100 protein-coding genes and 2 tRNA genes (1 of these 102 running past the window's edge) are annotated in these 115,343 nt (G+C 40.1%); 46 read left to right on the forward strand and 56 right to left on the reverse strand.

From position 1 onward, the window contains the following. Positions 1–3,777 (reverse strand): DUF2341 domain-containing protein (locus METTI_RS00005; RefSeq protein ID WP_245596157.1); only part of this gene is annotated, 3,777 nt, incomplete at its 3' end. A 29-nt stretch (positions 3,778–3,806) separates the two neighbouring features. Beyond that, positions 3,807–5,015, reverse strand: coding sequence for an ISL3 family transposase (locus tag METTI_RS00010; protein WP_023843742.1), 1,209 nt, complete (start codon positions 5,013–5,015; stop codon positions 3,807–3,809). A gap of 45 nt (positions 5,016–5,060) precedes the next feature. Here METTI_RS00010 and METTI_RS00015 point away from each other — a divergent pair, with 45 nt between their 5' ends. Genes METTI_RS00015 through METTI_RS00035 form a run of 6 tightly spaced genes read left to right on the forward strand, consistent with a single transcriptional unit; the run spans position 5,061 to position 7,756 of the window. Next, on the forward strand, positions 5,061–5,513 hold the full coding sequence (locus tag METTI_RS00015; protein ID WP_023843743.1) for a hypothetical protein: 453 nt from the start codon (positions 5,061–5,063) through the stop codon (positions 5,511–5,513). Between the two features lie 9 nt (positions 5,514–5,522). After that, positions 5,523–5,915 carry a hypothetical protein gene (locus METTI_RS00020; protein WP_023843744.1) on the forward strand — a complete coding sequence of 131 codons (393 nt, stop codon included), beginning with the start codon at positions 5,523–5,525 and terminating at the stop codon, positions 5,913–5,915. Positions 5,916–5,958: 43 nt separating this feature from the next. Continuing rightward, positions 5,959–6,276, forward strand: coding sequence for a hypothetical protein (locus METTI_RS00025; protein WP_023843745.1), 318 nt, complete (start codon positions 5,959–5,961; stop codon positions 6,274–6,276). After that, a complete protein-coding gene (locus METTI_RS15625) occupies positions 6,269–6,430 on the forward strand; it encodes a hypothetical protein (RefSeq protein ID WP_023843746.1) in 162 nt (53 codons plus the stop codon). The genes METTI_RS00025 and METTI_RS15625 overlap by 8 nt, the downstream gene beginning before the upstream one ends. Further along, complete coding sequence (locus tag METTI_RS00030) at positions 6,427–7,380, forward strand: hypothetical protein (protein WP_023843747.1); 954 nt, start codon at positions 6,427–6,429, stop codon at positions 7,378–7,380. Before METTI_RS15625 ends, METTI_RS00030 begins: the two co-directional genes overlap by 4 nt. Before the next feature lie 49 nt (positions 7,381–7,429). Continuing rightward, positions 7,430–7,756 (forward strand): hypothetical protein, encoded by a 327-nt coding sequence (locus METTI_RS00035; protein ID WP_023843748.1) that lies wholly within the window; start codon positions 7,430–7,432, stop codon positions 7,754–7,756. Positions 7,757–7,859: 103 nt separating this feature from the next. Here METTI_RS00035 and METTI_RS00040 read toward each other — a convergent pair whose 3' ends face one another. After that, positions 7,860–8,474, reverse strand: a complete 615-nt coding sequence (locus METTI_RS00040; RefSeq protein ID WP_023843749.1) for a DUF6338 family protein — start codon at positions 8,472–8,474, stop codon at positions 7,860–7,862. Between the two features lie 295 nt (positions 8,475–8,769). Here METTI_RS00040 and METTI_RS00045 point away from each other — a divergent pair, with 295 nt between their 5' ends. After that, complete coding sequence (locus METTI_RS00045) at positions 8,770–9,573, forward strand: S1 family peptidase (RefSeq protein WP_023843750.1); 804 nt, start codon at positions 8,770–8,772, stop codon at positions 9,571–9,573. Between the two features lie 325 nt (positions 9,574–9,898). Here METTI_RS00045 and METTI_RS00050 read toward each other — a convergent pair whose 3' ends face one another. The 6 genes from METTI_RS00050 to METTI_RS00075 all read right to left on the reverse strand — a co-directional run bounded on the left by METTI_RS00050 (position 9,899) and on the right by METTI_RS00075 (position 14,899). After that, complete coding sequence (locus tag METTI_RS00050; RefSeq protein ID WP_023843751.1) at positions 9,899–10,801, reverse strand: tyrosine-type recombinase/integrase; 903 nt, start codon at positions 10,799–10,801, stop codon at positions 9,899–9,901. 177 nt (positions 10,802–10,978) lie between these two features. Then, a tRNA-Glu gene (locus METTI_RS00055) sits at positions 10,979–11,053 on the reverse strand. A 67-nt stretch (positions 11,054–11,120) separates the two neighbouring features. After that, positions 11,121–11,471, reverse strand: a complete 351-nt coding sequence (locus tag METTI_RS00060) for a helix-turn-helix transcriptional regulator (protein ID WP_023843752.1) — start codon at positions 11,469–11,471, stop codon at positions 11,121–11,123. Between the two features lie 19 nt (positions 11,472–11,490). Further along, positions 11,491–11,715 (reverse strand): LSM domain-containing protein, encoded by a 225-nt coding sequence (locus tag METTI_RS00065; protein ID WP_023843753.1) that lies wholly within the window; start codon positions 11,713–11,715, stop codon positions 11,491–11,493. 228 nt (positions 11,716–11,943) lie between these two features. Beyond that, the gene (locus tag METTI_RS00070) at positions 11,944–12,339 is read right to left on the reverse strand and encodes a DUF3467 domain-containing protein (protein ID WP_023843754.1); all 396 of its coding nucleotides are present in this window, start codon (positions 12,337–12,339) and stop codon (positions 11,944–11,946) included. Between the two features lie 82 nt (positions 12,340–12,421). Next, positions 12,422–14,899 carry a DUF5814 domain-containing protein gene (locus METTI_RS00075; RefSeq protein ID WP_023843755.1) on the reverse strand — a complete coding sequence of 826 codons (2,478 nt, stop codon included), beginning with the start codon at positions 14,897–14,899 and terminating at the stop codon, positions 12,422–12,424. 151 nt (positions 14,900–15,050) lie between these two features. Here METTI_RS00075 and METTI_RS00080 point away from each other — a divergent pair, with 151 nt between their 5' ends. Continuing rightward, positions 15,051–15,884, forward strand: a complete 834-nt coding sequence (locus tag METTI_RS00080; RefSeq protein WP_023843756.1) for an RAD55 family ATPase — start codon at positions 15,051–15,053, stop codon at positions 15,882–15,884. Between the two features lie 18 nt (positions 15,885–15,902). Here METTI_RS00080 and METTI_RS00085 read toward each other — a convergent pair whose 3' ends face one another. From METTI_RS00085 to METTI_RS00160, 16 genes are all read right to left on the reverse strand, one after another. Next, positions 15,903–16,754 carry an MTAP family purine nucleoside phosphorylase gene (locus METTI_RS00085; RefSeq protein WP_023843757.1) on the reverse strand — a complete coding sequence of 284 codons (852 nt, stop codon included), beginning with the start codon at positions 16,752–16,754 and terminating at the stop codon, positions 15,903–15,905. 4 nt (positions 16,755–16,758) lie between these two features. Beyond that, positions 16,759–17,862, reverse strand: coding sequence for a DUF373 family protein (locus METTI_RS00090; RefSeq protein WP_023843758.1), 1,104 nt, complete (start codon positions 17,860–17,862; stop codon positions 16,759–16,761). A gap of 99 nt (positions 17,863–17,961) precedes the next feature. Next, positions 17,962–18,591 carry a 6-hydroxymethylpterin diphosphokinase MptE-like protein gene (locus METTI_RS00095; RefSeq protein WP_023843759.1) on the reverse strand — a complete coding sequence of 210 codons (630 nt, stop codon included), beginning with the start codon at positions 18,589–18,591 and terminating at the stop codon, positions 17,962–17,964. A 7-nt stretch (positions 18,592–18,598) separates the two neighbouring features. After that, positions 18,599–21,775, reverse strand: coding sequence for an isoleucine--tRNA ligase (gene ileS, locus METTI_RS00100; protein ID WP_023843760.1), 3,177 nt, complete (start codon positions 21,773–21,775; stop codon positions 18,599–18,601). A 131-nt stretch (positions 21,776–21,906) separates the two neighbouring features. Then, positions 21,907–22,179, reverse strand: a complete 273-nt coding sequence (locus tag METTI_RS00105) for an RHS repeat domain-containing protein (protein WP_023843761.1) — start codon at positions 22,177–22,179, stop codon at positions 21,907–21,909. Between the two features lie 288 nt (positions 22,180–22,467). Further along, positions 22,468–22,827, reverse strand: coding sequence for a hypothetical protein (locus METTI_RS00110; protein WP_023843762.1), 360 nt, complete (start codon positions 22,825–22,827; stop codon positions 22,468–22,470). Between the two features lie 11 nt (positions 22,828–22,838). Continuing rightward, on the reverse strand, positions 22,839–24,251 hold the full coding sequence (locus METTI_RS00115; protein ID WP_156916220.1) for an RHS repeat domain-containing protein: 1,413 nt from the start codon (positions 24,249–24,251) through the stop codon (positions 22,839–22,841). Continuing rightward, a complete protein-coding gene (locus tag METTI_RS00120; protein ID WP_156916221.1) occupies positions 24,224–24,820 on the reverse strand; it encodes a hypothetical protein in 597 nt (198 codons plus the stop codon). The genes METTI_RS00115 and METTI_RS00120 overlap by 28 nt, the downstream gene beginning before the upstream one ends. Positions 24,821–24,847: 27 nt before the next feature. Then, the gene (locus METTI_RS00125; protein WP_023843765.1) at positions 24,848–26,287 is read right to left on the reverse strand and encodes a SpvB/TcaC N-terminal domain-containing protein; all 1,440 of its coding nucleotides are present in this window, start codon (positions 26,285–26,287) and stop codon (positions 24,848–24,850) included. Positions 26,288–26,608: 321 nt separating this feature from the next. Beyond that, positions 26,609–27,469, reverse strand: a complete 861-nt coding sequence (locus tag METTI_RS00130) for a formylglycine-generating enzyme family protein (RefSeq protein WP_023843766.1) — start codon at positions 27,467–27,469, stop codon at positions 26,609–26,611. Between the two features lie 320 nt (positions 27,470–27,789). Then, positions 27,790–28,425, reverse strand: coding sequence for a GTP--adenosylcobinamide-phosphate guanylyltransferase (locus tag METTI_RS00135; RefSeq protein ID WP_023843767.1), 636 nt, complete (start codon positions 28,423–28,425; stop codon positions 27,790–27,792). After that, a complete protein-coding gene (cobS, locus tag METTI_RS00140) occupies positions 28,413–29,234 on the reverse strand; it encodes an adenosylcobinamide-GDP ribazoletransferase (protein ID WP_023843768.1) in 822 nt (273 codons plus the stop codon). Before cobS ends, METTI_RS00135 begins: the two co-directional genes overlap by 13 nt. Continuing rightward, complete coding sequence (cobZ, locus tag METTI_RS00145) at positions 29,231–29,830, reverse strand: alpha-ribazole phosphatase CobZ (RefSeq protein ID WP_048135580.1); 600 nt, start codon at positions 29,828–29,830, stop codon at positions 29,231–29,233. The genes cobS and cobZ overlap by 4 nt, the downstream gene beginning before the upstream one ends. Positions 29,831–29,954: 124 nt before the next feature. Continuing rightward, positions 29,955–30,935 carry a cobalamin biosynthesis protein gene (locus METTI_RS00150; RefSeq protein WP_023843770.1) on the reverse strand — a complete coding sequence of 327 codons (981 nt, stop codon included), beginning with the start codon at positions 30,933–30,935 and terminating at the stop codon, positions 29,955–29,957. Beyond that, positions 30,932–32,425 carry an aminotransferase class I/II-fold pyridoxal phosphate-dependent enzyme gene (locus METTI_RS00155; protein WP_048135582.1) on the reverse strand — a complete coding sequence of 498 codons (1,494 nt, stop codon included), beginning with the start codon at positions 32,423–32,425 and terminating at the stop codon, positions 30,932–30,934. The genes METTI_RS00150 and METTI_RS00155 overlap by 4 nt, the downstream gene beginning before the upstream one ends. A 61-nt stretch (positions 32,426–32,486) precedes the next feature. Further along, complete coding sequence (locus METTI_RS00160; protein WP_023843772.1) at positions 32,487–33,938, reverse strand: aminotransferase class I/II-fold pyridoxal phosphate-dependent enzyme; 1,452 nt, start codon at positions 33,936–33,938, stop codon at positions 32,487–32,489. A gap of 209 nt (positions 33,939–34,147) precedes the next feature. Here METTI_RS00160 and METTI_RS00165 point away from each other — a divergent pair, with 209 nt between their 5' ends. The 6 genes from METTI_RS00165 (at position 34,148) to METTI_RS00190 (ending at position 38,763) form a co-directional block, all read left to right on the forward strand. Beyond that, positions 34,148–34,930 (forward strand): TIGR00266 family protein, encoded by a 783-nt coding sequence (locus tag METTI_RS00165; protein WP_023843773.1) that lies wholly within the window; start codon positions 34,148–34,150, stop codon positions 34,928–34,930. 40 nt (positions 34,931–34,970) lie between these two features. Next, complete coding sequence (locus METTI_RS00170; RefSeq protein ID WP_023843774.1) at positions 34,971–35,636, forward strand: metallophosphoesterase family protein; 666 nt, start codon at positions 34,971–34,973, stop codon at positions 35,634–35,636. Between the two features lie 33 nt (positions 35,637–35,669). Then, the gene (locus METTI_RS14855) at positions 35,670–36,170 is read left to right on the forward strand and encodes a cupredoxin domain-containing protein (protein WP_023843775.1); all 501 of its coding nucleotides are present in this window, start codon (positions 35,670–35,672) and stop codon (positions 36,168–36,170) included. Between the two features lie 22 nt (positions 36,171–36,192). After that, complete coding sequence (locus tag METTI_RS00180; RefSeq protein ID WP_023843776.1) at positions 36,193–37,344, forward strand: tRNA (guanine(10)-N(2))-dimethyltransferase; 1,152 nt, start codon at positions 36,193–36,195, stop codon at positions 37,342–37,344. Positions 37,345–37,453: 109 nt separating this feature from the next. Beyond that, positions 37,454–38,035, forward strand: coding sequence for a helix-turn-helix domain-containing protein (locus tag METTI_RS00185; RefSeq protein ID WP_023843777.1), 582 nt, complete (start codon positions 37,454–37,456; stop codon positions 38,033–38,035). A gap of 44 nt (positions 38,036–38,079) precedes the next feature. Next, a complete protein-coding gene (locus METTI_RS00190) occupies positions 38,080–38,763 on the forward strand; it encodes a DUF2110 family protein (RefSeq protein WP_023843778.1) in 684 nt (227 codons plus the stop codon). Between the two features lie 45 nt (positions 38,764–38,808). Here the strand turns inward: METTI_RS00190 and METTI_RS00195 are convergent, their stop codons facing one another. Continuing rightward, positions 38,809–39,549: an ArsR family transcriptional regulator gene (locus tag METTI_RS00195; RefSeq protein WP_023843779.1), complete on the reverse strand. Its 741-nt coding sequence runs from the start codon at positions 39,547–39,549 to the stop codon at positions 38,809–38,811. Positions 39,550–39,683: 134 nt separating this feature from the next. Here METTI_RS00195 and METTI_RS00200 point away from each other — a divergent pair, with 134 nt between their 5' ends. Further along, positions 39,684–40,703: a class I SAM-dependent methyltransferase gene (locus METTI_RS00200; protein ID WP_023843780.1), complete on the forward strand. Its 1,020-nt coding sequence runs from the start codon at positions 39,684–39,686 to the stop codon at positions 40,701–40,703. Between the two features lie 31 nt (positions 40,704–40,734). Here METTI_RS00200 and METTI_RS00205 read toward each other — a convergent pair whose 3' ends face one another. The 5 genes from METTI_RS00205 to METTI_RS00225 all read right to left on the reverse strand — a co-directional run bounded on the left by METTI_RS00205 (position 40,735) and on the right by METTI_RS00225 (position 45,930). Next, a complete protein-coding gene (locus METTI_RS00205) occupies positions 40,735–41,208 on the reverse strand; it encodes a DUF2124 domain-containing protein (RefSeq protein ID WP_023843781.1) in 474 nt (157 codons plus the stop codon). A gap of 72 nt (positions 41,209–41,280) precedes the next feature. Then, a complete protein-coding gene (gene mch / locus METTI_RS00210) occupies positions 41,281–42,243 on the reverse strand; it encodes a methenyltetrahydromethanopterin cyclohydrolase (protein WP_048135589.1) in 963 nt (320 codons plus the stop codon). 289 nt (positions 42,244–42,532) lie between these two features. Beyond that, the gene (locus tag METTI_RS00215) at positions 42,533–43,060 is read right to left on the reverse strand and encodes a hypothetical protein (RefSeq protein WP_023843783.1); all 528 of its coding nucleotides are present in this window, start codon (positions 43,058–43,060) and stop codon (positions 42,533–42,535) included. A 115-nt stretch (positions 43,061–43,175) separates the two neighbouring features. After that, entirely contained in the window at positions 43,176–44,651 is a 1,476-nt protein-coding gene (locus METTI_RS00220; RefSeq protein ID WP_023843784.1) for a response regulator, read from the reverse strand. Positions 44,652–44,760: 109 nt separating this feature from the next. After that, positions 44,761–45,930: a HEAT repeat domain-containing protein gene (locus tag METTI_RS00225; protein WP_023843785.1), complete on the reverse strand. Its 1,170-nt coding sequence runs from the start codon at positions 45,928–45,930 to the stop codon at positions 44,761–44,763. 362 nt (positions 45,931–46,292) lie between these two features. On the opposite strand from METTI_RS00225, the gene METTI_RS00230 reads away from it, so the two are divergent. The 3 genes from METTI_RS00230 (at position 46,293) to METTI_RS00240 (ending at position 51,152) form a co-directional block, all read left to right on the forward strand. Beyond that, the gene (locus METTI_RS00230; RefSeq protein ID WP_023843786.1) at positions 46,293–46,835 is read left to right on the forward strand and encodes a helix-turn-helix transcriptional regulator; all 543 of its coding nucleotides are present in this window, start codon (positions 46,293–46,295) and stop codon (positions 46,833–46,835) included. A 67-nt stretch (positions 46,836–46,902) separates the two neighbouring features. Continuing rightward, positions 46,903–47,769: a hypothetical protein gene (locus METTI_RS00235; protein WP_023843787.1), complete on the forward strand. Its 867-nt coding sequence runs from the start codon at positions 46,903–46,905 to the stop codon at positions 47,767–47,769. Then, positions 47,766–51,152 carry a HEAT repeat domain-containing protein gene (locus METTI_RS00240; RefSeq protein WP_023843788.1) on the forward strand — a complete coding sequence of 1,129 codons (3,387 nt, stop codon included), beginning with the start codon at positions 47,766–47,768 and terminating at the stop codon, positions 51,150–51,152. The genes METTI_RS00235 and METTI_RS00240 overlap by 4 nt, the downstream gene beginning before the upstream one ends. A 379-nt stretch (positions 51,153–51,531) precedes the next feature. On the opposite strand, the gene METTI_RS00245 is transcribed toward METTI_RS00240, so the two are convergent. Beyond that, positions 51,532–53,013: a dihydropteroate synthase-like protein gene (locus METTI_RS00245; RefSeq protein ID WP_023843789.1), complete on the reverse strand. Its 1,482-nt coding sequence runs from the start codon at positions 53,011–53,013 to the stop codon at positions 51,532–51,534. 109 nt (positions 53,014–53,122) lie between these two features. Further along, positions 53,123–54,322, reverse strand: a complete 1,200-nt coding sequence (ftsZ, locus tag METTI_RS00250) for a cell division protein FtsZ (protein ID WP_023843790.1) — start codon at positions 54,320–54,322, stop codon at positions 53,123–53,125. Between the two features lie 485 nt (positions 54,323–54,807). On the opposite strand from ftsZ, the gene METTI_RS00255 reads away from it, so the two are divergent. The 13 genes from METTI_RS00255 to METTI_RS00315 all read left to right on the forward strand — a co-directional run bounded on the left by METTI_RS00255 (position 54,808) and on the right by METTI_RS00315 (position 68,163). Further along, entirely contained in the window at positions 54,808–56,550 is a 1,743-nt protein-coding gene (locus METTI_RS00255; protein ID WP_023843791.1) for a site-2 protease family protein, read from the forward strand. A 45-nt stretch (positions 56,551–56,595) separates the two neighbouring features. Next, positions 56,596–57,609 carry a potassium channel family protein gene (locus METTI_RS00260; protein ID WP_023843792.1) on the forward strand — a complete coding sequence of 338 codons (1,014 nt, stop codon included), beginning with the start codon at positions 56,596–56,598 and terminating at the stop codon, positions 57,607–57,609. Positions 57,610–57,613: 4 nt separating this feature from the next. After that, positions 57,614–58,321, forward strand: coding sequence for a potassium channel family protein (locus tag METTI_RS00265; RefSeq protein ID WP_023843793.1), 708 nt, complete (start codon positions 57,614–57,616; stop codon positions 58,319–58,321). A 22-nt stretch (positions 58,322–58,343) separates the two neighbouring features. After that, entirely contained in the window at positions 58,344–59,093 is a 750-nt protein-coding gene (locus METTI_RS00270) for a sulfite exporter TauE/SafE family protein (RefSeq protein WP_023843794.1), read from the forward strand. A gap of 84 nt (positions 59,094–59,177) precedes the next feature. Next, positions 59,178–59,274 (forward strand) — tRNA-Arg (locus tag METTI_RS00275). A 201-nt stretch (positions 59,275–59,475) separates the two neighbouring features. After that, positions 59,476–60,051, forward strand: a complete 576-nt coding sequence (locus tag METTI_RS14860; RefSeq protein ID WP_023843795.1) for a hypothetical protein — start codon at positions 59,476–59,478, stop codon at positions 60,049–60,051. Positions 60,052–60,232: 181 nt separating this feature from the next. Continuing rightward, positions 60,233–61,318, forward strand: coding sequence for an iron ABC transporter substrate-binding protein (locus tag METTI_RS00285; RefSeq protein WP_023843796.1), 1,086 nt, complete (start codon positions 60,233–60,235; stop codon positions 61,316–61,318). A 92-nt stretch (positions 61,319–61,410) separates the two neighbouring features. Further along, a complete protein-coding gene (locus METTI_RS00290) occupies positions 61,411–62,526 on the forward strand; it encodes an iron ABC transporter substrate-binding protein (RefSeq protein WP_023843797.1) in 1,116 nt (371 codons plus the stop codon). Continuing rightward, complete coding sequence (locus METTI_RS00295) at positions 62,523–63,140, forward strand: class I SAM-dependent methyltransferase (protein ID WP_023843798.1); 618 nt, start codon at positions 62,523–62,525, stop codon at positions 63,138–63,140. The genes METTI_RS00290 and METTI_RS00295 overlap by 4 nt, the downstream gene beginning before the upstream one ends. A 19-nt stretch (positions 63,141–63,159) precedes the next feature. Continuing rightward, a complete protein-coding gene (locus METTI_RS00300) occupies positions 63,160–64,932 on the forward strand; it encodes a radical SAM protein (protein WP_023843799.1) in 1,773 nt (590 codons plus the stop codon). Beyond that, the gene (locus METTI_RS00305) at positions 64,925–65,944 is read left to right on the forward strand and encodes a FecCD family ABC transporter permease (protein ID WP_048134958.1); all 1,020 of its coding nucleotides are present in this window, start codon (positions 64,925–64,927) and stop codon (positions 65,942–65,944) included. Before METTI_RS00300 ends, METTI_RS00305 begins: the two co-directional genes overlap by 8 nt. Further along, positions 65,935–66,729 carry an ABC transporter ATP-binding protein gene (locus METTI_RS00310; RefSeq protein ID WP_023843801.1) on the forward strand — a complete coding sequence of 265 codons (795 nt, stop codon included), beginning with the start codon at positions 65,935–65,937 and terminating at the stop codon, positions 66,727–66,729. Before METTI_RS00305 ends, METTI_RS00310 begins: the two co-directional genes overlap by 10 nt. 186 nt (positions 66,730–66,915) lie before the next feature. Beyond that, positions 66,916–68,163: an S-layer protein domain-containing protein gene (locus METTI_RS00315; protein ID WP_023843802.1), complete on the forward strand. Its 1,248-nt coding sequence runs from the start codon at positions 66,916–66,918 to the stop codon at positions 68,161–68,163. A gap of 121 nt (positions 68,164–68,284) precedes the next feature. Here the strand turns inward: METTI_RS00315 and pheT are convergent, their stop codons facing one another. Further along, positions 68,285–69,904 (reverse strand): phenylalanine--tRNA ligase subunit beta, encoded by a 1,620-nt coding sequence (pheT, locus tag METTI_RS00320; protein ID WP_023843803.1) that lies wholly within the window; start codon positions 69,902–69,904, stop codon positions 68,285–68,287. Between the two features lie 224 nt (positions 69,905–70,128). Next, a complete protein-coding gene (locus tag METTI_RS00325) occupies positions 70,129–71,037 on the reverse strand; it encodes a UbiA family prenyltransferase (RefSeq protein WP_023843804.1) in 909 nt (302 codons plus the stop codon). Between the two features lie 371 nt (positions 71,038–71,408). Between METTI_RS00325 and METTI_RS00330 the strand changes: the two genes are divergently transcribed. From METTI_RS00330 to rnhB, 3 genes are all read left to right on the forward strand, one after another. Next, positions 71,409–73,499 (forward strand): type II/IV secretion system ATPase subunit, encoded by a 2,091-nt coding sequence (locus METTI_RS00330; protein ID WP_023843805.1) that lies wholly within the window; start codon positions 71,409–71,411, stop codon positions 73,497–73,499. A 28-nt stretch (positions 73,500–73,527) separates the two neighbouring features. Next, positions 73,528–75,729 carry a type II secretion system F family protein gene (locus METTI_RS00335; RefSeq protein ID WP_245596044.1) on the forward strand — a complete coding sequence of 734 codons (2,202 nt, stop codon included), beginning with the start codon at positions 73,528–73,530 and terminating at the stop codon, positions 75,727–75,729. Between the two features lie 138 nt (positions 75,730–75,867). Then, positions 75,868–76,539 carry a ribonuclease HII gene (rnhB, locus tag METTI_RS00340; protein ID WP_023843807.1) on the forward strand — a complete coding sequence of 224 codons (672 nt, stop codon included), beginning with the start codon at positions 75,868–75,870 and terminating at the stop codon, positions 76,537–76,539. 299 nt (positions 76,540–76,838) lie between these two features. Here rnhB and purQ read toward each other — a convergent pair whose 3' ends face one another. The 3 genes from purQ to METTI_RS00355 all read right to left on the reverse strand — a co-directional run bounded on the left by purQ (position 76,839) and on the right by METTI_RS00355 (position 78,540). Continuing rightward, positions 76,839–77,534 carry a phosphoribosylformylglycinamidine synthase subunit PurQ gene (gene purQ / locus METTI_RS00345; protein WP_023843808.1) on the reverse strand — a complete coding sequence of 232 codons (696 nt, stop codon included), beginning with the start codon at positions 77,532–77,534 and terminating at the stop codon, positions 76,839–76,841. Then, entirely contained in the window at positions 77,531–77,782 is a 252-nt protein-coding gene (gene purS, locus METTI_RS00350) for a phosphoribosylformylglycinamidine synthase subunit PurS (protein ID WP_023843809.1), read from the reverse strand. Before purS ends, purQ begins: the two co-directional genes overlap by 4 nt. 170 nt (positions 77,783–77,952) lie before the next feature. Further along, positions 77,953–78,540 carry a CDP-alcohol phosphatidyltransferase family protein gene (locus METTI_RS00355; RefSeq protein WP_023843810.1) on the reverse strand — a complete coding sequence of 196 codons (588 nt, stop codon included), beginning with the start codon at positions 78,538–78,540 and terminating at the stop codon, positions 77,953–77,955. Between the two features lie 265 nt (positions 78,541–78,805). Here METTI_RS00355 and METTI_RS00360 point away from each other — a divergent pair, with 265 nt between their 5' ends. Then, on the forward strand, positions 78,806–79,192 hold the full coding sequence (locus tag METTI_RS00360) for a hypothetical protein (RefSeq protein WP_023843811.1): 387 nt from the start codon (positions 78,806–78,808) through the stop codon (positions 79,190–79,192). A gap of 180 nt (positions 79,193–79,372) precedes the next feature. Next, positions 79,373–81,538, forward strand: coding sequence for a diphthine--ammonia ligase (locus METTI_RS00365; RefSeq protein ID WP_023843812.1), 2,166 nt, complete (start codon positions 79,373–79,375; stop codon positions 81,536–81,538). Positions 81,539–81,621: 83 nt separating this feature from the next. Here the strand turns inward: METTI_RS00365 and METTI_RS00370 are convergent, their stop codons facing one another. From METTI_RS00370 to METTI_RS00400, 7 genes are all read right to left on the reverse strand, one after another. Then, positions 81,622–82,323 carry a hypothetical protein gene (locus tag METTI_RS00370; protein ID WP_023843813.1) on the reverse strand — a complete coding sequence of 234 codons (702 nt, stop codon included), beginning with the start codon at positions 82,321–82,323 and terminating at the stop codon, positions 81,622–81,624. Positions 82,324–82,521: 198 nt separating this feature from the next. Continuing rightward, on the reverse strand, positions 82,522–83,856 hold the full coding sequence (locus tag METTI_RS00375; protein WP_023843814.1) for a phenylacetate--CoA ligase family protein: 1,335 nt from the start codon (positions 83,854–83,856) through the stop codon (positions 82,522–82,524). 16 nt (positions 83,857–83,872) lie between these two features. Next, positions 83,873–84,493 (reverse strand): indolepyruvate oxidoreductase subunit beta, encoded by a 621-nt coding sequence (locus tag METTI_RS00380; RefSeq protein WP_023843815.1) that lies wholly within the window; start codon positions 84,491–84,493, stop codon positions 83,873–83,875. A gap of 2 nt (positions 84,494–84,495) precedes the next feature. Then, positions 84,496–86,400 carry an indolepyruvate ferredoxin oxidoreductase subunit alpha gene (gene iorA / locus METTI_RS00385; RefSeq protein WP_245596046.1) on the reverse strand — a complete coding sequence of 635 codons (1,905 nt, stop codon included), beginning with the start codon at positions 86,398–86,400 and terminating at the stop codon, positions 84,496–84,498. A gap of 212 nt (positions 86,401–86,612) precedes the next feature. After that, the gene (gene cysN, locus METTI_RS00390) at positions 86,613–88,157 is read right to left on the reverse strand and encodes a sulfate adenylyltransferase subunit CysN (protein WP_023843817.1); all 1,545 of its coding nucleotides are present in this window, start codon (positions 88,155–88,157) and stop codon (positions 86,613–86,615) included. Continuing rightward, positions 88,154–89,062, reverse strand: coding sequence for a sulfate adenylyltransferase subunit CysD (cysD, locus tag METTI_RS00395; RefSeq protein WP_023843818.1), 909 nt, complete (start codon positions 89,060–89,062; stop codon positions 88,154–88,156). Before cysD ends, cysN begins: the two co-directional genes overlap by 4 nt. Before the next feature lie 109 nt (positions 89,063–89,171). Continuing rightward, complete coding sequence (locus tag METTI_RS00400; protein WP_023843819.1) at positions 89,172–89,900, reverse strand: phosphoadenylyl-sulfate reductase; 729 nt, start codon at positions 89,898–89,900, stop codon at positions 89,172–89,174. A gap of 366 nt (positions 89,901–90,266) precedes the next feature. On the opposite strand from METTI_RS00400, the gene METTI_RS00405 reads away from it, so the two are divergent. Continuing rightward, the gene (locus METTI_RS00405) at positions 90,267–91,676 is read left to right on the forward strand and encodes a sodium:solute symporter family protein (protein ID WP_023843820.1); all 1,410 of its coding nucleotides are present in this window, start codon (positions 90,267–90,269) and stop codon (positions 91,674–91,676) included. Between the two features lie 165 nt (positions 91,677–91,841). Continuing rightward, positions 91,842–92,198 (forward strand): hypothetical protein, encoded by a 357-nt coding sequence (locus METTI_RS00410; RefSeq protein ID WP_023843821.1) that lies wholly within the window; start codon positions 91,842–91,844, stop codon positions 92,196–92,198. Positions 92,199–92,634: 436 nt separating this feature from the next. On the opposite strand, the gene METTI_RS00415 is transcribed toward METTI_RS00410, so the two are convergent. The 4 genes from METTI_RS00415 to METTI_RS00430 form a co-directional block, all read right to left on the reverse strand. Next, on the reverse strand, positions 92,635–95,304 hold the full coding sequence (locus METTI_RS00415) for a PGF-pre-PGF domain-containing protein (protein WP_169729084.1): 2,670 nt from the start codon (positions 95,302–95,304) through the stop codon (positions 92,635–92,637). A gap of 358 nt (positions 95,305–95,662) precedes the next feature. Then, the gene (locus METTI_RS00420; protein ID WP_048134965.1) at positions 95,663–96,772 is read right to left on the reverse strand and encodes a (Fe-S)-binding protein; all 1,110 of its coding nucleotides are present in this window, start codon (positions 96,770–96,772) and stop codon (positions 95,663–95,665) included. Positions 96,773–96,783: 11 nt separating this feature from the next. Next, positions 96,784–97,767, reverse strand: coding sequence for a YbgA family protein (locus METTI_RS00425; protein ID WP_023843824.1), 984 nt, complete (start codon positions 97,765–97,767; stop codon positions 96,784–96,786). A gap of 266 nt (positions 97,768–98,033) precedes the next feature. Next, entirely contained in the window at positions 98,034–99,611 is a 1,578-nt protein-coding gene (locus METTI_RS00430; protein ID WP_023843825.1) for an aminoacyl-histidine dipeptidase, read from the reverse strand. A 226-nt stretch (positions 99,612–99,837) separates the two neighbouring features. Between METTI_RS00430 and METTI_RS00435 the strand changes: the two genes are divergently transcribed. From METTI_RS00435 to METTI_RS00450, 4 genes are all read left to right on the forward strand, one after another. Continuing rightward, on the forward strand, positions 99,838–100,380 hold the full coding sequence (locus tag METTI_RS00435; protein ID WP_023843826.1) for an O-acetyl-ADP-ribose deacetylase: 543 nt from the start codon (positions 99,838–99,840) through the stop codon (positions 100,378–100,380). Between the two features lie 371 nt (positions 100,381–100,751). Beyond that, positions 100,752–101,459 carry a type 1 glutamine amidotransferase gene (locus METTI_RS00440; RefSeq protein WP_023843827.1) on the forward strand — a complete coding sequence of 236 codons (708 nt, stop codon included), beginning with the start codon at positions 100,752–100,754 and terminating at the stop codon, positions 101,457–101,459. 53 nt (positions 101,460–101,512) lie between these two features. Beyond that, positions 101,513–102,052 carry a GNAT family N-acetyltransferase gene (locus METTI_RS00445; RefSeq protein ID WP_023843828.1) on the forward strand — a complete coding sequence of 180 codons (540 nt, stop codon included), beginning with the start codon at positions 101,513–101,515 and terminating at the stop codon, positions 102,050–102,052. A gap of 308 nt (positions 102,053–102,360) precedes the next feature. Beyond that, positions 102,361–103,680 (forward strand): PGF-pre-PGF domain-containing protein, encoded by a 1,320-nt coding sequence (locus tag METTI_RS00450; protein ID WP_023843830.1) that lies wholly within the window; start codon positions 102,361–102,363, stop codon positions 103,678–103,680. A 181-nt stretch (positions 103,681–103,861) separates the two neighbouring features. On the opposite strand, the gene METTI_RS00455 is transcribed toward METTI_RS00450, so the two are convergent. Continuing rightward, positions 103,862–105,109: a HEAT repeat domain-containing protein gene (locus tag METTI_RS00455; RefSeq protein ID WP_023843831.1), complete on the reverse strand. Its 1,248-nt coding sequence runs from the start codon at positions 105,107–105,109 to the stop codon at positions 103,862–103,864. Between the two features lie 786 nt (positions 105,110–105,895). On the opposite strand from METTI_RS00455, the gene METTI_RS00460 reads away from it, so the two are divergent. Then, positions 105,896–106,384, forward strand: a complete 489-nt coding sequence (locus METTI_RS00460) for a metallophosphoesterase (RefSeq protein WP_023843832.1) — start codon at positions 105,896–105,898, stop codon at positions 106,382–106,384. A gap of 62 nt (positions 106,385–106,446) precedes the next feature. Here METTI_RS00460 and METTI_RS00465 read toward each other — a convergent pair whose 3' ends face one another. The 5 genes from METTI_RS00465 to METTI_RS00485 all read right to left on the reverse strand — a co-directional run bounded on the left by METTI_RS00465 (position 106,447) and on the right by METTI_RS00485 (position 109,149). Then, a complete protein-coding gene (locus METTI_RS00465; RefSeq protein WP_023843833.1) occupies positions 106,447–106,824 on the reverse strand; it encodes a putative zinc-binding protein in 378 nt (125 codons plus the stop codon). 17 nt (positions 106,825–106,841) lie between these two features. Then, positions 106,842–107,075, reverse strand: coding sequence for a thioredoxin family protein (locus tag METTI_RS00470; RefSeq protein ID WP_023843834.1), 234 nt, complete (start codon positions 107,073–107,075; stop codon positions 106,842–106,844). Positions 107,076–107,124: 49 nt separating this feature from the next. Then, on the reverse strand, positions 107,125–107,307 hold the full coding sequence (locus tag METTI_RS00475; protein ID WP_023843835.1) for a 4Fe-4S binding protein: 183 nt from the start codon (positions 107,305–107,307) through the stop codon (positions 107,125–107,127). 41 nt (positions 107,308–107,348) lie between these two features. Continuing rightward, positions 107,349–108,038 (reverse strand): metallophosphoesterase family protein, encoded by a 690-nt coding sequence (locus tag METTI_RS00480; RefSeq protein ID WP_023843836.1) that lies wholly within the window; start codon positions 108,036–108,038, stop codon positions 107,349–107,351. A 73-nt stretch (positions 108,039–108,111) separates the two neighbouring features. After that, positions 108,112–109,149: a permease gene (locus tag METTI_RS00485; protein ID WP_023843837.1), complete on the reverse strand. Its 1,038-nt coding sequence runs from the start codon at positions 109,147–109,149 to the stop codon at positions 108,112–108,114. A gap of 141 nt (positions 109,150–109,290) precedes the next feature. On the opposite strand from METTI_RS00485, the gene METTI_RS00490 reads away from it, so the two are divergent. The 3 genes from METTI_RS00490 (at position 109,291) to METTI_RS00495 (ending at position 112,495) form a co-directional block, all read left to right on the forward strand. Further along, positions 109,291–110,157 (forward strand): class I SAM-dependent methyltransferase, encoded by an 867-nt coding sequence (locus METTI_RS00490; RefSeq protein ID WP_023843838.1) that lies wholly within the window; start codon positions 109,291–109,293, stop codon positions 110,155–110,157. A gap of 626 nt (positions 110,158–110,783) precedes the next feature. Then, positions 110,784–110,903, forward strand: coding sequence for a symporter small accessory protein (locus METTI_RS16245; protein WP_023843839.1), 120 nt, complete (start codon positions 110,784–110,786; stop codon positions 110,901–110,903). Continuing rightward, positions 110,903–112,495 (forward strand): sodium:solute symporter family protein, encoded by a 1,593-nt coding sequence (locus METTI_RS00495; RefSeq protein WP_023843840.1) that lies wholly within the window; start codon positions 110,903–110,905, stop codon positions 112,493–112,495. Before METTI_RS16245 ends, METTI_RS00495 begins: the two co-directional genes overlap by 1 nt. 141 nt (positions 112,496–112,636) lie before the next feature. Here METTI_RS00495 and METTI_RS00500 read toward each other — a convergent pair whose 3' ends face one another. After that, on the reverse strand, positions 112,637–115,343 hold the 3' portion of the coding sequence (locus METTI_RS00500) for a PGF-pre-PGF domain-containing protein (RefSeq protein WP_023843841.1). It continues 296 nt past the right edge of the window; 2,707 of the gene's 3,003 nt are visible here — the last part of the coding sequence; its start codon lies beyond the right edge, outside the window; it ends in the stop codon at positions 112,637–112,639.

The following is a 115,343-nucleotide window of genomic DNA, read 5'->3' on the forward strand; positions in this document are numbered from 1 at the left end:
GTAACGGACTTCGCTCAACTGGTTTGCATCGTTGTAGACGTAGATGAAATCTTCATCCTCAACCAAATTCCCGTTGTCATCGTAATCCAGAATGTTTCCATTATACGTATCAGGGGCATGGAAAGGTGTCAGATTGTATTCGTAGGAGGATATTGTGATACTGTTCTCATCCACCTGCTGTATGCAACCGTATTGATCGTAGCTGAAATCACGTTGATAAGTTGAAACACTGTTGACCGACATATCCGCGCTGGTCAGCCTGTCTAGGTCATCGTATCCGTAAGTCTTCACGGAGTTCATCACATTATCCTCTATCTCAAGGATATTGCCTACGTTGTCGAACTCATAGTTAAGATCCTGAAGACTCTCGGTGTAGATCCTGTCCAGCAGCAGTTTCTCAGCATCATAGGTATAGCTGGTAACCACACCGTTTGAAAGCTCCTTGGTGGTTATCTGGTTCCTTGCATTGTAATCAAGGTTATCCACAACGCCCTCAACACTCTCCAGCAAAGTCTGTGCATTATAGGTCAGGTCGACACTGTTACCGTCAGGGTAGGTTATTGTTGTGGGCCGGTCCATACTGTCATACTCATAGGATGTGGTGTAACCAGAGGTACCAGGTACATAACCTATTGTTTCTCCTTCAACCCTATAACGATCATCATAATCATATATTGAAGATATTGCTCCTTTTGTAACTCTTGAAAGCGTACCATTGTATTCAAGATCATATGTGAAACTGACATCCTCATCATTGGGGTAATCTATCGCAGTAAACCTGTCCAGAGCATCGTAGCTAAGCAACGTTGAGATTCCACGTGCATCGGTCTGGTTGATAAGATTTCCGTTCAGGTCATACTCATAGGTCCAGTTACCCATGTCAGGGTCGTTCATGGCTATCTTGCGGCCGAGGGAGTCGTAGGTGAAAGTGACGCGGCCTTCATTGCTGAAACTAATCTCCTCAATATTTTCTGAAATAGTGTAGGTAGGTTCATCAGTAGCATGCTGTCTAACTATGACATAGTCCCATTTCTGTGTGTTCCATATGTATTGGTCTGATGCACGCAGGAAATAGATATAGGAATCATAGTCTGTGATATTATGCTTTACGTTTTCTGCAACCATTACATCATCTACATATACTGTAGCATTTTCTTTATCCATTATAAGATTGAATTTGTGCGAACCGGGGTTATCAGATGTGTGATATATTGAAGTAGATGAGGTATCAACATATGAATTTACATTTATAGAGGCTCCTGTGCTTCCATACCCGTCCAATGGCTGGCTTATAGCTACACCATTATCCGGTACGTAATTCCCTCCACCGCTTGTTTGATGGGGCATCGTTGTATCATTGGAAAGAATGAAACCTGAGTACCACCATGCACCTTCTCCACTCGATATTACCTGATCTGCACAGTATTCAATTTCCAATGGTGTATTTTCATAGTTAAAAGAGGTTTGAGTCTTTGCGTATGCCTCTGCTTTCACAGCATATGATGGACCACGAACACTGACCTTTAATTTCCCATCTTCAGTAGTCACATCGCAACTACCTCCATTTGGAGTATTGTAGACTGTTGTCCATTTATCTGGATCAAGTGAAGATGAGAAATCATCAAAAAACTCAAAGACATCATTTCCATTAGATTCAGACGTTAGTGTGGAATTACCGTAGTACATCTTGACAGTCGCACCGTTTGTTGCATTTATCTCAGGTACTTTCACCCATACCTTTGCAGAATGTGAGTTTGTAATTGATTCTATCCAGTAGGAAAGAGGTACATTGTTTTCGTCAGTAAACCTGATGTCATCAAAATCAGCTTGCATTTCAGGTTCATAGCTGATATTGAAGCTCATCTGATAGTCTGTCAGAGTTCCATCTGAAGATGGTGAGACTATGATGGTTTTGCTATTACTGGAACCTGATAATCTAAAATCTAACGAATCATCGTATTTCAGAATACCTGGAATTATCTCAACAAGATTGTTCATAGCATCATAGCTATAGGAAGTAACGTACGTTTCCTCTCCATTGAACTCATACACCTTTGCAATGTTACCGTAAATATCACTTGTAAGTGTCTTGTTAACACCATCCTGATTAGTGATTGTGGTATTTTCAAGTTCGTAATGGTAGCTCAGGGTGGTGTTGTCGGTGTTAGTGATAACAGTTTGCCGGCCGGCTGCGTCATATTGGTAGATGATGGGCTGAATAGATTCATTCATATAATGCGGAACTTCAGTGCTGGAACTCAATCCCAAATCATTGTATGCAATATTTTGAATGGCAAAACCATTTTCACCTTCAGATATTTTTTGAATAATATTACCTAGACCATCATAAGAATTGACTGTAATAAATGAAGAAACACATGAACTCTCTAAAATAAAGTAGGCTGGAATAGATGAGGTACATTTTCTCACGATTACATAATCTATATCCATCGAAAAAGCAGAGTTAGAATTGCTCATGGCTCCACCTATAAATATAGGATAATTATTCAGAGGAACGTTAGCTATAAGCGTTTCTGAGAAAATCGTTGACTCATTGGCATCCTTACATATTAGAGTGGTTTCAGAACCATGTCTTTTTATGTTTCCAATTATCCAGTCATTTGTCCATGAACCTTCAATTACTGTAGATTCAAGTCCATTCTTTTGAGTAATATATGATATATTACTATCTGTAGAACTAGCATCAGATATCTGAATATAATCATCATAGCAATTTGCATTATAACTTATAACACCATCATTTTGCCCATTATAATTCTGATAGTACTTCACAACTAATTCTGTATCATTTCCAAATGTTGAAACCGATTTAAGACGGTCACCACTACTTTCTGAATAAGTGGAACCCGTGCTACCACTCATCATAAGGATGCCATTTGATAATGTTTTAGTTCCAGAACCTTGAACTATCCATTTACCTGCGTCTATTTGGCTTCCATCAAAATCATCATACAATAAAAATACGTCCTCGGCATTTGATTCAGAAGTAATAATTGGATTGCCATAATACATTTTTACAACTGCACCTCGGGCTGGATCTATTTTTGGAACGCTTAGCCATATTTTAGCATATTCAAAATCCACTGCATTTTCAATCCAATATGAAATCTGATTTCCATTGTTATCAGTAAATCTTATATCATCAAAATCTTTCTGCATACCGCTAGTATGATTAATCAATATACACAATGGATAATCTTCTAATGTTCCTTCTTTTGATGGCATTATTAGTATTGTTTTATTAGGTTTAGAACTGGCAGTTGAAATATTATATAAAGGTTCATTTTCCATATATGTCAACATAGCAGTCTCATTCAAATCATCAAATGACTCAAATACATTGTATCCATTTGATTCAGACAATATACTTGAGTTACCATAATACATTTTGACATTGGCACCAACTATTGGATCTATAGCAGGAACTTTTACCCATACATCAGCGTAATTTGAATCTTCTTCTTCTTCGATCCAGTATGAAAGTTGAGGAGTTCCTAAAAGAACATCACAAGAAGTTTTGAATTCATCTGAACAAGCATAGTAGCATAATGAAGAATCAATATAAAGTTTAACTATCACATCTTCGCCATATTCACTTTCAATATTGCAGTCATAATTAATGTTATACCATGCTCCATTTGAAGTTGAAACACAATATGACTGTAAAACCGTAGTTTCTTCTCCGTTGTTATAAGATGGAATTGTAACAGTTACTTTATACTTAATGCTTCTTGTCCCCGATATTCGATCACGCATCACATTAAAATTAATATTATTGGTTCTCTTTAACATCGTGTGGGTAAACGAAGTTTACCCGCCATCAAGAATATCATTGTATTCCTACACTTCTCAGTCTTCAATCCATATGATCTCTTAAAAGCAGTTTTAATTTTGTTGTTCAATCCTTCAACAACACCGTTGCTGATACCTTGTTTGATTGATTCCAATATCCCATGAGAATTTCTTTTAATCATCTTGGCCAATGTGATAATTTCCTTGATGTTGCTATGTGTTCCCCAATAATGCCATTTGTCAAGATATTCCCTCGCTACCTCTATATTTTTTATATCCCACAGACGTTGAAGTCCAAGCTTAAATCTGTAAGCTTTTGCTGTTTTAGTATCCAAATCTTTGATTGATCGAATCTTAGCTATTTCCCTATCCGATAGATTTTCAGGATTTTTCAACCACATGAATCTCGTTTTACCCAGATCTTTATTTGTTTGATACTCCTTTCTTCGAACCTTATCAATTGCATCATTCATCATTTTGACAATATGGAACTTATCGTAAACGATCTTAGCATTTGGGAAATATTCCCTTGCTCCACCCCTAAAAGCAGGATACATGTCCATTGAAATATACTTGATATTATCAGGGTCTATTTTTCTGGAAAGAACTTCCCTGAAGTTCTTGAAAACACTTCTTTTCTTTCCATTTTCAATATGAATTACTCTTGATTGATTTAGATCATAGAACAAGGTCACATAGCTGTGACCTTTTTTGACAGATATTTCATCTACTCCAATAGTATCTAACTCAGAGAGATCCATCTTTGCTCTGGCTTCTTCAACATAATGAGCTAGAATTATCCATACAGAATTTTCATGAATATTGATCAATTCAGCAATTGAAGAAACACTCATTTCTTTGGACATTGCAACGATTAGTGCTTCGAAAAATAATGTAAATCCAGTATTTTGTCTTGTCCATGGAACTTCAACAAGTTTTACATCATCTCCATCACACTTTGTTCGGGGAACTCGTGCATGAATGTATGTTTCATGATGGAAGAAATCAAGGTGTCTCCATACTTTTTCTTTGGTATCATGGAGATCACACAGTTTGTTGCAAACTGGGCAAGGGAACTTCGTTCCCTTGGTAAAATCTAGATAAATATCCATTCTTTTCTTAGAAACATTAAGATCAATGTCTTTCACATACCATGGAGGGGTTATTCCCAGAGCCATTTGAATCAAGAGTTTATCGTCCATCCAATATGGATTGGATGAACAGAATATTAAATTACCCACTCAATCTTGAGGAGATCCAATAATAAAAATAAAGACAAGAAAGAGAAGGCAAGAGCCCTCATTATAAGACCTGGGCTTGATGGTATTGACCTGCAGACTATCAATGTAGATGATGAGATCGGAAAGGATCCTAATTTTAACAAGGAATTTGTTTTATCAGAGTCCACTATTCCCTTAACTATCAATGGCAAAAAGCCGGAGCATGTCTATTTAATTGATGGTGGAAAGGGAGTTTCTGTTAAACTGATCAGATCTGATGAGACGGAGAAAGTAGGCGAGGGAGAGAATGAGAGGAAATTATCCCTTATGACTATGAAAACAAGCCCTAAAAAGGTTGCAGCTATCCTTGATACCACTGTGATGCAAAGGGCATACGGACTCAAACCAGACAAGAGAACCATAGTCATTGCGTTGTTTATTGGTATTGCTATGGGATTCTTTACAGGGATCTTATTTTGAGGTAGTATTATGGACTCAGAGGCAGCACAGCAATTACTCCGGACATCTGCAAGCCAATACTCCAGCGAGGCTCAGAAAAACCACGAGATCTCAAAAGTAATCACAGATGATTCAGACTCAATGCTGGACCTGTCAGAGCAGCAGATCATAGTCATGTCGATGTACACATCATTTCACGAGCATGTATTACCCTTACCTCAAACCATGTCATTCATGGCTCACTATGGCAGCAAGAGCAGGTCAAGAGATCGTATGGGACGTATGGAGTTTGTCGAGTGCCATGCTCGTAAGCCTACTTATGTGATCAATCCACACGACACTGATAAAGAGCAGATAGAAATGGCCAGGCCACAGAAAAAGAGTGTTTGGGATAGGTTCAGGAAGAACAGAAACCAGGTGTAACATGGCAAAATCAGCACTTTCCTTTCATCTGTCAGAGGCTCTAATGTCTCTGATCTACAACTCTAATGCATCCCTTTACCAGAGGACAAACCTCATAGCAGTGATCTTCTCTGATGTGGAAGCCATGGTGGACGATGAGAAAAAGACCAGCTCCATTAAGGAAAACCTGCAGCTTCTCAGGGAGACATACGAGCCTATTATGGATCGTGATGTGGTTGCAACGGTCAAGAAGCTTGCTTATGATCAGGTCCTGGACGATACCAGGACAGCATTGATCAGATTGATAGACAAAGAGAATCTAGTTTCAACAAGTAACCTGATGACGGTAAAAGCTAAGAAATGGGGCGATAGAGATGAGTGAATACATAACAATTACCTGGTGGGACTATAAGCTTGCGTGCTTTATTGTTGGCGGTATTTGCATGGCTGTAGGGCTGTTTATTGGTGAGCTGAAACATAACCCCGAAGGTGTGAAAAAGAAGATCAATAAATTCATGGAGAGTATTGATCAATGAGCTGGCAGAACCGTTTCAAGAGGGAATTTATACAGAAGCCAGGAGAACACCTGCTTAACCTGGGAATCACTGGATCCGGAAAGACTCAGGATCTCATCTGGATCCTGGATGCTCTCAGGTCCGGAGCTCCGGAGGAGACTATTCTCTGGAACGATGCCGGAAAGTCTAATGAGCTTCTCCTGGTTGGCCAGTTCGGACCGTTGCATATTCTCCTACCTGAAGGAATGGATATTGACATTACCTCCGATTATGTGGAGTACACAAAGACCTGGTTCACAGATCCTGCAGATGTGTGGAGATCCCTGGAACGTGGAAAGATCAACGTGCTCTGCATAGAGCCTTTCATCCGCAAGCCACAGTACTTTACTCCAGTAGTTACGAGCATATTTTCTAAACTTATTGACCTGGCACACGATCACCATTTGCCTGTCCCTCTTTCGATCTTTTATGATGAGTTCCACAGGGTTGCACCTGGAAAGGGACAGGCCTATGACTCCAAACACGCTGCCTTTGGTGCTGAGATACAGTACAATATCGAGACATTAAGATCTCTCAGGGTTCGCTTTGTGGCCAGTACACACGGATGGACAAAGCTCCGCAAAGGTGTGAGATCTTCTTTCAATTGGTTCATGATAAACAGAGGGGGCTCATTCACATCCTCCGAACAGCCCAGGCTATCCAGATATAATAAGAAATATGAGACACTGGAAAACAACGAGGCTATTATTGCATTCCCTGACAAGGTGTTCACCGACATTATGGAAATACCTTACTATGGAGAAGGATGGCATTATGGCCAGGTACATTATAGCGGTAAGATCACACCACAGAACTCTCCGTTCATCAAGCAGAAAAAAGAGGTCAACAGGGACGATTTGCAGTCAATCAAGGACATGCTCTTAAAGGACCTAATGGGAGCTGGCAAGGAATTAGTAGAAACAACATTATAATATGTAATAGTGAAGTTTATATATACTAACAATTAGTTCTATATAGCTGGTGTTAAAAGTGGCATCTTCTCTTGTAATGCGCAGGTTATCAGGTATTGAACCTAAAAACAGGGTTAGGATAGATGTTCGTATCGAGGCAGAGATTGCAGAGATCATGCGGAAAAATGCTCTCAACCCTTCGGACGTAATGAACATAGGAGCTGAAAAAGTCCTGGTTAGCCAGGGATATCTCCCCGACATTGCTATAAAAGCTGATCCTTGTCTCCTTCTGGATCCGGAGATCCTCACAACAATCCAGGATAATAGACTGAACGTTTCTACAATCCTTAATACAGGTGCAAGGATGTTGCTGAGGGATAAAGGGCTATTGAGCTAATAATGTTTCTTATATCGTTGAAAGAGAGAAAGTAATGAGTAAAATGATAGAGTTGTTTAATCGCTATTTTTTCCTTAAATAGGCCATTAAAATAAAGTCATGATTAGTCTTCTTCAAGAATTGTAATAGATTTGATATCTTCTCCAAATAAGATTATCTGCTTACCATACGGAAAGTCTTCAGTATTCCCGTTTTCATGGACATATACAATTACAGGACTATCAAGAACGATTTCTCTTTTTTCTTTTCGACTACTATTGGCAGATAACCATCCTTTGTATACTGAGTTATGCGTTTCTACAATTGCTGCTTTGCCAATATTTTTCTGCATGAATCTATCCCATACTGTACGATCAGTTTGGAAACCATCATCTTTATTGTGAATTAATTTCATCGACAAATTTTCAAGGTACTTATGTTGTATAATTAGGGAGACTAAAAGTGCCAAAATTAGGCTGAACACTATAATTTCAAATGTAGATCGCAATGGATGTACCAAAAAACAATTTAAAAAAGAATCAATGCTGTTAATTTCATTGAGATAAACAAACATAATCCCAATTGGTATGCTTGCTATCAAACTCCACACTGTTTTTTCGAATTGCTCCATTTCAATAGCAATTCCATAAAGTTTGCCCACTAATGCAATAGTAAGAAAACCTGGACTCATAAAAAGTAGAATTGACACTATGTCACTAGAAATAAATTCAGATGCCATTTTTCATCTCTACTTCTTTGGAGGGAGTCTTGGAGTTTTTGGGAGTTGTCCTTCAAGGAAAACGGGCACCTCTCTTGATTTATATAATTTGTTTTCAGCAGAAAGCTCTCTGCTATCTTTTCTAGTTATTTGTTCCTTTTTTATAGTAATAATCAACACCTCAAAATTAATTGTATACAATAATATAAGTGCATATTGATATTAGATTTTTTCTTCATGAACCGATTCGCCAAATAAAGGAAGATAAACTACTAGATAAGAACTTATATAAACGTGTATTTTTTTACTATGTAATATGGACATGAAACTCACTGATCTACTTGTTCATTCTACTGTGAAAATCGAAACAATTTGTTCAGATGATTCTACGTATTCTGGAACTGGTTTTTTTTTTCAATTTAGTATCGATGGTCAATTTGTTCCTGTAATAATAACAAACAAACATGTCATAGAGGATTCTATTAAAGGTTATATTCACTTAACAAAAAAAGATAGATCCGGAAAACCTATTATTTCCCAACATGAACGTATTGAGATCGATAATTTTGAAAGATTTTGGATTCCTCATCCTGATCAAAATATTGATTTATGTATGTTATTTATTAGAGAATTACGACTACCTGATGAATACTTTATACCGCCAGTACCCGATAATCTTATTCCTTCTTCATCTGAATTTGATTCACTAATTGCTATTGAAGAGATAACTATGATTGGATATCCTATTGGTTTATGGGATTCTGTTAACAATATGCCGATTGTAAGAAGAGGAATCACAGCTACGCATCCTAGATTAAATTATGAAGGAAAAAGTGAGTTCTTGATCGATGCTGCTTGTTTTCCAGGATCAAGTGGATCTCCTGTTTTTCTATTAAATATAGGAAGTTATTCTGGTGAGAGCGGTATTATAATTGGTACACGAATAAAGTTGCTAGGTATTCTTTATTCGGGGCCACAACATGGTATTATTGGAGAAATATGTGAGTTGCCAATGAAAAAAACAAAAGTGTCTTATTCCTCCATACCTACCAATTTAGGAGCGGTGATAAAATCAACTAAACTTCTTGATTTCAAACCTTTTATTAATAGACTATTATAATAGTGGAGGATTGATTCTTACCAAAAAAACCGATTAGAGGAAACGGATATGAGTAAAGCTAAAATGATAATAATTACTTCATGTGAAGAATGCCCATATATGTATAAAAGACAAGGCAAAGTACATCTTTTTTACAACTGTAGATTAAGACATGGTGAATCAGCAATCTTCAGCAAATGTCCTTTGCCAGATGCACCAGAGTAACACGACTTCCAACGACAACTAAAAAATGCCATTTTTCATTTATATGATTCCGTTTTTTGTTACATCGAGTAAAGGTGCACAAAAATATCCTATTAGAAAAACTAATCGGAAAACTGCACAATTATTCAAAAAGCAATAAATCAGGAATACACCTTAGATATTGCTCTCTGACTAATTCCTGATCTATGTCTAAATAATGGCTGGCCCAGGTTTTTTTCTTGATGGAATCTCCACGAAGCCACATTATGTATATTTCATCCATTCCTGCACGCTGTAATTGAGTAGTGAGAAAGCCACGTAAGCAATGGCATGTTAATTTTTTGTATAATGGTCCGGAAGGATCATGCAACCCTAAAAGCTGGCCATAATGCTGCATAATCTCATTAGGATAGTCTTTATGCATGTGATTACCGTTGTCAGTGATCCACAAGTAAGACGTTCTAGGTCCGATCCATTCACGCCATCTAAGGTACTCTTCTAAAAGAATATGTAATTCAGAATCAATAAAGCCAATTTTCTCTTTACGCTTCTTTTTGTCAGGCCAGTAGATCAAATCTCTGTTAAGATCTATGTCTTCAACCTTAAGGTCAAGTATTTCACCCCTTCGACCTGCAGTTTTGGCAAAGAATACAATCAGGGTTAATTCCCGGATATCTGCAACGTCTATAGATCTGATAAGCTCCCTTACTTCATTGAGAGTTGGGATTTGCCTTCTTTCCTGTCTGTATGGGGTCTGTAAGTACCGTGTGCGTATTTGCAAGACGGGATTAATGTTTACCTCTTCCATAAAGAGGAGCCAGTCATACAGGCCGGATATGGCCGAGAAATCCCGCCTTATAGTTCCTGTTGTGATGTCCTTGGTCTGCAGGTGTTGCAGGTACTGGAGAAGATCTTCTTTAGTACATTCTACCGGATTAGGATAGTGAGATAAAAACTCTTTAACACTGCTCTTATAAGTTTGGCATGTGCGCGACTCTAGCCCTCGGAGCTTGCAATCATCAAGGTACTGGTTTAATAATTCCATTTTTTAGTAACCCCGACCATATAAACAAAAAAACCTCTATATATTTGCTCTATGTATAAAATCTATAGATGAATATATAGTACGTTAAGAAAAGGATATCTATATAAAATTATAAAAACAGTTGAACACCAATCAGTTCAAATTATTTTTAGAGAAATATAAGAAATGTGAGTAAGGTGCTCCGGCCGGGATTCGAACCCGAGTCTTCGGCTCGAAAGGCCGGAATGATTGGCCGGACTACACTACCGGAGCACGTTGATTTCGCTTTAGTGAAGCGACTCCAACATAGCAGATATTCTATATAAACCTTTCGCCGAAATCAGCACATTTCACCTGTTTCCTCATTATCATTGAGGTTTTCGACCCATGCAGTAAGCTTTCCACAGATCTCAGGCTGGCATGCATCCCTGCATCCGGCGCAAGGAGAGAACATTTCTCCTGACAACAGGAGATCGAAGCAGGGCTTCTCCTCTTCCTTAACTTTCAAAAGATAAGTTCTGGCCCCATTGGAAACAGCCTGCTCACGGATAATAAGATCCTCATCAAGGAGCTTAGAAACTACCCTGGAACATTTACGACTGTCAATTTCCAGCATTTTCCAGAGCTCGTTCTGGAAAATACCTTCTTTGCTCTCACGAATAAGATTGTATGCACTCTCTTCGACACTCATACTGGTTTCCACTGAGAGTTTATTCTTCCATAGGAACAACAAGAATGATATTGTTTCCACGCAACACGACTGAACCAAGGGAACGCAGACGCTCACCGTTTGCGACCTCTACAGTGTCGACCATATGAAGATTCATATAATCGTCTGCACTTTTTAAAGTTCCTTCGAGAAGGTGAAGGTCACCTTTCATCTCTACCTGGACTTTGGATCCAACTAATTTCTGGACTTTCTTACTTGGGAACAAAATTAATCCTCTCTTTCATTTAAAAGAATAATATTACTGAAACTATTCAGTTTACAGGCTAGTATAGATAGCCAATATTGTATTTATTCTTGGCGACATATCCCTTCAAAAAGATACGAATACTCACCACAAACAACATGTATAGATTTCTTGCATAAATAATTGACAGTTCATATCAAATTCAAAATGATGATAAGTTCAACAAAAACTGAATTTACCCTTCTGGAATTACATATATCCCTGTATCTCAGTACTATCCTGAACAGGCTCCGGCTTTTTCTTAACTCCCATCTGCGGCTTTGCAATAGGACCAAAAGCAGCCTCATAGTTCTGTATATGCTGATTCAGCCAGCGCACAAGCTCAACTGCTGCCAGAGGTGACATAATAACCTCGGTCTCAAGTCTTCTCTGAATAACCTGCTCTCCTGACTTGTCAGTTGCCATTGGCATATCATTGTAGAAACCAATCCTGAAATCGTACGGACTGTGACCGCCTACAGCTCCAATAGAGTACACCTGCTTAAAATCCTCAGGTTTATGAAGTTCGATTCTCACAGTCTTCTTTTTCTTAGCATTTTCCGGTTTATTGTTCATTACAACACCTTCGTTTTTTTCTTTGTCCATAATATCATATCCTCACAGCATTCTAATCTGGCAACATAACTATTATAATTTTTCATTTCAAACGCAAGAGAAAGAAATCAGTTTATCCCTCAACCTGTTTTCTAAGACTCCTTGCTCTGTATGATAGATCACGCTTTGAATAAGCCGAAGCTATCATCTCAACAGCCTCAAGGTTGCGTACCACATTATCAAGATATCCAAGCACATCACCCGGATAAGCCGTAATACCATAAAGATACTCAAGCTTTTTCACGATACCTTCAGGCTCATATCCTTCCGCCCTGATGGAAATTATCTTCTCAGAGAACTTACGTTCTGCGCAACCACAATATGGGGAATCACGACAATTACATGTCAAAAAATCAGCCGCAAAATCGAACAACTGGTCACGCAGAGTAACATCCAGTTTGTCCATATTTTCGCCTTCAAAGAGAATATCCAGGGAAGCACCCTGAAACACCCTGGAAGGAAGGTTCACATTCAAAGCCGAAGAAATGCGATTCGCATATTTGTAATAAACAGAATCAAAAAATTCAAGATTGGAAACCGTAACAATAGGATCCTGTTCCACAAGAACAGAATCGCGTATAAGGAAAGCCTTTGATACCGACAGGAAATGTCCTGCTGCTATCTTACCAAATTTGGTGAGAGATACAAGATCTCCTTTTTTATGAATGAACTTATTCTTTGCAAGTTTGCCAAGAAGATAATCCACATTAAAATCAGCCAGCATGGATGAATGAATATTTTGGAGATCGTTCTTTGATGAAGTCACAGCAACCGAAGCCAGCACTTCCTCAAGCTGTTCATCTTCCCCATATTCTACTTTTGTATGTTCCATCTCGCCTTTAAGCAGTTTCAGGGCAACAGCATCCTCAGTATCACCCTTGTCACCTGAATACTTCTTATTAGGAACAGCTAAAAGCACAACCTCACCACGATCATGGTAATCCGGCCTGCCGGCACGTCCAAGCATCTGAAGGAAATCCTGCATTGTGAGCCATTCGATACCCATTGCAAGGGATTCAAATATAACTTGTGATGCCGGGAAATCAACTCCGGCAGCAAGTGCAGCAGTTGTAACCACAACAGGCAATTTACCCTTAAGGAATGCTATCTCAGTCTTTTTTCGTTCCTGACTTGTAAGACCGGCATGATAGGCCGCAGCAGATATCGGAAGTCCCTCAGCTATACGATGGCAGTTTCTTCTTGAATTGGTAAAAATAATAGTCTGTCCTTTGTGTCCTTTTGACGAAGTAGTGGCAAATTCCTCCCTAACAAGCCGGGTCATAATCTTGTTCTTGGAATGTTCCGGACACAGAATTAGATGCCTTTCAATGGGCACAGGACGATACTCATATTCCACAAGTCTTGCGCCAAACTGTTTTGCACGCAACTTAGGTTTTGCCACAGTAGCTGAAAGATAAATGAACTGGGCACCAGGAGCAACATATTTCAGCCTGCCAATAACACCATCAAGCCGGTGTCCTCTTTCTGAATCCTCAATTGTATGCACTTCATCAATAACTACAGTACCTATTTTTCCAAGCAGGTCAGCACTGCCTGTCCTTAGCAGGTAATCCAGACCTTCATATGTTCCCACAATAATATCTGAATCCAGAGTTCTTTTCATGGATGCATTTTTTGCGGTCTTGATACGGGCACTACCAACCCTGATGGAGGTTTTCAGTCCAATTGGAGAATATCTTTTTGTAAACTGGTCATATTTCTGGTTTGCAAGAGCCACAAGAGGTACAAGATAAAGCATGCGTCCTTTACCACGCAGTATATTTTCAATACCTGCAAGTTCTGCTATCAGTGTCTTTCCGGTGGCTGTCACTGAAGTTACAAGCTGGCTCTGACCTTTCAGAAGGCCATTCTCTATGGACAGTGACTGAACCGGCAGAAGAGTTTCAGATTTTGCAAGCAATATTTTCTTGAAGCTTTTATGCAAAGGCAGGCTCTTAATTTTCCCTGTAGGAACCTCTGTGTTAGCTGCAATGGAATCAAACCTTGTAAGCTCACGGTCAAGATCTTCCGGACTTACCATAGCCATTGTACGGTCAAGGTCCTTAGTTTTGAGCATTATTTCCTCAAACCTCTGACATGCCTCATCGGCATAGTTTACATGAGAACTCTTAAGCATCCTGTAAAGCTCTTCTCTGGCACAGTCTTCACATATCTTATCCCTGTGATACCTTATGGAGCGTCGGTTAAGGAAATTAAACCTGTTTTTTAAGAGACAGAACCTGCAGGCATTAACAAGATCTGCACTGAGCTGGAATCCCTGAAGCATTTCAACAAATTCTGATGTTTGCTTTTCATCACCGTCCTTTGCTATCATGATACGGTCAGCTATTCTCAAAAGATCTATAAATTCAGAAGGTGGCCTGTATTCCCCCTTCCCATCACTTTTTACCTTGAATTTGTGAGGGCGTGGGCCTGCATCAGTATTCCTCAGGATAAGTTCACCAACAAAAAGAGGGACCTTCTTCTTATCCCGTATAGGCAGAATAATTATCTTTGACCTTTCAGGGCTTGCAAGTATCCAGAGTGTCATTGCTGCTCATTGATGACTTTCAGTTTATAAAAACTGTTGGTACTGAAGAAGCATATAACTATTCAAATATTATTTCATATTATCTAAACCGTTAAAGAAGAGTTTTATAATATTAAACTATATATAAATGTAGCAAAGCAGAGGACATATTATGCTGGATCCTAAAAACATGTTAGAAAATGAAAATACTACTCCTGATGCTGAAGAATTCAGAAATAATTCGGAAGGCTCCCTGTATGACAGCATCAAAAAACCGGATAAGAACCAGGTTATACACAAAGGTGTTAACCTGAAATCGACAGGCATTCTTGTCCTTGACAGAACACTTGGAGGAGGAATACCAGCCGGTTCACTTACATTTTTTTCAGCTGATCCCCGTTCAATGTCAGAGATTTTTCTTTACCAGTTCACCCAATCCAGAAAAACATATTACTTCACAACAAACCGAAGGCCACGATACGTACTGAATGATGTTATTAATCTTGGTTTTGATCCTTCAAACATTATATTCGTAGATATATACAGTGAATATTACTGTACCTCATGCGGTGAAATATCTGATAACCTGAGTAACGAATTTATCGATTCAAAAATACTGGAATTTACCGAGTATAATCTGCGTAACATTGCAAACGATTCAAGCGGTGAGGATGTAAACATAATCTTTGATTCTTTTTGTTTCTTTACAGGACTCACAGCCAACAAGGGACTGATAAAACAGCTAATTAACGTTATATACGAAACAACAAAGGAGCTAAATTGTCTTACCTATCTTTATGGCTCAACCTGCAATGATGATGGCCTTAGATCATTCGTATACAGTTTATGTGACGTAATATTTGAATCCATGCTTGATCAGGGTGCTGACAAAGTTATAAGCAAACTGTCCATCCCAAAAATAAGAGGAATGATACCAAACACTGAAATAATAAAATTCAAGATCGGTGATGGTGTCCAGATCGATACATCCAGGGATATTGCCTGAAGATTTAAAAAATTAAGTTTAAAGTTCTGCATCAGAACAGGCATACCTGCAATTACATAACCTGTTATCGGTTTCAGGAAGTGCGCAAATTACACTTGCCAGAATGTCCTGCAACCTTTCTTTTATTTTGTCGAGTGTATCAAGGACATCACTTACTGTCATTTTTCCATTTCCAAGGCCACATGCATTATTGGTAATAGTACAGATGGAAGCATAACACATGTTCATCTCTTTTGCAAGAACTACTTCCGGCAAACCTGTCATACCAACTACATCGCCAAACTGCCTCATCATACGTATCTCTGCCCGGGTCTCAAAACGCGGACCTTCCGTACAGACATAAACACCTTCAGAATAACCGATATTATTCATTTCAAGATAATCGCCCATTAATTTTCTTATTTCGGGACAGTATGGTTCAGTGACATCTGCATGGACAGTCCTGTCATTATAAAATGTGGATGGGCGGGTACGTGTTAAATCAAGAAAGTCTTCAGGCAGGAAAAAACTTCCAATTGGATGATTCTTCATTGTTCCCACTGAATTTGTGGAAATTACCCTTGAAATCCCAAGTTTATGTATTGCATAAATGTTTGCCCTGTAATTGATCATATGGGGTGGCAGGTGACCATCTTTTCCTGAATGCCTGGGTAATAATGCAACATTCTTTTCACCAATAGTACAGAGATAAGCAGTAACATCACCATAAGGAGTACTGACTATCAATTCCTCTGACATTTTATCGGATGGAAATGCAACACCACCTATCAAGGCAGCCTGAAGATTTAAGTCCCTGTAGTCCTGTATGTTTTCTTTGGAATACTGTGAACTATCCGGAGATTTTATACAATTGAGTTCTTTTCCAGTCATGTTTCTACCTTTTTGATTTTTTCCCCTGTTCCCGGGGTTTGCTGGAAACCCTGATTCCTGCCAGTGCAAGAACTATGGCAAACACAATGGAATATACAAATATCTGCAAACCGTCCTGCAGACCTGTTTCAGTTCCTCCCATTACAGGATTTATGGATATAAGATAACGTGTAGCCCCCCAGAGGAGAAATCCTAATGAAGTGACAAAGAATGCAGGACTCATATACCTGGCAGTTGGCTCTGAGTGTTGCTTGGAATCAATTATCTTACCTGCATCTGCAAACAGAATTGCCAATACGTATATCCAGATAGTACTGTTAATGAAAGACGTTATAAGCGGAATAATTCCGTAATACCATATTCCCTGTGAAGTGTATAAGGACCACACATTCATCAGGCCTACCAATGAGGCAATGAGCACCAACAGAGCTGCTGTTGCATAGGTGAAAAATGTAAGCCTGCCTGAATAGAAGGAATCTTTCAGTTTTTCCCAGTAAAAGTCTACTGTATCACTGAAACCTCTGTAAAGCATGTAAAGACCCACAGCTGCCAGAATACCTATTATGGCGCCCTGGGAATAGTCAATTAAAAGGAAGAATGCATAAATAAGAGCCGCAAGACCCACCGGCACAAAGAATGTCTGGGATATTTTCGGATCATTGAATGCATGCTTGATTATGTAATATGTGCTTTCAAGATTGGCACTCTGCATTACTACTATACGCCTGACAGAATCTATCTTCATTCTGGACTGGACAATTGGGATAAGTGTTTCATCTTCAGCACCGTCAGAAACAAATATAGCAGATTCTGCAGGGAACTTTTTTAATAACATATCAAGCTGATTTGCAATTTTCTGGTCAGATATGATACCGATATTCCTGTCGCCTGCAAGGGTGATTATCTCTGCATCTACTCCTTTTGCCAGCAGTTCGTCAAGTATCTTGACCCCACCGAAAATAGTATTGGTATCAGAATCTTCAGGGTCTGCCGTTGCAAGTTTTACTGCTGCCTCTATGTTTGCTTCCCTGCCTATAAGAGGAGCAAGTACATTTGCTTTGTCTCCAAGGTCATTGTCCCTGTCAATACATATTACCAGTGTTTGCATGCAACTCCAGTAGGTATTTAGAACGAAAATATAAATAGATTCTGATAAAACGTTACCTGTAAGTAACTTGGAAAAAAGATAAATTGAGTTTTAAAAGACTTATGAATTTAGCCTTTCAATTAGCAGACGAGCCCATTTTAGTTTTTTCTTCTTAACGGGATTGACAGTTTCATCATCAAAGTCAAAACCAACAAGAGTTATGCTAACCGCACCGAACTCTTTTGCCAGATATGCACACCTGTCTCCGTCACTGAAGCCACCGAAATTGAAAACATAATCCAGTGGAACAGCCTGGGTGCTGCCTATAATTTTGTCCAGTTGCGGAACATGGCTATGGAGTTTGTCAATATTATCCCCATGACTGTGTACTACCATAATTGAGCCTGCTTTATTTGCAACAATCTCTTTTTCGACATCGCCATCAAGATCGGTTACAATTATATCAGGAATTATCCCTCTATCAACAAGTACGGCAGTAGCTCCATCGGCTGCTATTATCACAAAATCATCGGGATTGATAAGTTCAAGTTCCTGTTCAAGGACAGGAGCATTCCCGCAGACCAGAATATCTTTTCCCTCAATAAGTGCTTTTAATTCGGAAATGTCTGCAGAATTAGAAGTATCGAGCATAGCAGAGAGGATGAGAGCTGCCTGCTCATCACCTTCCCTGCTAAAGCCCATGTCCTTTAGTATGGACTCGTAAATGGGTTCCCATTCATTGAAGTCCATTGTAACCTCAGTTTGTTTTTGAAATGCCGATGGTCATGGATATGCCTTCGACATCCCAGTCCTTTTCAAGTGAACCTGCTGTGTCAACATCAAGCCCAATGACCTGAACGTTTGCACGGGTTTCCTTTGCAATGAACTGCTCGCGGTCAAGTACAAGGTCAAGTACTCTCTGGTCGTTTATCTGTATGTGGGACTTGATATTATCATCAACTGCAAGATTGAGTTCCTTCCTCATATCCTGCACCCTGCGAATAACTTCCCTGGTATAACCTTCAGATTCTATTTCACGGGTCAGGTTTGCATCCACATAGATTATACCTGCACTGGACTGGGCACTTGCAACCATTTCAGGCAGTGCTTCTATGAAGTTGACCATTTCAGGTTTGATAATAGCTGTTCCTCCCGGGATCTCCAGTTCAAACTGGTCTTCCAGAGCAAGTGCTTTCTTAAGCTGCATTGCATCTGCCTGCTTAATTGCACCAACAACCTTGCCGGCATCGCCCTTGAACACAGGACCTATCTTCCCGGGATCGGGATTTGCCTCAAATCCGAGTTCATCCCATGATTCCCCTACTCCGGTAAGCACGATGTCCTTGGAGTTAGTCTGGTCCATGAGTACGGATTTCAGGTTTGTGACTGCATCTGCTGCCTGCTGGTTTACAGGACTGAGAACTATGCGTGATACTGGCCACCTGAGCTTCCTTCCAACCTTCTGGCGGGCATTAGATGCGGATTCCACAATTGAGCGAACCATGTCCATGTGAGCTTCAAGTTCCCTGTCAACAAGGTTCTCATCAACCTGTGGCCAGTCGTTCATGTGAATTGTTACCGGTGCATCAGGATTTACATTTCTGACAAGGTTCTGGTACATTTCCTCTGCCAGGTGTGGCATAAATGGTGCAATTACCTTTGCTGTCAGAACGAATACGTCATAGAGTACACGATAAACAGCAAGCTTGTCAGGATCATCTGCTTCTACCCATGTTCTTGGCCTGATGAGCTGGATATACCATCTTGAAAGATCTTCAAGAACGAACTCGTTGATTGACCTGAGTGCCCTGTGCAGTGTGCACTTTGACATTGCATCATCAACTTCAGCAACAAGTGTCTGTGCCCTTGAAAGTATCCACCTGTCTTCCTTACGGAGATGTGTTTTTACAGATTCCAGTGAAACCTGCTGCGGATCAAATTTGTCAAGCACCATGTAAGGAAGCGGGAAACGATAAACATTCCAGAGGATGTTGATAGTTCTGTTGATATTACCCAATTCACTGCTTACGAATTTGAGATCATCCCACGGAGCACTTGAAGATAGTACAAAACTACGCAGGGTATCAGCACCGAACTGCTCTATTACATCACCGGGAGCTACGACATTTCCAAGGCTCTTTGACATTTTCTTGCCTTCACTGTCAAGGGTGAAACCGTGCATAAGCACACTCTTGTAAGGTGCCTTGCCGAATGCAACCATACTTGCACCAAGCTGTGAGTAGAACCATCCACGTGTCTGGTCCTGCCCTTCTGTAATAAAATCAGCCGGCCACCATTTGTCGAAATCTTCCTGTTGCTGCGGGAACCTGAGTGTTGCCCATGAAGCTACAGCTGAATCAAACCATACATCGAAAACGTCTTCAACACGCTTCATCTTGCCGCCACATTCACAGTCAAGCAGGATCTCGTCCACATAAGGTCTGTGAAGTTCGATATCATCGCTGACACCGGACATTTCCTGAAGTTCTTCTTTAGTACCGACTACGTGCATCTTGTTACAGCTATTACACTTCCAGACAGGTATTGGTATACCCCAATATCTCTGACGGGAAACACACCAGTCACGTGCCCCTTCTACCCAGTCCTTAAACCTTGCAGAACCAGCCCATTCAGGATACCATTTTACCTGTGCTATCTCTTCAAGCATCTGTTCCTTGAGCTCACCTATCTTAATGAACCACTGTTCTGTAGCAAGATAGATTATAGGTGTCTTACAACGCCAGCAGTGTCCGTACCTGTGTTCGATGGCACCTTCTGACAGTAAGTTTCCACGCTCGAGAAGATCCTCAATGACTACCTTGTTAGCTTCACGAATGTGCATTCCTGCATATTCACCGGCTTCTTCTGTGTAGCGACCGTCTGGTCCGACAGGACAGAATATTGGGAGATCGTGCTTCTTACCGACTTCAAAGTCGTCCATTCCGTGTCCAGGAGCTATATGTACACAACCTGTGTTCTCTGCAGTCACATAGTCTGCAAGATATATGCTGTGTTTCATCTCAGCTTGTATTGGCACCTTGTCAGCTATCGGACTTTCGTATGAGAGTGATGTGAGATCCTCACCAAGCATTGTACCGAGAACTTCATAATCTGTGTATCTTCCTTTTCGAAGTACATTCTCAACAAGTTCTGAAGCAACTATGAGTGTTTCCTCTTTTCCTTCCGCACTTACTGCTTTTACCTTTGAGTACTCAAAAGAAGGATGCACTGCAACTGCTACGTTTGATGGAATAGTCCATGGTGTTGTGGTCCAGATGACCACAAAGGTGTTTTCCTCACCTATTATCGGGAATTTTACGAATATTGAAGGATCTTTCCTTTCCTCATATTCGACTTCTGAGTCTGCAATGGCAGTTTCGCAACGTGGACACCAGTTGACAACACGCTTACCCTGTTCAAGAAGACTCTTCTCCTGTGCCTGCTTCATTGTCCACCAGGCAGCTTCGATGTACTCATCCCTGAGTGTCATGTAAGGGTCGTTCCAGTCAAGCCAGGCCCCAAGGTCCTGAAACTGATCTGTCATGTCATCCTTCTGCCTGAGTGCAAATTCCTTACATTTTTCTATGAAATTGCCGACACCGTAAGTCTCAATATCCTTCTTGGATTTGAAACCAAGCGCACCTTCTACTTTTACCTCTATAGGAAGACCATGCATATCCCAGCCTGCACGATCAACGATGTCAAAACCATTCATGGAACGGTATCTTAAAATGGAGTCCTTGATAATCTTGTTCCAGGCTGTTCCCAGGTGGATGTGTCCTGTTGTATATGGTGGACCGTCTACGAAAAAGAACTTTTTACCACCTTTTCTGTGCTCACGTACCTTGGAATAGGCATTCTGCTCGTTCCAGAGAGCATGTACCTTCTCCTCTATTTTCTTTGGGTCATACTGGTTGGTGATCTCCTCTATCATTTAGGATTCTCCATATGAATGTGAATTATAATTGTTATCTGAATTTATATGTAAACACTTCGTGTAAACCTAGTGCTTATCCTACTGCAATATTGAATTTAATGATTATGGATGAAACACGTATGTTATAATTAAATGTTGTTAAAAATATGTGGTGGATTATATGGGTCTGCAATAATTGAATCAGGCTGCACAAAAATCCTATACTCCGGCGAGTAGTATCGTGCACCATAATACATCAATTCAGTATCAACATCATTCTCCTGTCCCGTGAAACCGTACTTCTCCAAACCACCTGACTGAACTTCTCCATATGGATAGTACTCAGTACGCTCAACCTCAAGCCCACTCTCGTTAACCAACAAAGTGGTACTGCTCAGATGATCTGACAGATACCATTCCATATCTCCAGATGTTTCTTTAGCTATCCGTTCATCATCACGGAAGAAGTAGCTGATGGCAGTGCCGTTCTCACTCTCGTAGAACTGGTTAACGTAGTAAGTAAACTCACAAGCAGAGTTCTGTTTCTTGACTCTCTGACCAGAGGGGGCGTACCAGTATTTTCCACGAGTGTCCCTCTATCAGAATCCGATGCGAATAGTTCCCTGAAGTAATCTAAGGTATTCTTCCTGTATATCAAAAGAAGAAAAAGGAAAAAGATGTAGGGGTACTATGAATAATTTATTCTTAACTCATGAAGACACCACTGAATTATAATATTTATCTAATAGCTTAATTGTATACGATATAAGCAAAAAGTTCAATTTAATTTGTGGATAATTTTCAACATCAAAATTGTCAACCATATTATCGATATTTTTCAATCTGACTGAAACCAAAAAATCAACATACTCTTTATTTTCAGAAGCAGGTTTCTTGTTTGAGAGAGTACCAATCACCTCAGATAGTGCTAGTTCTAATTCGGTCCAAAGATCATTTCCAATTCCATCTTCAGGACTCTCACCCATACGTAGCATTCTAAGTATGTTTTTCACTTGGTTTAATACATCCATAGTTTCTTCCATAGTTTCCAATTCGTCTCGTTCTTCCATCATCTACCTCCCTACTTATTTGGATTTTTAGGATGATATGAAACTATCTGCCCATCTTTTGTATAAATACCCATTTCATTGTTGCTTTTAGGACCAATTGTTATTTTGACACCTATAGATCCATCTTTTAATGTAGTTTCTTTTACCTTTGCATTTTCAGGCAAATTATTTAGTCCATATTGCTCAAACAAATTTTCTGCATTGTGTGTATATTGTTCTCTCGACATATCGATATTTCTACTTGTAACATGAGTTTCATAATGATACTCAAAAGCATCTTCTGCATTTTCCCAATTGGTGTTGGCCCACTTATTAAGAATTGTGGGGTTAGCAATGTTCTCTGCACTTCTACTTGTATCAATTACATTATCTAATTTCTTCTCAGCATCTAACGTCTTATCCATTAGATGGAATAAATCACCAACATTGTCTGCATGGGTCACACCTTCCTCAACAGCCTTAACTGCAAGCCTGCCACCTGTGGCACCCGGTAAAGCCAGACATACGACATCTGTAGCAAGACCAATATAAGTCCATTTATCAGCGTTACCTGTGCGGATGTCGTTCAAATCCATTGCAATGAAAGCAATATCTATCGCACTCTCAACATAGTGCCCACTTGGATCGGTGTATTTGACAGGATTATTCAGTGTATATGAATACCTGTTCAGAGCTTGTGGATTGTACGGGTCAGGCAACATTGTATCAGGCTGCACAAAAATCCTGTACTCAGGTGAGTAATACCTAGCACCGTAGTACATTAGCTCAGTGTCGGCATCATTCTCCTGTCCAGTGAAACCGTATTTCTCCAGCCCACCTGACTGAACCTGACCGTATGGATAATACTCGGTACGCTCAACCTCAAGCCCACTTTCGTTAATCAGCAAAGTGGTACTGCCAAGATGGTCTGACAGATACCATTCCATGCCTTCATCTGTCTGCTTGGCTATCCGTTCATCATCACGGAAAAAGTAGCTGGTTGCAGTACCATTATCAATTTCATAGAACTGGTTCACATAGTAGTTGAACTCACCAACAGAGTTTTGTTTCTTGACTCTTTGGCCGTTGGCATCGTACCAGTATTTCTCCACAAGGGAACTGTTATCTGAGTATCGGACCTCAGATAGTTGGTTAGCATCGTTGTAAGTGTAGATGAAATCTTCATCCTCAACCAAATTCCCGTTGGCATCGTAATCAAGGCTTTCATTGTTATAACTTACAGGAGCATGGAACGGTGTCAGTGAATAGCCATAGGATGAGATGGTGGTGCCGTTGTCAGTGACTTGCTGTATACATCCATACTGATCGTAGGTGAAATCACGCTGGTAGGTGGAGACACTGTTGACCGACATGTCCGCGCTGGTCAGCCTGTCAAGGTCGTCATAGCCGTATGTCTTCACGGCACTATTACATCTTGTGTCCAAATATTATAGTTAGAGTATAATAATTCATGAGTTTTGTTTCCTTCAATAACTTTTTGCGATAAGATATGTACTGTTCTCATTACATCCATTTGAGCATCATACTTACCTTCTTTAAAGCCCAGTAAAACAGGTTTGTTTACATTTACATGAGTTTTTGGTTTCGTAATAAACCCCCATTTAACGCTTTGAAAGTTTTTCACAAAAACTTCTCCATAATACATTGCAATATCCATAGCTATCGCAAGTGTTACTGTATTTACTCTGTGTGTGTCATTTTTTATTTCTTCTTTCAACCATTCTGGACTTGCCTGCACTTCTCTTTCAAGTTCTTCCGGACTTTTTTCAACTAACTCAACATGCGGAATGAACCACTTCCAAAGTTTGATTAAGGATTCTGGAGTGTAATCTAATTCACTTTTAGTCCCACCTCCAGTTCTTTCAAAAAAATCCATTAAAATATCAATTCTATCAGGAAGCACACTCATGTACCAGTCAAAGTATTTTTGAGCTTCTTTTTTGCTCATTTCCCTAAATGTAGGGCGTTCAAATGGTGGCGTTATCTTTTCCATACAATAATTCATCATTTAATCACCATTTTATGAATCATGAATTACAACTTTTATTCCATTGTCTTCCAACATTTGTCGTAACGGTGTTGACGGACCTATTTTTCCAGTTTTTCCGCTTCTGTAGAAATGCCATTCCACTCCATTTCCATTGTTTATCCATACTGTTTTTGAAGTAATGTTTTCTTCATTCTTATATCCCCTCAGCAAATCAACTAGTCCGTCACCATTTACATCTGCAATTCGCAGCCCGTTATCTCGCCCTGCACCTGAAAAATAACTAGGAAGTGCCCATGAATCACTTTCATTCCAAGAACTTGTTGTGTTATAATAATCAACTACAGTGGATGGAAATTTGTCATCATTGAAACCTGTTTTTGAAATAGAGGTCAAAAATTCTCTTGAAGTAGTATTTCCATATCCAAGATTATACGTCCATAATTGAGAAATATTATTAATGATATCTACAGAAGAAATCAGATTTCTTTCATTAATTCTATTTCCATATTCATAAATATCAAATGTAGTTGTCTTTTCATCAAGATTAAAATTAATGTATGAAAATCCATCATTATAAGTAATATTGGTTAGGTAGGTGCTTCCAATCTCTTCGCTGTCTGGATTTTCTACGTAGTTGTATTGGATCTGATTCCCATTTACATCTTCAATTATGTCCATCCACCATTTACTGACATAATTTCTTGATTCCACTGAGTTTCTTTGTTCCGAATCATTGTTGTATCCAAAACGATAAGTTGTTCCATCTGGAGTGATAACATTCCAGTATTCACCAAATGAATTACTATTTGTCATGTTTCTGGATATCTTCATGAAACTTTCAATTTCGGTATGATACAGACCGTCTTCTTCGACATAAATGAGGTCATAACTTGAACCGTCCAGAGTGAGAATGAACCTGTCATCGCTTGTGTTTCCGGGAGTGTATCTTACATCTCTTATAATGCAATTATCATTAAGGGACCAGCCTGCTCCCAGAGAACCGTATGTACCTTTTAAATTTGAGCTGCTGGAATAAGTAAGAGTAACTTTTGGTTCAAGTCCTCCTTTTCCTGCTACTGTTTCAATTGGATAAGTATAGATGAAAGATCCGGTGAAAAGGCTTGTGTCAAAATAATCATTTCCTTTCTCAAGAGTCGGGTTGAGGTAATTTTTTGCATCTAATATAGTATAAATTTCTTCAAGAGAAGTAGATGTTGTTGAAATTGTTGCCTCAGATGTAGTAAGCTCTTCAGTACTGTCTTCTTCAGTCTCTACTGTTTCTTCAGTCAATTGATCATCGCTTGCAGAAGATGTGTCTTCTTCTGATGCGGCGTCTGCTTGTGAACCTTCTGTATTTTCACTATTGGAAGACTCAGACATCTCGACACAGTAAACATTTGGTGTCAATATGACAATTATCATAAATACAGCAATACATTTTTGAATCCATCCTCTACTTTTCTGTACCATATTATTCCTCATGTTGAATATTTTAGAAAGTATGGAAAAGACTTACATATATAATTTGTGAAATTAATCTATAATTTAGGATGTTAGCTAAGTAAATTAAACAAATGAGAGTGTGGCAAGATTAATTTTGAAGGCAATCATACTTTGAAAATGAAAACAAAATAAAGTTAAAATATCTTCAATCTGCTGTATTAAATACACTGTTATTTTACTGTACAATAACAGATTCTATCGGCTATTTCCTGCAGAATTCTTTAAGACCTTCAAGTAAAAAACAATAATATCAAAAAAGAAAAAAGTGAGAGATATCCATTCTGGATATCAAATCTCTTTCACAAGACGGAAACCAATGTAATTCATACGGCTTCCCTCACCGATACTTTCCCTTGCAGCGGAACGGCAGTTGACTTCAGCATTATCCCAGCTTCCACCACGGATAACTCTTCTGTCTACACCATTTGTCCATTCACTACCGTCAGTTGGTGCTTTGTTGTAATTACTGTGATATTCATCCTGCACCCATTCAGCAACGTTTCCATGCACATCATAGAGACCCCATGGGTTTGCTTCCTTCATACCTACCGGCCTTGTCTTGTCCTCAGAGTTATCATCGAACCAGCCATAATCAGGCATCATCGAAGCATCATCACCGAAAGAGAAAGCCGTGTCAGTACCTGCCCTTGCAGCATACTCCCATTCTGCCTCTGTGGGCAGGCGGTAGCTTTCAGTTCCTTCCATATCATTAAGAGCATCAATGAATTCATTAACCTGTGCCCAGGAGACTTTTTCTACCGGAAGGTACCCATCGCCTGTGAAGGAAGAAGGATTCTCACCCATAACTTCTTCCCACTGGTCCTGGGTTACTTCATAAACACCGATATAGAAATCATTTCCAATGGTCACCTGGTGAACAGGTCTCTCTTCCTTATCACTGTATTTTTCATCTTCAGGAGCACCCATCAGGAAATCCCCGGCAGATATCTTTACAAATTCCATGTCAATAGAATTAGTGAATGTACTGTCATCAACTTCTGTTTCTTCAGGAGTTGAAACCACATCCTCTACAACTTCCTGGCTCTCTTCTTCATTAGCAGTGTCATCAGAACCTGTACAGCCACTTACCAGGACTGCAGCCAGAACTACAAGACACATTATAAAAGTCATGTAAGATCTTTTGATCATAAACCTATCCTCATATGTATTTACTGTAATAACAACCGAAATAACATTGGTTTTTGTCCAAAACCTGATTTAAATGCTTTGGTTTATTCCGAAAAACAAGTAAGACGACTTTCAGTAAAAAGTTCAGTAAAAAACATAAAACCTAGAAATGAATTGAATGGCACCTTTTATTCGTTAAAAGGTGCCTGTGAGTTCTCCAACCAACACACAATAAGACAATTCCAACCTGTCTCTAAGATTATTAGTAATTATGAGATATAAAGTGTACGGATATTGTAATTAAATATCATTAACAATATTTTACTCTAACATATCCTCATTTAATTCTTGATCGAATTAGCATCCCGCTCAAGAATCATTTCTTTACATCTTTTAAGATCATCAGCCGTATTGATATTAAGAGCAAATTCAACATCATCCATCACAAGACTGACATAATCCTGCTCATGATCTACATCCTTTCCATCAAGTATGTTAACGCCTGAAGGAACTATCAGCTTTCCTTCACCACCCCAATTAAACACCGTATCAGGCCTTATACCAAGGCTTTTACAAACAGATATCGGAGAAAATATAGACATAGCCGGCTTACCACATACCTTATATTCAGCTATTACCTTTTCAAGAAGCTCAGGAGTAAGCAGAGGTAAATCAGACATTAGTACCATAAGCGGATCGCTTATACAGGCGGCCTTCACAGCATATACCATATCACCAACATAGTTGCCACCACCTGTTGGTATCACCTGTACTTTACCATCATATTCTTCTTCCACATAAGATGCGGTTTTAGGGGTTGCCGGGGATACAGCAACGTAAATGTCGCCTATGTTTTCTGTTTTTTGCAGCGCATCGATTACATATGATATCAGAGGCTTTCCAAGTAACTCGACACAGGGTTTTTCCCCCATACCAAGCCTGCTTCCAAATCCCCCTGCCATTATTATAGCGTCCAAACAATACCTCCATACATCACTACCAATGTCACGGCTATAAGTGCGATTATCCTTCCTACCTCATTGGAAGCACCGATAACATCACCATTTACGCCACCAAAATGTCTCTTGCTGATATTGAGCAATACAAAAGTTGCCAGTATAGCTGCAATGAATGGAATTATACCAGTCATACCAAAACCAAAATAAAATGACATTGCAACACAGGCAACAATACCAATTACAAATCCTATAAGGTATTTAGGTACTGTGGTATTCTCGATAAGTATTGATCCCAGTCCTTCATGTATTGATTTACCGAATGCGGCAACTGTCAGCATGGACTGCATAGCACTAATCTCTGAGACAAACATTGCAAAGAAGAATATTTTTGCAACGTCGGCAACAGATGCGTATGCAATGGCAGACTGTTCATTTAATGCCATCAGAGTCGCATAAAATGCAATAATAATAAGAGCGGCATAAGCAACACCACCTATTCCTAAGGACATATCCTTCAGTGCTTTAAGTTTCTTTTCCACAGAACCATGAGCTGTAAGACCATCACCAAGGTCTGCCACTCCATCCAGATGGTTCAGTCCCGTAATATAGTAAACGAATGCTATTACAAGCACAGAGGCAATAGATATTGGAAGATAACTTACAAGAAGATAAGCAACTGCACCCATTAACAATCCAAGAACAATTCCCACTACCAGATGCAGGTATGTTCTTTTGAAGAACTCATCGAGTCCTTCCATGGTGATACCTACAGGAATTGTAGAAAGGAATCCGAAACTTGATCTGAGAGCTAATAAGAATCCGTTCATCCTGCTATCACATCACTTTTGCTTTCAGGATCTGGTTTCTTCTTGCTTTCATTCTTAGCCTTTTCAGCTGCTTCTGCCATTGCTCTTGTGTACATGTTGGCAGATACGCCGCCTATTAGACCACCGATTATGTCATCCATGAAGGGACCAAGCTTTGCAAGAATTCCAGGTTTTTGTTTGTCAAAACGTACAAACTCAAACATTCCTTTATCACCACTGATATACTTGGAAATACTCATGCCAAGGACTTCATCAGCAATTATGAATGTAAGATCTTTTTCGTATGAACTTCTGCTGATATTGGGTAAACGCCCTTTTTGACCTTCTTTTTCAAGTAAAACACCAGAATAGATAAGAAGACAAAGGTTAGGATCGGATACTGCGATGTCAAGTTCTTTAAGGAACTTTTCCTCTGCAAGTTCTCTTGTCTCTATACCCGGATGTGGTGCATAAAGCTCAAGCGCCGCATCAACAAGCATCTGAACTGTTATTCCTTCCTCTTCAAGGATCTCGATTATATCCCTGGTGATCTCACCATCCAGTTCCCTGGACTGGTTCTTTTTCAGGTCTTTTGATTCTATATCCGATAATTTCATTGCCATCACTTCGGGGAGATTTCTTTATAAGATTGTTGTTTGAGATTGGATTGTTATGATTGTTATATTTCCGGATTTCAATTCTTAGATTTGAATATCAGATGTAATTGTGATTTTAAACACATTATAGTATAATTATTAATGAAGATGCGATAATCGCAAAGAATGATGCCACAAGGATTATCCAGGATGTGAGTTTGATATCCTCTGACACAGGATAAACAAAACCATCACCAAGAACATAGGTGTTTGGTTTTTCCAGTTTTATTTTCAGGGCACCTGCAATTGAAGCCATTGGAAAACCTGAATTAGGAGAGGGAGTTTTTAGCCCATCCATGATACCTGTTTTAAGAGCAGTCCTGTAATCCGGAATCTTGACTTTACGATATACCAGACTCACAACAAGAGTTGCAGCTGACAGGAAGAGCACAGAAAGACGTGCAGGTATCCAGTTAAGTACATCATCAAACTTCGCAGAGAACCAGCCTACTTCAAGGTGGCGTTCATCTGTGTATCCTACCATGGAATCCAGAGTGCTTGTAGCTTTGAAAATGTATGCAGCAATGAGCCCGTATGGACCGAAACAGGCATAGAACAACAAAGGAGAAAGAATTCCATCCACATAATTCTCTGAAGTTGTCTCGATTATTGCCGAAGAGACCTGTCCCTCTTCCAGCTTTGAAGTATTTCGACTTACATACATTGAAAGCTTCTGCCTGGCACTGTCAAGTTTACCTGCATCCAGTTCTGTTCTTACTTCATTAGCTGCACCATAAAGGCAGCGAATTGCAAATGTTGCCTTAAGGAAATAAGCAGCCACAAGATAACGAAGAACAGCTGGAATGGACTCAATACTCATGAATAACATTGTAAGATAAGCAATCAGACACCCGAAAAGTATCGTTGTCAGACCAATGAATATTCCATAAAGTCTGCGATTGCTTTTAGGTATATTTTTCTTGAAAAAGCCTATCAACCTGCCCATCCAGACAACAGGATGGACTGCAAATGGAGGTTCACCAACTGCAATATCAAGGACATAGGCTAGAAGAAGCACTATAACCAGTTCACTGGCCTCTGGCTGTACCGGCACCGGCAGGATCATAGATTTTGCTCCATAACTTCCTTCCAGGCTTTTCTGATACTTTCATCGCTAAGACCTTCAGCAATGAAAATGGATAACAGGTCATCAACTATCTTTTCCTCATGAACGATAGTACAGTTCAGGCAGCTCCACACCTGACCGCCGCTTGAGCTTTCAATCCAGTTGCCACCTGTGCGACTGTCCTCACACGGATAGAACGGACAGAAACAGAAGGTGCAGTCCTGTCCTTCAAAATGGCATGGGTAATAGTCACAGTCAATATTGCTTCCTTTACGACCATCTTTTGCAGCTACCTTAATGTTTTCATGAAGCTGCATCTCTGCCTGTTCCCTGCCCCATTCATAAATCACCTGACGGATTGTATCTGCAATGCGTTCATTCTCTTCCCTTGTGCGTATTGCCACTCTTATGTGATTCTTGCCATTATTCTGGAAAGACTCACAATCACGTATCAGTACACCATGAGATGCCATTCTTTCTGCAAGTTCTGATGAATTGAGTGAGAGATCAGTAATATCAACATAAATGTAATTTACACAGCTCTCAGCAGGTTTGAATCCCCTGCGGGAGAGTTTATCCATAAGGAATTCACGTTCCTGTTCTATGAAAGCTCTTGAATCAAGGAGATACTTGCTGTTCACACCGCCCTTCATACTTAGCAAGGCAGTAGCAATTGTATCTGAAACACATCCCATGTTCCAGGAAAGTCTTGCATTGTTAAGCACACATGCAAATTTAGAAGAAGCAACTCCAAATCCCATTCTGATTCCCGGAATTGCAAATGATTTTGTTAAAGAACGCTGGATGAAAAGATAATCGTTGTTTTCCACAAGATACGCAACACTCTGCTCCGGTTCTGCCAGTTCAATGTAAGCCTCATCCACAAAGAGTATGGTCTTTTGAGCTGCACATTGTTCTGCAAGCTTTTCCATCTTTTCTCTGTCAAACAATTTTCCGGTCGGGTTATTAGGATTACACACAAAGATTATCTTGGCTTCTGCAAGAATCTCATCTTCAAGATTGAAGATACCATCCTGATCGATGTACTTAATTTTGGCACCCATTACACTGCATTGTAATTCATATTCACTGAAGGTAGGTCTTGGAATTAGTACAACATCACCTTCAGCTACAACACACTCTGCCACCAGTCGTATAATCTCAGTTGAACCGTTTCCGGGAATAATGTTCTCATAGGTCATTCCCATTCCAACAAATTCTGCTGCAGCCGTGCGGTACTCAAGATAGCGGTTGTCCGGATACTGCTCAAGTTTTTCAAGTCCTTTATCCAGAAGCTCCTGTAAATTCAGCTCAGGCTCCGGCTGGTCAAAAGGAGTTCCTAATGGATTAAGACTTGCACTTGCATCCAGAATATCAGATTCGGGAATGCCGTATTTCTGGGAACTTTTTCTTATCAGCCCACCATGAACACAGGGTTCAAGGCTTAGAAGATATTTTTTTACCGGAAGCGGTGATCTTTGGTCTGTCACAATAATCAAAGCATGTAGAAATCAGGGAATATATTAACCTGCTCAGCTTAACTCCACAGAATCAAAGCAGGGGCTCAATGATCTCCTTCCATGCCCTCCTTATATTATCATCAGTGTCTCCATCTGCCATCAGTGCATCAAGCACCATTTTGGCAACTTTTGGTCTATGCAATAAAGTACAATGTTCGCAGCTCCACACCTGCCCTCCGGTGGAGCTTTCGATCCATTTGCCTCCTGTCCGTTCTTCCTCGCATGCATAAAACGGACAGAAACAGAAAGTACAATCCTGCCCGGTAAAATGGCAGGGATAATATTCACAGGTACCACGGCCTGCACAGGAACTTCCACCGTGCTCTATGGTCTCTTCTAGTTTTTCCCTTGCATCTTCCCTGCTGGTTTCAGCAAAGACAGTATCAAGAGTGTGTATTAATTTTTCGAAATCATCCCTTAAGCGGACTGATATTCTCACATAACGTTTATTCCCGTCAAAGAAATCACTACATTCGCGTATCAATATTCCATGCAGAGCCAGCCCTTCACTGAGTCTAACAGAATCAAGGAAGAGATCCTTTACGTCAATGAGTATATAATTAGTACTGCTTTCAACAGGATCAAAACCGTAAATTCCTGAGAAACGTTTGACTATGTATTCTCTTTCTTTTTTAATAAACTCACGGGATCTTTTAAGATATTCACTATTAGGACCACCTGGCATGCTAAAGAAAGCCAGGGCTATAGCTTCGTCTGTCACACCGATGTTCCATGAAAGACGTGCAGCATTGAGTATGTTTGCAAGAGAAAGGGATGCAATTCCATATGCCAGTCTGATTCCCGGCATTGCCGTAATGTTTGATACCGACCTTATTACGAAAAGATAATCATTATCCAACGTCAGGTCAGCAATACTCATATCAGGATCAGACAGTTCAATTGCTGATTCATCAACAATAAGCAAAGTACCATGTTCAGCACATTTTCGGGCAAAAACGGAAAGCTTATCCCTGGGTACAAGACGGCCTGTGGGATTATTCGGATTGCCAAGAATAATAACCTTAGCCTTATCAAGTGTCATTTTTGGAAGATTTAATAATTCATCAGTAGTAAAAGAATGGATGCGTGCTCCGAAAATCCCTGATATATGGCGATACTCACCGGATGAAGGTGAAGTGGTGATTACAATATCATCTTCATTGACAACGGTTTCCATAATCAGACGTAAAAGTTCACATGTACCATTTCCAGGCACAATATTGTCTGCAGAAATATTTTGACCAATATAAGCAGCAGCAGCCTTTCTGAGTTCCAGGTACCTGTTATCAGGATACTGTTCTATCCTTTCTGTAGATTCAAAAACAGCTTGTTTCAGGTCAAGGTTACTTGCCTGGAAATTGAACGGTGTGCCAAGTGGATTCGTGTTGGAACTGAAATCAAGAATATCTGATTCGGGACCTTTGAATCTCATTGCCAGATCATGAGTCCTCCCGCCGTGTTTCCTTGCCTGCAGTGCAAGCAAATAATGCTTCAAATGAAGTGGAAAATTTTTTCGGTACACACTTATCAACTGGTGGTTACGCACAGGAGCTATATTAAACTATTCAAGTTGAGTTGTGCAAAAGCCCACAGAATACGCATACCTGAGATAAAGCAATAAATACTGGTAACGCAAATCTCTATCACAAGTTCTTCAGGAACAGTAAATTGATTGAATTAGAGGAATGATAGATGGCTGATGAAATAGATTATAAGATTATTGGCGACGACATGCAGCTTGTAGAGATAGAACTGGATCCTAACGAAGCTGTAAGAGCAGAAGCCGGTGCTATGATGTATATGGGCCCCGGAATCAGAATGGAAACCTCTACCGGCGGCGGGCTCCTTAAAGGTTTAAAACGTGCTGTAACAGGCGAAAGCTTCTTTATAACGAGTTTTGTCCATGAAGGAGAAAATAAAGGATATGTGGCATTCGGAGCACCATACCCCGGTAAGATAATACCACTGGACCTCAGTAAGTTCGGAGGTAGTTTCCTCTGTCAGAAAGATTCGTTCCTCTGTGCTGCAAATGGAATTGAAATTGAAATGGCACTTACAAAGAAAATAGGAGCAGGACTTTTCGGAGGAGAAGGATTCATACTCCAGAGACTGAAAGGTAATGGAATGGCCTTTGTACACGCAGGTGGAGCCATTGTAGAAAAAGATCTGGCACCCGGAGAGACAATCAGAGTGGATACCGGATGTCTTACCGCATTTGAGGAAACTGTGGGATACGATATTACATGGGCAGGCGGTTTTAAGAATGCACTCTTTGGAGGCGAGGGGCTTGTACTGGCAACACTTTCCGGACCTGGAAAAGTATACCTCCAGAGCCTGCCGTTCTCACGTCTTGCAGACAGGATAGTTGCTGCATCAAGATACATGAACAGCAGCCAGCGAGAAGAATCCTCAGGAATTGCAGGCATCGGCAGCAGTGCACTGGGAAGCATTCTTGGTGGAGACCGCTCTTTCTAACTGAAAAGTTAACAGTAGTACAAACCGGAGATTACAAAAAATGAGATTGTTCGCTATAGCAGACCCGCATGGAAACTATTCCAGGATAGAAGCACTGCTAAAGATTGCAGGTGACGTGGATCTGATATTGATAGCAGGTGACATCACAAATTTCGGACCGGATGAAAAGGCACTTGAACTTTTTGAAAAGTTCAGCCAGCAAATACTTGCTGTCCCCGGCAACTGTGATAATCAGTCTATTATCAAAGTGATTGAGAAATCAAAAGCCACTAACCTGCATAAAAGATCAATCTCAATAGATAGTGTCAGGTTTATAGGTATGGGAGGATCTAACCCCACCCCTTTCTGCACACCATTTGAAATAGAAGAATGTGATTTTGAAGATAACGTCAACAGCATGCTGGAAGAGGTAAAAGCAGATGAAGTACTTGTGACCCTTACACATACTCCTCCTTTTGGGGTGCTTGACATGGTAGGGGATACAAATGTAGGATGCAAGGCACTCAATATATTTCTTGAAAGAGCTGACCTGATGGTGTGTGGACACATACATGAAGCAAGGGGAGTGGAGAAGGCTGGAAAAACCACAATTGTCAACCCAGGGATGGCTGCTTTGGGATTTGCTGCTGTTATAGACATTGAAATTCAAAATAATACTCCAATTATAAATGTTCAACTTATAGAAAGTGATAGTGAAGTTATTTAACCATCGGAAATATATTCTAATGCAGGTGATCCAATGAAGATGAAATTTTTTATGATACTCCTTGTCATGCTTTCTCTGGTAGTTGCCGGCTGTGTCGATGACACTGAAACCCCAACAGAAGAGAATGCATCCATGAACGATTCGATGACAGATGCAGCAAATGATACGGTTGCAGAAAATACTGACAATGTCTCTGTTGAGGAATCAGGTGAAGAAGAAGAAGAAGTCATTTCTGACGAAGAGGACGAAACACTGGAAGTCATTGAATATGAGGGAGCAAAATCCTATACAGTATATATGAGAAACTTCAACGTGCAGCCACATAACCTTACTATAAATGAAGGTGATTCTGTTATCTGGTTCAATGATAATGATCCTGTAAGAACCTTTACACTTGTAAGCGGTGAAGGACTCTGGGAAAATGTAAGTATAGTTAACAGGAGAAATTTCATATACACTTTTAATGAGAGTGGTACCTTTACATACAGTGTGAAAACCTGGGACGTAATGAAGGGAACCATTATTGTTAAATAAGAATGTATCTTCTGGGAACCAAATGAATGTGAGATCTGTTAAAGAAGGAGATACTGAAGTTCTGGTTCCTGTTCCTGAAGAAGGGGCAAATTTTGCTCCTTCTGCAGCACCTGTTTTTTTTAATCCGGTTATGGAAATGAACCGCGATATTTCCATAGCTGCAACATCTGCTTTTCTTAAAAGAATGGAACCTGACCCTGAGAAGACAATAACTTATGTTGATGCACTTTCAGCGTCAGGAATACGAGGCTTAAGAGTAGCTAATGAAATTGGCATTGAAACTACACTGAATGACTGGAGTGAAGATGCCTATAAGCTAATACAGGAAAATATTGAAAATATGGGAATTGGTGACCATACATTTGCAAGTCACAAAAATGCCAATGTTCTATTACATGAAAAACATTTCAATATTGTTGACCTCGATCCTTTTGGCACACCTGCACCATTCCTTGCATCTGCTGCCCGTTCTGTAGTAAATTTACTGGAAGTCACAGCAACAGATACAGCACCTCTTTGCGGTGCACACCTGAATTCAGGAATCAGAAAATATGCTGCTATTCCACTTAATAATGAGTATCACAGTGAAATGGGAGTACGCATTCTTCTTGGCAGGGTTGCAAGGGAGCTTTCACTTCATGATAAAGCCATGGTTCCCCTTCTGTCACATGCTACCAGGCATTATGTAAGAACTTATCTTCATATCAGAAGAGGGGCAAAACAGGCAGATAAAATGCTGAAGAAAATGGGATTCATTGCACAATGTGAATGTGGGAACCGTGAGAAAGTTTATGGGCTTGCTGTCCATATCAACGATAAGTGCAGCCTCTGCGGTAAAGAATATCTTATTTCCGGACCCATGTGGCTTGGAGAATTACATGAACCTGAGTTCTGCGATGAGATCATTGAAGAAATGGAACAGCGAGATCTGGGAACAAAAGAGATGTCCGTTAAAATGCTGGAATTCTGCAGGGATGAGCTAAGTATTCCTATGTTTTATGACCAGCATCTCCTGTGTAAGAAACTTGGAGTATCTGCATCAACCATTGACACCCTTATCACTGCACTGAGAGACAATGGATATAAAGCATCAAGAACGCATTTTAGCGGTACTTCATTTAAAACGGATGCAGAACTACCTGATATAGAAAGAATTATTGTTAATATCCGATAGAAATATATAGTATTTTTATTTTAATGATATATATTAAAATATATAATTCCGGGTATTATGATGTTTTTTAAAACAAGGGTTCTAAAAACTAAATTAGAGGGGAAATCGTATGACAAAAGAATATGCTGAACAACTATTTTTACAGGAAAAACCAACCCTTGCCCTTCTGGCTATCTGGTCCCTTCAAAAAACCTATGCATCTGTTATAACTAAAGAGATTAATTCCACCTTTGCACACACTACTAAAATACTGGCCAAAATGGAAGAACATGGCCTTGTACAATTCTCAGTTGAAGGACGTGTAAAATATGTGGAACTTACAGATCATGGTTACAGGGTTGTAGATGCTCTTAAAAGCCTGATAATGGCAATTGAAGGTGAAACGCCTGAAGAGTCACCGGAAGAGAACAACACTGAAAACGGTGAAGGGAATTCAGAAAATACCGATGAAGCAAGGAAAACAACCCTTGATCATATAGACAGGCTGCACCAGCAGATTATGACCACTTATAACGATCTTGCAGAGAATGACACTGAGCTTCAGGTTATGAGAATGAAAATCGGTCCTTTCAGCAGGGATATCCAGTTACTCTTAAATTCAATAGAGGAGAATGAGGAGCTCATTGATGACGAGGGCCTAGATAAGCTTACAGAGATGCAAAATATCTTTGACCTTGTGATGAAACAATAATTAAAAGGACAATTTTAAGGATAATAAGTTTAAGGATAAGAATAATGGTCACCAAACTATTGATCAAGATTTATGGCAACAGGGAAAGAGCAACACATTCTGCTGAAGTGCTGATTAGTAATGAGTTAAAAGAGCTCGATGCTTCTGCTGAATTCTCTGTTAGTGATGATAACTGGTTTACTGTTGATATTGCCGGAGAAGATAATGAATTTGCATCTAATTTTCTTATGCAAAAATTCGGCACACCAGTAACAGAAATAGTCAAAAATGAAACCTATCACGGATTCATACGACAGATACATGATGATGAAATTGTTGTTGATGTCGGTGTTCTTGTAACCATACCACGGAAGAATCTCAACAATCTAGGAAATGGAACAGCTAAACAGATAGCTACCCGTTTTGGTATAATCAGACACCTGCCGGTAAAAGTAGAGATTACTGATGAAAAGGCTAAAATTGGGGTTTTTACAAGGGAACAGGCAGATCTATGGTGGAGCTGGAAGAAATCCGAACAGGACAGGGTTATTGCAAATTCAGTAACCAGATCAGAACTTAAAGCTGCCATCAAGAAAACAGGCCATGCAAGAGATATTTATGGCATTGAAAGGCTTGGACTTATGGAACACATGATTACATGCCGGGAAAATACTGACGGACCGGGAATTGTTGCTGCTATTGGCAAACTTGTAAAAGGTGAGCTTGGGGTTGTAAGAACCTCAAATTAAAGATATTTAATATCAATCCGAACAGAAGAATAAATGGATTTTGTTCTATAATTTTGTCATCTGGAAAAGGCAGGAACCGCAATTGTCGTTGCATTTGCTGAGCATTTGCATTACACATTCCTCGCCCATTTTTGCCCTGAATACACCTTCAAAAACACCCTGGGCAAACGAACATAATGTTTTTTCTTTAATGGGGATAGAGCGGCAGTCAAAAAAGTTGTGTACGGCAAGTTTAATGGGGTCATTTTCAAGGACGGTAAAACTTCCAATTTCATTTTCCTCCCAGAAATCCAGCATTTCCTGAAGAATACTGGCAGGTTCCTGGGAAACAATATTTTTTGATAGGCTGTTTCCTATATCATTGCCTATCTTACGCATGATTGGGTCACAATTAACACCATGAGCCCTGAAACCATATTGGACAGCGTGGAAAAGGCATTTTAAACAACCAAAAGAATGCACATCGGGAGAAGCTATAAGATCCAGCATCTCAGTATAATGCTTCATTCCCGGTTCCTGTGAACATGCCACGTATTGACATCTCAGGAAATAAACCTTTTTTCTTTTGTCGTTAGCATCAATAGTTTCCTCAAGGAGATTCTGAGTCTTCAGGTCGTTAAGATGAACGGAGATTGTTGATTTTGCTTTTCCTGTATGCTGTACAATTTCATCAAATGATTTACAGCCTGTTTTGAGAAAATCGAGTATCTTAATCTTTACAGAACCATTAAGAGCAATAACTCCAATATCAGTGGAAAAAATAGCTGTGTTGTCTCCGTTGTTCATGTATTTATGAATAAAACGACAACGTATTTAAATGTTCGCTATTCAACGAATGAGTTTATCAATATATAAAGACATGATTACAATCACATATGCAGCTTTATATATTATTTTGAGAAAATATACCCCCCGCTCCAATGACTATGAACAAAAGTATCCGTGTACCGCTAAAAAATGCGGAAAAAATAAGAATTGAACTGGCAGAATCAGGAAGACTGGATCCGCACCGCAAGATAAAGCTTATTGGCACAAACCAGCGTTTTCTCGAAATACCGGTTACTGAAGACATTGAAGGTTTTGAGACTTTCATACAGGAAGATGCGGAGTTTTACAATAAATGGCAGTCACTTGAAGAACTGCTGAAAACTGAGATATCCGCAGATGAACTTAAGAAATTGCCTTCGGGATGGCAGATTGTCGGAGAAATTATAGTTGTCACTATTGACTTTTCAATCGACTACCTTAAAATGCAGATAGCTGAAGCATTGCTACAGATGTACCCTTCATGCAATACAGTTGTACGCGACCTTGGAATAAGTGGCCAGTTCAGGTTGCCCAAAAGAGAAGTCCTTATTGGAAATAACACTGAAACTATTAACAAAGAACATGGCTGTCTTTTCAAGCTTGATGTTACAAAAGTGATGTTCTCCAAAGGAAATCTTCATGAAAAGAAGCTCATGAGTAATATTGGAAATGATGAGACAATAGTTGACATGTTTGCAGGAATCGGATATTTTACCATTCCTATGGCAGTTCATGCAAAACCCAAAAAGATCATTGCAATTGAGATAAACCCGCAGTCTTACGGATACCTTAAAGAGAACATATCCCTGAATAAAGTAGAGGACATTGTTGAAGCTCGAAACGGAGACTGTGCGGAACTGACACCAAAAGGAGTTGCTCACAGAGTCCTCATGGGATATGTGAACACAACACACCATTATCTTGACGCGGGTATTGCCGCGCTGAAACCTGAAGGCGGCATAATCCATTATCACGAAACAACGCCAGAAAGTATGGTGTTTTCAAGACCTGTTGAGAGGATAGAAAATGCTGCACAAAAAGCTGGAAAGACGGTTGAAATACTGGACTGCCGTAAAATCAAAAAATATTCCCCGGGCGTCTGGCATGTTGTTGTAGACGCCAGGATTTCTTAAAAATAAAATAAGAAGAATTAGGTATTTAAGTTTACAGTTTTTTGATCTCGTTTGTCATATCTGCATCAATTATGTAATCAAAGTCAATGTGACCTGGCCAGTTGCAGTTTATTAGCATTGACTGGAAGCAGACACCGATAATAAGTTTCTTGTCAGCATCTTTGGTTAGTTCATCAACAAGTTCTTTCATCTTTTCAGGCTCAACGCCTATCTTTGGCATTGCAAGACCGCCAAGAATGACTACAGTATCAGCAGAAGGATCTGCCTTTTCATCAAGCTGCATTCCGTATGATGAGAATACCATTGAACGTGCTTCATCTGCACGCAGATCCGGAAGGAAAATAGTCTCTTTATCGCTGCCTCGTAAAACAAATGCCATAAGCTCGGCAAATGGTGTACAGAAACCAACGGTTCCTATAAAAGTAATCTTTTTAGAATCACTAACAAGTTTCCTGAATTCTGTAAGCTGACCACCGATACCTTTTGAAGTACTTATGATTTCCATTACTATCTCCAAAAGAAAAAAAGTAATACAACCTTTAAGGTTGTATCGGTATTATTTGAGTATGTTAAAGGCTTAAATCTCTTTTATGCCGAAGGATTCCAGCAGAATGCCAGGGTTGATCCTTCCGCTTGTAAAGGACTTCTTGCTCTTGACATCATTAACTGTAATCTTTGCTGGTGCAAACATTCCTGCGTCAACCTTGAAGAAGTCAAACTCTGCTTCCTTAAAAGTTGTGTAGAATGGCTTACCGAAGTCCCTTGATGTTGTGGATGGTGCCTTCTTTACAAGCTCTTCCAGTTTCTCAACATCTCCATACTCAACGGTGTAGTATGTCTCACCACAGTAGATGATACAGTCGTTGGTTGAACCCATGCACTTTGTATCGTCACCGACAACAGGTGCAATTGGAGCAACACCGAAACCGCTCTTGATTGTGTTGATGTCGTATCCGATGGATTCGAGCTTGTGGATACCTGTCTCAACAATACGTGCTGAGATCTGTACGCATCCTGCAATTGATGCTGTTGGTGCAACAGCGATATAGACGTTCTCAGGGTCGACACTGCAGTGTTTTGCAATGTACTCAACAACCTCTTCGTTTGGTATTTCACTTGATTCCATTACAAGGACTGCAAATTCGGAGTCATCCTTGTAGCCAATTTCTTCGTACAGTTCTTTTGGTTTAAGTCCAAGAGCCCTTGCAGGACCTGAACCCATACCGAAATATTTACCGACTGCAATTCTCCAGCCTGCGTATTGGGATGCCATACATGCGATGGTTGGGTGATCTGTTGCTACCTGAATAGCTGGTACCGGAAGACCGTCCAGGTCGAACTTGGTGTAGCTGATGTCTGCAAGATCTGCAAGACAGAGACGGGAAAGATACATACCTGCATCATATCCACCTTCTACATTCACACCACAGTCAATGACAGTAGCGCCGTTATCAAGCTCTATGGACTTGACTTTCAGTTCCTCTTCCCAGTCAAGCATCTCATCAATTATAGCTAATCCCTTTTCGTTGACACTTATCACGTTTATCACTCTTAACCTGTTAATCGAGTGACATTAGGCACTGGAGCATATATACCTACCGTCTTTTCAGGCAATAAATATACTCAATTAGCCACCTATGGTATCACTCACTGCTCGCTAATATGAAAATATATGATATGAAAGTTGTGATTACAATTTCCTTAAATGACAATATAAAAAAATAATATTATTTAATCCACTATTTGAATAAAATCTAATCAACAACTATTCAATAGTAGACTTAATTTATAAGAATAAACTTCAGAAGATATTGTTTGAGAGAAACACATCAATTGACTTGATAGATCCGCATGTAAAAACCACTGTCTGCAACTATTTTTATTCTATTACCAACAGGATTATAATTTACAATATAATTTCCACAATAGTTATCAGGTCCATCTATGAACTCCATTTCATTCCATTGGCCATCGAAGTAATCGTAAATATGATAGTTTATGTCTCCAAGAGTACACGAAGGACAAGTTTGACATTCATCCCCATGAGCCCTTAATTCAAGTTCAACTTCGGGAGTAACATCATATATTTTCCAACCACCACAACTACCATAGAAGAACCAGTTGGCATAGCCTTCACCAGTTGATGGAAGTTCATTTCTTGCAGAATCAAAGCAATAATCTACTGGAGCTTCAGATGGATATATTTCTATCTCAGTTTCAGAAATATTAATGTCTTCAGTCCCAAAAGTATTGAAAAATATGAGTAGGGCAAACAATGTGGCACCTATCAAAATCAAATTATACATGCGGTTTTTCTTGATTCCTGAACCAGGACTTATAGGGATATTCGGTTCCATCTTACCTCCAAAAATGTAAACAGCATAATAATCACAGAAGATTTTATAAATGTTTCTAATTTGTTCACATTTGGTTAAAAAGAAAATAATGAGACGGAACATGCAATCCGAATTATCACAAGTCTTTCTTAAGCGTCAGCCAGAAAACACTACCCTTGCCTTCAGGATTGTCATCCACATCGATGACCTCTTTATGAAGATCCATAATTCTCTTAACAATTGCAAGACCTATACCAGTTCCACGGATATTTTCCTTATGGAGCCTCTTGAAGCGTTCAAAAACAGTTGCCTTGCTTTCGTTTGGTATTCCGTCACCCTGATCAATGAAACTTAGCTTCCACTTGTCCCCGATATCCATGACATCAATTGTAATAGTGCTGCCTTCAGGACTGTATTTTATGGAATTGGACACAAGGTTTACAAAAACTCTTTCCATCATAGGATTTGCAAGGGCAAAACAGGATTCATCCATGTTGACACAAATTTCCATATTCTTTTCCATGGCCTGATGTTTAAATCCATTAACTGTGTCATTTATCATTGAATTCAAATCAATGCGCACAAAACTGATATCATCAACTGATTCCAGTTTAGCAAGATGAGCCGCATCCTCGATCATAGAAATCAGTTTTTCAGTTGCAGTGCTGACATTGTTCAGCAGGTTCTTCTTGCTTTCATCAGTTTCAATTTCAAAAAGTAATTCTACAAATGACTTAATAAGACCTGCGGGATTAAGCAGATCATGCCTCATGACATCGGTAAAAAGGTCTTTGAGATCATTAGATCTCTCAAGCTGGTAAGCATATTCCTTTAGCTGCTTTTCAGCTTCTCTCATCTCAGTGATGTCCTCACCTGATATCAGAATACCCACATTATTGCCTGAATTGTCCTTCAAAGGTGAATCGTAGCATCTAAACAGACGTTCTTCACCCGTATTTACAATAATGGGAAACTCACTATATTCATAGGGTTTAATACTGCCAGAAACAAGACCATCGTAATGAGCTCTTATATCGCTTACCCAGTCATGAGGGATAAACGACTCTATCCAATCCCTGCCAATTATTTTGTCAGGACTGTAACCCAGAAAATCAGATCCTTTCTTATTTATTGTAGTAACCTTGAAATCAAGATCAAGAACAGCTACCAGAATACCAACGTAATCAAGGTAATAATACGCTTTGTTCTTCTCAACCAGAAGGTTGTCATGCTGCTCTTTTATTCTTAGAAGAGAGTCAATTTTCTTCTCAAGCTCAAATTTACCAACTGGTTTTTTCAGAAAATCATCTGCACCAGCCTCGATTCCTCTCTGGTGATCTGCTTTGTCGGTTAAAGCTGTGACCATTATAATAGGTATAAAATCCATTTTGAACTCATTGCGAATCACCCTGCAGACATCATATCCATCCATCTCTGGCATCATTACGTCCAGTAATATCAGATCAGGACATTCATCTTTGACTTTTGCAAGAGCATCTTTTCCATTATAGGAAGTTACAATATCATAGTCATCCCCAAGATATACAGACAATAATTCCACATTCAGAGGTTCATCATCAACAATAAGGATCTTATCTTTTGAGGCTGTCATCTAACATTCAATATAATTCTACATTTATATAAAGGTGTCTAATAATTTCAATGCCACAACAGTATGATCACTAAAAATGAAATTGCACAGATAACACAACTATGCATAATTAAGATTTTAACTTTTCACCACAGAAAGGACAAAACTGAGGTGAAACTGCCATCTCAAGACTATCACCACAATAAGGACAAAAAGATAATTTTCTTTTTCTGCCTGGTTTATTGGATTTGTGACCTGACAGATTATCATTTGCAGTTTCTGCAAGTTCTTCACCCTGAGAAGCAACCTCAACCATCATGACTTCATTACTTATACGTAAAACATGATTCATTGCCAGTTTGCGCACCCATTCATCAGGATCTTCCTGACCTACTTTTTCAAGAATAGACAAACTTTCGTCATTACCAATAGTAACAAGTGCCTCAACTGCAGAACTCCTGACATGCTCGTTTTCATCATTGAGAAGTTCATTTAATGTAGCAGACGGAATTTCTACCTTAAGAGCCAGTAATTCTTTTATTGCAACACATTTAACATTGAAATTTTCATCTTTCAACGAATCTATAAGATATGGTGCAGACTCTTTTTTAATACAACTGTTCAGGGCTTTTGTGGCACTACTTCTTACATCAACATCAGAGCTTTTTAAAACCTGAAGCAACAAAGGAACTGCAAAAGGACTTCCCGTATCTCCAACTAAACTGAGCAGACGGATTTTATAGTACCGGTCAGCATTTTCGATAATTTCTGCGATGCATGGAATCATGTCCTCGGCCTTAAAAAGCTTCAGGGATGAAGTTGCAAGAGCCCTTATTTCTTTATCATTACCATTGAGACACCTGACTAACACACGAATAGAATCTGCTGTTTTTATCTTTCCAATACACTGGACAGAGAACTTTTTCCTGTTAATGCTTCCTGATGAAAGCATTTCTATAAGAAAAGGCAGGTTTTTTCCGTTAACACATGAGTCCAGAGAAGAGATAATTGTTTTTTGATTATCTGAAGATTTATACTTACTATTAAAAACCAATTCAAATAAGGTCTCTGTTGCCCTTGAATCACCAAAAACACCAAGTGACTGGATAATGCATGTGCTCACCTGTCCGTCAGTTTCTTTTTCAAGTGCTTCCAGAAGATATGGTACAGCATCCGAGTCCCCCTGATTTTCAAGGGACTTTACAGCATCGCATCTTTTGTTTGCATTTGAAAAGATACCTTTTTGCAGCTTTTTTACTGAAGAGATAAATTCTTTGTTTTTCCCGGATGTATCGCTCATCAACAACCCCGAAGCACTATTAGGTGCGGTGAATAAAAATCTAGCTATATAGATTTAGTACTGCTAGATATTGTTTTTGAAAATATAGAATCTACAGGGTCACCTTATGTTAGTGCAAAGCAGGGAATGATCAGGAACAGGTTTAAAAGCACATTTGTAATAAATTATATCCAAGCTCAAAATAATCCATATTAAAGTTGTAGTTTTAGAAATTCCAACGATATTCAGAATAGTCAATCACAAAGAAAATAGAATGCAGGAGCTGTGGTTTCAAATAAATGATACGTTTCATACTATTGTTACAGTCAAAATATATCATTTGTTTCATCCCTTATGATAATTGTCAACAGTGAGATGATGACTTGATAAGGGAAAGAACAAAACTAATAATATCAGCAGGAATTCTCATACTTGCAGGAATAATTTCAGTGAGCACACTGCTGCAGGATGCTCCTGCAGTTATACAAATCGAAGGGGAATCATTCAAGATAATTGAGATTCCTTATTCTTACACTACAGGTGAAGCATACCTGTTGTTACTATCCGGTTTTTTCTCAGGTTTAGCACTATGCCAGATTTTATTGTCTCTGGGTATCTGTCCATTTATACACAAAAATATTCATGAGTCTTATTCTGGTATTAATTTAAAAACAAAAGATAATTCTCAAATACTGAAATCTGCCGAAAAAACAGAAAGCTCAGATTGGGAAGAATCAGCAGAATCGGCAACATCACCTGACATGAAAAAAGTACTTCTTATGGCCCTGGAAGGAGATGAGAAAAAAATCGTCAGGACAATTGTGGATAATAACGGACAGATGCTCCAGAATGAACTTGTGAACAGACTTGATTTTTCCAAAGCTAAAACACACGTATTCTTTCCAATCTCGAAAAGAAAGGCATAATCTCAAAACAGAAGTATGGCCTGACAAATTGCATCTCACTGACCGAAGAGATAAGGGGTGAGAACAGATGAGAAAAGAACTTCCGTTGATTATTGCAGGAATAATCCTTGTTTCTGCCATAATCTGGTGGCACTATGATAGTAGTGTCGATGTGAAAATTGTCGAGATTAATGCACCCCGGACTCTGGGGGTGGATACTATCAGAACTGACAGCATGAACGAAATTGAACTGGTCATACAGAATAACGAATCAAAAAATGTTGAAGTAAAGATTGAAACTGAAAATGCCTTTGTAGATGAAAATGGAAAGAGTGCTGATACTTTCATCGTTTTTGGATATAATGGTTATCACTACAGTGATTATATTTCAACACAGGATAAAATAAGCCTTGAACCAGGAGAGAACAGGCTAACCCTGTTGCTTGGATATCAGGTTACAGGAGAACAGAATGTTCACATCAGAATTGTAAACAATGAGGTTGTCCTTGACGAAGAATCATTTACTGTGGATGTTTTACCTCCCGAACTTTCAGTCGAATTGAATTATGAACTGGAATCTATCGGAGAGCTGAATATCTACAATATTGACGCTTATGTGATAAATAGCGGCCTTGGAAGAGCCGAAAATGTTGAAACAACTATCAGTATAATTGATCCTGATACAAAAGAAGTTATGTCTTCTGAAAACAATAATTTTGATGTTCCTGCTTATTCTAAAAGTTCTTTCAGCACCTGGAAAGATTCGCACGCTGGAGTTATCGAACTTAGTTCCGGCGAGAATTCGGATGAGAGTTACATGCCTGCCCAGGCAGTGGTTAAGGAGAAAATTGGAAAGCAATATATTGTGAAAGTTACTGCTGTCTGGAAAGAACAGATAGCTGAAAAGGAAATAATTGTTCCTGAAAATCGTTCTGTACTGGAGGTCGAACTATGAAAACAACAGGTAAGACTTCATTAAAGCTGGCCGTAGCAATCTTCATATTTGTTCTTGTATCGGGAACCTGTGTTTCCAGCGAGCAGAATAATCAGAGTACAAACGATAGTCAGCTAACCGACTATTCCAGCATCCTTTCATTCATTGTGGAATCTTTTGAATCCATAGTTTATAATGAAGAAGATAAGAACATTACAAAATGGATCGATATTCTTGAAGATAGCTCTGAAACGGATAGAAATAGAAAAAATGCAGTTTATATGTTGGGTGAAACAGGAAACAACAGAGCTGCAAAACCACTTGGAAGAATTCTTGTCAACACAGAGGAATCCGAATCATTGCGCGGTGCTGCTGCTCGTACTCTTGGGAGTGTCGGGAATGAAAAAGACACAGATTTGCTTATCAGAATGCTGAATGATGATAACTTGGATATAGCAATATGGTCTGCTGCTTCACTGGGAGAAATTGGTGATCCCAAAGCCGTTGAACCTCTCATGGAAATTATCGCTGATACAAATATTTCAGTAGATTTCCGCAAGTATGCTATTATTTCTTTAGGAGATATCGGAGATGAAAGAGCAATTGAACTTTTGATTTACACATTAAAAAACGGTGAAGAAACTTTAGCCTCAGCAGCAGCAACTTCACTTGGAGAGATTGGAGATGAGAGAGCTATTGAGCCTTTAACTAATGCACTTGAAGATAAAAGATATACAGTAACTCTCAGATCTGCGGAATCACTTCAGAAAATGAATGTGCCAATTACCGATATTGTCATTGATAATCTTAATAACAGAAATGTAGATGTCAGAGATAACTCAGCTAACCTACTTGGTGACATAAAAGCAAAAAATGCTACCGATAAACTCCTTGAAGTCGTAGAAAATAGAGACGAAGATGATGAAGTCAGAGCATCTGCAGTCAATGCACTCGGAGATATAAGAGACAATAATACCATAGAACCGCTTATTAAAATACTGAATGAGCCAGATGAACCAAGGGCAGTGAGACTAAATATTCCATCGGTCTTAAGAAGAACAGATGAAAATGCCGCAATCGAGCCACTTCTGGATAACCTGAATGATACAGACCCGGAAGTAAAGATTAGAATCATGGGTTCCTTAGAGGATATTTCCTCAGATAGAGCAATAGAACCTATAGAATACCTATTATTGAATGATGAAAAGTGGAGAGTCAGACAACATGCAGCAATTACACTTGGAAGGATGAGTGGAAGCAATTCAACAAATGCATATACATTGGCATTAAATGATGAATCTACTGTTGTTCGTTATACTGCTGCATTGAATCTAAAAAAATATCCCGATAAAAATGCAACTGAAGCATTGATCAGCGCTCTAGGAAATGAAACTGATCAGTCAGCACGGCATACAATGGTGCAGGCATTAATTATAATGGAAGATCAGCGAGCCATTCCAATACTCACTCAAATAGCTGAAGATGAAAATGAATACATAGGTGTTCGAACCTCAGCCGTATCAGGTCTTGGTAATTTTAGAACCAGCAATTCCACAGGACTTTTAATTCAGATATTGGAAAATACTGATAATTCACCCTATATGAGATCAGCCGCTGCCACTGGCCTTGGAAAAAGCAATAATACAGAAGCTATTGAAGTTCTGATAAAGGTGGCAGAGGACGAGAGAGAATTCATTCCAGTTAGGGAAAGTGCACAGCAGGCACTAGATAATATAGGACAGAACAATTCAGGAATTGTTTACACATCCAATATTGTAGAGATGGGACTTAATTTTTCATCGATTATAGATTTTTTCAAATCATTTGTCCATACAGAAAGAAACGATAATGTAAGCCAGTGGATAGGTGTTCTTGGAAATGAATCCGAAAGTGAGGATGACAGACAACATGCCGCTTACATGCTGGGAGAATCAGGAGACAGCAGAGCTGTAAAACCATTCATAAAAGTAATTGAAAATACTGAAGAACCGGATTCATTGCGTCAGTCAGTTACCAGATATTTAGGGAAAGTAGGAAATGAAGAACAAACTGACATGCTAATTGAAATGCTGGACGATGATCTTCTTGATATCACAGCAACTATTGCTTTAGGTGATCTGGGAGATGAAAAAGCAGTAGAACCGCTTATGGATATACTCGCAAATGAAAGCCAGTCAGAAAACATGCGAGGAAATTCAGCAAAATCGCTTGGGCAGATCGGAGATAAGAGGGCAGTTGAATTGCTTATTGAATGTCTGGATGATGGAACATGGCAGATACAACCGGAATCTGCCTGGTCTCTTGGAGAAATCGGTGATGAGAGAGCAATTGAACCTTTAACCAATCACCTGGAGGATGAGTATGAATTTACAGTTACAAATTCAGCTGTAGCTCTAAAGAAATTAGGAGCACCGGTAGAAGAGATGCTTATCGAAAATCTTGATAATAGGGATACAACGGTTAGAATCAATTCAATCCATGCACTTGGCTCTATTGAGGAAACGAATGTTTATGATATATTTCTTAGCATCGCAGAAGATAGTACTGAGGAAGATAAAGTACGAATAAATGCTATCGGAGCACTTGGAAAATTAAGAAATAAGGATGCCATCGAACCTCTTGTCCATATACTGGAAAATGAAAATGAAAGAAAGGATGTAAGAAAAAGAGTTCCATGGGCATTAATGAAAATTGACGAAGAAACGGCTATGAAAATACTTCTGGATGAATTTGATATCGAAAATATGGAAGTCAGGTCAAGCATCGTATCATCATTTAGAGGAACAGAAGAAGAAAAGAAAAACCTATCAGTAGCAATCGAACCACTTGCGTATCTTTTACTGAATGATAAGGATTGGCCTGTGAGGAAACAAGCAGCAATCTCTCTGGGAGGTATAGCCGGAGAAAATGCATCGGATGATCTGGCACTGGCATTGAGTGATGATAATTCGGAAGTCAGATCTGTTGCAGCTAAGTATCTTTCCTCTATGTCTGATGCAAATTCTACAGAGTATCTGATAGATGCTCTGGCAAATGAAACAAACAAGTATACACGTAGTGATATAGCACGTGCGCTTGGACATACAAATGACAGCAGAGCAGTACCTGTTCTTGTACATCTGATGCAGGATAAGGGAGAATACCTGAATGTACGACTCCATGCCACAGAAGAACTTGGAACCATGGCAAACAAAGATGCTACGGAATCTCTAATGCAGGCACTTGAAAATACAGAAGATTCACCTGATATCAGAAAGGCGGCAGCAGTTTCATTAGGGCAGATCGGAGATAAGAGGGCAGTTGAATTACTCACCGAGATTGCAGATAATAAAGAAGAATATCCTGCAATCAGGCAGAGTGCAGAACAATCGCTTGAAATGATTCAGGAGGCAACTTCCTCCTGAATTCTAATTGTACGTGAATCCTCTATGTAAATTGTTTTAAATTAGGATTTGTGGATTTTCTGTGTATAAGGACACAAACATTGATCATTTTCATGTACATAAAAACAACCTGCAATCTAAAAATAAAGTAGCTATCCGCCGAAGGCGGCACATTCCGATATTACTACACAGAAGATAAGCACAATGGTGATTTGAATTTATACATAGAATTCTGCAGAAATCATTAGAAGAAGGCACAGGGTATTTGTAAATTATTTTATTTCTTATTGTGGGAATACGCTGGCTTCGCCGGACCCTTCGGGATTAATCAAGTTATTCATGATTTATGACGGATCAGTTTAGAAATTAATACATATTTCAGGAAGGATTTCTACAATACCTAAAACTCATCGTCCTGAGCATAACTTCTTCCCAGTTTCAGGGCGAGTTCCGCTTTTTTGAGTTCCTGTCCCAGATAAGCAGCATGTTCCATTCTTGAAACAAGTTCCATTTTAAGAATCGTGTCCATGACTTCCCTGGCAGTCTTTCCGACAATTGATGTATTATCATGTTCAGCAAGGATGCATCCGTCTTTCATTCCAAATTGATCAGGGATAATGCTTATCCTGATACTGCCTTTGGGGTCAACAGTCCACATCTTGCTTTTTTCTGCACTTACAAAGGTTTCCGGTAGTACAGAATCAGTACGTCTTCTTTTCTCTTTAATCTCAATCAGATCGATTCCCAGATCCTTTGGTGAACTTTCACGCTCTTTTGCCAGCATCATCATCTGGGATGCTCTTTTGAGCTCATTAATGGAACCCTGTGTTTTATTACTATATTCAGGAGTAAAAAGAATACTTGCTCCTACGTCTGCACCGATGCCGCAAAGTGTGGCGTTGACACCGGTGGAATCCACATCTATAAGTTCCGTGACGTTGCCTATTCCATAGAAAACAGGAATGTCAGGGTTCTTTTCATGGAATTCCTTGTATCTTACAATAGAGACGGCAATTCCATGACCTATCGGATCAAGTACCGGATCGGCAATTAGTTTCTCAATACCGGCCTTGCGGGCAAGTTCAATGTTTTTCATGAGACTGTCATAAGCTTCGCCCTGATCAGGTATTACAACAGCAGGAATGTCACAGGAAGCAATTTCAGAAGCAATTTCTTCAATATTGCTACTATCCAGACTTAGAACCATGTCAATTCCGCAATTGAGGGCTTCCCTGATAAGCACCGGGTCAAGAGTGTCAATACTCACAGGAAGATTCGTTGTCCTGCGAGCAATATTGATAGCTCGCTTTACATCATCAGGATTAGCATGCAGGGATGCGCCAAGATCAATCATATCCGCACCCTTCATTTCAAAACTACGGATGCGTAGTTCAAGTGCTTCAGGAGCAAGTCCCGTGGCATCGACAACCTCTGTCAATACCTTCATACGGGAATTGCCTCCAATTTTCATTCCACGTAATTTCAGTGGACAATTAGCAGCATCCTCAATTTCTTCAACCTTTTCAATTGCCATGGCGCGTCTTACGTCTGCCAGAAGTTCACAGGCAGGAATTTCTGTTGAAAATTCCATGCTTTCCGTGAATGGAAGAACAAAACCGAGATCATAGGCATGTTTGGGACCAAGACGTATTTTGCATCCCAACTCCTGTTCTGTTTTTTCGAAGTTTCCGGAAACAAGACCAGGAATGAATATCAGATCATAATTAAAAACTGGAATTTGATCTTTGATCGCAGCAAGCAGTTTACGGGGAGTAATGAATGCGGCAACCTGGGTGTCGGCAACAACAACATCGGCATGATTACCTATTGCATTCCTTACAGTCTGTTCAGCAAGTCTGCCCGTAGCTATCAGTATTTTCATGAATGGAAATAGTAGTGAAAGTAAAAAAGAATATCTGCCAATCCTAATAACTTATTTTGGAAAAATTGACAGATCCGGCTTAATGCCGGACTGATGTTAATTAAAGCAATCAGTGAATGATATCAATGATTGATCCGCCGTTGTTCTTTGACTGAATTGGCTCAACAACGGAGCGGCTGACCTTGTTCACAGATGGGCTTGCGCGCCTGTATGCACGTGGTGCCTCTGCATGAACAGGTTCACGTACACTATCATATGATATACTACTGCACTGTGGCTGTCCGAGAATCTGTGCTGACTGGACACCTGTCATGATAGCCATTACACGCACCCTGCCTTCATACTCAGGGCTGATACGTGCTCCCCAGATTACATTTGCACTGGAAGAAAGCTCGTATGTGAGTGAAGCAGCGATTTCTTCAGCCTCTTTAAGACTGAGATCCGGGCCACCTGTGATGTGTACAAGACTGCCTGTTGCACCTCTGTAATCTACATCAAGGAGTGGGTGGTTAAGTGCTGCACGAACTACATCGTCGCTCTTGTCCTGATTCTTGCTCTCACCAACAAGCATTACTGCAACGCCGCCGCATCCCATGATAGCTCTGATGTCAGCGTAGTCAATGTTGATAAGTGAAGGCTGTGTGATTGTTTCTGTGATTCCCTTTACGGTTTCAGAGATAATCTGATCCATTACTGAGAATGCCTGGTCGATTGGGAGATTTGGTACATACTCAAGGAGTCTGTTGTTGTCAAGTACAATAACAGTGTCTGCGGCTCGGCGGAACTCTTCAAGTCCTTCCTCTGCCTTAACTGCTCTTGCCCTTTCAACTCTGAATGGGCTTGAGACCATACCAACAACAATTGCGCCCTGCTCCTTTGCGACCTCAGCTACTACAGGAGCGACACCAGTACCGGTTCCTCCTCCCATACCTGCTGTAACAAAAACAAGATCTGCATCTTTGAAGATCTCTTCAAGGGTGCCGCGGGCAAGTTCTGCTGCCTTTGCACCAACTTCAGGGTATCCTCCTGCACCAAGACCGCGGGTAAGAGTCTTGCCCACGAGAATCTTCTTGTCTGCACGAATGAGGTCAAGGTGTTGCTTGTCAGTGTTAATAGCTACTGTCTCAGCACCCTCAATACCCATGTTGTAAAGTCTGTTGATTGTGTTATTACCTGCACCACCGCATCCGACGATCATAATTCTTGGCTGGCCAAGAATATCAAACTGGTCATCGTTAATTGCAATTGACTGGCGGTACGCTTTCTCTTTCTCTGTGTGTTTTAACGCTTCCTGAACTATTGACTGCACTTTCATCCCCTCACGGATTTAGTAACATTACGGTATAGTGTTCTGGTTTTTAGTTGTTGCTCGAATTTTACTGTAACCATTCATCAACGTTTATCAACGTTTTGTAATTCTGTAATTGCTATATTTCCTTTATTCTTTTTATACTTATCCTTTTATGCAAGTTTGAAACATCTTACAAAATAGGACCCGGAAAGCTGGCAAACATTAAATATTACATTTGAGTAAGAAACTATATAAATTTAACCTGCTTGATTTTTATATTTACTTATATCATAAAAATAGTAAGACCGGTTATTTCAGAATATTTCACTTCGATTTCTGCCCAATCAATTATATATCATTCTTATCATTTTATATGACAAAGATATATACCTCGTAAAAAGAATTACCAAACAAATCTAATTGAACATGAAAAAGATTTAAGGTTAATATTAAATTGACTAATTAACACTTCAACCGAAAATACCAAACGCCGGAGAGTTTTTTTGGACGGAATATACATTGCAGTTGCAATTCTTTTGCTTTACTGGATCGTTGTAATAGCACTTGACAGAAAAGGAATACTTGAAAAATACAATATCAGCGCCTATGGCCCTGTTCTGATGATCAGGACTACAAAAGGACTGAAATTACTTGATAAGCTTGCCATACCTAAAAAAGCATGGAGAATCTATGCAGACATCGGTATCAGACTTATGTTTATAGGAATGATAGCGATGTTTTTGTTTGTTATACTTTCAGACCTTGCCATGCTGGCATCATATGAAACAAATACAATGCCGGAACCCGGAAAGTTCAATGCCGCAAGGAACATATTCCTGATACCTGGTGTCAACGAGTTCATACCTCTTGTATGGGGTACAATAGCACTACTTGTCACTCTCGTTGTCCATGAATTCTCGCATGCAATACTATGCAGGGTGGAAGATATCAGGGTCAAGTCCATGGGAATCCTGCTTGCTGTTGTACCTATCGGTGGTTTTGCAGAACCTGACGAAGAAGAGCTTTTTGGAAAGAAAGAAGAAGAAGAACTCACTGATGAAAACGACCCTTATGGAGACCGGCGACTTGGAATCGTAATTGACAGAAAAGAAGAAGAAGAAAAGAAAGTTGTCAAAACCGATGAAAAAATAGCCACGCGTACCCAGAGAGCAAGAATACTTGCTGCAGGTGTCATGGCAAACTTCGTGGTGGCATTTCTGGCATTTGCACTGCTTTTTGGACCTGTACTCGGTTCACTGGAACCTCTTGGAGATACAATGGTCATGGACATTTCCGAAGATAGCCCCGCATATTCTGCAGGCATCAGGGAAAACATGATTATAACACAAATTGATGATACGAAAATCAGCAATGTAAATGAAATGCTTGATTATCTTGATGGACTTGAAACAGGCACAGCTGTAACTGTTTATGCAGCTGCCGAAAGGGTAGAGTCCAGCTATGAACTGGAAGTTGGAAATACGGATATTGAACCCGAAGGCATCCTTATCCAGAGCATAGTGGAAGGTAACCCTGCAGAAGCAGCAGGGATGGAAGCAGGTACTCATATTCTCTATATTGATGGGAATCCGATCTATACTTATAGTGATTTCAGCGAAGTTCTCAGTGAAAGCACTCCGGGACAGGAAATTTCAGTTGTGGTTGAAAACGATGAAGGAGAAACAACTGAATATGCAGTTACTCTTGCAGAACATCCGGATTATGAAGGCAGAGGTTTCCTTGGGGTGCGAACTACTTCAGGAGAAAGTGTAGAAACATCACTTGGGTTCTCCGTTGGTGAATATCCTGCAGCTGAATATCTGGAATTGCTAAAGAGTGTTCCGAGCATGCTTGGCGGACTTGCAGGATGGTATATTATTCTTGTACTGCCAATAAGTGGGTTTGCCGGTGAAGGATTCCCGGGTTTCAGTGAAACACTTTCCCAGTTCTATGTGCCGGTTGGATGGGCAGAACCTTTCGGAATAGGAGTATTCTGGCTTGCAAACACACTCCTGTGGGTAGGCTGGCTTAACTTCTATGTGGGCCTGTTCAACTGCCTTCCAGCCGTACCTCTTGACGGAGGACACGTTTTCAGGGATTCTTTGAATGCTTTCATTTACAAGATCACAGGAAATGAAGAAAAGGCAGAAAATGTGTCAGCATTGATTACAGCCACATTTGCAATGATGATATTATTCTCATTCATCTTCATGGTCATAGGACCTTACCTTGTACACGGATTCTGAGAATGGATGAAAGGAACTGTTTGATACAATAACAGGGGAACTCACATGAAAAGAAGGCACCTTTGGCATAAGACACTTCTAAAATCATTCCTTGGAGCTCTTGCCATAATAGTGGTGTACATGATAATCTTTGTGGAGATTATGATATACGAGGGCCAGACCGAGTATGTCAATATCTATGATGCTATTTACTGGGTGATAACCACTCTTACAACAGTAGGTTACGGCGATATTACAATGGCATCCCCAATAGGAAAATTGTATGCCGTTTTTGTCCAGTTGACAGGAATACCACTGGTATTTGGAATACTTTTCACCCTTGTAATTATTCCCTGGATGGAAAAAAAGATCCAGTCCAATATTCCTTCCAAAGCTTCGAAGAAGCTTACAGATCACATAATTATCTGCGGATATAACAGGCTTATTGAGACACTTATTGAGGAGCTGAAAGAAAACGACATACCATACATCCTTGTTGAAGAAGAATCTGAACTTGTGATGGAACTGTTGAAGAGAAATATCCATGCCATCTATGGTCTTGTCAGTGAGGAAGAAACCCTCAGAAATGCAAACATAAAAGAAGCACGTTTCCTGATAGCAAACAGAAACGATGAGATGAATGCAAATATTGTGCTCACAGCACGCAATATCAGCGATGTGAATATCATTGCAATTGTAGAAGACAGAGCCAATAAGAAATACCTGAAATATGCAGGAGCAACAAGTGTTGTTTCACCTAAGGAACTCTTTGGAAGGTTCATAGGAAGGAAGGCTGCGGACCCGTTTGTTAACAGGCTAACCGGTGCAACTGAATTCTTTGAAGGAGTCAGTATTGTTGAATTACCTATCTATCCGAAAAGCCCGTTGATGGGCAAAACCATGAAAAATGCAGCCATAAGGGAAAAGACCGGTGCAAATGTTGTTGGAATGTGGAAAGGTGGAAGCCTGACATTTATTATTAAACCCGATGATATTATCAAAGACAACTCGGTGCTCCTTGCAATTGGTTCCAATGACCAGCTATCGAAACTTAAGAAATTGACACAATCCGGGGAGTAAATGTATGGAAAATTATATGGAAAATCCAGGACATAAAGATCATATTGTAGTTCTCGGATCCGGAGATGTTGGCAGAAGGGTTGTTGAAACACTAACTTATGCAAACATCAAATTCGTAGTTGTTGATTCACAGGCGCATACTTTTGAGAATGCTGACTATGATTATGTTGTGGGAAATGCAACTGAGGAAGAAATCCTGATTCAAGCTGGTGTTCCACAGGCATCTACAATCATAGTTACCCTGAATGATGACACACATGTGATGTTTGCAACACTGATATCAAGAGGACTTAATCCCGATTCAACAATAATTGCCAGGGCAAATTCATATAAGTCCATAGACAAGATTTACAAGGCAGGTGCAAATTATGTTGCTGCGCTGCCTATTGTTGCCGGACAGATGCTTGCAAAAATGACTTCAAGATGTATTGATGTCTCATGTAAAAAAATGGATGAGGATATCATGCTTTATGAAGGTGTGGATATTGAAAAACACACGATTACCAATTCAGATGATCTTGCAAACAAGACAGTGGCTGATATAAGTCTCAGGCATAAAGTTGGTTGTACTATTTTAGGAATCGAAAGAGACGGAAAGATTATAACAGATATACTTCCATCAACGAAGATGCTGAAAGGTGATATCATTGCAGTAGTAGGCGGGAGAGAAGAAATATCCCGTTTCAAGGATAAATATGTGAAGAAACCGTGATTTTCAAAAGGATCGTCTGTAAATGCAAACTATATTCTTTGCCGTAATTGTCTTCTTTGCTTCCATCCTGTTCTCAATGATAGGACTTGGTGGGGCAATATTTTATGTGCCTTTCTTTTACTGGGTAACCGGGGATTTCATATTTTCAATTACCATTGCACTCCTTCTGAATATAGTAACTTCTGCATCCGCAGCAATTACCTATATTCGAAAGAAACTGGTGGATTTTAAAATTGCCATTCCGTTTATTATCGCATCAATGACAGGAGCACAAATAGGAGCCTATTTTACACAAATAGCACCTGTAGAGTTGCTCCTTGGAATGCTTACAATGCTTATGTTTATTGTAGGCGAAGAGATGATCTTTTCCAGAATACGATTCATGTATCAGGAAAAAGAAATTAAAGGACAGGAAAAATACATCTTTGTCACTATGTTCGGATTTCTTGTAGGATCTATTTCCGGAATGCTGGGAATAGGTGGAGGTACTTTCATAGTTCCTTTGCTGTTGATATTTGGATTCGGGATTAAAAGAGCAGCAGCAAGTTCCGGTTTTATTGTCCTTTTCACGTCAATTTCGGCTTTTGCAGCACATGTTGCCTCCTGGACACCTGATATTAACCTTATTGCTGCAGTATCAGTTTCATCATTCCTTGGTGCACAGCTGGGTTCGTACCTGATGCATAACAAGATCAATGCCGAAACACTCCAAAAAATATTTGGTATTGTACTCTGGTTAATGGCGATAAGAATGCTGACAGACTTTTTATGAGTGATAATTAATTTAAATTATCATATAATGCCATGTTTAATAGAAACCTTTAATACTGCCAGAAGCTATCAGTAGTTGCCTTGCGGGCCTGTAGGGTAGCCAGGATATCCTGATGGGCTTCGATGTTACCATAGTGGTGCGAAGATACCCATCGACTCGTGTTCGAATCGCGGCAGGCCCGTTCTTTTGTTTATTATTTTTTATTTTTCAAATTCTTTGTTTATTTAATCCGGACTTTGGATTTGTAGTATTGAGATTTTAGAATACATCAGGCATCGAAATTGGAAGTTACTACTTTTTGCATTGATACGAATATACCGACATATTAATAAATTCATGAATATATCATAATATTTGATACAAAAATTTAAAGAGTATTTAAATGTCTAAAGTTATTAAATGGCTTATGTTATTGGTTTGTATATTTGTATTTTTATCTGATCCTGCAATAGCAATTGAAAGCAATGAGCAAAATACTTCTTTTACAAATAACAGTAATTTCTCAGACTATAGAACTATTATTATTGAAGAATTAGAAGATGATCCCGATCTGATTGCTATCCGGGGAACGATACCTGAAATAAAGAATTCGGAAGGACTAAAAGAATGGTATGAGGATATTCATAGTCATAAAGAAAAGATAGGGTCTTTGATTGAACCATATATGGCTTCAAATGGCGGTCCGGTAGTAGCACTTGCGTATAATAGTGATGGATATATGCTTGTTTACCTGGATAAATACCTGGAAACTGAAGTTAATGATACAACAATTGATATGATTTACCAAACAATTGAAGAAGGGTATAAGCAAGAAGGAACTGACAATATTCCTGTAGTTTTCATGTTCAGATATCGAACTATTGAGACATTGGAAGATGAAACATACTTATCCGGATTTAGTTCAATTTTGTGTATATTGGTTATTATGTGTCTGATAGCATTGAAAAAGTATAATTAACTATCAACTTGCTGTCATTTTCTTCTCAGATTTTACGGACAATTATCTTTTAATCAAATTATCACACCTTACATTGAAAATATAATATATAACTCATAAACCGTTTAGCGCATATCTTTTTATACCATTATGTTCGTCAGAACATATCGGTAAAAACGGTTAATGTTTAACAGGTGTTGTCATGAACGTAAAAAATGGTACATTACTCCTCATTTTGATAGTTTTGCTGGCTGTTACTGCATGTGGATGCATGGAACAGACCGAAGCAGAACAGGTACAGGTTACTACAAATAACACGGTGCAAATCACGGATATGCTTGGCAGGGAACTAACGGTACCCGAAGAGATCACATCGGTTTACGCTACATCCCCTCCTTCTACAATTCTTGTTTACATGCTTGCACCTGAAAAAGTTGCAGGCTGGAATTTTCTTAACACTTTTAACCACACATTGATGAACGATGAATATCTCAATTTACCAATTCTTGGTGGGTGGTTCGGTACGCAGACAGGAAATTATGAGACAATTATCAATATTCATCCTGATATCGTAATGGAAGGATACACAACAGATGGTCAGATAGATGAAGCAATCAAGCGCAGGCAGGAATCTTTTGGAAATATCCCGGTTGTTGCCATTGATGATTCAATCATTTTTGTAGAAGAATCAGACCCGACAATTGAGTACGTGGGAGAACTCCTGGATTGTGAGGAACAGGCAGCCGATTTTATGGAATTCAGGGCTGATATTCTCGATGAAATAGAAAATAAAGTCTCCGATATTCCTGACGAGGAAAAGGTAAGAGTCTACTATGCAGAAGGACCCACAGGTCTTAAAACCGATCCATCCGGGTCACAACATTCACAGGTTATCGATATCTGTGGAGGTATAAATGTTGCAAATTGTTCCCTTACTCCCGGAAACGGAATGACACCTGTTTCAATTGAACAGGTGATGGAATGGAATCCTGAAATAATCCTCACATCAAATGCCCAGTTCTACAATACAGTTTACTCAGATCCACTGTGGGAGAACATTGATGCCGTACAGAACGAGCGTGTTTACCTGTCACCCCTTAACCCATTCTGCTGGATAGACAGGCCACAGGGACCACATCTCATAATCGGAACTGCATGGACGGCCACCGTATTGTATCCTGATCTTTTCGAAGATATGGATATGGAACAAACTACACGTGATTTCTATTCACAGTTCCTGCATTATGATCTTACAGAAGAGGAAATGGAATCACTGTTGAATCCTTAACCGGGTTCAGAAACTAATGATAAGCACAGGTATTCGCACAAACCTTCCTATCTGTGCTTTCTTTTAATTATAAAGCAAAAGGTGGTGAATAAATGGATAAGAAATTCTGTCCAGTTAGTTCCTTTCTATTAATTCTTATTTTAGCAACCGCAATCAGTGGTTGTACTGACCAGACACAGCAATCCATAGTACAACAAGAAGAATCTGTGGAGACTGTAGAAGTAACCGATATGCTGGGTCGCAACCTTACAGTTCCTTCTGAGATAGATAATGTTGTGACTGCAACTGGCCCTTATTCGATATTAGTGTACATGCTTGCACCTGAAAAACTTGCAGCATGGAATACATTTACTCCTGCGGACAACATGCACATGGATGAGCTTTATACCTCACTTCCTGTAGTCGGTTCATGGGGAAGTGCCCAGACAGCAAACTATGAAACGGTCATCAGTCTTAATCCTGAAATTGTTATTGAAGGATATACTGTAAACAAGAAAGGACAAATCAGTGAACAGGTCACTGAGAGGCAGGAGAAATTCGGAAGCATTCCTGTAGTTGCTATCAATGGTTCAATTATTGCCATAGAAGATGGAGATGACACAATCGAATATCTGGGACAATTGCTTGATTGTGAAGAACAGGCAACTGAGTTCATCAATTTCAGGTTATCTGTTATTGACAATATTAATGACAAAGTCGAAAGTATTCCGGACGATGAAAAGGTCCGTGTATACTATGCAGAAGGATCTACCGGTCTAAAAACAGATCCATCAGGTTCATTGCATTCTGAAGTAATCGATATATGCGGCGGTATTAATGTTGCTGATTGCCAGGTAACACCAGGAATGGGAATGACACCGGTTTCCATAGAACAGGTTGCTGAATGGAACCCTGAAGTAATACTGACAACAGATTCCGAGTTCTACAATTCTATTTATTCAGATCCATTATGGGCAAATATTGATGCTGTGCAGAATGGACGTGTATATCTGGCGCCACAAAACCCTTTCTGCTGGATAGACAGACCATATGGTGTACATCGCGTGATAGGAGCTGCATGGACAGCTAATGTACTCTACCCGGAACTGTTTCCGGATACTGAACTAGAAGAATTAACAACTGAGTTCTATTCACAATTCTTCCATTACGACCTCAATAATGAAGAACTGAAGAATTTGCTCTACCCCGAAGAGGAGGCATTGGCATGAAGCAGGATGATAAGTTGCATAATTTCCCGGATATAGCAGAGAATGTGTTTGCACCAATTTATCCTGTGATAGCATCCGACATAATTGCTTCCAGTGGCATAAAAGAAGGAATATGCATTGACCTTGGGTGCGGGCTTGCATCACTTGGAATTGCTCTGGCAGAACAGACATCTCTTACGGTTTATGCTGTGGACATCTCAGAGAAAATGTACGAACTGGCAACGGAAAAAGCTTCCAGACACGATGTTTCTGACAGATTAAAACCAACATTGGCAGATGTGCATAAACTCCCATTTAATGATGATTTTGCAAATCTCATAGTGAGCCGCGGCTCTGTATTCTTCTGGAATGATCTACCTGTTGCCTTCAGTGAAATTGCCAGAATACTTGCCCCCGGAGGTGAAGCCTGGATAGGTGGTGGTTTTGGTACCGCCGAACTTCGCCAGCAGATAGCAAAAACAATGGAAGAACGTGATCCTGGCTGGCAGGAAGGTTCTAAAAAAAGGCTCAGCCCGGAGAACAAGCAGGCAATGAAGAATGCCTGTGTCAGTACAGGGCTGCTATTCAGGGTTGTAGATGATGGTGCTGGATTCTGGGTGGTTCTGAATAAGTAATATTGAAAGGAGGCAAAAAATGAAGTGCAAGATATGTGAAATGGCTTGTGATATCAACGAGCACAGTACCGGCAGATGCAAAACCTACCAGCTTGATGGTGACAAAATAATTCAGGATCCAGAACTTGGGTATCTGGGAGCGTTTCCTGTTTCAATAGAGACTATACCCATGCTCCACTATTATCCTGCAGGAAAATTCCTCCAGGTATTCAGCACAGGTTGTAACTTCAAATGTCCGGGATGCATTGCAAGACTTTTGGCTTCAAGAAGGTCGCTTGGATGGCCAACACTGAACCCTGACCAGGTTATTGAAACTGCACTGAAACTTGGGTGCATTGGAATAGTTTCCACACTTAACGAACCGGCTGCGAATTTCTATATGTTCCACGAACTGGCACTTAAAGCAAAAGAAAAAGGTCTCCTCGTTGGTTGTTCTTCTAATTGCTACTTTACGGAAGAAACTATTGAGGAGCTTTCAGGTTTTGTCAATTTCATGAATGTAGGCATAAAGGGACATTCTGATGACTCTTACAGGAATTGTGGAGTCCTGTCCTCAAAACCAGTATTTCGTAATATCGAAAAACTACACAGGATGGGCGTACACGTTGAAGTCTCAGCAGTCTACATGAAAGGAAAGGAAGAAGACGTTATTCAGGTTGCCAGAACCCTTGCAAACATATCAACCTCAATTCCTCTGCAACTCATGAGATTCATCCCATTCGGCGATGCACCAATAGCACTTGAACCGTCCATAGGCGCATCTGAAAGACTGTGCAACAGCCTGCATGATCACCTTCAGCATGTTTACCTCTTTAATTCCCCGGGCACAGGACTAATGGATACATTCTGTCCTGAATGTGGGGAAGTAATAATAGAAAGAGAGTTCTACGGCCCCATGGGTTCCAGACTCCTGAAACCATGGAGCAATTACAGCTGTGAATGTGGCCACAGTATTCCAGTTACCGGCACAGGTGCCATCGAAAGTTTCAGTGAATCCGGATTTATGGGTGGATACAGGATAAGCCGTGCTTTTGGAATGGTTCATGCGGTCCTTACATGCCTGGGAATTCCCGAAGAAGAAAGGATGCTTGAAGTATGGAAAAAGATTTCCAGCTCAGAAGCTCTCATGGATATCCATCATATGATACAGAATCCGACATCATATCTGGAATATATCAGGTTGATTGCTGACAAGGCGGGCGTACAGGAAAAGGGTGAAGACCTTGTCTCATTCATCGGCAAGCGTCTTGAGCTTATTGAACGGGTCGCCTCTGAAAATGATGGCGGAAGCGCATACTATTGCATGGGTTCACCGCTTTTTGCACTGAACGCCGGAAGAATGGAAAACAATCTTGTTAATTTTGCCGGAGGGCAAAGTATCAACAAATTACTTCAGAAAGAAGGTAAGCCTGGTTTCAATGTTGAACCGGGATTTATCAACGATAATAACCCCAAAACGATATTCATCTCCGGTTTTCTTTCCCGCCCACTTTATGAGTTCTACGGCCTCTGCAAGTATTATGGAATAGAAGCAGATGCAGTAAAGCAGCAGAGAATCTATGCACTTCCACCTTCATGGGATTTTGGAAGCCCACGCTGGATACTCGGATTACTTTATATAGCAGATAAGCTGCATCCTGGTAAACTTGAAATAGACATTGAACAGGAAGCAAATACATTCTACAGGCGTTACTACGGCATATATTATAGCGAAGCAAAGCCTAACAGGTCTTTCCACAGACCATCTTCAGGAATCTGGCCAGGGGAACTCACGGGGTGTACTCATGCCTGATTACAGGCGATGTGCCACCATTTCAATTTATTTGCTTCCAATATTGTTATTAGTTGCTTCACTCTTTGTTGGCAGGTACCAGATGCCAGCATCACTTGTAATTGCTGATATCGTGAATACAGTAATTTCCTTTATATCAGGAACTGCAAGCCCGGTATCCACACAACATACTGTGCTTTTCAGTGTAAGGTTACCAAGAATTCTAGCATCCTTGCTCGTTGGTTCATCACTTTCGCTTGCAGGAGTATCTTTCCAGGGAGTATTCCGAAATCCACTGGTATCACCTTATATTCTTGGCGTGGGAGCCGGCGCAGGTTTTGGTGCATGTGCAGGTATTTTACTCTGGGACAGCCAGCTCGCAATACAACTGCTGTCATTTGCCTGTGGACTGATAGCAATGTTTGGAGCCATCAGTATGGGAAAGGTCAGCAAAGGAACAGGAACTCTTGTATTCGTTCTTTCAGGAATAATCGTAGGTTCGATATTCACAGCCCTTATCTCACTTGCAAAATACGTGGCTGACCCTTATGATGACCTGCCGGAAATTGTGTTCTGGCTCATGGGAAGCCTGTCTTCAATAAGATATAACGATCTGCTCTGGATTATTGCACCAATGCTCCTGGGAACATTGGTGCTTTTCCTCCTGAGATGGAGAATCAATATCCTGTCACTGGGGGATGAAGAAGCACGCTCTCTTGGAGTAAATGTTGACCAGATACGCCTGATAATTATTATCTGTGCCACTCTTATCACATCGGCTGCTGTGAGTATCAGCGGTGTTATCGGATGGGTGGGACTTGTGGTACCACATATTGCAAGGATGATCGTAGGTCCGAATTACAACCGGCTTCTGCCAATGAGCATGGTGATCGGTGCATCCTTCATGCTTCTGGTAGATGACCTTGCAAGAACTGTAACTGCAACAGAAATACCGCTGGGAATAATCACTTCCCTGCTTGGTGCACCGTTATTTGCATACCTTCTGAAAAGGGGGCGTATGGGATGGAATTAGAATTAATCTTAGAAGTAGATTCACTGGCATATTCGTATGGTAAAGGACCGGTCTTTGAGGATGTATCATTTTCAATGAAAGGTGGGGAAGTAATGTGTGTACTTGGACCCAACGGAGTTGGTAAATCCACACTTATCAAATGCATTGCAGGTATTTTCAAACCTGCTGCAGGTTCTGTCCGTATACAGGGCGAAGATACTCAAACAATGACTTCAGGGTCTATTGCAAAGAAAGTCGGATATGTGCCTCAACAGAACGAGACCGTTTTCCCATTCGACGTACTGGATTTTGTGGTGATGGGAAGAACACCTCATCTTTCACTCTTCGGTTCGCCGGGAGAAGGTGATATGGAAATTGCATGGAAGTCCCTTGAAACAGTCGGTGTTGAGCACCTTTCTGACAGGACATTGAATAGTCTCAGTGGAGGACAACGGCAGATGGTGCTTATTGCCCGTGCTCTTGCACAGGAACCAGCACTTTTATTATTGGATGAACCTACTGCGCATCTTGATTTTGGAAACCAGGTGTTGGTTCTTGAAACCGTAAAGAAACTTTCAGCATCAGGAATGTCGATTGTTATGAACACTCACATGCCTGACCATGCTTTCCTTGTAGGCAGCAATGCAGTTGCTCTGACAGGTGGTAAACTACTTGCCTGCGGACCGGTTCCATCGGTTGTGAACAGTCAGACAATGTCATCTGTTTATGGTATAGATGTCACTGTAAGAGACATATCTGATATTAACAGAAAAGTCTGTGTCCCGTGTGGAAGTGGAAAGTGCTGAACCTTTCCGCTTATAACAGTGGCAGAAATGCATTGTTATTTTGTGAAGTAAATAATTCATAATTTTTTCATTAATATTACAGATTTTGAATTCAGATAAACTATAAATACCATTATGTTTGTTAGAACATAACGCTAAAAATAACAATTGTTGTTATGGATGGACGAACTTACTCGGAGGCTAAAAATGATACAACAATTTGGAAAAACAATAATATTGAGTATAATACTACTTTTTGTTCTTGCAACGGCCTCTCCCTGTCTGGCCACAAATGTGGATATAAGGGGGGCTCCTATAGATACCGGTTCTACGGATTCTGGAAATATTTCCTGGGATTATTCTACTTTTCCCGGAATGTTTTTTGCTGCAAATAAGTACACTCAACTCGTCAAAGGTGCCGGGGAACACCTGTACTATCAAGATGACGGAAGAAATCCTGCAATAGGTTCAGCCAATCCAACAGCAAATGTAATCGATGAAGGTGAACTTATATACACAACAAGTCAGCTTGCTTCAAAATACAGTGTCTATTCTGAAGAGCAGAACGTAACAAAGGTGACAAAATTCTATACAATCTCCATATTTGGAACTTCATACTGTGCAGTTGACAACGATGCTACTACGCTTGCAAAGATATTGATGAAACAGGATAGTTCCGATAAGAAGACACTTAAAAGTGGTGATAAGTGGGAGATGAAGAATGGATATTCTCTTGTGATGAATGCTGTGGACATTGAAGGTTCAAAATGTTATGTTACCCTTTACAAGGGCGATGAAGAGCTTGACACCGGCGTGATTTCAACAGAAGCTACAACAGATGACAGGATATACACTGTTGAACAAGAATGTGCAGATGGTTCGGAACATATATATTTCCTGACATATGTAGATTCCATATTCGCAGGCCAGGAGGATAATTTTGCAGTTCTCAAATATACGTGGCTTGCAGACAAGGACAGTTATACAGAAATAGAAAACGGTGATGAGTTCGGTAATTTTGAAGTCGATGAAGCTACGGAATCCGGACTTGTACTATCCAACAGTAATACTATTACTATGACTGTAAGTGCCGGATCTTCTACAGCAATTACAGGTGACTGGTTCTTTATGTCCTCTGACAAGGAAAAAGGCAGTAACGGAGGATATGTATTCTATCCTGTAAAAAGAGTTGTTATAGAGGATACACCTACAGAAAATGCAGTTACAGAGGAAACAATCGAAGCTTCGGAAGAAGACGATGAGGATACTGTAATAGTAGATATGTCTGAATCAGAGGAGGATGTTGATGCTTCAACTAGTAACACGGATCAGCCCTCACCAGATGATTCAGTTCCAGATGATTCTGCTGTAGAGAATTCCATTCCTGGATTTGAGGGTTACATAGCCATTCTTGCAATTTCTATGTTGCTCTTCTTCCGCAGAAATAAATTATAAATTATAAAATAAGAACAAGAACACTCTGTATAAGAGTGTTTTTTCTCTTTCTTACTGCTGGTGTAATGTATGTATCTCACCATTCTGTGAGAAGTAAACACATCAACTGAAATGATGAAGATCAATCAAGAAGATCGATCTCAAATCCTACAACTGGCTGACCAAGGCCGAAATTAACTATAACCTGAGGGAACAGTTCTCCCATGACACCTATTTTTTTGCCATTTACAAGAATGTCAGCCCTTCTGCCTTCCATGAAAGCCGGATCTTCTGATTCCACGACCTCGTATTCCACAAGTCTTTCACGCATAAGAGCATCCACAAGTTCCCTTACTTCTGTGAAATTTGCCTGTGGGCTTATGGAAACAGCTGCAAGGTGCAGGCCGTTCTTACCGTTGATAACAACATCACCAGCTTCAAAAATCTTCTGTGGAAGCTCCCTGTGCTGGTTCATGGAAAGTATCTCAATGAGATTCGGCAGGATAGTTGTCCTGACCATTGTCTGGTCTTCGCTTATCGGATGCATTACATAGGTGACATCATCGGTCTTTTCCCTGCACATCCAGTCAAAGTGAACCCTGTCACTTGTAAGTGTGAACGGCATGACCTGAAGATATCCAAGTCCAGTCATGATCTCACGCATATCAGTGCTTATGTCTGAAAGCATGTGAGACTTGCCTACTGTTGCATTCATCGGAAATACTGCAGGAATCTTGTCAAAGCCGTATCCAACTGCGATATCTTCAATGATGTCAGAGTTATCAAGAATATCTGCACGGTAGCGTGGTATCTGAACTTCAATACGTCCGTCCTCAAGTTCTTTTGCACCAAAGCCCATTCTTCCAAGCTGGTTAATTATCTCGTCAGCCGGAAGTTCCATACCAATAAGACCATCGATCTCTGCTCTTTCAAGCACCTTTACTCTTGGGCCCAGGTCTAGAGGAATATCCTCGGTTCCGTCTGCATTGATAACCTTAACATACTCTATTTCTCCGCCACGTTCTGCAAGAGCTGTTGTGACTATGTTGAGTGCAGTGTACACTTCATTGCTAAGTCCTGTGACATCCACCAGAAGATCGGTTGTATCTTCAGTTACCATTGTGAGTGTACCGTTAATTATTGGCGGGAATGAGAGCACATTGTCGTTTGCATCAAGGATAAGTGGATACATGTCAAAACCATCAAGGATATGTGCGAAGCGTGTTCCTTTTGGATGCTTCTCAAGTATTTCCCTCATGGTCATTGGTTCTGTAAAATCAAGAGGAACAAAACTGAAATCCGGGTCTGCTGCAATATACCTGAAAGGAGGCTGAACCTTTGAGAGATCGTGCACACCTATTGAGACTTTTTTACGGTCACGTCCAAGTCCCCAGTGGAGTGATTCCTGAAGGTCCATCAGCGTCTTGATAGCACTTGAACTGAAATTTACACCACGGACGATTGCACAGCCAAAAACCGGACGAACTGAATCTATATTCTCGTCTTTTCTAATCTCAACTGTGTAAGGCTTGACCTCATATTCCCTGAAACCGGGTTCTATATCAAGAAAACCACGCAATGCACGTGCAACGCCCTCTACACTGTAAAGGTCCGGGCGGTCAGGGAAGAATTCGATATCAATTGACTCCTCTTCTATACGCTCGATATCTGCGCCTATCATCGGCACGCGCTCAATAATTGTATCCTTGTCTGTTCCGGTTAATTGTTCAAGGTCATCATATGGTAAGGTTATAATAGGCATAGGGTTTTCCTCAGTTCCTTCCCTGTTTTGTTCTAGCTATAATCTAGCAGAACATATCCACCTTTACATTTAATATTTGTGTTTAAATGTGACTAAATGGGGTTTTCAGGGAGACATGCAGTTAGTTTGGAGAGTTCTTGTTCGTTTTTTAAGAGGAATTAGAACCCTATGCCTGAAACATAATAAATACTAAATTAATCCTAGCCAAATGTTGAATTAAATGCTTAGAAAACACTGAGCATTGTAACGTACTTTCCAGCAAAGATGAAAATCGACCACATAATTGGTTCAAATGCTGCAAAGATATAAGATGTGTATTCTTTTCTGGACTTTACAACCCTGTTAATGTAACTTACAGCGTAATAGAACATTGGAATTACTGCAAGTGTGAAAACCGGCAGAAGACCGATTAAAACACATCCCAGTATGAATACAACTGACACGATGTTAATAAGTCTGAGAATGAAAGGATATTTCTTGTCTCCAAGAATTGCAGGAACTGTCAGAAGGCCATCTTTACGGTCACCTTCCAAATCTCTTACATCAAAGAGAATCTGTATATTCATCATGCGAATGAAGACGAACAGTGCAAGCATAATTGCACCGTATGTTATTGGCACTGAATAATAGATGAATGCGAAAATTGCCATGAATGCCCAGACGATAGAAACAAAGACATTCTTAAATGCCGGGATCTTTTTTGTGAGTTTCTTAAAATGACTTCCATAGAGAAGACCAAGAATAAGGATTGACATTCCAATTATAGTTATAATAACTGATGTGAAGACCATCATTATGGTGAGAAGTACCAGAGAAGTGATAATGACTGTACACTTGCTCTTGTTCTTACATAACAGATACTTTGCACGACTGCTGTTTGTAGTTTCATCAGAGCTTGCACCCTGAGTATAATCGTAAAGGTAGATTGCGTAGAACAGAAGATATGTCACAAAAAGAATATCCCAGCTTACAGGAATCATAAACACAATTGAACAAGCCATTACAACAGAAACTGACCCTAAAGCAAAGAGATGGCCACCAAATACCAGTTCTCTCCAGAGAATACTCATAAGCATTACGATATCATTTCTAAATCCGAATCCGGAACTGACTGCATGTACATTAGAACTCATAAAAGTTGATTACTTTGGACACGCATGTCAATATAATGAATATAATTATAGTTTTATATTAAAATTTATGAACATTCAGTATATACCAATGAACATACCCTTCCTTAATTAGTATCTACGAAAATGCAAGGAATGAAAATAAAAAGTTACGTTCAGTTTTGCAATTAAATTTGTTAGATATTGCAAAAAAAAACAGAAACTGTACAGCATTGTAAGACAGGAAATTTACATTCTTACAATACCTTTAATTACCAGTATAGTATAATTATAATAAGTATATAATATAATCAATCATGCTTCTGGCACCTTCAACATTACGAATTAATTAACAATTATTTATAACATCAAATTATCCATCCAGCGGTGAAACAATGGCCGATGACCAATCTAATGTTTCTGAGGAAGAATCTTCCATTCATAATAAAAAAGAAAATACTGAAGAAGTTTCCAGTGATCAGGAAACTGATGATGAAATCCTTAACACTGATATAATGAAGGAAATGTCGGAAATAGAAAAAGACAGAGAGAAATTTGAAAAGGATTTTGCTCAACTGCTCAGTACTACTGAGGAAAACACCGCAGAGGATGAAGAAGAGCAAGAGGCAGATGAAGAAGAAAGTGATGAGAATTTTGGAATTTTGCTCCCAAGATCGCCTAATTTCGGCCCTTCAAAACCATTAATAACTGGAACTGTTGATGAGGAAAAAACTCCGGAACCTCTGCCAGAAGAAGATGAAATAATTGAGAAGGAAGATTCTATAGATACACAAACAGAAGAAATTGAAATCATTGCACCGGAAGAAGAACTAATTTCCCCGGAAAGCCCCGAATCAGAATCGGAGGATAAAACAGAGGATGCACAGGAACAGTCTGATGAAAAGAAAGTGAAGCCTGGATTTGTTGACAAAATAAAAAATATCTTCAAACAAACCGAGATGGAACTCGATCCATATGATCCTGAAATACATGGACCTATTACGGAATTTAAAGGCGAGGAAGGATATGAAGAGATTGAGCGTTACTGGGTAAATGAACCATACGCATTCATCGTTATCTTATTCAATGAAGACCGCAACAGTCATCTTTACTATATTGTCGAACCTGAACTTACTGATTTTGAACATACTTTCCTCCTTGAAATTAAAGACCGGTTAAGAGACGTGCTTCTTGTGGAAGAAATCAACGAGGAAGAAGACGATAAGGAAGCAGTACTTGAGTCTAAAATACGTTCCATAATTAAAGATTACACCATTGAAATAACTCCTCCAATGCTGGAAAAAATATCATATTACATCAAGAGGGACTTTGTCAGGTTCGGAAAGATTGATGCCCTGATGATGGATGACTCCATTGAAGATGTGTCCGGCAATGGCCATGACGTACCAATTTTCCTTTATCACAGGGCGCACCAGAATATCGCTACCAATGTAGTCTATGAAGAAGATGAACTAAACTCTTTTATTATCCAGATGGCCCAGAGAAGTGGTAAACACATTTCGGTTGCAGAACCTATGGTTGATGCGACCATGCCGGATGGTTCCAGGATCCAGATGACTCTGGGTACAAGTGTTACCGCACACGGCAGTACATTTACCATCCGTAAGTTCAGTGATACACCAATAACACCTGTAGACCTTATAAAATGGGGAACTTTCTCCTCAGAATCCATGGCATATCTCTGGCTCTGCATTGAAAACAACAAGAGTTTGATCTATGCAGGTGGTACTGCATCAGGTAAGACCTCTTCACTTAACGCAGTTTCACTCTTTATTCCAGAAAAAGCCAAGGTCATCACACTTGAAGATACAAGAGAACTCAAACTACCTCATCCAAACTGGATCCCAAGTATCACCAGGGATTCGTTCACCGCAGATGAAAGAGGAGCCGTCGACATGTACGACCTGCTAAAGGCAGCTCTGAGGCAAAGACCTGAATTCCTGCTTGTGGGTGAGGTAAGAGGTAAGGAAGCACTCACTCTTTTCCAGGCAATGTCAACAGGACACACTACATTCTCAACAATGCACGCTGACTCTGTTGCATCTGCCATTCACAGACTTGAAAATCCGCCTATCAGTGTTCCACGTACAATGATCCAGGCACTGGATATCATGAGCATCCAGTCACAGACGTACACCAAGGGCAAGCGTGTAAGAAGGAACATCAAACTGGTAGAGATTGTTGACATCGATCCGAATACAAGGAACATAAGGACAAACGATATCTTTGTCTGGGATTCAGAGGCAGACGTGTTCGTCCGCACAGGTGAATCGAAAGCCCTTTTTGACATCAAGATGAGACGTGGTTGGGCACAGGGTAAGGTAGATCAGGAATTGTACTATCGCCAGAAGATCCTGGAATACATGGTAAAGAATGGAATCAATGATTTCCAGGAAATTTCGGACATTATCAATGCTTACCAGTCCACACCGGAAAAGGTCCTGAAAAAATTACAACTTGAATAATGCTGGTGTGAAAAGTGGTTGTGATATTGTGACTGAGATTAAAGAAAGTTCTGAGATGCAGGCAGAAGATATCCCTGAAGAGATTATTGGTGAAGTAGGGGAAGACATATCTGCTGAAAACCAGACAACTCAGGAACCGCTAAGTGATGGTAAAAAGGGAAAAAAGAAGAAATCCAAAAAATCAAAGAGCAGTTTTGATTTTGACCATTACGTGAAAAAGATCTTAATTTACGTAGAGATATTTAAAAAAATACCTTATGTACTTATTGGAGATAAGATTAAAGCCAGAAAGGAAAGCTATGAAAACCTGCAAACGCAGCTTAACCAGGCACGTATACCCATCTCTCATGAGATGTACATATCAAATGCTATCTTCTATTCCCTTGTTGCGGGAATTGTAGGTGCTCTTGTCGGGTTATTCCTCACATACACTGTTGTTGTACTTGTAGGATTACCTGAGCAACTGACAAACCTGACATTCAGTCCGAGATTTGCATGGTTGCTGTCCTTTAAAGAAATATTTGTCGGTTTTTTCATTACTGGCATTTTTATAGTAGGAATGGGGGGAGTAGTTTATGCCTTGTTCATGCTTTTACCTGGATTCCAGGCAAGTGAAAGAAAGGCCAAGATAGACATGCAGCTTCCTTATGCTGTTACATTCATGTACGCCCTCAGTAAAGGCGGAATGAATATTATTGATGTTTTCAGAGCGATTGCAAGGTCAGAGGATACATACGGAGAAGTATCCAAGGAGATAGATGCCATTGTAAGGGATATGGACTATTTCGGACATGACCTGAGAACTGCACTTTCAAATGCTTCGGATACAACACCTTCTGACAGGTTCCAGGATCTGATGTATAACCTTCTTACTGTTATTGACAGTGGAGGTAATATTCCAAACTATTTCCGTGACAAATCAGAACAATATCTTATAAAGGCGGAAGTTGACCAGAAAGGATTCCTTGAAACACTGGGACTTCTGGCAGAATCATACGTCACTGCCTTTGTAGCTGGCCCGCTGTTTATTATCATCATGGGTGTCATGATGGCTGTCATGGGTTCAGGAACCACCACCATGGTATATGCTATCATTTACGCTGTACTGCCTATTGGTTCTGTAATGTTTGTTGTGATGATCAGTATTATCACACCTACTGAACTTGGAGAACCAAAACTGCTGCCTACCACTGAAACTCTTGACCATGGAATACCTGATGTTCCGGCAAACCTTAAACAGGTTTATGATGAAGAGGGTGAACTTGTAGATGAAACTGATGAAAAAGTCCGCAACAGAGGCTATTTCACAGATTTTATCAAGTCTAAGAAATCTCTTGCTTTAAAGAGTATTGCATTAAACCCTCTAAAACCAATGTTAAAGGAGCCACTTACAACACTTGTTATTACAATTCCACTGGCTTTGTTCGTTGTTCTTATGCCAATGCTAATGAACATGAACAGGATAAGAAATCCTGCATTCTTTGTGGATTTTATCGATGACAAGATTGTACTGGCACTGTTTATAATCATTATTCCACTTTCCATATTCCATGAAATAAAATCCAGAAGAAAGAGAAAACTTGAGAACAGCTTCCCGGATTTTATGAAGAAACTTGCCAGTACTAATGAAACCGGTATGACTCTAAGGGATTCAATCAGACTTATGGCAAAGTCAGATACCGATACACTGAGCAAGGAAATAAGGAAAATATGGCATGACATCTTCTGGGGACTTGAAATAAATGACGCACTGATACGATTTGCAAATCGTCTGAGAACCCAGGTTGTAACCAGGTCACTCTCACTTATCACAAAGGCAAATGAGTCAAGCGGAGATATCGGCGAGGTTCTGCTGGTAGCTGCGAGGGATGCAGCGTCAGAGCAGGGCATGAAAAGAGAACGTGCAATGAGTATGATGATCTACATTGTCATCATCTACATATCGTTCTTCGTCTTTGTCGGCGTTATATTTGTCATTTCAACAACATTCCTTACCGAGATGGCAGAAGCAGGACAGCAAATGGCAGAATCGGGATCATCAAGCGGAGGATTCCTCGGAAGCTTTGACCTTGAAGCATATACACGCCTTTTCAAGCATGCATCCATTATCCAGGGAATGAGTTCAGGACTCATGGCAGGTGCCATGGGAGAAGGAAATGTTATGTCCGGCCTGAAACACTCTGTTATCATGGTGGCAATAGGATATGCGATATTCACACTCTTTGTCTGAACAGGCAATTTTACAAAATAAATGCCAGGTAAAATATCAGGAACTTAAAACAGAAACTAACAGCAGAAACTAAACTGCCCTGGCAAATACTTTTTTAAAATCAGAATCCTTTGTACTGTTAGCAGAGAGGATTTGTTCATGAAAATAGCCGGATTAGACGAAGCTGGAAAAGGGCCGGTAATAGGACCAATGTGTATCGGCGGTGTTATGCTTGACGATGCAAAGGAAAGTACACTAAGGAATCTTGGAGTTGCCGATTCAAAGAAAATCAGTCCTAAGAAAAGAGTACAACTTGCAGGCCAGATAGAAAAATATTCTGAGAAGGTTTTTGTTCTGGAAGTATCCGCTGAGCAAATAGATGAGCTCAGGACTCTTATGAGCATGAACGATATTATGGTGGTTGCATTCTCAAAAGTGCTTGAACAGCTTCATCCAGAAACAGCCTATGCCGATGCTGCCGATGTTAACGAAGAAAGGTTTGGCTTCAGACTTCTGGAAGAATACCGTAAGAACAATCCTGAAAAAGCTGATAATCTTACAATAATTTCTAAGCACAAAGCTGATGCAAGTTATCCGATAGTTTCTGCTGCATCTATCGTTGCCAAGGTACGCAGAGACCAGCTTATAGAAGATTTAAAAGCTGAACATGACGTAGATTTTGGAAGCGGTTATCCATCAGACCCTAAAACTAAGAAGTTCCTAGCCGAATGGTATGGAGAGAATGGAGAATTGCCTGATTTTGTGAGACATTCCTGGAAGACGGTGGAGAATGTTATTAAGAATGCTGAAGCTGAAAATCAGCAGGAATAATCAAGAGTGGTTCACAAAAACAACCTTTAATCTAAAAACAAAATAACCATACGCCGAAGGCGGCACATTACGATGCTTCTATACAGAAGATTGTGCCAAAGATTTATGATTTTATACAAATGCCTTACAGACTTTTTGGTAAATAGGAAGTTCAGAGTAGCAAACAAAGTACTTTGTTTCATCTTATGGTAAAGTGCCGGCTTCGCCTGAGTCTTCGTGTTCGCTTTAGTTATTCGTGACCCGGAATAAAGAGTTAAAAATGAAAAATAAATCAAAGTTAATTGAAAAAAAGAGTAGAATCAATTTTTGGAAATAAATTCCATCATTGATTCGAATATCTTTATACCGTCTTTTGAGCCGAGTATTTCCTCTGAAGCTCTCTCAGGGTGTGGCATCATACCGAGTACATTCTTCTTTGCACTTACAATACCTGCAATGTTTTCCTGTGAGCCGTTAGGATTTGCCTCGTCTGTTACTTTGCCTTCCTTGTCCACGTATCTGAATACAACCTGATCGTTGTTTTCAAGTTTTGAAAGGGTTTCTTCATCTGCGTAGAAATTACCTTCCATGTGAGCGATAGGAATGCTGACTACCTCACCTTTCTTGAATTTTGAAGTGAAAGGAGTGTCAGTTGTCTCAACTCTCAGAAGTGTAGATTCACATTTGAATTTTGGATAGTTGTTAGTTGTAAGAGCTCCGTCAAGAAGACCTGATTCGGTCAGTATCTGGAAACCGTTGCATATACCTATTACAGGTTTGCCTGCTTCTGCAAGTTTCTTGATTGAAGCCATGATAGGAGTACGTGCTGCAATGGCACCGGCTCTGAGGTAATCTCCGTATGAGAATCCTCCGGGAACAACTATACCGTCAAAACGAGAAAGGTCTTCTTCCTTGTACCATACGAGTTCAGCGTCTGCTCCGATTACATCTTTAAGGACATGCAACACGTCAAGGTCACAATTGCTGCCACCAAACTGTACAATACCTATACTCATTGCAGTTCCCTCAGGGAGATTTCATAATTATGGATTATCGGGTTTGCGATGAGCTTCTGGCACATCTGCTCGACTGTCTCTCTGGCATCATGGATGTTCTCTGCCTGAAGATCAATTGTGTATTTCTTAGCTGTTTTCACACTCTCGGTTTCATATCCAAGGTGTTCAAGTGCCCTTTTGATGGTTGTGCCTTCAGGGTCAAGCATACCGCTTTTAAGTTCAATGGTTACATCTGCCTGATATTGCATTTGGAATCCTCATTTGATGATGTATATTGATAATAATATAACAGTTAACTAGGCAATTAATAATAACGCCTTATATTATAAGCTTTGCATTGGAAGACATCATTCCCAGTTCCTGAATACAAAAATAAAAACAACAATAATAAACAATAATAAAATCATCACAAAAAAAATCATGAAAGCTCTTTTTTTGCATAGAGCAAACGCTGCACCATTGTTATGTGTGTAAGAATAACTATCAGGACAATGGATTCGACAAGATATCCACTAAGTGAACCTAATACAAGGATAATCATGCGTTCAGGTCTTTCGGCTATACCGATATTCATTGAACTTACACCTGCGCTTTCTGCTCTGGAACGCACGTAACTCACCATGTATGATCCAATGACGGCAAAAATAACCCAGAACCACATTGGCACTGAGAACAAGCTGGGTTGGACGATAGTGCCGGTAACGGAACCATAAATGATTCCTGCAAATACAATTGCATCTGCATACCTGTCACAAACGGAATCCAGAACCGCTCCGAATACTGACATACGATTCTTTGCCCTGGCAACGGCACCGTCTATCATGTCAAAGAAACCGCTGAAGAGTATTAGTAAAGCTCCTGCTATCATGTTGCCTGTGGCAAAAACAACAGCCGCCCAGATGCTTATAAGAAGACCAATGATGGTGAGAGAGTTTGGAGATAGCGGTATCCATTTCACTAGCGGTAATATCGATGACCTGATAGTATCTTTGAGTTCACTGAACATTATATGCCTCTGTCCTGCAACTGTTGTAACTATTTACAATCTCATTCTATTTTATCTGTTGCATTTTATGTAACTAATGCCAACATTCCAAATATGGCATATCATAATAATGATGCTCATTAGACAGAATAGTAGAGAAAACGTTAAATATCAAATTGAGAAAGCATCAATTGCAGTTAGTAATTTCGCAGGATAGGAAATATCAATTTGTGAAAATACCTGGGGTTTTGTACCCGTTCTGCTAAAAACAAAACGAGGAAAATAAATGAAGACCGAACGCAAGATTCTGGTATGCGAGAACGGAAAGCTGGTACTTAGGAATATATCACTTGCCTACACGGACTCTAATGGAGAAACAGCATATCTGTTCGAGCCTGAAAAGAAGGCAGAAAACCAGACAGAGAGCTATTACGACCGTATAGAAAACAATTTCCTGCTCATAGGTCTTCTCAGGAAAGTTGACATGTCAAAGCTCAGCAACGAAGAGGTTCAGGATCTAATGCTCAGAAAGCATGAAAAAGAAGAAACCTTCCTCAGGGCCGGAAGAGCCAACGGATACAACCTTGGACTTGACATGAACCCTGATGATATTCTGAGATTCTATATCTCACTTTCACCCGAAGAACGTGTTGCTCTGGAATGTAAGCCCTGAACACATCTTCCTTTATCCTTCCATTTTTAATTTCAAATCAATTCGATTCATTTTGTCAAATGGTCCTCTCTTTTCATTTTTTATGATTTTTATCTTTATTTATAATTCAAACCACTGTACTCAAAGCATTTATCAGACTTCAACGCTTCTTTGAACTAAAAACAGGTCACCGATCAGAATATGTGCTCAATTACAGGCTTTTTTAATAATGATAATTCACTGGAACATGCTCTGAGTTCCCTTGAAATTACAAAGAACAGAGGACTTGACGGAATTGGAATCTGCACCAATGAAAACGTTTTCCGTGCAGAGGATGTCGATTCACTTAGTATAGATAGTGAAATCCCTGAGAGAAACGTAATGGGACACAGACTGCACTCCATGGTTAACTTTGTTCTGCAGCCTCTTGTTTATAAGGGAAAAATAGCTGCCAACTGTGAGATATACAACTGGAAAGAGCTCGCAGAGAAATATGATATCAAAGCCAAAAATGACACTGACCTGCTGATCCAGCTTATCGAGAAGAAAGCCGAAAACCGTGAAACCGAAATGATGCAGCTCATAGACGATGTGCTCCGTGAGGTAATTGGTGTCTATGCAATCGCCTACTGGCTGGATGATACAGTTTACATTGCAAGGGACATTGTTGGCCTTAAGCCACTCTGGTACAGTAATTCTGATGGCTTTGCATTTTGCTCTGAGAAAAAAGCACTTGCAAGAAATGGATTTGCCGATATCAAGGAACTAAATCCAAGAGAGATACTGGCTTACAACATCAAAACCGGAAGCCTTGAAAAATTCAACAGGGAATTCTTCTCTATTATACCTGAGCACGAAGGCAGCATGGCAGAACTTGAAAAAGTAATGCTTGAGAAACTGGAAGATTCAATATCCATACGGATGCCCGAAGAGAAATTCGGAATCCTGTTCTCAGGAGGACTTGACTCCACAATAATCGCCTGTCTGTGCAAACTTATGGGTAAAAATCCGGGAATTGATTTTACATGCTACACTGCAGGTCTTGCAGGAGTACAGCTTCCACCGGATGTAGAATACGCAAAGAAGATGGCTTATGAACTGGGACTTGACCTGAAAATCAAAATTATTGATCTTGATGAAGTTGAGGAATATCTCAAAGATGTTGTCCCTCTTGTTGAAGATAGTAACGTCCCAAAAGTTGGCGTTGCTCTCACAATGTATGCAGCATGTGTAGCTGCAAGGGAAGATGGCATCCGTGTAATGTTCTCTGGTTCAGGAGCCGATGAGATATTCGCAGGTTATGACCGCCATAAGCGTTCTACGGACATAAGCAGGGACTGCTATGCTGATGTGCTGAAAATCTACGAAAAAAACACCTATCGGGATGATGTCGTTTCAATGAACAACAATATCGAGCTGCGTGTTCCTTATCTTGACAAAAGGTTTGTGGCCTATTGCCTGAAAATCCCACCTGAATATAAAATAAATGAAGAACAGAATAAACTCATACTGCGCATGCTTGCTGAGGAGATTGGTATTCCTGCCGAGGTCAGCCAGCGCAGGAAACAGGCAGCTCAGTATGGAAGTCGCTTTGACAAGGCCATCGGGAAACTTGCAAAGAAAGCAGGATGCAAAACAAAGACTGAATACCTGAAGCAGTTCTACGGACAGCCAAACCTCAAACTTGGTGTGCTTTTCAGCTCAGGTAAGGACAGCAACTATGCTATGCATGTGATGCAACAGCAAAACTACTCAATTGAGTGCCTTATTACAATCAAGAGCCAGAACCTTGATTCATACATGTTCCACACTCCTAATATTGACCTTGTACGCCTTCAGGCAGAAGCAATGGAACTCCCACTCATCGAAGAACTCACAAAGGGAGAAAAAGAGAAAGAACTCGATGACATGAAAAATGCCATTATCCGTGCAAAGGATGAGTACGGTATTGAAGGAGTTATCACAGGAGCTCTTTATTCAAATTACCAGCGTGAGAGGATCGAGAAGGTTTGCGATGAACTAGGACTCAAAGCTTTTTCACCACTGTGGCACATTGATCAGGAAAAAGAGATGTACCAACTCCTTGACCTTGGATTCGAATTCATATTCAGCAGCGTAGCTGCGTATGGCCTTAACAAAAGCTGGGTCGGGCGTATAATCAGTGAAAAAGACATCGAGAAACTTGTCAGGCTCAACGAGAAGATAGGACTCAATGTTGCCGGTGAAGGCGGCGAGTTTGAGAGCTTTGTAACTGACGGACCGATGTATCACAAAAAAATAGAGATTCGTGAAATGGAAGTCATCGAGAGGGATGAGTACACTGCAAAGGTGGTTATCACCAATGCAGTGCTTGTGGATAAAGAGTGATGTAGCTAATACCACTATTTTATCTTTTGTTTTTTAGCCTCATATAGATTTACCAGGCTATCAGTCTAATTTGCAATTCATTGTTATGAATTTAATAAAATAACAAAGCATAAGCACAATATTAAAAGAAATAAGGTGAATCCAGGCGTAGTTTTTGAAGAAATATCATCAATTCCTGTTTCATTTGTTATATTCTCATCTCCACCTAACAAATTAGTATTGTTAGTTTGATTGATCTCTTCCCCTACTATCATTCCAGAATCAACAGGGTCTAATTCAATACTATCATCTACCGCATCATCATTTTTTGTTATACTCCACCTAAAAACAACAGGAACATTAGATACACTTTGATTTATCCAATTAGTATTAACCATCATATACAAATCATTGATAACATCATCATCAACTCTTTCTTTTTGATCACTATCTATATCTATGACAATATATCCATAGATATGATATCCATAACCAAGAAGTAGACCACCATTTTCTTTCATTTGAAGATGGAGTTCATTTGATGACTGATTTATACATCTATCAAGTTGCTGTAACCATTCTTCTTTTTTCTCATCTTGTTTAATCTCAGGAATTTCTCCCATTACAGCAATAACAGAGGAATCATTCTCCAGATCATTCAAAATATATTGACCATAATCAGGAATTTGAAGTTGTTCAGGAGGATTATCTGAAGTAGAATTCATAGTATATCCACTGCTAAAACCAGATAACTGTACTAATAAAAATAGAACCATGGCCAAAAAAATGGTTTTTCTTTTTTTCATGCTACATGCCTTATATATTCTAATTTGAAATTATTTTTTTGATTAGTTAATGAGTAATACATCAGATATAAACACATATTATAGCATAATTATTTTTGTATGTGTGCAGAACTGTGTTCATGAAACTCAGTGGAAAAACTAACAGAAGAAAAATTAAAGATTAAGGTAAGAACTGTGTTAATAAAGAGTGATGTGATTTCACATCTCCCTATTATCAATAACTCTCTTACTCTTCTTTTCACTACGTGGCAATGCTCCTATCGGAACACATTCCACATCAACGCTTACACCGATGAAATCATGGAAAGCCTTGTTCATCTGTTTTGATCTTTGTTTATTGACCTCAGGATCATCAGCATTCTCTATCTCAACCCTGAAGAGCATACTGTCCCTTCCACCTTCTCTTTCAAGGATAATCTGGTATTCACTGCTCACACCTTCCACCCTCATGATTACATCCTCTATCTGTCCGGGGTAGACATTCACAGCCTTGATCTTGATGCGGTCATCAGTACGACCAAGAAGGCGGTCAATACGCGGGAAAGGACATCCGCATTTGCAAGGTTCCGGATAGATACGAGTCAGATCTCTTGTCCTGTAACGTATGAGCGGTGCACCTTCCTTTGTAAGCGTGGTGATAACCAGCTCACCAAGAGTTCCATCCGGCAGAGTTTCCCCGGTTACAGGGTCTATGATCTCAAAGAGCAGATGGTCAGACCAATAATGAAGACCATCATGTAGTGAGCAATCAAGAGCAATTCCGGGACCGTATATCTCGGTGAGGCCGAAGATATCATATGTATCAATTCCCAGTTCATTCTCAATACGGGCCCTCATCTTAGGACTCCAGCGTTCTGAACCTATAATACCTGTGGTCAGGTGAATCTTATCTTTCAGCCCTCTTTTTGTAATCTCTTCAGCAAGCAGGAGAGCATAGGATGAAGTGCTTGCAAGAGCTGTGGATTTGAGGTCCTGCATCATCTGGAGTTGCTTTTCAGTGTTTCCCGGACCCATAGGTACAGCCATTGCACCCAGAAGTTCCGCACCTGCCTGAAATCCGATTCCTGCAGTCCATAATCCATAACCAGGAGTTATCTGTATCCTGTCCATATTTGTGAGCCCTGCCATCTTATAGCAGCGCATCATCATGTCAGCCCAGACTTCTACATCCCCTTTTGTGTAAGGAATAATTACCGGGCTTCCGGTTGTCCCTGAAGATGAATGTATCCTCACGACTTCCTCATCTGGAACAGCTTGTAATCCCAATGGATAGGCATCCCTGAGTTCTTCTTTTGTGGTGAAAGGAAGCTTGCTGATATCTTCAAGCGAGTTAATCTCGCTAATATCAACACCGGCTTCTGCAAACTTTTTCTTGTAAAATGGACTGCCTTCGATTACTCTTTTCAGAAGGTCCATGAGACTGGCAGTTCTTGTTTCCACGGATGTATCATAGTCACAGAGATTGCGGTAATCAGCATCATCGTTCTCTTTATCTGCAAGCTTCTTGCTGTTGTTATCGTGACAGTTACACATTCAACTCACCCTGTGATCATTTGTCCTTATTTGCTTCTTTGGAGGATTTCTCTGATTTTCCTGAAACACTTTCAATAGCCTTATCAAAAACCCTGCGGTTAACTTCCCTGTACTTCTCAGGGATCATCTTCTCAAGCACACCCCACAGATATTCTTCGGAGAATGGTAAAAGACCAGCACCTGCAGATGCTGCTATCATGGCAACATTAGCAGCCTTGTATGTTCCAGCATCCTTTGCAAGTCCAGTGAAATCAGCAGTAATTGTTTGTGGACAACTCTTTTTCAGGAACTCCAGTATTTTCTCCGGGTCATATTCATCGCAACCCTGTGTTGAAGGCATTATAGCATGCTCATTGACAACCATATTACCATCTTTGCCGAGGAAAATACTGTTCCTTGCAGCCTCTGCAGGTTCAAGACCAATAAGCAGGTCTGCTTTTCCCTGTGGTATCAGTGAACCAGAAACATCCTCGCCAATTCTTACATGGCTGGTAACAGACCCTTCTCTCTGTGCCATTCCTATGGTCTCAGCAGTAGCAACATGGAAACCTGCATCCATGGCAGCGGTAGCAAGCAAACGGGAAGCCAATACAACACCCTGGCCACCAACACCTGCAATAAGAATATCGAATTTCATTTTCAGGCCTCCTTCAATACAATTGCACCAGACGGACAAATCTGTGCACACAGACCACAGCCACTGCATGTGTCCTGTATTACCGGTATGCCTGAGGATATTGAGAATATTGCAGGACAACCAAGCTGGTTTATGCACAACTTACAGTTGGTACATTTTTCCTCATCAACAACATACTGTCCTGTTGCTTTGCAAATTGCAACGCATTTACCTTTGAACACCACAGCAGACGGACCTTCGAATTCCATCGCCTCGGCGGCTATATCCATACACTTATCGAGGTCATCAGTTTCAATTGTTTTGACCATCCCTACCCCGCAGCTTTTGAGAACTTCTGCAATATCAATCATCTGTGCAGGTGAGCCCATGGCCGTTAAACCTATACCGGGATGGGGCTGGTGTCCTGTCATGGCAGTTGTTCGATTGTCAAGAACTGCAATTGTAATATCAGCATTGTTATAGACAGCACTTACAACAGCAGCGATACCGGAGTGGAAGAATGTGGAATCACCTATGAATGCAACCTGTTTTGCTTTCTCACCCTGCATGAATTCAGGAGTATGGGAAAGACCTGCTGCCACACTTATACCTGCACCCATACAGAGGCAGGTGTCCACCATATTAAGAGGAAGTGCATTTCCAAGTGTGTAACATCCGATGTCACCGGAAAATACTGAATCAATACCCACCTGTTTTTTCAGTTTAGCAGCGGTTTTCTTAAAAGCGTAAAATACTGTGCGGTGCATGCAACCTGCACATAATGTAGGAGCACGGATAGGAAGAGCTGGAATATCCTCTGGTTTTACAGCTGCTACAGAATGAGAAAGCCTGATGCTCGCAGCAGCACTTTCAGCATCTTCAGAACCTATATTTTCAAGTGCACGATTAATGCTGTCTGTAACAACATCAACATCATACTCGCCGCTTACAGGGAAAGAGCCGTTCTTCTTTCCGTGGATATTGATATTAAGATGATATTTTCCTGCTATCTGCAGAAACTGTTCTTCCATATAAGGGTCAAGTTCCTCAACAACTATCAGGTCGTTTAAACCTTTCATGAATTTCAGGGCTGCTTTTTCAGGAAAAGGATAAGCTGTACCTGATTTAAAAAAGGAGAAAACATCAGAATGCTCTTTTATTGCTTCCTTTGCATAAAGAGCGGAAACACCAGAAGCTGCAATTCCTATCCTGCTGCTTCCTTTTGTGATCGAGTTGAATGTATTATCGTTAAAGTACTCTGAAAAGTGGTCAGACATTTTTACCTGAAGTTCTTCCAGAAGAGGATGGCGCTGGGCTGTCAGTTTGGGGAATATGGTCCATCGTGTATCCTTTACAAAACCTTCAATGTCCCTTGTTACCGGATCAATATCCTCAATGAGAACATCCTCACAGCCGTGGGAAACCCTTGTTGTAGTTCTTAAAATTACCGGAGTTTCAAGCTCATGTGAAAGCTTAAAGGCCAGTTTTGTCATGTCATAGGCTTCCTGTGGGGTTGATGGATCAAGAACAGGAATGTTGGAAAAGTGACCGAATGCTCTTGTGTCCTGCTCTGTCTGGGATGAATGTGGTCCCGGGTCATCGGAAACAAGAATTACAAGTGAACCTTTGATGCCTATGTAGGAAAGACTCATGAGAGGGTCGGAAGCTACATTCAGACCGACCTGTTTCATTGTTACAATAGTGTTGGCACCGGAATATGCAGCACCGACTGCAGTTTCAAGCGCTACTTTCTCATTGGTTGCCCACTCGGCATAAATGCCGTACTTTTTTGCATGTGAAATAATTGTTTCCATGACCTCACTGGATGGTGTGCCAGGATAACCGCTTGCAATCTGGAGGCCAGCTTTCATGGCTCCAAAAGCAATGGCTTCGTTGCCCATTAGTATACGTTTACCGGTCAATGTCATTCCTCTCGAATGAAGATAATTAGAAGATTAGAAAATGAATTTACGGATATTCATATAGGAATATGAATTGCATAAATCAATTAATGTTGACCTATGCACTTATTTGATGAAATATAAATGTTTTGACGGTGGGTTTTTGGAGTTTAGAGAACTAATCAAAAAATCAAAAAAGATTAAGAATGCCACCATGAACAGATGGCATTTAGCTTAATTTAACTTTTAAAGTGGTCCGAGCATATTACAACAGATACACCTGATTTTGTAACAATCTTACACAGGTTCTCTATCATTTCAGAATACTGCCCTACATCAACTGGTTTTCCCTTACAGAGAGTTTCCTTCAGTAGATCGTCATCCACATAGATGCAATGTGTACCATGCATGGAAAGACGGTCATACTTAGCCTTTGCCTCTTCTTTTTTATCAGCAGGATATGAAATTACCCTTGCCTTTACAGACTTGCATCCTTTATCAGGTGATACCTGCTTGTATTTTGTTACCATACCCGCTGCAGCAGTTTGATTCGTATGCGGGTCAATTACTATGAACGAACCCGTAGCCCTGTTCTCTGAATAGATATCTGCAAACACCGGACTCTTCAATTCAACCTTAACCTTACCGATGCTGTTAAGTCCCAGGGATTGCGATGACTTCATACTGATATCATCCGGGTCGAACTCGTGGATAACTTCTTCGAAATTGCCTTTTACCATGCTGGTTGTATGCTTGATAAGATAGTCCTTACCAATCTCCATGGGAGTGTTATCCATCCAGACAATATTTGCCTCAAAACTGCCTGCAATGGCTGGTAGGTCGTCCACTTTTGCGATCATATCACTGCGGCTTATATCGATGTCATCTTCTAGACAAAGAGTCACTGCCATAGGAGAGAAGGCATAATCGAGGTCTCCATCATACGTGACAATCCTTGAAACCGTACTTGTCTTACCGGATGGAAGAACCCTTATTTTATCGCCCTTGTGAACCACACCTGAAGCTATTGTACCGCAATATCCTCTGAAATCATCGCCTCCTCCCCAGTTCACATACTGGACAGGGAACCTGAAATCGTTCAGGTTACGTCCACAGGAGACATTCACATTCTCCAGATAATCAAGCAATGTGGAACCCTTATACCAGGGCATATTCTCGCTTCGTTCAATGACATTATCGCCCTCAAGCGCGCTTATTGGAATATAATAAACAGATTCATCAGATAATTTATCGGCAAATGCATTGAATTCATTCACAATATTCTCAAACACTTCTTCCGAATAGTCTACCAGATCCATCTTGTTGACAGCAATTACAAAATTACGGATACCCAGCAGGGATGAGATAAATGAGTGCCTTTTAGTCTGTGTAACAACTCCGTTCCTTGCATCAATGAGAATCAGGGCAAGGGATGCATTGGATGCACCTGTAGCCATGTTCCTTGTATACTGCTCATGACCCGGAGTGTCAGCTATAATGAAACGTCTCTTTGGAGTGGAAAAGAACCTGTAAGCAACATCTATAGTAATTCCCTGCTCTCTTTCCGACTTCAGACCATCGGTGACCAGTGAATAATCTATTTCCTGATTCCTGTGGGTTCTTGAGAAAGTCTTAATAGTGTGTAACTGGTCCTCGAATATTGATTTTGAATCATGTAATAATCTGCCAATGAGAGTGGATTTACCATCATCGACACTACCTGCAGTAGCAAAGCGCAGAAGATCGATGTTCTGACTCTGCTCGATGAGAGATTCGGAACTCAAAAGTATCCCTCCCTCTTCTTTTGCTCCATGGAGCTATCCTGATCGTGATCAATCACCCTTGTAATACGTTCGGAGTGACGTGCAACCATCATCTCCTCAATGATCCTCTCCAGAGTGTCAGCCTCTGATCTCACTGCGCCTGTACAATAATGGCATCCAAGCGTCCTGAAGCGACACATAACATCCCTGACCTCGTCCTCATACTCGTCCGTATAAACTGGAATCAACTGACCGTTCTTTTCGATAACAGGTCTTTCCTTCGCAAAATAGAGGGGAACAATATCGATCTTCTCATGATAAATATAGGTCCAGATATCAAGCTCTGTCCAGTTAGAAAGTGGGAACACCCTTATGGATTCTCCCTGGTCTATCTTTGAATTGAAGAGATTCCAGAGTTCAGGCTTCTGGTTTTTCGGATTCCACTGACCATGTTTGTCACGGAAAGAATATATCCTCTCCTTTGCCCTTGATTTCTCCTCATCCCTTCTTGCACCTCCGAATGCAGCATCATAGCCGCCTTCTTTTAATGCATCAAGAAGAGCTTTTGTCTTAAGCTCGGCACAACACTTAACAGTTCCAACTGATAGGGGATTCACTCCTCTTTCAAGGGCTCCCTCGTTCCTGTGAACTCTCAGTTCAAGACCATTTTTCCTTGTATATTCGTCCCTGAACTCATACATTTCAGGAAACTTGTATCCGGTATCGATATGCAACAACGGAAAAGGTACTTTTTTCGGGTAAAAAGCTTTGATGGCAAGATGGGTCATTACCGATGAATCCTTTCCCACGGAATACAGCATCACAGGGTTATCGAATTCCGCAGCTACTTCCCTGATGATACCAATACTTTCAGCTTCAAGTGTTTTCAGATTTGAAAGATGGTATGATTCTTCCGTAGTTATCATTCAGACCCTCCGTTAATTTGTAAAAATAATTTTATATGTAATTTCAGTGACATTTTTAATTTTCCCTGGAATCTTCCTTTAATATGATATTCCGGTCTTCTGTCTTCTTTCAATTTTGAGGCTTTATGTTTCCTGAATGCAGACCACATTCTTTCTTTGTAGCCTCTTCCCACCACCAGCGTCCTTCACGCTCATGCTGTCCCGGCAGGACAGGTCTTGTACATGGTTCACAGCCGATACTGACATAACCTTTCTCATGAAGCTCATTATAAGGGACATTGTTCTCTCTGATATAGTCCCATACCTGTTTTGAGCTCCAGTTTGCCAGAGGATTGAACTTTATGAGATTGCCATCCCCAAACGCAGGATCTAACTCTACCACAGGAATAGTTGAACGTGTGTTAGGACTCTGATCCTTACGCTGGCCTGTAATCCATGCAGCCCTTGTGCTTAGTGAACGCCTGAGAGGATCCACCTTTCTGACAGAACAACACTCAGCATGTCCGTCTTTGTAGAATGAGAACATACCTTTTTTCAGGACAAGTTCCTCGGTCTTCTCCCGATTAGCGAAGAAAATCTCAAGCTGGAGGTTATAGTGTTCTCTTACAACATCGAAAAATCGATACGTTTCTGGATGCAGACGACCTGTATCCAGGGAGAAGACACTCACATCAGGCATTATCTTTGTGGCCATGTCGATGAGCACAACATCCTCGGCGCCACTGAATGCAATGGTAATATCCTTGCCAAACATGTTTAGGGCATAATCGAGTATCTCCTGCGGAGAACTGTCTTTATACTCATCAGCCAGCTTCTCTAGTTCTGTTTTTTCGGGCATAGTTAAATTCCATATAATGTTGGATTAAAATATAAGATCATAAACAGATACTGTATATACATCTAAAAATGAACTGCATCATAGATATATGCTACCGCCCATCTTAATTGCATTTAATTTAGCATAAAGTAATCAAAAGCTTTTTAAATATTAATGTTTTTTATTGCACATTATAGTACATATAAGTTCATTGAAGGAGGAGAATAATACTTGGTGTTGATACACAACATTTTAACTGAAGTTTACTTCAAACCCCGTTATCTGGATGAACGGAGGAAAAACTAATGCCATTGCCTTATCTGTATTTAATCGCAGCAGTTATTGTTATGCTTGGAATAACTTTCTTTTTCGTACTGAGGCAGGACCATGATTAACCATATACTTCTTGTTCTGTATGTTATCGGAATTCTGCTGTTGTCAATTAAACTCAAACAGGGAACATTTTCAGGATTCGTGATATCTGACCGTAATATCACACACCCTGCTGTTATCGGTATAGCATACATGGCAGCATATTTCAGTGCAGCCTCATTCCTTGGAGGCGGCGGATACGGACTTGTTGCCGGACTTCCCTGGGTAATCTGGGCAGTATTTTTCCACGTTGCATTTGCATGCATTGCCTTCCTTGTTGCACCTAAAATATGGGCAGCTTCACAGCAGTACGATGCAAAGACAGTTCCACAACTTCTGGAACGCCGCTACAATTCACAGAAAGGAAAGGTGCTTCTTGCAGCAATAATGCTTTTGATGTACACCGTTTATCTGGTTGCAATCTTCAAGGGATGTGCAAATCTTTTCCAGGGACTTCTCGGAGTAACTTATGTTCAGGGACTAATAATAGCTGTCATAATTGTCGCCCTCTATTATGTGATCGGTGGACTGCCAGCCATTCTATGGATCAGTTTCCTTCAGGGACTTATCATGCTTGTTGGTGCCGTATTCCTGTACGGAGGACTTCTTTCAAGTGGCGGTGGTGCTGATATTTGGAATGCTATCCCGGCAGACATACTGAACATGGGTGGAGCTATGGTTCCATGGCAGAAAACGTTTGGAACTGCCTTTGCAATAAGTCTCGGACTGCTGGCACTTCCTGATCTGCTTATCATGCTGTTCTCAGCAAAGGACAAGAGGGTTGTACGTTTTGCAGGAATCTACGGACCTATTTCCATCACAATTTATGCACTCTGCATTTTCTCACTGGGAATTCTGGCATACGGAGCTTTCAGTCAGGAACAGCTTGCACCTTACATAGCTAACCCTGACGGACTGGTGCCATTCCTTGCAACATCACTTCTCCCTGCAGGATTTGACAGTATTGTGCTGCTTGCAGCTATTTCAGCCGCAATGTCCACAATGAGTGCAATTGTACTTGTTACAACAACATCCCTTACTTCAGACATACTGAAGTATTTCAAACCTGAAACAACAGATGATAAGATTCTCAAGATTACAAGGATTGTCGGAGTTATAATCATCATTGTCTCGGCTTTCTTTGCAATTGACGTACCACAGCTTATCGTGCCGCTGGTGTCCGTAAGCATGGGAGTTATTGCATGCTGTGTTTTCGTACCACTATTCTTTGGACTATACTGGAAACGCGGTACATCAACTGGATTCATTGCAAGCCTCATTGCAAGTTTCGGCTCAATTGTCCTGTGGCAGCTCTTTGGTAACCCGCTTATTCACCCGGTTTTCATTGGCCTGATATGCGGAACCGTAGCTTATCTTGGCGGCAGTCTTGCAAGTCCTGCACAGGCAGCCGGAACAGACAATTAAAAGAAGAGATGAGAAGATTCCAGAAGAATTTAGAAAAATCGATTTGAAACACTGCGGAGATTCACTCCGCAACGTTCTTTTTTATACATTATTGTATCTACCTGAAAGTATATCACAAAAAATGTTTTAAGTCTTTAAATCTATGGAATTGTCAGGTGTTCTGATTTGAAGAATGTAATAAGCAAAAGTTTCGAGATTAAGGACTATATGCTTGATAACACTGTAATGAATGGTTTCTGGATGAATCTCATAGACCGGGAAAAACTAACTACAGAGGTTGTTTATTCTCCTTCTGGTGTTGAAGGCTTCAGCTCTGAGGATACAGAAAGACTTGTCACAGAGATTACAAAGAAATGCGATGATTTCAAATCCAAACTTGCTGAAAATATAAACTGCGAAGTTGTTTTCAAGGACTTTGGCGACCTGAAGTATAAAGCAAATGCTGGTGAACTTCAGTTTAATTCAAAAGAACTGGATGAGATAAGAGTTGTGTATCGCTTTTGTGTCGGATACCATATCTGATATGTGACATTATTTTTGACTCTGTAGAAATCCTGATTGTGATTGATACAGCCTTTATGCTATTTTTCCACAAAAACACTGAGCTAAAACAAAGCAATTATCCGCTGAAGACGGCATATTTCGATGATTCCATACAGGAAATGTTGACAAACAATGTTGCATATCAACTGAGAATTTTACAGAACTCCTGCAAAAACTATTCCTGAGTATTACGCAAATCATTTTGTTTATTTTTATGGAAAAGTGCCGACTTTGCCGGACCTTTCGGAACATTCAAATTATTCATGACCTGCGATTAATCATATCAATCTAAGAAAAAACATGCACACCTTAAAGTCCAGATGGCAGATTTTTACACGATATAAAATAAGATGTAAAAGAAACTAAAGTAAAAAAAGAAAGTGTAGAGAGCTTAAAGCCCTCTTTCAACCTTATTTTATTTTCTTCTCATCAGGAACGCAAGTGAAACAAACACAATTCCTGCAAAAGCAGTGAATCCTGGAGTATCCGGCGTTTCTTCTTCTACAGGTTCTTCTGCAAGCTCTTCAACAGAAGGAGCTGATGCAGGTACCTGTTCTGTGGTTTCAGCGACCTCATCTCCTACAACTTCAAAGATTGAGAATCCAGGGGTTTCGGCGTAGAAATAGATATACTCACCTTCTTCTCTTTCCTGATGAGTGGGCAGATCATTCCACTGTTCACCATGATACCTGCTCATACGTATTGTAGAAACATCAATGTTATTCTCCTCTATCCATTCACGACTGACTTTGAAACGAATCTGGATGTTGTCAGCATTGTGTGTGGAGATAGTCCCACTGGCACCAACGTCGATACTCATGACAGAATAAGAGCTACCTTGTGGTGCAGGTACATCAGATGGTCGTTCCTTAAAGACCTGAACTTTTGAAACTATAAGACCTTCATTATCTTTTGCATCAAAGCTTATAGCCATTACAGGATCGTCTCCACCAGAAAGATCGAATTTTACAGGTGTGCCTCCCATTACATATTTTACAGATGTATCGGTTGAACTTACTGTTGCAGGATCCAGGCTTGGGCCTGTTGAAACACGATTGTGTGAATCACTTTCTTCAGGAACATTAACTGTTAAAACAGACCTGTTGGTAGAAGTGTTGTAATAATAACTTGTGTTATAGAACATAACTGCAAAATTATAAGTTCCCCCAGCAGACCGTGTCGTATTAAAACTCACATTACCATCGGTAACAGTTTTTGGATCGCCTATAGCATTACCATTTAGTGTCAAAACTGCATTACCTACAAATGTTTCATTATACTCACCTTTTGCACTGGCATTAATCCACACAAGGGTTCCCGGATCCACAGAGTATGAAGGCTCAGGGTCTGAAGTGATTATGATATCCCTGTTAGTGATATTCAGGGTGAAGATATCAGAATCATTAACTGCAGAAGAATCAGTTGAAGTTCCATTCAAGAGAACTGATATTTCCTGAACAGTTGAATTAGAAAGGGTCTGATTATGCCACTCAGTGTCGCCTGAATCCACTACGCCCTGATTGCCGTCTGGAATCCATGAAACATTGTAGTTCAGAGATACCCCATTAGCAGGATCTGCTGTTGCAAGAATCGAATGATTTAAGTTGAAATCCCGGCCCCAGTCACAGGTTATATTATTAACATTTCCAATGGATAAAGTGGAGATAACATCTGTAACATTAACTGTGATTGTATGAGTTGTGGTACCATTTACAGCCTGTCCGTCATCAGCCTCAATTTCTAATGAATAACTGGTCTTTGCCTCATAATCCAGTGTGTTCACACCAACACTGTTCAAACGAACTTCACCGTCATCAGAATCGATGTCAAACAGAGACTGTCCATCTCCACCGGTGATTGAATAAGTGATATCCTGATCATCCGAACCACCATCTGAGTTATTCGCCTGTGCATCATAGAATACCATTGTCTGGTTTGTCTCATTCTCTGACAATGTGAAGGTGGTACCTGAATTGAATACTGGAGCATCTCCATAAACGAAAAGTGTGGTTGTAGTTGAGGATAACTCACTGTCTGCATCTTCAGCATTTATTGTCAGAGTTCTTCCAGATGTTACTGTTCCTGAAGGACTGCCGTCGGTATAATTATGAGTGATAGACCGTGCCAGAGAAGTAACAACACTATCTGTTACAAGCATTGCACGAATATTGTCAATACGCATAGTAGCTCCAACAGCCTGTCCACCTGAAGCATCATAACTACCAACAATAAACTTGAATTGCAAATCATTACTATTTTGGGTTACAGTTACCTCTTCTGTCTGCCAGCTGCTGGTTGAACCCTGGTCTGCAAACAAAACGGTACTACCACTATTTTGGTTGTCTATGAGTAATGCGTAAGCCACATACCAATCACCGTCATTGGTAGCCATCCAGTCAAATAATATCTTATCTCCGGCATCAGCCGTAAAACTGGAACTTACTGCTGATGGCCCCCAAACATAACCATATGCTTGTGTACTATGGGCTCCGGCGTTGCTAAGCTTCAGGGCATATGTTCCTTGATTTGCATTGGTATCTATAGATGCTACCTGGGTTATTGTATCGCCGGTATTATCCAGATCATAACCACCAACCGGATCAGGATTACCGTCCACTGTTTGGTACATTATTGCAAGAAGTTCCGAAGTACTTGGAACTGTAGCGATGGATGTGTCTGTGGTCCATCCGGTCAAATCTCCGGATTCAAAATCATTGTTTGTTGGTACACTACCACTTTCGGTAATAAAGTCAATTCTAAGTTTTTGACCATCCTGACCATCATATGTTGAGTTAATAGTACCTATCTGAACAGTACTACTGCCCGTTCCGACATATACATTGCTCCCTGTTACAGAGATTGCACCACTTGTTGTTGGAGAGCCTGAACTTTGTATGCCCAGGTCATCATAGGAAGTTGAATTCGATAGATTGAATTCGATGTAACCGCTTCCAAATCCAGTACCATCTGAATTAGTAACAGTAACATCACTATCAATAATCGTGACCGTCTGTTCTGGAATATTGACATTACTTAAACCGGAATAAGAAGGACCTGTTGCCATTGCCGGTGCTAGAGTTGCCAATACTACTGAAAAAATTGTTAGAAAAAGTACTAATTTATTAAATATACGACCCATTTTATTGCTCCTTTTAATCACAGTTGCAAGATTAATAAAATAATATATGATACAAATATATAAATACTATCTTATCGAAAGTGGAAAAACTAAAAAATGATAGTTAGCAAGACTGTTAAATTTAATTTTATTTAATAAAGACTCATCGAAACAAAAAATACATTTAAAAATATGATTGGAAAAATAAGAAAAAAAACATTAAAAATGCTTTTCTCCATTCAAATTACTGCCTTTTGCTCAAAAAGTAAACAATTGAAACAAATAAGATTCCTGCAAGAACAGTAAATCCTGGAGTATCAGGTTTTTATTTTCTAATAAAATCCGCACCCAACACACTTTCCGCCAGCAGCACCGAAACATCCTTAATTTTCATTTCTTCATCCTTTGACTTGCAGGCCCCTTCCATATGATGCACACAAAATGGACAATATGAAGCCAGCATGCCCGCCTTATCCTTATAACCCTGAACCGTCAGCATGGCAATATCGTCCGCAATTTCCGGGAAGTTGGGTTTAAGGCCTCCTGGTCCTCCGCAACACACCTGTTTGCCATCAAAGAGTTCATTGACCTGGACACCCATGCTTTCAAGAATACTACGTGGAACATCTTTTGAATCTCTCATGGGACATGCATCCCTGACAGAAACAGTCAGGTCAAGCTTCTCTGGCCTGAGTGTGCCATCAGATATCATGTCCTTAAACACATTAAGGGAATGCTCAACCTCAAAATTCAGTTCACGGTAGAGTTTGGGGTACTCTTTACCAAGTACCAGATAACAACCAGGACATGAAGCTATTACCTTCTTCACCCCAAGTGATTCTATATAGTCAACAAACTTTTTAGCATGCTCTGCAAGATCTCCAAGATGACCATTATCAAGAAGGAAAAGTCCGCAGCATTTCTCTTCTTTAAGTATCATTGGTCTTATTCCTGCATGGTTGAGCAGGCGGATTGTAGCTCTGGCAATGTCCGGCTGGCTGTATGAGACCCAGCAACCTGCCATGTAAGCTATTTCTGAACTTTCTGCAATATCAAGATCTTCGGTTATCCAGTCAAACCTCTTTTCAGGATCTTTGGCTCCTGGGCTGTTGTGCTCAATTATGTTATTTGAAATTGCCGTGGTCTTTGCAGGCTCCCTGCCCTGCTCTGCCAGTAGTTGCCTTTCATACTGGATTATGTCTGTGATTGGAATATTCACCGGACACACATCATCACATGCACCACAGCGAGTTGAAAGATAGATGTTGTCGTATTCTTCCTGTGTAAGTTCCTCACCTGCAGCAATCTTTGCAAGACTCTCAATTTTGCCCTGCGGAGTGTAAATGTTACCTTCTGTAACTTTATTCACAGGACAAACATCCCAGCACTTCTTGCAGTCGATGCAATAACTTACCTCAAGTTCGAATTTGTTCATCATTTCACCCTTTACTCTTTATTCCATTCGTTATCCCAGTAATCTTTTCCCCTGCTTTCATCCACAGGTGCTTTCAGTTCCTCGGGATAAGGATACAGGAACCTGTCCTTATGCGACTCTTCACCAAGAGTCCTGAAAGAAAACATCCTGAGAACTTCTATAACAGCATCCCAGCTTATTCTGTTTTCACTAAAACGCCTAAGCATATTGTCAAAGAAAAGAATTTCGTTATTGTCTTTGTCGCCGGAAGTTAAAAGCATCTTCTTTGCAGTTTCAATTTTCAGGACTTCAGAACCTGGTTTTCTCAGCATCTCCTTCAAAAGCGAAGTATATTCGTCAAAAACCATTTTTTCACTTTCTGTTCCTGAAATAAGTCCTGACATTTTATCTAACAACAGCGGACTGTATGACATGAAAAGAAAAACATTCTTCCTGTGAAAGTCCATAAGCAAGTCCATAGAACCCTGGTTCTTTATTTGCCTGAAATCTGCAAAGGCGTAGAGACTTGTCAGGAAATGATGCCTGATGTGCACGTTAAGCAGCCTTTCACTTTCCTCCATAGGATATCCATGATATCTGTCAATAACATGTCCTGCAAAAAATCCTGAAGACCTTTCAACAACCGGGGACATTTCAGCCTTGCCATAGACCTTCACATTCCCAAGACCCATGCTAGGGGAAAGTCCTTTGAAAATAAAACCATCAACCTCTCCCAATTCATCAAGGAACTTTTCAGCAAAACTATTCATCCTCTCTGTGAAATCGAGGCCTCCCTTTGTCTGGATAAGCCTATGTTCACCGTTTATCCTGACAATCCTCAGTGTTTCCCTTGGGACACCAAGACCAATTTCAACTTCCGGGCAAACTATTTTCATATCTGCAAATTGCATCAGATCCCGGACAATAGGAGAGCTGACCTTCTGCCCGTTATACCGCACATTATCAAACTCAAGACACCTGCTTACCAGTAGTACCGGTCTTGGAAAACCTTCCATAAAATAATATTGTAACTGATAGATTATAATAATGACCTAAAAGACTATTTAGGATGCCAGTTCCAAAAAACAACCTGTAAACTAAAAAACAAAGAAGCATCCGCCGAAGACGGCACATTCCTACGCTTCTATGCAGAAGATTATTACAAATATTCGGGACATGATGCAGACAATTTAGTTCAGGCTCATGGGAAAACGCCAGCTTCGCCAAACACTTCGGGATAACTCAGGTTTTCAGGATCTGCGAGATTCTTATTTCTCAATTCTTACTTTCTGCTTGTGCCTTTTTTAGCCTTTCCTTTCTTTTTACCTTTTCCACCTTTTTTCTTTTCCTCTTTTTCAGTAAAAGATTCCAGTAGCACTACCATGAAATCCCATATTTTCCTGATAGAAGGAATGTAAAGACATTCATCCGGTGAGTGGGGATTTTTAATTGTAGGTCCGAAGGATATCATATCTATATTCTCATACTTTGAACCGATAACAGCACACTCAAGACCTGCATGAATCACTTCTATCTTTGCCTTTTCATCAAAAACAGAGGAATAAACTTCCATGCAGCGTTTCAGTAAAGGTGAAGACATATCTGGCTGCCACGGTGGATAACCGGAATTATGTTCATAAGCTGCACCATATTTTTTTGCAGTTTTTTCGATTGATGAAGTAAGAACTGCCAGTCCAGAATCAACGGAACTGCGCTGGCTTGAGACAATTATAAGTTTTCCATCTTCATCTTTGCCTGTCTCTTTGTCTCTACCTTTGATATTTACAGTAGCCAGATTGCTTGATGTTTCAACCAGTCCTTCCACATCTTTGGACATTGAAGCAATTCCATGTGGAAGATCCTGCAAAAGTCCTATTATCCGGTTTGTTGTTTCAGAATCTGCTCCTTCGTTTTGCAAATCAGAAGAAGGAGAAATAGGAGGAGAAAGAGAAGATGGAGATTCTTCAATTCTAATGGAAATCCCGGATTCAATCTCTGAATACTCAGACCTCAATTTGCTTTCATATTCGGACACAATTGCAGATAATTCATCCTGCCTATCAGCTGGAACAGCTACAGTTGCCTGAGCATATCGTGGAATCGCATTATGAGCAGAGCCACCATTTATATCCTGAATTCTGAGATCCATTTTGCCAGCAATCAGGCTTAGCGCACCTGCAATTAGTTTATTGGCGTTTGCACGCCCTTCATGAATATCAACACCTGAATGACCGCCTGCAAGACCATCTACCATCAGGTTGAAACTCAGCATTTTTTCAGGCAGAGATGAAAAAACGAGTGGCATCTCAATTTTAGTATTAAGACCCCCGGCACATCCTACTGTAAAAATACCCTCATCCTCTGAATCTACGTTGAGCAATATTTCACCGGAGATGAAATCAGGCGTAAGAGCATTAGCCCCGGTCAGACCTGTTTCCTCGTCCACTGTGAATAGAAGCTCAAGTGGGGGATGTCGTAAACTTTTATCTTCTGCAAGTGAAAGTGCAATAACTATTGCTATTCCGTTGTCAGCGCCCAAGGTTGTTCCCTGTGCCCTGAGCCACTCACCGTCCACATCAGGAATTATCGGATCCTTGCTGAAATCATGTTCACTTTCCTGAGTCTTCTCACAGACCATATCCATGTGACCCTGTATCACAATTGAAGGCAGGTATTCGCATCCTTTTGAACCCGGAACTCCGATAACAATATTGTTCACACTATCAAACTTTACACTAAAACCATGATTCAATGCCCATCCTTTAAGCCACATGGCAATTTTATCCTCATTCTTTGAGCATCGTGGTATGCTGCTGACTTCCCTGAAATGTGAAAGTATGATTTCTGTGATTTCATCCATAGGTCTACCTGCCATTTTCCATTCAACTATTATGCCATCTTACAATACTATTCTGCAATGCAATTCTACAATGCGACTCTGCAACTGATAATGAAATAATTCTCCTCGATCTTACAATAAACTGCCTGCTCTGTATAAAATATATCACACAACAAAGATAAGAACTATCTTGATAATCTCATTTTATAGTAAAATCTGCAAATACATGATAAAATGAGGAACTAGCATGAGCTATCATGATACTATCAGTGTTATTCTGGGTGATATCGTTGAGCAGGAAGTTGATGCAATAGTAAACGCAGCCAACAATTCCCTGCTTGGAGGAGGAGGTGTTGACGGTGCCATTCACCATGCAGCAGGAGAAAAACTTCTGGAAGAATGCCGAACCCTTGGAGGATGTCCTACCGGCGAAGCAAAGATTACCGGAGGCTATCTGCTCCCTGCCAGATGGGTAATACATACGGTTGGACCCATATGGAATGGAGGACATCAGAAAGAGGACGAGTTTCTTGTAAGAGCTTACAGGAATTCCCTTCTGCTGGCAGAGGAATATGACATCAAAAGTATCGCATTCCCTGGAATCAGCATTGGAGCCTATGGTTTTCCTGTTGACAGGGCATCTGTGCTGGCCGTGAAGACTATTCTTGAACATATGAAAAACGGTTGCTTGCTTGATGATATCAGGTTAATCTGCTTTAACGATGAAGCCTATCATTTTTATTCGAACGCCCTTGAGCTGGCTGTATCAGAAATATACAGCAATAAATAAGTATAATAAGTACTGCATCATCATTATGAGAATTAGCATATCCTGAAAAAACGATATATTTATGTATAATGAATTCAAGGTAAACAGATAATAAGTTTGATTACAATATAAAAAAATCAGACTTAAAAAGCCGTGCAGGCATTACTCTTATCGTATGGTACGATAGATTGGTTGGTTGGTAAAAAGTTGGTTGGTGGTTACCGGAGTTTTCCGGGCATGCAGACCCGTTGAACGGGATTCCTGGCAAAAAACGAAATATGGAATCCTGTTCAGGGTACTCTTTTATTATTCTGTTTTTACAACTGCTGTGATTTTTCCATAGCTGAACTTATTCATAAATCATTTATCCCAATGCTGCATACTAAGTCTTCATGACCCTGCTTATCGTAAAGAACATCACCAGGGAAGGACCCGGGATACTGGAAAAAATACTGCATGAGAACAATATTGGTTTCCACATAGTAGATCTGGATGCGGGAGATAATCTTCCTGAACCTGACAATTATTCTGCACTCATTGTATTTGGCGGGCCGGACAGTGCCAATGATAAAACTGAAAAAATGCACCAGGAACTTGCAATGATAGAAAAGGCGATTGACCTGGAAATTCCTTATCTTGGAATATGTCTTGGAATGCAGACTCTTGCAAAGTCCCGGGGAGCTCTTATTCGCAAAAATGAAGTAAGGGAAATCGGGTTCACATCCGAAGATGGAGAGTATTATTCTGTAAACATTCAGGATGAATTTGTAAATGATCCACTGTTTGCAGGGCTTGGAAATCCTTTGAAGATATTCCACCTGCACGGTGAAACAGTAGATCTCACTGATAACATAGAACTGCTGGGTACCGGAAAATATTGCAAAAACCAGATAATCAAAGCAGGTAAGAATGCCTATGGAATTCAGGGTCATTTTGAGCTTACACCTGAAATGTTTGAAGTCTGGCTGGACAACGACCCTGAACTTATGGAGCTTGACAGAAACATGCTTTTGCAGGATTTTTATGAGCTGGACGGGGAATACAGCAACAATGGTTATACACTCTTCAGCAACTTCCTGAAAATTGCCGGCTTACTTTAAACCTGCGGGATTTTTTCAAAACTTTTTTGTATAAGTCGGGAAAATAGCAAAGCATGAGGATTCCCCAAAGGCTGGAAACGGATCGTCTCATTATTAGAAGATATACTGAAGACGATCTTAAACAGTTGCATCAATTCCTGAACAATAAAGAGGTTATTGGTTTAACCGATATGCCCTCAAATACGAGTCAGGAAGAAACAGAAGCTTTTCTTCGAATGCTCATAGATTCGTATACAACTGAAAAACCTGTTGCTGCAATGGCTATCTGCCTGAAGGAAAGTGGGAAAGTTATTGGGTCCTGTGGATTTGCTGCTGTTGATTTCTCAAATGATACACAGATATATTATGCCCTTGACCCTGAATACAGGAATAATGGATTTGCAACCGAAGCCATGGACAAATTAATTGAATACATGATACTTGTTCTTGATATTGACAGGATCTGCATTTATTGCCATCCTGAAAATATTGCATCCATGAACCTTGCAAAACGAATCGGAATGCAATGGCAGACCGGTGTTCAAAAAAAAGATAGTGACTCACATTATTTTCTCCTCACAAGGGAAAACTATCTTTCCGGGAACAAAGTTTAAATCATACGAACCCATAATTTGCATTGAGAGGAAAATGCACACATGTGAAATATGTGGAAAAACGGTTAAAAATGCACTTCTTATACGCAGCAAAAGAGTTTGCATGAACTGTATTGCCGATCTGTCTCTGGAAGAGTTATCCGCAGAGAGATTGGATAATAGTGCCTGCATCTAGACCTTTTTTCAAAACGAACTGGCTCCTGAAGAGCAATAATTTAAAATTGTCATCTATACTGCTAAGTATCCAACATAAATAATAAAATATAAATATATAATAACTAATTTATTTCTCACATAAGGGTGTGAGAATGACCAGGGTACGAAAAGAACGGGAATATAGCAGAAAAACAAAGATGCAATTAAAACCACGATTTCTGAATATTCAGATAATAGTTACAACAATTCTTCTAAGTATTCTTATTTTTCCGGCATCTGCATCTTCTGTCGTAAGTGTTGAACTGGTATCACAGGAAGTACATGCAGGAGATGATTTTGAAATTTATATCAACATAACACCATCTACAGCAATTGCAGGTGCACAGCTTGATCTCAAATTTGACAGCAGTGTAATAACAGTAACTAATGTTGAAGAAGGCGATTTCTTTGACAGGAATTCTGTTATGTCTATTTTTATTCCCGGCACATTTGATAACCAGCAGGGACTTATCAGCGGACTGTTTGCAGTCACCCTGGGGCAGGCTGTGATAGAATCTCCCGGAAACTTTGCACATATCACTTTTACAGCATGTGACCAGGCAGGGGAAAGTAGTATCAGCCTGTCAAATGTAATAATAAGTGACGCAAGCGGCAATGAAGTCCCGGTTACCGTGGAAAATTCACAGGTTATTGTTATCGGAACTTCCACCACAGATACCACAGAAGATGCATCAGCCAGTTCCGGCGGTGGAGGAGGTGGCGGTGGTGGAGACACAGGAGAGAGCACCGACAATATTGAACTTAAGGAAGTCAACAAATTGTATATCACAGGAAACAGCGATGTCACTTACAATTTTGATGACAGCAATAATCCTGTAAAAACCATCAGCTACACATCACTTAAGAATGCAGGTTTTATCAGCAGCACCATTGAGATCCTTAAAGATGTGTCAACAACAGTTTCATACAAGCCAGAGGGTCTTGTCTACAGAAATATGAACATCTGGATAGGAAAAGCAGGATACGCAACTGAAAGCAATATGGAAAACATGAAGATCTCCTTTGCTGTACACAAAAAATGGGTGCAGGTTAATAATGTTAAAACAACTGACATCCGTCTGAACCGCTACCATGATAATGAGTGGCAGATACTTGAAACCGAAATGACCGGGGAAGACAATGATTTCTACTTCTTTGAGGCAAAAACTCCTGGATTCTCCCCGTTTGCAATTACGGCAGATGTAGCAAGCAAAAATGTAACAGAAAACGAACAGATCAATGCAGCTTCATCTTACGATGACAACGACCCTGTAGAGCAAATTGAAGAGAGCGAATTAGAACGGGTTACTGATGTGGCTTCCACATCAATGAGCGATAAAGTAAGTTCTGCAAAGCTTTCACAAAATAGTGCTTTGGTATTATTTATTTCAATATCTGTTGTTCTATTCCTGCAACATAGAAAATGTATATGAATATTAATAAAATAATCAGAATGTTGTTTTCAAGTGACTACTAATATTGTAGGTTTTCATGTGGTGGGAAAAGTTAAACAAATGTTTTAAGATAAAATCAATATAAAAGATAACTATCAACGCAATTGTGAAAACTATTGGACAATAGAAAAAAGCAAATTCATAAATTATGAAGGTGCTTTTATTTTAGTTTTGATATGAGTAAAAGTATCATCAATAGAGAAAATGATGTAAATCCCGGAGTGGAGGGAGCTTCATCAGTATCCCCATTATCCGTGATTATTATTTCTCCGTATTGGAACACAACAGGAACATCATTGATGCCATCCTTTTTAGCCTTTTCATCAAACATCCCGTAAATTTCATCCATTAAAGTAGTATTGACATCAGAGCCGCTCTGAAACTCTACTGAGATATATCCATCGTAACTATATCCGTAAAAAATTACAGAACCATTTGGACGGATGTATTTTTGCATGTCATCTCTTGCACTATTAGAAATAAGGGCAAGTTCATCAAGCCAACTTCGTCTCTCATCTTCAATATAGAAATCCCTTTCTTTTCCATAGATGGCAATGATCCCATCATTATTCTGGCTTTCAATCTCTTCAATTGATGATCTTGCAATGCTCCGCACTCTCTCATCTTCATCATTCAGAGATTTTGTAAGTGCTTCAACTGCTCTTTCATCTCCAATTTGTCCAAGTGCCATAGCAGCATTAGACCGGACATTTGCATCCTTATCTTCAAGTAGGCTGATCAAAGGTTCAACTGCTCTTTCGTCTTTTGTTCCACCCAGTGCCCGAGCAGCATATGCTCTTACTTTTGGATCATCATCATCCAAAATATTAATTAGAGGCGATACGGCTGGTTCACCAATATTGCCTAAGGAAGCAGCAGCATCAACACCCCCAGTACTTCCAAGCATTCCAATCAACGGTTGCACTGCCGGTTCACCCATTTCACCCAGAACACGTATTGCAGTCAATCGAGCAGGATAACTTTTGTTTGGATTGCCAATGAATTCAACCAGAGATTCTAGTGCAGGTTCACCTATATTTCCAAGAGCTATTGAAGCAGCATATTGTACTTCAGAATCATTGTCTTCTAACAATTTAATTAAAGGCTCCACAGCTTTTGGGTCCCCAATTTTTCCAAGTGCATATGCTGAATTTTCACGGATATCTGGATTTGTATTCTTCGTTGCGTTTATCAGAGGCTCTACGGCAAGTTCACCTATATCAACAAGATTTTTGACAGCATCTACCTTTACTGATATGTTATCATCAGCCATATTCTGTATCAGTGATTCCATCATCATTTCATCCACATCATTCTCGGCACCGATACTTACATAGACAGTACTGATTATCACTAGAATAATTGATGCCAAAACAAAAGTATGTTTTATTTTCAATTTACTTTTCATATTTTCCCCTCCATAAGTAATAATACTAACCAAAAATAAAAAAATGGGCTCTGTAGAAAACCTATTGAAATCACTATCTGTAGCTATAAATCAGCAAAATTAATCACGATTAAGGGGAACAGCTATAAGTTTTATAGACTCGCATAATCGCTTGAATTTTGAGGATTTCTACAGAGCCAAAAAATGTTATCTAAATTTAAACAGCATCAAAGCCAACTATAACCTTGCCTTAAGATATTTTTTGGAGTAAAAGTCAACTCTATGCAATTCATTGAACCCCAAATCCCCATTAATTCAATGGAACAGTGCAATATAATTTACGTCAATATATAGCCATTATGGCCATCAATTGAACTGAGTGTATGAGTACACATACATCACCAGTTTATTTATTGATTGAAATTTTTGTAGAACTGTTTTACTTCTAATTAAACTAGAAGAAGATGATTATTCATTTATTATATAACATTTTATCATACATTATATAAAAAATTAGAATTAAACAATGTGCTTTCTTTAAGCTGATATGATAATTACACCCAAAAATCAATCTCACAGAATGTTATCAGGAAAGGTCTAGATAAATGTAATAGTCCTATAATATTATTAGAACAAAATTAACTACTTTAATAAAACTTCTGGAAAGATTTTAATAATTCATGGTTATTAAGATTTCTGGATCTATACAGTTGCTTACTTTTACTGTTCTTGACCGGATCATCTGAAAAAGAATAAATCCTCTGCAAACTATTCTAATTAGAGGTAAATGGGAGGAGAGATTAACCAATGATTGGAATTATGAGTGATTCACATGACAATATGGATGCTATCAAAGATGCTGTGGAATTATTCAATAAGAAGAAAGTAAGAACCGTTCTGCATGCAGGTGATATAATATCACCTTTTACTGCATCTGCTTTCAGCAAACTTGAGGCAGACCTGTACTTTGTATTTGGGAATAATGACGGTGACAGGTTACTCCTAAAACAGAAATTTGATGAAATTGGTGCGGAATGCTGTGGCGATTTTGGTGATCTTGAGATCGAAGGAATGCGTATCGCACTTATTCACGGAATATATGAAGCACCTGTTGATTCTCTTGCAGAATCCGGGGATTTCGATGTGGTTGTAAGAGGGCACACCCACCACGCCGGTGTTACTGAAATTAATGACACGCTTCTGATTAACCCTGGTGAAACAGCCGGAGTACTCACTGGCAAACGTACCGTTGCACTGCTGGATCCTGAACTTGGTGTTGAGATTGTGGAAATCTAAAAAATAATTTGGAAACAAATTCAGGTTAACAAAAACTAAACCTATTTGAAAAATATAGAGTCTCAGAGAAGTTCTGAGACTTTTGCAAGTACATCCTGAACCTGCTGCGGGTCAAGATCAAGATCCTTGTTCTTTTTAATATCAAGTTGTTCTGAAAGCAGAATGTGTCTGTCTATTTCGATACCTGCTTCTTCCATTGTTGCTTTAGCACAATTTACAGGGCAACCATCGATGACAATGATACGCTCACAGCCTTCTGCGGATTTGAGCAGACCTGTCTTTTTTCCACCAATGCCAACAGTACACATCATTGTACCTGTACCCTGCTTGTGCAATTCCACAGCAACTGCATTGCTTAGCTGGCCAACATTGGAAGCACCTGCACATGGAAAAATTCCTACATGATCAGAACCACATGAACATTTTACGCCTTCAGACATGTGAAAACCTCATCACCTTAGTTTTTGATCCATTCAAGGACTTCGTCGACTTTTGGTACTCTGCCAACGATCTTAACTTCACCGTCAACTACAACAGCAGGAGTTATGAGAACACCGTATGCAATAATATCATCCATATTCTCAACTTTAACTATCTCCGCATCAACGCCAGCCTGTGCAACTGCTTCTTCAACAAACTTCTTTGTCTTGTTACATTTTGCACAACCTGAACCCAGAATTTCTATTTTCATACTTTTATCTCCTTTATTGAATTTCAAATTTTAACATTTTTCCAGTTACTTAAGGGAATACTTTTATAGCGTCAAAATCACAGGCTGCAACGCAATCCAGGCAATATTTACATGACTTCATCCTTGCCGGGAAACAGATTCCATCTTTAAGCTCAAGAATATTGTTCTGGCATGCATCCACGCATGAACCACAGCCTGTACATTTTTTATCGTAAACTGCAACAAATACCATTAGAATACATCCTGTCCTTTAATGAAACTTGTAATGAAATGTCAGTACCCTCTCTTTAATATAGCTATCAATTCCTCAGGGTGAGGCATTGATTCTTTAATTTTCCGGCATGTTTTGTCAATATCATAATCAAGTCTGATTAACTCAGCTTCACCTGAAACTGTGTCAAAAACCGCACAACTGGCTTTACAGTTTTCATCTCTTGGCTGGCCTACTGAACCAGGATTTACTATCAGCATATCTTTAAATTTCCTGACAAACGGCTGATGTGAATGTCCTATGAAAAGAACATCTGTCTCAATTCCACATATCATTTCTTCAAATTCATCATCAGGAGTTTGCGGTCTCATGTACTCATAATTAGACCTCGGGCTTCCGTGTGTGAAATACAGTTTTAATCCATCAATTTCCTTCTGAATGCTGAATGGAAGATGACGTAAAAAATCCATCTGTTTTTCAGATGTCACTTCCCATGTGTAATCACGGGTTGCAACTGAAAGATGTTTATACTTGTATCCACAGCCACATTCTATACGTGAACCTACGGCAGCATCATGGTTTCCAAGAACTGATTCAATTTTGTTCTCCATGATAAAATCAATACATTCTGATGGTGATGGACCGTAGTCTGCCAGATCACCAAGACAGACCACCATGTCATGAGAAACTGACATTGCAGCATCAAGAGCTTCCTTGTTTCCGTGGATGTCGGATATCAATAATATTCTCATCTTAGCACCGGGTCTTTTAGACTTAATCTTTTAGAGTTTTTAATTTCAGTTTTGAACATCTGGAATTGCCTGCTTATAGAATATACATTCCAAACACATATCCTGCCACTGCTGCTACCACGACAACAAGACCTATGTATGTCATTCCTTTCTGGAATCCCATTATCCTGTTTATTACTATCATATTCGGAAGACTCAATGCAGGACCTGCAAGCAGCATTGATAGAGCCGGACCTTTTCCCATTCCAAGAATGGTAAGTGCACTTATGATAGGGACTTCCGTCAGTGTTGAGAAGTACATAAGAGCGGCAGCAACTGAAGCAATGATATAGGAAGTTACATTGCTGCCACCAACGTATTCCACAACGTATTCTGCCGGAAGAAGCTCAACAATGATACCTGCAAAGAAGACACCGATAAGCAGAAGCGGTGTGATTTGTTTTACAAGGAACCAGGTTTCTCCCATCCAGCTTTCAAGTTCATCCCTGTCAAACCATTTAAGGGATACATATACTGTGATAAGTATCAGTGGAATTTCCACAGCAAGCATTGGATACCAGCTTGTGAGAATCTCAGGAGTTACAAGGATTGCAAGCAGCAAAAGGAAAAGCCATACAGTGTGAGCGTGCTTTTCATCACCGAATGTCTTTATTCCTTTTTTCTCAACATCCTTTCTTTCATACACAAAGGACATTACAAGGCCGATGAATATTGATAGCAGGATTGCAATGACAGCTCGTGCAACACCAAGATCATATCCGAGAATCTTAGCAGTATAAACAATGGCCAGTACATTAATAGCCGGGGCTGAGAACAGGAACGTAGTTGCTGGGCCGATCCCAGCGCCTCTCTTATAGATTCCTGCAAAAAGCGGCAGGACCGTGCAGCTACACACTGCGAGGAGACAACCGGAAACGGCGGCAACCGAATAGGAAACATATTTTGGTGCGTCAGCCCCGAAAAATTTCAGTACGGACTCTTTCGAGAAGAGTGAAGCTATTGCCCCTGCCAGGAAAAAGGCAGGAATAAGGCAAAGAAGTACGTGCAATGCAAGGTACTCCCTGACCGATGCAATGCCAATGTAAGCCAGGTCTATGATGTAAGATGTCATTATTTCAAAATATGTTGAAATGCTATTTATAGGTTATGGTTTCAAATGATTTTGAAATACATTGAATAAAAACTACTTGCTATAATAGTAAGAACCCGGTAACCACTAAAGGTATATCTTAAAAATGCAAATGTGTGCAGTATGTCACTGAAAGCCATTGGAAAAGTATCAAATTTTGCAGATGAAAAAACAATGCAGCTCCTTGCTCTCTGGAAAGAGAGTGTAAGCATTGTTGAGCTTGAGGACACAGATGCAGAAAGTCTGGTTTATGAAGAATACACGCATTACATAGTTGTCCATGCCCCTCTTGATATGAAATTCCCGGAAAAGAGGGATGAATGGAACAAAAGGTTCTGCAAAACGGCAGGCGTGTCTGTTGTTGAACTTATAAAAATCAATGGCAAGCAGATTTATTTCAAAGGGCTTTTTGCAGCTAACCATGCTCCGGTTTATGGTATTGTCCCTTACACATCATTTGACAAACAGGATGCCGACTTTCCGGAAGCAGGCATGGAACTATTGAAGAAACAGACCATGGAAGTTGCACTTCCGGAAGCTAATGGTAAAACCATACTTGATGTAGGATGTGGAGTTGGCAGCCTGACCTTACAGATGGCAAGGATGAATACTGATTCACAGGTAATGGGAATTGATCTTCTGGAAAAAACCATGGAGCAGTGCCGTCTGAACGCTTTTGCATATGATATTAAAAATGCGGCATTCAAGGCTGAAAGCGTTTATGAGCTTCCTTTTGATGATGAAAGCTACGAAACCGTGACATGCTTCTTTATGTTACATCACCTTGATGATATTCCAAAGGCACTCTCTGAGGTAAAGAGAGTAGTTTCAAAGAACGGTACGGTACTGGCAGTTGAGCCTCTGGACCATCATCATGGAACTGAAAGAGGTATTCAGGACTGGGTAGACCACTTTGAAAAAGCAGGTTTCTCAGTTGAGACGCAACAGATAAGCAGGGCGGTTTTTGTAAAGGCAAAAGTCAACTGCTGATGACTTATTAATTGCAAACAATGAATTAAAAGAACAAGTATTGTTGACCACAAAATGGATGTGGATGGTGCTGGAAAGTGTGGCCAACAATAATTGAAGCAGGATTTTAATGGTTTGGGGGGGAAGGGTGGTACACAGTTGGTTGTGCCTTAAAATTCCTGCCTCAACTAAGTACCGTTGAGAAGGCATCATATTTAAGCATATTCTATTTTTGCGAAGTTAATAGTGCCTACTGCTCACGAAATAAACTCAAAACAACTTATAAATGGTTTATTTTATGCAGTTAATCGTAGAGGGATTACTTAGCTATAAACCCTTTTTTGGTAGAGATTTATCTATCAAAATTATTTGATTAGCAATTATAAGGAGGAGCGGGCTTATATAGCCCGCAGAAAAAAGACGTGCAATGTCCCCTTTTTAGAGGAAGTGCCTGACATGATTTTGTCATTGCACCGTTTTAGGCCAGTGTTACAAACACTACTTGTTTTTAACACTAAAATATAGTGTGACTCTTTTTTATTTAAAATTTATGCCATTACAGATATTTTTAATTCCTCAATTATATCGAAAAGTTAAAGTATGTTTCATGGTAACAGTTGACATTATTACTATTGGAGTTGCTAATTATGCTGGGAATAACAGACCCACAAATATGGATTGCATATATCTTATGCTTTGTAAGTGCCATCGGATGCATCATCTATGGACTTATACACTGGAACGATGACGACGGGGAGGAAGACTGATGGCTGTCAGTACTCCTATTCTCGGACTGGCCGTACTAGCCTACATGATGGTGGTTTTCTACCTGGGCTGGGTCGGTTACAAACAAACAAAAGACAATGATGACTACATGCTTGCAGGAAGGAAAGTGAATCCTTTCGTACTCGCATTCTCCTATGGTGCTGCATTTATCAGTACATCAGCCATCATAGGATTCGGAGGTTATGCCGGAGCATTTGGTCTTGGAATACTGTGGCTGGTTTTCATGAACATTTTCGTGGGAATCTTTATCGCCTTTGTAGTATTCGGATCAAGAACCAGACGTATGGGTGTAAACCTCAAGGCTGTCACCTTCCCTGAACTTATTGGAAGAAGGTTCCAGTCAAGATTCATCCAGGGATTTTCAGGTGCACTCATCACCATATTCATGCCACTGTATGCAGGCAGTGTGCTGATTGGTGGTGCACGTTTCATGGAAACCGCCCTGAACATCGATTATAATATCGCGATTTTAATTCTTGCAATAATAGTTGCAGCATATGTAATCACAGGCGGACTAATTGCTGTTATGTACACAGATGCCCTGCAGGGTGCCCTTATGTTTGTAGGAATGGCAATTTTGCTCATAATAACCTATTCCAAACTTGGCGGAGTTACCGAAGCCCACCAGGCACTCACAAATATGGCATATCTAGTACCGGATAACTTTGCAGCTATCGGTCACACCGGCTGGACCACAATGCCGGCATTTGGTTCACCAACATGGTGGACACTTGTATCAACAATTATACTTGGTGTCGGTATCGGTGTACTTGCACAGCCACAGCTTGCTGTGAGGTTTATGACCGTAAAGAACACACGTTCCCTGAAAAGAGCTGTTCTTTCAGGCGGTCCTTTCATCTTCATGATGGCAGGTGTCGCATATATTGTCGGTGCACTTTCAAATGTTTACTTCTTCAACACCCAGGGAATGATCTCCCTTGAGGTTGCAGGTGGAAACATCGATAAAATCATGCCTGAATATATTAACAGTGCAATGCCTGATTACTTTGTAGTGTTCTTCCTGCTGACCCTTCTGGCAGCAGCAATGTCAACACTGAGTTCACAATTCCATGCAATGGGAACCGCATTTGGCCATGATTTCTACCGGCAGGGAATTATGAATGGAAAAATTGGGAAAACTATCACTGTAACCAGAGTCGGTATCGCTGTGACGATTTTCATCAGTGTCATTCTTGCATACATTCTCCCACCGGGAATTATTGCAAGAGCAACAGCAATATTCTTCGGACTCTGTGCAGCAGCATTCCTCCCCATGTACTCCGGAGCTATCTTCTGGAAACGCATGACCCGGCAGGGAGCAACTGCAAGCCTTATTATAGGTACTTTTGCAAGTCTTTTCTGGCTGACATTTATTCATGCCAAGGAAGCAACTGCACTTGGAATCTGCCAGGCTATTTTTGGACAGGCAACACTTCTTACGGGAACATGGACTCTTGTGGACCCGATACTTGTTGCTACACCACTGTCATTTTTGGTTGCAATTGTCGTGAGTCTGATGACAGAACCTATGGCAAAAGAGCATGTTGAAAAATGCTTTAAGCAAAATGAATAAGATAATTTCCTAAACTGGTCAGTCAGCAGATTTTGCTGATTGATAATTTTTTATTGATTACAGGTTATCGTAATCTTTTGTATTGGAGAAAAGAACAGTAAATAATAAAAAAACGAGGACTTTTAAAGTCCTCCTTCAATCTTATTTCCTTCTCATCAGAACTACAAGTGAAACGAACACAATTCCTGCAATTGCAGTGAATCCAGGAGTATTGGCTGTTTTTCCTCCTTCTGCAGGTTCTGCTATGTCACCATTAGCTGATTCTGATGCAGCAATCTGTTCAGATGCTTCGCCAATCTCATCACCTACGACTTCAAAGATTGAGAATCCCGGAGTTGCAGAGTAGAAGTAGATATACTCGTCATCTTCACTTTCCTGATATGTTGGAAGATCATTCCACTTCTCATCATGATATCTTGTCATGCGTATTGTGGAAACATCAATGTTGTTCTCTTCTATCCACTGTTTGCTTACTTTAAAGTGAATCTGGATATTATCAGCAGAATCCGAAGATATCGTTCCTTCACTTCCAACATCAATACTCACCTTCTGATAAGACTTACCTGTTGAATCAGGAACTCCTTCCGGTGAAGTGGAGAGTACCTGAACCTTTGCAACAACAAGACCTTTGTCTTTCTTTGCTTCAAAACTTACACCAAGGACAGGAGAATCACTGTCAGAGAAATCATAGTTTACATCCGAATCGCCAGTTACACGCTTTACAGAAGACGCAGAATTAGATACTATTCCCGGATCCTGTCCCTGACTTACAGAGGCACGGACACCATCATCATCTGAACGACTATCAGAACTTGGAATACTTCTGAAAAGTCCGTATGTACTGGTGATCTCATCAATAGAGACCCCATCAAAAACATGATCTTGAAGCCTATAGAAAACTACAGATACATAATTACCTGAAGTACTGAGTGATGCATTTGGAACTTTAACCCATTCATTACCGTTTAGCTCGAACAAAGATATTGATGATTCAACAGAATTGCTCATTCCGGAATCATCATAGTAAATTGTCATATTGGGATCATACATGCTAGCGACATCGATGTAGCCATTTACATTTATCATACCAGCAGGAGCTGAAGAACTTGATTCATTATTTTTCACTGCAACCTCTGATGTTTCAGTCACAAAAGTAAGTTGCATGGAACGTTCAGCCATTTTTAGTTTATCAACTGTATTATCATAGGAATATCTGGAATAGAATGTATAGTCCTCGTTTCCAATTGCAGTATTATCTGCCATAGTCGTGTTGTCTGAACCAGAAAAACTGAAGCCACAGCTATAACGGGAAACATCTGTAAGATCAGGCGAGATAACGGTATCAGAAACTGACAGCATATAAGCCTCAAAGCCACCCGTATTGTAATTAGCGGTATTACCAGTCAGGATATTGTTGTCTGAAGAACTAATATAGAATCCGGTAGGAGATCCACGTATAATACTATCCATAACTTCTACAGGGGAATCTACAGACATTGAAGTCAAGTCCCTACTGTATGTGTTGTTATTGGCAACATTATCTGTCAGAGTATTATTGTTCGATGAAAGTAGATAAACTCCATACTCATCATTGTAATTTGCAATACTGGATGTGAGGGTATTGTTATCTGATGAACTAAAGTAAATACCATCTTCGTAGTTGTTACTTGCTACATTGCCTGTTACTATATTGTCATTTGAATTATCAAGAATAATACCATAGTAATTGGCAGTTGCAATATTGTTTGTTACTTTACTGTTATTTGAATAGCCAAGGTAAATACCAGCCATCTGTGAACTGGTTGCACCAGTTACATTGAAACCATCTATTGTTACATTGCTCACAGTTACGTTGAACACATGGTCTGATGAATCACTTGCATTTACAATGGTACTTGCTGATCCTTTCTCAGAGCGAAGTGTAACACTCTTATCAACAACAACATTCTCGTTGTAAGTACCCTCAGTTACAATGATGGTGTCACCGTCAATAGAATTATCTACAGCTGCCTGAATGGTCGTATAATTACAATCAACTCCACTGCCAACATACAAGGTTATTGTTTCAGTTCTACTTACAGTATTCCAGTTCTGGAAATACGGAAGACTGGAGCCATCATCTATTCTCCATATAAAACTTGAATTATCTTCCGTTGTGATAATGTCATCACTTGCATTCCAATTCAGACCGGAACTTCCTGAAACGAATGCGAAACTTGTGAAGTTGTCATAGGAAGTAGAAGTACCATTACCTGTAGTCGGAGTGCCGGAATAATAACTGTTGGTCACAGTACCACTATCCGTTCCCATAAGACCACCAACATCACCACTGCTAGTAGTAGCAGTACCTGTGGCAAAACTATTTGTTACTACACCAGTGCTATAACCTACAAGACCTCCAATTGATCCAGCACCATTAACATTACCAGTAGCATAACCATTGTTAACAGTGCCAGCATTATTATAGCCGACAAGACCGCCAACATTGCTACCAGAACCAGTAACATTACCGATGGCATAACTATTGTTCATAATACCAGAATTATAGCCAGCAAGACCACCGACATAGCTACCAGAACCAGTAACATTACCAGCTGCATAGCTATTAATCACAGTGCCAGAACCAAAAGCATATCCAATAAGACCACCGACATAGCTCACACCAGTGACATTACCAGTAGCAGAACTATTAACCACATTACCGGAATTGATTCCCACCAGAATACCTACATAATGTGTTGTTGAAAAAACACCATCAGGACTCGTCTCCACTCCAAGGTCATGGATGTTAGCGCTGGAACCAGTCTGTCCAAAAAATCCAGCAGAAGTAGCAGTATAATAGATAGTA

Origin of the sequence: Methanolobus tindarius DSM 2278 (assembly GCF_000504205.1) — an archaeon.
In the GTDB taxonomy this organism is placed as follows: Archaea; Halobacteriota; Methanosarcinia; order Methanosarcinales; family Methanosarcinaceae; genus Methanolobus; species Methanolobus tindarius.

Bases quoted from the DNA above. Each gene is read 5' to 3' on its own strand.
- METTI_RS00480 (WP_023843836.1), bottom strand. From the start codon at position 108,038: ATGAGAATATTATTGATATCCGACATCCACGGAAACAAGGAAGCTCTT.
- purS (WP_023843809.1), bottom strand. From the start codon at position 77,782: ATGCAATATCAGGCAGATGTAACCATTGAACTTAAAAGCGGTATGCTT.
- METTI_RS00420 (WP_048134965.1), bottom strand. From the start codon at position 96,772: ATGAACAAATTCGAACTTGAGGTAAGTTATTGCATCGACTGCAAGAAG.
- METTI_RS00125 (WP_023843765.1), bottom strand. From the start codon at position 26,287: ATGGTACAGAAAAGTAGAGGATGGATTCAAAAATGTATTGCTGTATTT.
- METTI_RS00120 (WP_156916221.1), bottom strand. From the start codon at position 24,820: ATGGAAAAGATAACGCCACCATTTGAACGCCCTACATTTAGGGAAATG.
- METTI_RS00370 (WP_023843813.1), bottom strand. From the start codon at position 82,323: ATGAAAAAAAGAAAAACCATTTTTTTGGCCATGGTTCTATTTTTATTA.
- METTI_RS00445 (WP_023843828.1), top strand. From the start codon at position 101,513: ATGAGGATTCCCCAAAGGCTGGAAACGGATCGTCTCATTATTAGAAGA.
- METTI_RS00455 (WP_023843831.1), bottom strand. From the start codon at position 105,109: ATGAAAAGTAAATTGAAAATAAAACATACTTTTGTTTTGGCATCAATT.
- METTI_RS00300 (WP_023843799.1), top strand. From the start codon at position 63,160: ATGAAGTGCAAGATATGTGAAATGGCTTGTGATATCAACGAGCACAGT.
- METTI_RS00495 (WP_023843840.1), top strand. From the start codon at position 110,903: ATGGCTGTCAGTACTCCTATTCTCGGACTGGCCGTACTAGCCTACATG.
- METTI_RS14860 (WP_023843795.1), top strand. From the start codon at position 59,476: ATGTCTAAAGTTATTAAATGGCTTATGTTATTGGTTTGTATATTTGTA.
- METTI_RS00270 (WP_023843794.1), top strand. From the start codon at position 58,344: ATGCAAACTATATTCTTTGCCGTAATTGTCTTCTTTGCTTCCATCCTG.
- METTI_RS00010 (WP_023843742.1), bottom strand. From the start codon at position 5,015: ATGGACGATAAACTCTTGATTCAAATGGCTCTGGGAATAACCCCTCCA.
- METTI_RS00360 (WP_023843811.1), top strand. From the start codon at position 78,806: ATGAAGACCGAACGCAAGATTCTGGTATGCGAGAACGGAAAGCTGGTA.
- METTI_RS00425 (WP_023843824.1), bottom strand. From the start codon at position 97,767: ATGGAAGGTTTTCCAAGACCGGTACTACTGGTAAGCAGGTGTCTTGAG.
- METTI_RS00355 (WP_023843810.1), bottom strand. From the start codon at position 78,540: ATGTTCAGTGAACTCAAAGATACTATCAGGTCATCGATATTACCGCTA.
- METTI_RS00450 (WP_023843830.1), top strand. From the start codon at position 102,361: ATGACCAGGGTACGAAAAGAACGGGAATATAGCAGAAAAACAAAGATG.
- METTI_RS00400 (WP_023843819.1), bottom strand. From the start codon at position 89,900: ATGCCCGAAAAAACAGAACTAGAGAAGCTGGCTGATGAGTATAAAGAC.
- METTI_RS00020 (WP_023843744.1), top strand. From the start codon at position 5,523: ATGGACTCAGAGGCAGCACAGCAATTACTCCGGACATCTGCAAGCCAA.
- METTI_RS00440 (WP_023843827.1), top strand. From the start codon at position 100,752: ATGACCCTGCTTATCGTAAAGAACATCACCAGGGAAGGACCCGGGATA.
- METTI_RS00090 (WP_023843758.1), bottom strand. From the start codon at position 17,862: ATGCAAACACTGGTAATATGTATTGACAGGGACAATGACCTTGGAGAC.
- METTI_RS00150 (WP_023843770.1), bottom strand. From the start codon at position 30,935: ATGATCCTGCCGGTGCCGGTACAGCCAGAGGCCAGTGAACTGGTTATA.
- METTI_RS00315 (WP_023843802.1), top strand. From the start codon at position 66,916: ATGATACAACAATTTGGAAAAACAATAATATTGAGTATAATACTACTT.
- METTI_RS00040 (WP_023843749.1), bottom strand. From the start codon at position 8,474: ATGGCATCTGAATTTATTTCTAGTGACATAGTGTCAATTCTACTTTTT.
- METTI_RS00290 (WP_023843797.1), top strand. From the start codon at position 61,411: ATGGATAAGAAATTCTGTCCAGTTAGTTCCTTTCTATTAATTCTTATT.
- METTI_RS00245 (WP_023843789.1), bottom strand. From the start codon at position 53,013: ATGAAAATACTGATAGCTACGGGCAGACTTGCTGAACAGACTGTAAGG.
- METTI_RS00475 (WP_023843835.1), bottom strand. From the start codon at position 107,307: ATGGTATTTGTTGCAGTTTACGATAAAAAATGTACAGGCTGTGGTTCA.
- METTI_RS00430 (WP_023843825.1), bottom strand. From the start codon at position 99,611: ATGGATGAAATCACAGAAATCATACTTTCACATTTCAGGGAAGTCAGC.
- METTI_RS00295 (WP_023843798.1), top strand. From the start codon at position 62,523: ATGAAGCAGGATGATAAGTTGCATAATTTCCCGGATATAGCAGAGAAT.
- METTI_RS00460 (WP_023843832.1), top strand. From the start codon at position 105,896: ATGATTGGAATTATGAGTGATTCACATGACAATATGGATGCTATCAAA.
- METTI_RS00330 (WP_023843805.1), top strand. From the start codon at position 71,409: ATGGCCGATGACCAATCTAATGTTTCTGAGGAAGAATCTTCCATTCAT.
- METTI_RS00225 (WP_023843785.1), bottom strand. From the start codon at position 45,930: ATGAGCGATACATCCGGGAAAAACAAAGAATTTATCTCTTCAGTAAAA.
- pheT (WP_023843803.1), bottom strand. From the start codon at position 69,904: ATGCCTATTATAACCTTACCATATGATGACCTTGAACAATTAACCGGA.
- METTI_RS00070 (WP_023843754.1), bottom strand. From the start codon at position 12,339: ATGGACAAAGAAAAAAACGAAGGTGTTGTAATGAACAATAAACCGGAA.
- METTI_RS00080 (WP_023843756.1), top strand. From the start codon at position 15,051: ATGCTGGATCCTAAAAACATGTTAGAAAATGAAAATACTACTCCTGAT.
- METTI_RS15625 (WP_023843746.1), top strand. From the start codon at position 6,269: ATGAGTGAATACATAACAATTACCTGGTGGGACTATAAGCTTGCGTGC.
- METTI_RS00265 (WP_023843793.1), top strand. From the start codon at position 57,614: ATGGAAAATTATATGGAAAATCCAGGACATAAAGATCATATTGTAGTT.
- METTI_RS00470 (WP_023843834.1), bottom strand. From the start codon at position 107,075: ATGAAAATAGAAATTCTGGGTTCAGGTTGTGCAAAATGTAACAAGACA.
- METTI_RS00310 (WP_023843801.1), top strand. From the start codon at position 65,935: ATGGAATTAGAATTAATCTTAGAAGTAGATTCACTGGCATATTCGTAT.
- METTI_RS00165 (WP_023843773.1), top strand. From the start codon at position 34,148: ATGGCTGATGAAATAGATTATAAGATTATTGGCGACGACATGCAGCTT.
- METTI_RS00235 (WP_023843787.1), top strand. From the start codon at position 46,903: ATGAGAAAAGAACTTCCGTTGATTATTGCAGGAATAATCCTTGTTTCT.
- cysD (WP_023843818.1), bottom strand. From the start codon at position 89,062: ATGATAACTACGGAAGAATCATACCATCTTTCAAATCTGAAAACACTT.
- METTI_RS00085 (WP_023843757.1), bottom strand. From the start codon at position 16,754: ATGACTGGAAAAGAACTCAATTGTATAAAATCTCCGGATAGTTCACAG.
- METTI_RS00485 (WP_023843837.1), bottom strand. From the start codon at position 109,149: ATGACATCTTACATCATAGACCTGGCTTACATTGGCATTGCATCGGTC.
- METTI_RS00025 (WP_023843745.1), top strand. From the start codon at position 5,959: ATGTCTCTGATCTACAACTCTAATGCATCCCTTTACCAGAGGACAAAC.
- METTI_RS00130 (WP_023843766.1), bottom strand. From the start codon at position 27,469: ATGATCAAAAGATCTTACATGACTTTTATAATGTGTCTTGTAGTTCTG.
- cobS (WP_023843768.1), bottom strand. From the start codon at position 29,234: ATGAACGGATTCTTATTAGCTCTCAGATCAAGTTTCGGATTCCTTTCT.
- METTI_RS00490 (WP_023843838.1), top strand. From the start codon at position 109,291: ATGTCACTGAAAGCCATTGGAAAAGTATCAAATTTTGCAGATGAAAAA.
- METTI_RS00435 (WP_023843826.1), top strand. From the start codon at position 99,838: ATGAGCTATCATGATACTATCAGTGTTATTCTGGGTGATATCGTTGAG.
- METTI_RS00190 (WP_023843778.1), top strand. From the start codon at position 38,080: ATGGTCACCAAACTATTGATCAAGATTTATGGCAACAGGGAAAGAGCA.
- iorA (WP_245596046.1), bottom strand. From the start codon at position 86,400: ATGACATTGACCGGTAAACGTATACTAATGGGCAACGAAGCCATTGCT.
- METTI_RS00195 (WP_023843779.1), bottom strand. From the start codon at position 39,549: ATGAACAACGGAGACAACACAGCTATTTTTTCCACTGATATTGGAGTT.
- METTI_RS00075 (WP_023843755.1), bottom strand. From the start codon at position 14,899: ATGACACTCTGGATACTTGCAAGCCCTGAAAGGTCAAAGATAATTATT.
- METTI_RS00170 (WP_023843774.1), top strand. From the start codon at position 34,971: ATGAGATTGTTCGCTATAGCAGACCCGCATGGAAACTATTCCAGGATA.
- METTI_RS00205 (WP_023843781.1), bottom strand. From the start codon at position 41,208: ATGGAAATCATAAGTACTTCAAAAGGTATCGGTGGTCAGCTTACAGAA.
- cobZ (WP_048135580.1), bottom strand. From the start codon at position 29,830: ATGAAATTATCGGATATAGAATCAAAAGACCTGAAAAAGAACCAGTCC.
- METTI_RS00465 (WP_023843833.1), bottom strand. From the start codon at position 106,824: ATGTCTGAAGGCGTAAAATGTTCATGTGGTTCTGATCATGTAGGAATT.
- METTI_RS00050 (WP_023843751.1), bottom strand. From the start codon at position 10,801: ATGGAATTATTAAACCAGTACCTTGATGATTGCAAGCTCCGAGGGCTA.
- METTI_RS16245 (WP_023843839.1), top strand. From the start codon at position 110,784: ATGCTGGGAATAACAGACCCACAAATATGGATTGCATATATCTTATGC.
- METTI_RS00185 (WP_023843777.1), top strand. From the start codon at position 37,454: ATGACAAAAGAATATGCTGAACAACTATTTTTACAGGAAAAACCAACC.
- METTI_RS00285 (WP_023843796.1), top strand. From the start codon at position 60,233: ATGAACGTAAAAAATGGTACATTACTCCTCATTTTGATAGTTTTGCTG.
- METTI_RS00200 (WP_023843780.1), top strand. From the start codon at position 39,684: ATGACTATGAACAAAAGTATCCGTGTACCGCTAAAAAATGCGGAAAAA.
- METTI_RS00260 (WP_023843792.1), top strand. From the start codon at position 56,596: ATGAAAAGAAGGCACCTTTGGCATAAGACACTTCTAAAATCATTCCTT.
- METTI_RS00375 (WP_023843814.1), bottom strand. From the start codon at position 83,856: ATGTGTAACTGTCACGATAACAACAGCAAGAAGCTTGCAGATAAAGAG.
- METTI_RS00240 (WP_023843788.1), top strand. From the start codon at position 47,766: ATGAAAACAACAGGTAAGACTTCATTAAAGCTGGCCGTAGCAATCTTC.
- METTI_RS00105 (WP_023843761.1), bottom strand. From the start codon at position 22,179: ATGGAATGGTATCTGTCAGATCATCTGAGCAGTACCACTTTGTTGGTT.
- purQ (WP_023843808.1), bottom strand. From the start codon at position 77,534: ATGAGTATAGGTATTGTACAGTTTGGTGGCAGCAATTGTGACCTTGAC.
- METTI_RS00045 (WP_023843750.1), top strand. From the start codon at position 8,770: ATGGACATGAAACTCACTGATCTACTTGTTCATTCTACTGTGAAAATC.
- ileS (WP_023843760.1), bottom strand. From the start codon at position 21,775: ATGATAGAGGAGATCACCAACCAGTATGACCCAAAGAAAATAGAGGAG.
- METTI_RS00110 (WP_023843762.1), bottom strand. From the start codon at position 22,827: ATGGAAGAACGAGACGAATTGGAAACTATGGAAGAAACTATGGATGTA.
- METTI_RS14855 (WP_023843775.1), top strand. From the start codon at position 35,670: ATGAAGATGAAATTTTTTATGATACTCCTTGTCATGCTTTCTCTGGTA.
- METTI_RS00305 (WP_048134958.1), top strand. From the start codon at position 64,925: ATGCCTGATTACAGGCGATGTGCCACCATTTCAATTTATTTGCTTCCA.
- METTI_RS00095 (WP_023843759.1), bottom strand. From the start codon at position 18,591: ATGGACTTCAATGAATGGGAACCCATTTACGAGTCCATACTAAAGGAC.
- rnhB (WP_023843807.1), top strand. From the start codon at position 75,868: ATGAAAATAGCCGGATTAGACGAAGCTGGAAAAGGGCCGGTAATAGGA.
- METTI_RS00325 (WP_023843804.1), bottom strand. From the start codon at position 71,037: ATGAGTTCTAATGTACATGCAGTCAGTTCCGGATTCGGATTTAGAAAT.
- METTI_RS00030 (WP_023843747.1), top strand. From the start codon at position 6,427: ATGAGCTGGCAGAACCGTTTCAAGAGGGAATTTATACAGAAGCCAGGA.
- METTI_RS00365 (WP_023843812.1), top strand. From the start codon at position 79,373: ATGTGCTCAATTACAGGCTTTTTTAATAATGATAATTCACTGGAACAT.
- METTI_RS00215 (WP_023843783.1), bottom strand. From the start codon at position 43,060: ATGGAACCGAATATCCCTATAAGTCCTGGTTCAGGAATCAAGAAAAAC.
- METTI_RS00380 (WP_023843815.1), bottom strand. From the start codon at position 84,493: ATGAAATTCGATATTCTTATTGCAGGTGTTGGTGGCCAGGGTGTTGTA.
- METTI_RS00220 (WP_023843784.1), bottom strand. From the start codon at position 44,651: ATGACAGCCTCAAAAGATAAGATCCTTATTGTTGATGATGAACCTCTG.
- METTI_RS00180 (WP_023843776.1), top strand. From the start codon at position 36,193: ATGAATGTGAGATCTGTTAAAGAAGGAGATACTGAAGTTCTGGTTCCT.
- METTI_RS00405 (WP_023843820.1), top strand. From the start codon at position 90,267: ATGATTAACCATATACTTCTTGTTCTGTATGTTATCGGAATTCTGCTG.
- METTI_RS00060 (WP_023843752.1), bottom strand. From the start codon at position 11,471: ATGAGTGTCGAAGAGAGTGCATACAATCTTATTCGTGAGAGCAAAGAA.